Below are 115343 nucleotides of genomic sequence, written 5' to 3'. Positions count from 1 at the left end.
CTATGTTGATTTAATTAAGGACTTAAAAAGCAAAGGCTATTAATTATTATATAGATTCCCGATATAACTCTTGACATGTATAGATTATCGATATAATATTAATATATAGATAGTCGATATAGAAAGGAGGAATAATCGTGATGAATGTAGACAAAAGTTTGATATCTGGAAGTACGACGATGCTGCTGCTTAATCTTTTGCTTGAAAAGGACATGTATGGTTATGAGATGATCGATACACTGTCACAACGTTCCATGAATGTATTTGAGTTGAAGGCGGGAACGCTATACCCGCTTTTGCATCAAATGGAAAAGGAGAATTATTTAGAGAGTTATGAAAAAAAAGTAAGCAATAAAACCAGAAAATATTATCACTTAACAACACCGGGGAAGCAGTATTTAGAGCTTAAGATCAAAGAATGGGAAATTTATGCAAATGCAATTTCTAGCATGCTGAGACAAGGTGGTGAAGTACATGAGTTTTAAACGATATCTTAGATTGTTAGCGAAGCAAATAAGTGTGTCAGATAAACTTGATGAGATTGTAAAGGAGTACAGCGACCATATGGAAGATCATATGGAGGCCTTGATGGAAAAGGGAATGTCTGCCGAAGAAGCAGAGAAAGAAGCGGTATATCAATTAGGGGATCCAGTATATGCAGGGAGAAAGCTTAATAAGGTGTACCGTAAAGGCGTTGAATGGCCATTGCTGACCTACTTTCTAATTGTGAGTGCAGCCTTTGTAATCCTACGATATTTTCTACCTTTTCGTATTTTGCCTCAAGAGTGGGCAGACTATATAGGTTTAGGAACTTTACTGCTTGGCTTATTGATTTCTGCGCTGGAAAAATACGAGGATTTACCACTTTTTTATGCCTGGGCTAGGGATTGGAACGGTGGCGGAATTACAAATAGCGCCTTTATCTTAGCGGTTTCGGTATACTTTTTTGCACGTAATATTAAAAGTGCTCTGATTTGGATTTTATTAATCTTAGTGTTATTGACGTTAGAAAGGTATTCGATAGCTTGTATTAGAGATAAAAAGGTACGGGAACTACTGTGGGAAGTAGGCATTGCTGAGACGGATATAAATAGCTATAAGGGATATGGATTTGTAAACGGCAAACGAGTACGACTAGAAGCGAAAGAAGGCATTATAAAAAGGGGAAATATCTTTATTGTGGTCGAGTTACATGGATTTCGCCCTTTAGTAATGTCTCTTTAGAGATGTAATGACAAGGAGATGAAATGATTACAATTGATGATTTTGTAAAAGTAGATATGCGAGTGGGGACAATTCTAGAGGCAACACTAAATGAAAAAGCGAGAAAGCCAGCGTATAAATTGATTATTGATTTTGGTGAGGAGTTAGGAGTTAAGACTTCCTCAGCTCAGCTTACAGAACTTTATACAGAAGAACAGCTAGAAGGAAGACAGATTATAGCTGTAGTGAATTTTCCGCCTAGACGAGTGGCGGGAGTAAAAAGCGAGGTCTTAGTGTTAGGGACGGAGTCAGAACAAGGAACGGTGCTGCTTGCTGTGTCGGAAATGGTAAAAAATGGAGATCGTATTTACTAGAGAGAAAGTACATGAGGTAAAAAATGGAATTACAAGAACTAAAAAAAGACTTTGCGGTATGCAAAGTATCGTCGGTAGCGACAGTTGATTTGACCAATAAATTCACCTTCTTATCTGTTACGGATGAAGAAATATCGTTGGTCTGTGAGGAATCAAGGATTCCAGATAATACGATTGCCGTAGAGAAAGACTGGAAGGGGTTAAAGATTTGTGGTGCTTTGGACTTTGGTATGATTGGGGTGATTGCTAGGATATCTAAGCTATTGGCGGATGAGAAAATCAGTATTTTCGTAGTGTCAACTTTTAATACGGATTATATTTTCTTAAAGTCGGAGCATTATGTAAAGGCGCTGACAATTTTACAGAGCAATGGTTATGAGATAAATTGACAGGAAGCATAAAAAGTGATATTCTCGTGTTGGGAATGAGGTTCTCCCATGGTATGATAAACCAAAACTGCTACTATAAGCTGATGACTTCTGTGATTCAAAATCGCAGGGTTACCAGCTTTTTTTATGTAACAGGAAAGTTCTTTGAATTTTCCTGTTACATAAAAAGCGCTCCGCCAGGATGCGCACTTCGGCGTAATGTATTTTGTGCGTATGCACACGCCGAAGGCGCCAGAATTTGCCAAGCGCAAATTCTATTTTATGTAAATAGGAGGATTATTTTATGTTAACAAGTCTCGCGTTTATTTTTCTATTGGGAATGCTATTAGGTTCGATTTTTACAAAGTTGAGGCTTCCTAGTCTTTTAGGAATGCTTCTAACAGGAATTATCTTAGGTCCATACGTGCTTAATCTAATTGACGAGAGTATCTTGGGGATCTCGACGGATTTGCGACAGCTTGCACTAGTGATTATCTTGACGAGAGCAGGACTTTCCTTGGATTTAAAAGAGTTAAAGAAAGTGGGACGCTCAGCAATATTGATGTGCTTTGTGCCGGCTAGTTTTGAAATTGTTGCCACAATAATATTGGCACCGATATTATTAAATATATCGGTCCTCTCTGCCGCAATTATGGGTAGTGTTATCGCCGCTGTTTCACCGGCGGTAGTAGTTCCAAGAATGCTTAAGTTGATGGAAAAAGGATACGGGACGGATAAAGGGATCCCTCAGCTTATTATGGCGGGTGCTTCGGTAGACGATGTCTTTGTAATCGTACTTTTTACATCCTTTACCTCTTTAGCAAATGGCGGCAAAATATCTTATCTTCGTTTTGCGGGAATTCCGCTTTCGATTATGTTAGGCATTGTGGTTGGGGGAGTGGTAGGGATTGCTTTTGGTCTCTTTTTCAAAAAAGTTCATATTCGGGACTCGGCGAAAGTAATTCTTCTTTTAAGTGCATCCTTTTTATTAGTAGCGCTTGAGAAAGCGTTGTCGGAAACCATACCTTTTTCCGGCTTGCTAGCAGTTATGGCAGTAGGAGTGGTAACCTTACACTATAATCCAGTTTTGGCGGAGCGACTATCAGCAAAGTATTCAAGATTATGGGTAGCCGCCGAGATTCTCCTGTTTGTTTTAGTAGGAGCGACTGTCGACCTACGCTTTGCGGTAGCAGCCGGTGGGAAGACGGTTTTACTATTATTAGTTGTATTGTGTGTGCGTATGTTGGGGGTATTTTGTTGCCTGTTAGGAACGAAATTGAGTTGGCGGGAACGTGCCTTTTGTATGATTGCTTATATTCCAAAAGCGACGGTACAAGCGGCTATTGGAGGCATTCCTTTGGCGATGGGACTTCCTTGTGGGCAAATTGTTTTGACCGTGGCGGTGCTGTCAATTTTAATAACAGCACCTCTAGGAGCACTAGGCGTAGATGTGACTTATAAAAGTTTCCTAAAGAAATCGAGAAAAGCCGCTAAACCCCTTTAAATTCCCGCAAATTATCGCTATAATGAGAAACAGAACGAATAAATATTGAGGTGTATGTACGTGGGAGATGTAGGGAGTGAAAAAACACAAAAAAATTATATAACTGGTATTGATGGGCTAAGAGCAATTGCTGTCTTAATGGTTCTCGCCTATCATTTGCGCCTCCCTTTTGCCAAGGGAGGTCTTTTAGGGGTAACGATCTTCTTTGTAATCTCTGGTTATTTACTAACCAGGAGCTTACTACCAGAGGTGGAAAACACAGGGAAGATTGACTTTAAAACCTTTGCCGCGAAGAGAGTCAAGCGACTAATACCAGCTATTTTTGTGATGGCAACGATTATTATAATCGTTAGCGCGATTTTTAATCGCGTACTGTTTACCAAGGGAAGCGAAGATTATTTGTCGGCGATACTCGGGTACAACAACTGGTGGCAAATTTTCAATAACGTATCGTATTTTGAAAATGCGGGAACACCGTCGCCGTTTACCCATACCTGGTCTCAGGCGATAGAAGCCCAGTTCTTTATCTTATTTCCGATCTTTTTACTCCTGATGAATAAGTTTTTTGATAAGAAAATTCTGATTAGAGTAACCATCGTCTTAGCCATTATCTCAATGGCTCTTATGTGGCTTTTATTTGACCCAACAAAAGACCCTAGCCGTGTTTACTATGGAACGGATACTCGGTTATTTTCCCTTTTATTTGGGGCATTGTTGGCGATGGTAAATCCGCGATTGTCATCGCAGAAGAAAGATCAGTATCTGCGACAGGGAATCGGCGCAGCGGCTCTTATTGGTTTATTGGTTATGACGGCGACGATTTATGGTTTTAGTGACTTTTGGTATAAAGGCGGGTTAGCAATTGCTTCGATTCTGGGCGTCCTGGTGATATATGGCGTTTTGGACGGTAAGGGCGTGTTGTCAAAGGTCTTAAGCATTTTACCATTTCGTTATATAAGCGAACGCTCCTATGGGATTTACTTGTGGCACTATCCGTTGATTTTACTAATCAGTGGCGGGCGCCCCATGAGTTGGTGGCAGATTGCGATTACTTTAATCTTAACGCTAGTGGCGGTAGAGTTGTCGTATCGCTACGTAGAAACTCCGATTCGCCGAGATGCGATAAAAAAGAATATTGCGATTATTCGGAAAAATCCTAGAAGTAGTAAGGGGCGAGAACGACAAATGAAGGTATTTAAGAAGGTTTTGATAGTCACAGGTAGCTCTCTAGCCGTAGTCTTAGTGATGCTTTTATGCATGCTATTTGTGCCTAGGAAGCAAGCTCTAAATACTGAGAAGGAAATGCAGGCAAAAGCGCAGAAAGCGCAGGAATTGGCGGCTGAGAAGCTAAAAGAAGCGCAGGCGAATAAAGAAGATAAAGTAGCAGAAGAAGAGAAAGTGGCAAAAACCGATGAGGAGATTTTAGCAGAAATCAAGTTGTTACTCATTGGGGACTCGATTGCTCTAGGAGCGACAGACCAGTTTTATGCTACCTTTCCTCAAAGTATTAGTGACGCAGCGGTTAGTCGTTTTGCTACAGAGGTAGGCGGTATTTACAATCACTATGCAGTAGATAGCGGTTGGAATGGTGATGGAGTGATCTTTGCTCTAGGAACGAATGGTACGCTCGGGGATTCGCTTCCTGTACTACGCCAAGAGCTAGGGCCAGACAAACCGCTCTTTGTAATCACTGGCAGAGCTCCTTTTGTAAGCTGGATAGATGATAATAACCAACAAATCAAAGACTTTGTGAAAGCCACGCCGAACACGTACCTAGTGGATTGGTATGCGCTAAGCGAAGGACATCCGGAGTACTTTGAACCAGATGAAACCCATCCAAATGTCACAGGAGCAGATGCTTATATTCAAGGGATTAAGGATGCAGTCTTAGCTGTTTACCGCGAAAAGAAAGAATAACCGGAAGCATTACACTTTGCGAGACTGCCCGGGTAAATTAAGGAGGAGCCTATAATAGGCTCCTCCGTTTACATTCTTGCGGCGGCATCGAGGGCGAGAACGGAACGTTCACATTCCTCGGCTTCCATAGTGACTTGAAAACACAGGTCGCTGCCTTTCATTTTCTCGGCAGCGTAGCTTAAGCCATTGGTCTGGTTATCAAGCATGGGATGATCAATTTGCTGGGGATCACCAAGAAGCACAACCTTTGTGCCTTTTCCGACGCGAGTGATAATCCCTTTGACTTGTCTAGGTGATAAATTCTGGGCTTCATCAATAATCAAATACGTATTCGAAATGGAACGGCCGCGAATGTAGTTCATCGCCTCAGCTTCAATAATTCCCCGGTCAAAAAGCTCGTCGATCTTATCTCGCAATTCGTGTTCGTTTTGATAGCGCTCTTTTTCGTCGCGGTCTACGAGAATTTCGAGATTGTCGATAATAGGGCGCATTAATGGGGCGATCTTTTCGTCTTCTGTACCAGGTAAAAAGCCGATATCCTCATCGAATTGAACATTTGGACGGCAAACGAGAATTTTTCGATACATTTTTTCTTCTCGTCCCAGAATCTGTTCTAGACCACAAGCCAGTCCAAAGAGGGTCTTAGCGGTTCCAGCAGCCCCTTTGACAATCACTAGCGGGGCGATTTCAGGGCCTAGTAGCAGGGCCTCTTGCATAAAGCGCTGGCCGACGTTACGAGGAATAATTCCAAAAGGTTGTATATTAATAGAGTGTAATGGAACGACACGATTTTTTTCCACCCGTCCTAGGACGGTTTTCTTTTCGGATTGATCGGAGTGGAGGATCAGAAATTGATTTGGTTCCGTAGAAAGTGGCGTAGTTTCGCCATCATCACTGGAGGTGTAAAGCTGATCAAGGGGAACCCCTTCTTGGTGAAAGGCGGCAAAAGCGGAATCAGGTACATAAGCATGGCCGCGTCCGGTGTACTGCTTATCTAAGGCGACGACCTGCTCCGTGGTGAAGTCCTCAGCGGGGATACCTAGCATTTGCGCCTTGATTCTCGCAACCACGTCCTTAGTTACAAGGACTACGCCATCGCCGGCGTCGCTTAAGCCTTTGCACACTTTAAGGATGCGGTTATCGGGGCTTTTTTCTTTCCAGCCGTCAGGGAGTTTGACGTCGATGTGATTCACCTCTAGACGGAGAGTACCACCGTTTGGTAAGCTGATGCCATCAGGAAGGTTTCCTAAGAGTCGAAGCTCCTCAAGGAGCCGAATTGCTTGGCGGGCATTTGCCCCGCGCTCGCCTTCGTCGTTCTTAAAGTTATCTAATTCCTCTAGAACAACGACGGGGAGAACGATGTTGTTATCTTCGAAACTATAGAGTGCTTGGGGGGATTGGAGTAAAACGTTGGTGTCCAAAACAAAGGTTTTTTGCATAGCATTCCCTCACTTTCAATTCACAAGATATTGTAGTTCAATACTCGCTCTTTATACTATAATAATATCTGATAATAAAGACGAGTTCAAGTGAATAATGAGACAATTTAGCAAAAACAAACTATTTGTGTCTGTGGAATGCTTGTAAATCAGGGATTTTGCTAAGGATAGGATACAGCACACTACTTAGAATAATTCCCGTTATCCCTTGAATAAGATTGGGTAAAAAGCTAGCTAGAGCGGCAGCAAAACCGTAAAGGAAGCTTTCGCAAAAAAGATAGCCAAGGGCGACAATAAGCGTACAGATAACACCGCCGATGATAACTCTTAGGGGAGCTTTTTTAAAAGCACCTCGGAAAGAGTGAAAGGCATAGCCCACAAGGCCGCCAGCGAGCCCTTTTATGAGAAAGGTAATGGGGATATAGATTACGTAACCACCAACTAGATCGGAAAGTGCGGAACCGATGCCACCGGCGAGAGCGCCCCAAAGGGGGCCAAGCAAAATACCACCGAGAATGACGAAAGCGTCACCAGGGTGCACGTAGCCGCTGGTCCCTGGTGTGGGGATGCGGATAATGGAAGTGGCAACGAAAGTTAGGGCGGCAAAGAGCGCGGCGTAAATCATTTTCTTGTGGGTAGTTTGCATGGGTAAATCCTCCTTATTTTACATATACATATGATTATACGACGGAAAAAAAAGACTGACAACCTACAGTTTGTAAGTAATCAGTCTTAAAGTGCTGGCACAGTGGCAAAAGGTAGCTTGTATTTGGCAGCGATTTCAATGGCTGCACAAGCTTTATCCACGACCGAGACAAGAGCGCTTTCCCGGTAACGATAAGGTATTAAGGTTAGCGGAAACATGTGCTTACGAATAATATCTTGTTCTCGCCTGGTTAGCTGAAATTCTTTCTTAGCATTTTTAAGGGCGGTTAGCGGATGGTGAAAACCATGGAGTCTAGCATGCTCCTTATCGTGCCAATCGTAGAGAAAGAAATCATGTAAGAGGGCACCGCGTACGAGTTCATCTAAGTGTTCGGTAAGGCCAAGCTTTTTGGCTAGACAGAAACTATAATAAGCGACGGCTAAGCTGTGCTCATAAACCGTTGTGGTGCCATGTTGCATGTGCTTGGCACTGTCTTTGAATTTATTGTTTTCGAGTACTGGTCTAGCTAGACTTAGAAACTCTGCCACATCAGTATTGTAGTTTTCCACTGTCTTATCCCCTTTCCTTTGCATTCTAGAAATAATTATATACCTTTTAGCGAGAGAATTCGCTTAACATTTCCTAAAGATTTTCTCAACTTTTAGAAAACCTAGAAATGAGCATTCCCAGATTTTGTTCGAAGTTAACCCCTTCTCTGGTTGGTGTGTTATCGGCTTTTGTATCAATTAAGGACTTACCGATAAACTGCGCCGCGGTTTCGATAATATCCTTAATCTCCTCACCTCTAGCAATCCCACCAGTGAGGCAAGAAGCAAATAAGTCACCGGTACCTGAATAACTGCCGTGAACGCACGGATAGGAAGAGAAATTGCAGCCATCTTGATAGACGTGAAGATTTCCCATGGAGGGAACCTGGTCTATTTCTAAGTGGATGCCAGTAATGATTACATGCTTATTTGGCTTATTTAGAAGCTTTCTACCAAGAGTAGCGATTTGGTCTAGTAAACCATCAGGATTGGTGGTCGCAGTAAACTGCTGATAATCGCTATTAGCAAGAAGACACGCTTCCGTTAGATTAGGGGTGAGGATGTCAGCTTTTTCGCAGAGACGCTTCATTTCCTGTAAAAAGGTGTCCGTAAAGATCGGGTAAGTCTCACCGTTATCACCCATTACAGGGTCAACTAAAAGAAAATTATCCTCATTATAGAAAGCGTCTAAGAAGTGAAAAATCTTATCGACTTGCTCAGTGTTAGCCAGGAAGCCGGTATAGATGCCAGAAAAGGCGACTTCTTGCTTTTTCCATTCCTCGGTAAAAATATCCATTTTATCGGTAAGGTCATCACAGTAGTAACTGGGATAGCCTGTTTGGGCAGTTAAGACTGCTGTTGGAAGAGGGCAAGGAGATACTCCCATGACGGAAAGCACGGGAATAGCCGCAGTCAGGGAACAGCGCCCGAGGCCCGATAGATCATTTATAACAGCAATTTTTTTTGACATATTTCATAATCTCCATTCACAATAACTAAGAATATCTTACACTACCAAAGTCTTTTTTTAAAGTTATTTCACAGAAACTTAATTGTATCTTATGGGTAAAACCGCTAGAATGGATATATAGAAAAGAAAATGTGAGGAGGATGCATATGGAACGAGAAGAACAAGCGTATTTACGAGATATTGGAAACATCCCCCTTCTAACTGCCGAAGAAGAGATTGAGTTGGCAAAGCGGATAGAACAAGGCGATGAAGAGGCGCTAAAGAAATTAGAAGAATCGAACCTGAAATTAGTCGTTTCGATGGCTAAGAAGTATCGAGGACGAGGATTATCCTTTATGGATTTGATTCAAGAAGGTAACCTCGGACTGATGCAGGCAGCGAAGAAATTTGATTACCACAAGGGCTTTCGCTTCTCTACCTATGCAAGTTGGTGGATTAATCAAGCGATGGCAAGAGCGATTCTTGATAAATCACGGACGATTCGGATTCCGGTACATATGGCTGAGAACGTGAATCGCGTGCTTAAAAATCGCAATGAACTGACAGTGGAATTAGGCCGTGAGCCGACGCCGGAGGAGATTTCCGAGCGAATGGGAAGCGTAACTCCAAAAGCCGTATGTGATATGCTCTCTTATGCCCAGGATCCCTTATCTTTAGAGACGCCTTATGGCGGTGCAGAGGATGAAAGTAGTCTTGAGAGTTTTATCGAGGACGTCAATAGTGCCAGCCCAGAAGGGGCGCTGATGAAAGAGGCTTTACACGATGAGATTAGCGAGGTGCTAGCCACAATCCCTGAGCGCGACCAAGAGATTATCCGCATGCGTTTTGGCCTTAACCCAGAAGGGAAAATCTATACCCTGGAAGAAGTAGGGAATAAAATCGGACTTACCAGAGAACGAATTCGTCAGATTGAAGGGCGAGCTCTAAAGCAGCTTAAAATAAATTTAGTTAAAATGGAGAACGAATAATCGTTGACACGTGCCGAAAACTGATATATAATTACTATTGCTGTTGAGAAACAGCATGTGGGTGTAGCTCAGCTGGATAGAGCGTTTGGCTACGGACCAAAAGGCCGGGAGTTCGAATCTTCTCACCCACGTTTTTGTAGACTCAGGATGGTTGTCCTGGGTCTTTTTATGTAAGTAGGAAAGGATTGGAGACAAATGAAAACACTAATCGTATACGCGACAAAATATGGATCGACAAAAGAGGTGGCAAAAAAGCTAGCCGCTAGCTTTGAAGATGTTACCTTAGTGAACAGTGCGACTGAGCAGATACCTGATTTGGCGGCTTATGAATGCGTAATTATGGGCAGCAGGATTACCGCAGGCATGGTGGATAAGAGTATAAAGTCATTTGCGAAGGAAAATGAGGAGGTGCTCGGGCAAAAGCGACTAGGGATATTTCTTTGCGGTCTGCAGGAGAAAGGGGAAAAGGAGTACTTAGAGGCAAATTTTTCTCAGGCACTTGTACAGAAGGCGAAAGCAGTTGCCTTTTTAGGTGGTGTCTTTGATCCGAGTAAGTGTGGTTTCCTTGCCAAAGCAGTGATAAAGAAAGTGGCAGGTTTGAGTGAATATACCAATATGATTAACGAGAAGAAAATAGCGGATTTTGGCGAACAAATGAAGGCTTAATTATTTAGATGAAGGACCCAGATAGTGATTTCCTAGAAACCACTATCTGGGTCCTTTACTAAGCTAATCGCTGCAAGTTAGGTATTTTGCAGTTACTTGTAAAAGTTCGGCGGTATTAATGGGTTTGCCGATATGGGCGTTCATACCACTTTCGAGGCAGCGCATAACATCCTCTCTAAAGACATTAGCAGTCATTGCGATGATAGGGATATTTTGGGCTGCGGGATGAGAGAGACTGCGAATTCTTTGGGTAGCTTCTAGTCCATCCATCTCCGGCATCTGCAAGTCCATAAAGATAAGATCGAATTTATCAGGGTCTTGCTCAAACATCGCCAGAGCTTTAACGCCGTTGTCGGTACTTATAATAGAGGCTAGGGTTGGTGCCAAAAGAGCTTTCACAATTTCTTGATTAATCTTTACGTCTTCAGCGAGTAGTATGGTTTTTCCTTTAAAGGCATTGTGATAATTGTTAGCGTCAACGGGAAGGTTGGTGCCTTGGCGTGCTGCTTCATTTTTGCTGCTTATCCTTAGCGGTATACTAAAGGTGAAGGTAGAACCTTTGTCTGGATGAGAAGCGAGGGCGATTTCCCCGCCCATTATCCCCACTAAGCGCTTGGAAATGGCAAGACCAAGGCCGGTGCCACCAAATTTTCTCGAGGTCCCGCTTTCAGCTTGGGTAAAGGAACGAAATAACTTTTGTTGCTGTTCCTTAGTAATACCGATGCCTGTATCACTAACTGCTATCTCAAGGTCAAAGAGGTTATCGCTAGCGAACTTACCGGCGGCTTGGATGGTGATTTCACCGCAGTTAGGGGTGAATTTAATGGCGTTGCCTAAAAGGTTGGTAACCACTTGGGAAATGCGTTGGTCGTCTCCGTATAAATATGGCGGAATGTCATCGGCGATGGTTAATAAAAAGCGCAGTTCTTTTTCTTTAAGAGGGAGCTGATAAACATTCTGAATTCGATAAAGCATCTCTGTGATTGAAAACTCAGAAAGGGACAGTTCCATTTTACCAGCCTCGATTTTGGACATATCTAAGATATCATTCACAATTCCAAGTAAATGTTCAGATGCTTCTTGAATCCGCGAAAAGGCATAATTCTTGTCTGAATTCTTAGATTTTTCAGAGCCAATATTCGTCATACCGATAATGGCGTTCAGAGGCGTACGAATTTCGTGGCTCATGTTTGAAAGAAAATCTGTTTTCGCCTGGGAAGCTGCTTGTGCTGTTTTCGTGGCTTCGATCAAGTTGTGATTAAGCTCTTGCTCGAGGATGCCCGAGATGAGCAAATGACCGACAGAGTCGATGAGGGCGGCATCTTCATCACTATAAATGCGCTCTTTTATATCGACGGCATCAACAAACCCCCAGAACTTCCCTTGAATGTGAACAGGAACAATATAAAGGGTGGAGACATCCTTGGGAAAGAGCTCAGGTCTCTCGCCTTTTACATTAATTAACAGGTGTTCCCCGCGGCTAAGTCGATTTGTCCATTCATCAGGCCAGTCACCGTTAATGGCAATTCGGGAAGGGCTATTACCGTACCAACCATTAATTCGCTCATAAGTACTTCGCTCATTATCGCGGCCCCAGATGGCTACAGCAGAACAATCGATGGTTTCGCTTAACTGCTTTAAGGAATCGGTAACGAAGCGCTTGTGGGCAAGGCCTTCCGTTTGGAAAAGGTTGTCACCGATGTTGCGAACCATGGAGAGGTAGCGAGCGTTTCTTTCTTTTTCATGCTTTGCTTCATCCCGAGATAGGATAACGCAGTTTAAGGGGATATTAACACCTAAAGCTATTTTGCGAGCCATATCTTCACAAGAGGAGGAACCGCAGGCGCCGCAATTAAAGTGTCGCTGAGCGAAGGTGGTTTTCTTAAGGGAAACAAAAGCCTGCTCTAAAGCTTCGTAGCTTATTTGCGTATCACTTGTGGGGGCGGCTTGATAGCTTCTTAGATAGTCGCTTAGTTTTAAGCTTTTATCGTATTGGCGCATCGTTCTTAGGGCTTCTAGGCGATGGGCGTGAACTTGTTGGCGAGACGCGTGTAGGCGAGCTGTGTAGTTAAATAGATTTTTGTTTGTACCCCCACCAGGACCAAGCAAGCAGCCGCCGGAGCAATTAAGCACGTCAAAGACATCTGGTTTTAATTGATCTGGCGTCTGTAAATAAGTATTTAGTTGTTCGAAGACGTCGGTTCCTTCAGCTTTTTCAATCTGGTATTCATCGCCTATGAAAAAGCGAAGATTCTCACCTAAGCCGCCGGGAAGGGGAAATAATCTTCCGGCATTTGCAGGTGGGTTATCAAAGTCGTATTCACCAGTCGGAAAGGTAATCTGGTGTTGCTCGAGATAATCTAAAAGTCTTCGGAAAGTAATATTATAGTGAATTAGTTTCGTTTCTTGGTGCTCTCGGCTCTTAGCAACACAAGGGGAGAGGGAGGCAATCCGCTCGTTATGCCCTTGCTTTTGCAGATAAAGGGCAGTACAGGCCGTTGGACTTTGAATGGGCGCAAGATATTCGAGAAGCTCAGGGCGATATTGTTGACAGTAAGAAACGATTACTGGGCAAGGCTGGGTTATTAGTGGTCGGGTATGTTTTTTTAAGTATTGTAAGTGAGCCCAGGTGCAAATGTCAGCGCCTAGGGAAACATCGTAAATCAGTTGAACACCTAACTTGTGCAACCAAGAAAAGAGTTCCTTATAGTTTGGCATAAGAGCTCTAATGGAAGGGGCAACAATCAGAGAAATGGAAACGCCGTCTTTAAGATCGTTAAGGAAGCGCTCCAAATCATCGTTAATATAACGGGCTTGATGCTTACAGACCTTCACACAGGTTCCGCATTGAATACATTTCTCGCCGTCTAAGGAGACTTTAGTATTGCCAAACTCGTCCTGATAAGCGGTATTAGCGGTTTCAATTGGGCAGGTGCGAAGGCAAAGATTACAGCCAATACATTTGTCGATATCCATTTGAATGAGTTGTTTGATGTCTACGGCGTTCATAATATAGCCTCTCCTTATCAAGTCTTAACAGTAAATTTATATTATTATAGCATGAAATCGCAATATTTCAGAGATTAGATTTCAGAGATTAGATTGACATAAAAAAAGTGGTATGCTAGAATCTCTTTTACATGCGGAGGGTATGTTATTGGACGTACTGGATAAGGTGTTGAGGCTTTGGCCGATTCCTTATCCTTTTTTATTGGAGGAGAGTGCAATGAAGAAAGAAGCAACCTTTTTATCTGGCAGTATCGGGAAAGCAATGATCGCCTTTTCGGGTCCGTTTATGCTGGGTATTTTGGTACAAAACTTATATGGCGCCGTGGATTTATTCGTGGTGGGACATTACGCGACGACCATCGACGTTTCGGCGGTTACAATCGGTAGTCAGCTTATGACGATTGTGACTCAGCTAGTGATCGGCTTAGCCACAGGAATTACTATGCTGATTGGTCTATACTGTGGTGGTGGCAACAATCGGCGCTTGAGCCGTACGGTGGGCTCTTCCATTATACTATTTGGTGTGATTGCCGCCGTTTTAACGATTATTTACCTAGCCCTTCACGGTGTGCTTGCCACTTTGATGCAAACGCCAGCGGAAGCGCTTCCGGCCACGAAGGGCTATTTGCTTTATTGCAGTCTGGGAATTGTCTTTATCGTTGGTTATAACGTTATTAATAGCATCTTAACGGGGATGGGAGATTCACGGACGCCGTTTATTTTTATTTTGGTGGCTTGCCTCATCAACGTGGTCTTAGATGTGGTGCTTGTGAAATACGTAGGTATGGGCGCCAGTGGTGCGGCTATTGCTACTACGACGGCGCAGGCGGGAAGCTTTTTCTTTGCCCTTATCTTTTTAAAGAAAAAGGGCTTAGGCTTTGCTTTTGAGAAAAAGGATATCCGGTTTGACAAAGATCAAATCCTCCGGATTGTTCGGGTCGGTGGTCCAGTAGCTGTTCAGAACGTCTTAGTCAGCCTGTCGTTTTTGTTCATTACGGCCATTATTAACCAAATGGGGGTAACGGCATCAGCGGCAGTTGGTGTGGTAGAAAAGCTGATTACCTTCCTCTTTGTGCCAGCGACCGCGATGGGCACAGCGGTGGGGACGGCATCGGCTCAGAATATTGGTGCTGGTCAGAAAAAGCGCGCAAAAAAGGCACTGTGGACAGGGATTATGTTGGCCCTTGTGCCAGCGGTAATCATTACCCTCTATTGTCAGTTTTTTGGGGCGACCTTAACGGGAATATTGACTGGTGATGCCCAGGTTATCTCCTTGGCCGCCACGTATCTAAAATCGTATATTATTGATATTTTGATGGTTAGTTTTGTATTTTGCATGAACGGTTACTTTAATAGCTGCGGGAAAGCTTGGTTTAGTCTACTTCACAGCTTGTTAACCACCTTTTTACTGAGAATTCCTTTAGCATTTCTCTTTAGTAGGATACCAGGTGGTAGCTTGTTTGAAATTGGGTTTGCCGCGCCGGCTTCGACGTTGGCTTCGATTATTTTATGCTTTTTGTTTTTATGGAGACTTGGGCAACCTTTTCAAGAAATAGAGGCGTCATAGATTTCCTTAATGGCCTCTGCTAGCGTGTGATCGAATTCGTCATCAGTTTCGCTCACTTTCAAATCGTTTAATAAGGCTCTAGAGAAGCTGGCGATGAGTCCTGTGTTCCGGGCTAATTTTACATCCGCTTCTGTTCGTGAATAGCCACCAGAGAGGGCCACTACCCGGACCACGTGAGGATCGTCCATCAGCACCTGATAGTAATTATCTTGGCTGGGAATGGTAAGCTTAAACATTATTTTCGTTGTGGCATCAAGTCCCTTGAGCTCTTCCCAGCAAGCCGCTAAGAGCAGTTCTTCGCAGCGTTCTTTTTCCGGAGCGTGAATATCTACTTCCGGCTCTAGTATGGGAACGAGACCGGCAGCAGCGATTCTTTTTCCTACCTCAAATTGCTGAGCGATAAGGTTTTTAATCCCTTCAGGGTTCGCTTCTTTAATTACGGAGCGCATTTTCGTGCCAAAGATATGACGCTCGTTAGCGGTCTTAAGTAGGTCGTCTAGCTTAGTTAGCGGTTTCATTAGCTGCACGCCGTTTTCAAGATCAGCCAAACCTTGGTCTACCTTTAAGAACGGAACAATGCCTTTCTTTTCCCAGAGATAGTCCGCTGTATACAGGTCGTCAATCTTCCGGTTCATCGTCATTTCAAAAAGAATGGCACCTAAGATGTGTTCCGAAGTAAAAGCCGGACTTTTAATGATGCGAGTACGCATTTGATGAATGAGGTCAAACATTTCATCTTCCGTTTGGTAGGCTGTGCCATCGATACCATAACCGGCAAGGGCCTTTGGGGTACTGCCGCCGCTTTGGTCAAGAGCGGCAATGAAGCCGGGACCATGTTCCATTCGTTCTAGTTGCTTTTCGTTCATCTTTATTTCTCCTTTCAAAGTATAGCTCGTTATCTGTATAGTATAGCACGAAAAAATTGTGTATAATAACAATATCGGTTTGGAAAGGAGTATGTGATGGGAAAATACATTATGGCTTTAGATGCCGGCACCACCAGTAATAGATGCATTATTTTTGATAAAAAGGGCGAAATCAAGAGCGTTGCCCAAAAGGAATTTACGCAATATTTCCCGCAACCTGGCTGGGTTGAGCACGATCCGGCAGAAATCTGGTCTACTCAGGTAGGGGTGGGGATGGAAGCGTTAGTGCGAATCCAGTTAGACCCCTGCGATATTGAGGCGATCGGGATTACCAACCAGCGAGAAACGGTGGTGATGTGGGATAAGAATACGGGAAAACCGGTCTATAATGCTATCGTTTGGCAGTGCCGCAGGACCTCGAAGTACTGCGACTGGTTGAAGGAAGAGGGGTATACGGAAATGATTCGCCAGAAGACCGGACTTATTATCGACGCTTACTTTTCAGCTACGAAAATCAAGTGGATATTAGATAATGTAGAAGGAGTTCGGGAGAAGGCTGACCGGGGGGAAGTGCTTTTTGGCACCGTGGAAAGTTGGCTAATCTGGAAACTGACGAAAAGGAAGGTTCATGCTACCGATTATTCAAATGCTTCAAGAACTATGCTCTTTAATATTCACACCTTAGAGTGGGATCAGGAAATCCTTGATTTACTGGATATCCCTCGTAGCATTTTGCCAGAAGTGAAACCTAGCAGTGGACATTTTGGTGAAGCCTCTTACTTTGGGGAGCACATTCCCATCACCGGTGCGGCAGGAGACCAGCAGGCGGCTCTTTTTGGGCAAACTTGCTTTTCCCCAGGAGAGGCGAAGAATACCTATGGAACGGGTTGCTTCCTGTTGATGAATACGGGTGAGGTGCCCGTAGAGTCAAAGAACGGCCTTCTAACCACAATCGCTTGGGGACTAGATGGTAAAGTGAACTATGCCTTGGAGGGCTCGATTTTTGTAGCAGGTGCCAGTATTCAGTGGCTACGGGATGAAATGCATCTAGTCAAGGACGCCGCTCAGTCAGAAACGATGGCTAATCAGGTGGAGGATACCAGCGGCTGCTATGTGGTGCCAGCGTTTACCGGGCTGGGAGCACCGTACTGGGACCAGTATGCCAGAGGCACTATCCTGGGAATTACGCGAGGGGTCAATAACAATCATGTAGTCCGGGCAACCCTTGAATCCATCGGTTATCAGGTGTATGATGTCTTAAAAGTAATGGAGCAAGAGTCCAATACGCCACTTAAGTTTTTGAAAGTAGATGGCGGGGCTAGTGCCAATAATTTTATCTTGCAATTCCAAGCGGATATTATTAACGCACCTGTCCATCGTCCGAAGTGTGTAGAAACGACAGCGCTTGGAGCAGCGTATTTAGCGGGTTTGGCGACAGGATTTTGGAAGGATCAGGAAGAAATTAGGAAAAATGTGGCTCTCGATCGTAGCTTTGAGCCAGCCATGACCAGTGAACGCCGGGAAAAAGGAATAAAAGAGTGGCACAAAGCAGTAAAGTACGCTTGTGGATGGGCCGAAGATATTATATAATTAATAAAATGTGCTTGAAAGAGAGGAAACTTTATGAGAAAGAACGTTATCGTTGGCCAATCGGGTGGCCCAACAGCAGCAATTAATTCATCATTAGCCGGTGTTTACCGCACGGCGATTGATCGTGGAGCAAAGAAAGTATTTGGGATGATTTACGGGGTGCAAGGCCTTCTAGAAGAGCGTTACATCGATTTGTCCGATCACATTAAGACGGAGCTTGATATTGAGCTTCTAAAGCGCACACCAGCAGCTTTCTTAGGTTCTTGCCGGTTTAAATTACCAGAGATATTCGAAGATAAGAGCGTGTATGAGAAAATCTTTGAGGTTCTTGATAAGTTAGAAATTGAAGCGTTTATCTACATCGGTGGAAATGACTCCATGGATACGATTAAAAAGTTATCAGACTATGCAATCGTGACCGGACACCCAACTAGATTTATCGGTTGTCCGAAGACGATTGATAATGATTTGGCTTTAACTGACCATACGCCAGGCTTTGGTAGTGCCGCTAAGTATATCGGTACGTCTATGAAAGAGATTATTCGCGATAGTTTTTGCCTTGAATACAGTAAAGGGCTAGTTACCATTGTGGAGATTATGGGACGTAATGCGGGCTGGCTTACCGGTGCAGTTGCCCTTTCAAAGGGCGAGGACTGTGAAGGTCCTGATTTGATCTACTTACCGGAGATTCCCTTCGATATGAAGGCCTTTTGCGCACGCATCAAAGACTTACTAGAAGAGAAGAACTCCGTGGTGGTAGCGGTGTCGGAAGGGATTAAGCTAGATAACGGCGAGTATGTCTGCTCCCTGGGAAGCACCACCGACTTTGTGGATGCCTTTGGTCATAAGCAACTTTCAGGAACAGCAGCTTTCTTAGCCAATTACGTAGCTGGTGAATTCGGTTGCAAAACGCGAGCGATTGAGCTAAGTACGCTCCAGCGTTCCGCTTCTCATGCAGCTTCGCGGGTGGATATTTTGGAAGCTTACCAAGTTGGCGGAGCAGCTGTAAAGGCAGCAGATGAAGGGGATACTGGCAAGATGGTAGTGCTTCAGCGCCTATCGGATGATCCGTATCAATGCGGTACAGAAGTGAAAGACGTGCATAAAATCGCCAATGACGAGAAATTAGTTCCGCGTAAATGGGTAAATAAAGAAGGAACGTACGTAACTAATGATTTCGTTTCTTATGTGAAACCGTTAATCCAAGGAGACGTATCACCGGTAATGGTAGACGGAATTCCTAGACATCTATATCAACCAGAAGAGTTGAGAACGAGAAGAAAGACCAAAAAATAATTGTGTAAGTATAGCGACAGGCCGTAAAAAGGCCTGTCGTTTTTGGTGGTGTGAGGAAAGTTCTGCTTGAATTATTACAAGCTATCCTTTATCATTAAAGAACATCTAAAACAGTTCTGTTTGCATATACGAATCCCCATAGACATTTGAATAATGAAGGTTATGAAGTATTACGCTTAGTTTCCCACGGCGACTCTTGTCACGTTGGTTCCGATCTAGTTACGGGAACCATGCTTTTTTCGTGGGTAAAATTTCATCCACAGATACCGAAGGAACAACTATTTACTTGGATTGCCACCCTCTTTGCCATGGTGGAGGCGTACCACAAAAGTGGAGTCAAGGCCTACAATTTTATTTCCCCCTTAAGTATTGTGGTTACCGAGAAGGAGGAACTGCGCCTTCTTGACTTAGAAGTGCCAAGTAGCCGCCCCCAGCGAACACGCATGGAGCGTCGGTCTTTTAAAGAGCAGTTTTACCCAGGAGAAGAGAAGTTTTATCCCGATCACGACAGTGATTACTACAGCCTGGGGATGACCATCCTCTATCTACTGGCCAGTCTTCAGCCAGAGAAGGCGCTTTCGAAAAAGGAAGAAATTTATCTAAAACATCTCATCAGTCAGTGTCAGAAATTTAAGTTTACTCAGCGAAAATCCCTAAAGGTAGTTTTTAAAGAAAGAAGCCCCAAACCCTCAAAAAGTCGAGCTGTCCTCGTAATCCTCGTCGTTATTGTGGTGTCCGTTTTAGGTGTAAAAACCTTTGCCGGTAGCGGGCAGAAAGAAACGGTAAAAGAACAGGCACCTGCGAAAAAACCGAAAGAAAAGGTTACCGAGAAAGCGGTAACAAACGAAGCTGTAGAGGAAGAGATCCGCCTGCGCTTTCATACAGGGATGCTCTATTTGAGTGAGCTTCAGAATTATCGGAAAGCGGGGGAAGTCTTTGGTGAGCTCTTCAGCTTCTACGAGCCGGCTAAGTACTATGAAGATATTGCTACGTTTTTATCGGGTGAAAAAAGTATTCCCCCGAAGGAAATGGAGGAGATTTTGGAGCTAGCGCTTACCAACTACCCGCTAGAAGAAGAGCTATCTTTTGACGATACCCTCATTCGTACATGGGCGAGGCTTGATACGCCAACTAGTAGAAAACGGTTAATCGAAGTAGCAGAGTCAGCCACAACAAGAAGCGAGGAACTGCTTCTTAATCTGGCAGGAGCCTATGCCAGAGAAGAAGAGAAGGAACGGGCCTTAGAATGCCTAGATGAATTATTTGAAACTAGTCAAGAGGCGCTTCCCCTAGAAGCGTATCGCCACCGAGCGGTGCTCCTTAGGGAGTGTGAGGATGCTAGAGAAGCGATTGATTTGCTTACGAAAGCGTGTGAGTTATTCCCCCAGAATGCGGAGCTACCAAGTCTTTTGGTTAAGTATGTGGGTGAAGATGAGGGCAGAAGTGAACAGGTATTACAGATTGCTAGTGACCAGGTGAGTAATCTGCCGGCTCTTCTAAAGGACAGTGAATTTAAAAAGGTCATGAAAGAAAACGGAATAAAGGAAGAAGGAGGAAAGCTATGTTACGAAGATTAGGAAGAGGGCTTAGCTTGCTACTAGCAGTTGCCTTATTATTTGTCACCTGTGAAAAAGTGACGCTAGCAGAGTCAGGAGAGATGATAGCACCGATAGAAGGAGAGGAACCAGGAGGTATACAGGAGCCAGAAGAACCCGAAGAACCGGAGGAGCCTGAAGAACCAGAGGAGCCAGAAGAGCCGGAAGAACCGGAAGAGCCGGAATTAGTTCCCTATCATTTCCGCATGGATACCGCGAATGGCAATTACGGCTATTTCCTAAGCGTACCAGAAGTATGGCTTAGTCACGAGTGTCCTCATAGTGAAACCAGCTACCGGATAACGGGAAACATGATTACCGAAGGGAGCCTTGGTGAACTTGGCGAGGTATCGCTTTCTGAATATCTAAGGGAAGGCGAGAATGTGATTGAGATCTGGACCTTCTATCAAGGAGAGCCGGTAGCGGATACCTACGGTCGGTGGGAAGTATTTATCGATAGTAAAGCACCTAGCCTAGTATTTTTGAATGAAGAGAAGCTTGGTGGCTGGTACCAAGAGAGTATTCAGGTACAAGTGTCAGCTTACGAGGAGGGCAGTGGCTTTGCAGGCATGGATTATTATCTGGACGGTGAGCTATTCGGAAGTACTCTAGAGCCAAGAGATGAGCTGACGATTCAAAAGGAGTCCCTAGGCGGAGCGGGCGTGCTCTTAACGGTAAAAGGCTACGACCGTGCGGGCAATAGTAGTGTTATTAGTACTTATCTGTATTTAGATAGAAATAAGCCGCAGTTTGTAATTGAAAATATTGCTGACGGTCAGATTACGGCAGGGGAAGTGAACTTTAAGTGTTACGTTACTGAGGAAAATATTTTGGAGGAGGCCACAATCAGTATTGAAAAGGAAAGTCCGACCACTGAGGTGATGAGAGAAGAAGGGTACTTTACGGAAGGCTATAGTAAGCGCTTTAATACAGATGGACATTACCAGATAAAGCTTAGAGGAACGGATCAGGCGGGAAATGTGGCGGAGGAAAGACTTAGATTCACCATCGATAGCGAGAATCCGGTAATTAGCAAAGTAGAGGAAATGGAAGGGAGCTATTTTCAGCAGTTTAGCTTTGCTTACGAAGGCAAGGATTTTATCGAGGACTTCACCTCGTATACTTATGATATGTTTTTTGACGGGCATTTGTACCGACAATCACAGGTGGAACGCGAAGAAGGGCGGCATTACTTTGAAGTGCGGGCGACGGATGCGGGCGGCAATATGGCGTTCGTCTCGGCTCGCTTCGTCATTGATAATACAGCCCCGATGATTGTGATAACTGGGGTGGAAGATGAAGGCGAGTATCAAGAGCAAGGAAGCTTTTCGGTAAGTGTAGGCGCTCCGGATGTGCTTACGGAGATCTATTTAAATGGTAGTTCGTTGCCTTTAGGGAATATGGGAGAAATGGTGGTTGAAGAGGTAGGCGAATATGAACTGCTTGCAAAGGCTATCGATTATGCCGGAAATGAAGCCGAAACAAAGGTGCATTTTGCGATTACCGAGAAACCCTCATTGATTACAAGGATTCTAGGAAAGCCTAGCACGAAACCAAAAGCAGACGTAAAAAAAGCTGCCTCTGAATCGGTATCTACGACAGAGGCAGAACCGGAACAAGAACGCCAGCTAGTGCTATTACTAATCCCCCTTTTAGCAGGTGGACTGTGGTTTCTATTACGAAAAAAAGCTCCCTAAATGGGAGGATGCCGAGTGCAAAGTGCACTCGGCATTATATGAAAAAGTTTCAAGCTAGTAAAACGATAATTTCGTAAATTGAATTTCTTTTTTCTAACTTAAACAAATTCTACCACCCATCTGTTACATAAAAATGTTTTTTAAATGAACGTTTTATGAACTATTTGAAGATAAATATTTATTACTTCCGATAGGCAAACATCGGTAGACCTTCATCTTTAGGAATTACCACGTCGCCTTGAACCAAAGGCTTAGCATAGCTAATGAATTCTTCACTAACATCAGAACCATCATTGATAATCCAATCAGCGGGAACGCCTTTTTCTTCGTTACAAATTAAGTTAACGTCTTCTACGCCGTAAGTAATCACGTAGGGAGTGTCACTTTCTCTGCGGAAGGCGATCATTTTACCGGTTTCTCCCTCGAGAGCGGCATTAACGCCATAGGCACCAGCGCCAGCAGCTTCACGAACGTCGGTTTCAGAAAGGTGAGCACTGGCACATCTTTGAGGAACGTTAAGCTCGATGGAGCGTACTTTAATACCAAGCTTATCCTTTAGTAGGTTTTCTAAGTATTTTCCAGAGCCAGCTAGCATTTTGTGACCGAACGCATCAGTACTAACAGCGCTTCCAAGTTCACAGATAAAGGTGCCTTTGCCATCGTTAATTCCTTCCGAGATACAGATGACTAAGTTAGAGGTGGTTTTTAGTGCTTCTTTCACCTTTTCAACGAAGGCATCTTGATCAAAGGCGGCTTCGGGAAGATAGATAAGCACAGGATTATCACCAAGTTCTCTTCTTGCTAGCGCGCTAGCGGCCGTTAACCAACCAGCGTGACGTCCCATGATTTCGACAATGGTTACAGACGTTTTGTTATCGTAAACAGAAGCATCAATGCTGATTTCACGAACAACAGTAGCTACGTATTTAGCGGCGCTACCAAAGCCAGGAGTGTGGTCGGTGTTTACTAAGTCGTTATCAACGGTCTTAGGAATACCGATAAAGCGAACGTCGCTATTTATTTGCTCGGCATAGCGAGAGAGCTTACTAACGCTATCCATAGAATCATTACCGCCGATATAGAAGAAGTAACCGATATTTAACTCTTCGAAGCGCTTGAACAGTAATGGATAGACTTCATCCTCTAAGCTTTCTGGAAGCTTAAAGCGACAAGAACCGAGATATGCGCCTGGGGTAGTACGAAGAAGTTCTAGTTCCGTTGTATCAGCTAGGGCTGTTAAATCTATATAGTTTCCGTCCTTTAGCCCTTCCACACCATTTACCATTCCATACACTTTGTCAATCTTATCATTCCGCTTAAGGGCTTGCTTAACCGCACCGTATAAGCTGGAATTAATTACCGCGGTAGGACCGCCTGATTGACCAATAATCATATTTTTTGCCATTTCTTTCCTCCTCCTAAATCCTAATAATTACTACATGATACTATATCAGAAAAAGGGTAGTTTGGAAACAAACAATGGCATTTTTACGGGAAATACCTTATAATCGTACTGTGAAAGAGAGCATAATTTGAATAAAGAGGAGTTTTTATGAAATTAATATCATTTGCCGTTCCTTGTTACAATTCAATGGATTACATGGAGAAGGCAATCGAGAGTATTTTACCGGGCGGTAAGGATGTAGAGATTATCATTGTAAATGATGGTTCCGTCGATGAGACCTCGCGTATTGCCCACGAATATGCAGAAAAACACCCTGAGATTATTAAAGTGGTAGATAAGGAAAACGGTGGACATGGCTCTGCAGTTAACACTGGCCTTGAACAGGCTACAGGTCTGTATTATAAAGTGGTAGACAGCGATGACTGGGTCAATGAGGATTCCCTTCTACGCCTACTAAATATGATCAAGGAACTAATTGCCCGCGATGACATTGTGGATATGATTGTCTCTAACTACGTGTACGAAAAGGTGGGAATGGTAAATAAAAAGGTTATGCATTACCGCAATGTCCTGCCAAGAGATGAAGTGTTTACCTGGGATGAAATTGGTCTTTTTCATCTGGATCAGTACATTTTGATGCATTCAGTCATGTATCGGACCCAGTTGCTTAAGGACATTCACTTGGAACTGCCAAAACATACCTTTTATGTAGATAATATCTACGTCTATATGCCATTACCTCACGTTAAGAGTATTTATTACGTGGATACTGACTTTTACCGTTACTTTATTGGTAGGGAAGACCAGAGCGTAAATGAGAAGGTGATGATCGGCCGCATAGATCAGCAATTATACGTTACGAAGACGATGATAAAAATGTATGAATTAAAAGATATTACTCCGCGAAAGCTACGGAAATACATGCTTAATTATTTGGCGATAATGATGACGGTGTCTTCGATTCTATGTATTCGTTCAAAGAAAGAGGAAAATTTAAAGAAAAAGAGAGAATTATGGAAGTACTTGCGCCGTAAGGACCGGAAAACCTACTTTAGGATTCGTCATGGAATCCTTGGGGAAACGATGAATATCCCAGGGAAATCGGGACGGCGTATATCCAGTATGGTGTACAGTGTGGTTCGCCGAATTATCGGGTTTAATTAGGAGTGTGACCTTATCACAGATAGAACACAAAGAAGTGCTATAATTGTATTCATAGTAAGCAGTAATTACATCACCAGAAAGGGGTAAATATTATGGCAGTATTACATTTAACAAAAGATAATTTTGAAGCAGAGGTACTTAAATTCGACAAACCAGTCTTAGTAGACTTTTGGGCAACTTGGTGTGGTCCTTGTCAGATGGTAGGTCCTATTTTAGACGAACTAGGTGAAGAAGTGACGGATGCGAAGATTTGCAAGGTAAACGTAGATGAGCAACCGGAACTAGCAAAAGAGTATCGGGTAATGTCGATTCCGACCATGATTGTATTTAAGGACGGTAAAGCAGCTAAGCGCGAAGTTGGTGCGAAGTCGAAAGATGCTATTTTGGATATGTTAAAATAAAAAACACAAGAGGTTTGCTCCGAAAGCTGGGGCAGACCTCTTTTTTGGTTACAGTTTTATTTATACGCTAATCCATCACCAATTCTTTAAGTGCACCTTTATTTACTAGATGAACCACTCCGCGGCCTAGTTCTACGTAGCCTTCAGAGGCGAAGTAGTTAAGCATGCGCGAGACTACCTCCCTGGCGCTGCCGGTAAGCTTGGCGATTTCTTCTTGCGTCATTTTGATAGTGGTGGTTCCGGTAGCGTTTGCTTCATCAAGAAGGAAGATGGCGAGGCGCTTGTCAAAGCTTAGAAAAAGTACTTGCTGTAAGGTCCACATCGCATCTGCTAGTGACGCGGTGGACATCTTGTAGCTGAAGGCTTCTACATAGATGTTTTCGGCGAGAATTTTAGCGAAAGCGGCGTTATTTACTTGGATAAGTTCGCAGTCGGTAGCAGCTTCGATATAGACGTCATAAGAGATATCGTGAAGTACACAGCCAGCTCCCATTACGGTTGCTTCGCCTTCTTGAATGCGAAAGAGAGTAACCTCTCGGCCGTCTTCGGAGAGAATATATACTCGCAGGGTGCCTTTTTGGACGTAGATAAGTCCGATGCATTCGTAATAGGGACCGTGTATAAGGGTCCCTTTTTCGTGGTTGTATAAAACGGCCGTTTCTAGTATTAAGTCTTTTTCAGCGGCACTTAGATGATTCCAAAAAGGTAAATGGTCTTTCAATTGTTTGGTTTCGTTCTCGGTAATCATGATAGACGTCCTTTCTGTTTGTATATTTTGATTAGCTTGTTCATCGAAGCGATGAGAACAATCTGTACCGGTATCATAATCAAACACTGGATGATTCGCGTCTGTAATAAAGCCAAATACGGCGAGCCATACAAGATAGATATCCAAAAGCTATTCAGAAGGAGACTGAGCAGTAGTTGATTAACCAGTACAGCTCCGATAATGCGTGGTAAGGTTTGGCGCTTGGCGAGCAAGAGGCCAAAGACCCAGCCAGTTAAGAAGGCTGTCAGCGTAAAGCCGGGGAAATAAGCCCCGATAGGAAATAGGAGAGCGCCGATTAAATCGCCGAAGGCACCTACTAAGCCAGCGTAAAGAGGACCGTAAATAACAGCGGCAGCAGTCACAGGAAGAAAACTCAAGCCAATTTTAAGATTCCAAGCGGCAATGGAAAAGAAGCGAGAAAGAATAATCTCCATGCCGCTTAAAATCCCTAAGGTTACAAGTTTTTTGATATTATCACGGCGCTTAGACATCGGTACTTCCCAGTTGTAAGGCATCCGCAATCGTATAGTAGCCAGGATTTTTGCCCTTTAGGAAAAGGGCGCAGTCGCAGGCACCTCTGGCGAAGCATTCGAAACTATAGGCGTGATGAGTGATTTCCAAGCGCTCACCAAGGCAACCGAAGTAGACGCTGTGGCTGCTAGCAACATTGCCCATACGCATACTGTGAAAACGCAGAGAGCCCTCTTCTCTAGGTGAAATTCCTTCCTTTTCGTAACGAGCAATATCGTTTAGCTCCTTTTTAAGAGCGCCGGCAATCACTTCACCTAAATCCTTGGCAGTGCCGCTAGGGGCATCCTTTTTATTACGGTCATGCATCTCGACAATTTCAATATCCGTTTCCTCTTTTAGGGTTTCGGTAACCACTCTCAAAAGCTCTTTCATAATGTTAACTAATTTCGAAGTGTTAGCCGCGTAGAGGAGAGGAATAGTCATTGCCGCTTGGTAGAACTTCTCTTTCTCGCATTCACTAAAGCCAGTCGTGCCACAGACTAAGGGTGTTTTATATTTTACAGCCAGAGCAAGCACTTCAAGAGAGGTTTCCCTAGTTGAAAAGTCAATAATTACATCGGCGTTCTCGATAACGTCTTCAAGATTGTCCACAACAGGCACCCCTATGGTTTCGCCTAGCATAGCCACAGTCCCCAAATCCTTACCGATATAGGCTGCACCTTTTCGGCCTACACCTGCGTAAGGTATAAGGCCATCCGTTTGTTTAACACAAGCGGTAATATATCTCCCCATCTGACCATTTGGTCCAATTATAATAGTTTTCACAAGTACACCCTCCTTTTCTTCACATCTTACACGAAAAGTTGTTGCATTTCCATCTAACTTTCAATATAATAGCTTTTAGCGGGGTATGGCTCAGTTTGGTTAGAGCGCACGGCTGGGGGCCGTGAGGTCGCAGGTTCGAATCCTGTTACCCCGACTTACGCGTAAGCTATAAGACGTGCAGAAAGAGAGAAATGAACCCGTGATGTGCTTGCACAATCACGGGTTCATTTCTCTCTTTCTATAGGGCGCTAGCCCGCGAACGAGGAACACAAAGTGTTTCGAGTGCCGCAGCACGTCGTAGAATGAAGGGCATTAGCCTATGAAAAAACATATTGACAATTACCGATATGAGGCATATAATACAATCATCATTAGCAAAGGAGTTGAAACCAAATGACTGAAAATGAAAAACATGCAAGGATTTTCAAAGCGTTGTGTGACCCTAATCGTTTAAAGGTCCTAGGTTTATTGCAGAACGGTGAAAAATGTGCATGTCACTTGTTGGCGGAACTAGAGATAGGACAACCCACTTTATCGCACCATATGAAGATTTTATGCGACAGCGGGATTGTGCAAGCGCGGAAAGAGGGAAAATGGTCTCATTATTCATTTGATCCGAGGGGAGTGGAGTACGCAAAGGAAGTTCTGGACGCTATAACAACGCTAAATCCGGACGCTTCGGCATCAAAATGCTAGTTATTTTTTAAACATCATATCGACGAATTTAGATGTGTCGATATATAAATAGGGAGGGAAAATTTATGCAAGTAATAAAGGCAGTTTGGGATTTTTTTCAAAGCCAAATATTGGGAATGAGATGGTTGAATGATGCTATTGGAATGGGATTATCTGCACTAGGACTTGATCTATCTGGTTGGCTAGGGGGCGGTATTCAGTTTTTCATTTATGACACTATAAAGATTTTTGTATTACTCTCCGTTTTGATTTTTGGAATATCGTATATTCAAAGCTATTTCCCGCCAGAGCGTAGCAAGCAAATACTTGGGCGATTCCACGGCATTGGCGCGAATACAGTTGCGGCATTACTTGGAACGGTGACGCCTTTTTGCTCTTGTTCGTCAATACCACTATTTATAGGCTTTACGAGTGCAGGGTTGCCGCTTGGTGTAACATTTTCATTTTTGATTTCGTCGCCAATGGTTGATCTTGGCTCTTTGGTTTTGCTTATGAGTATTTTCGGTGCGCCGATCGCTGTTGCCTATGTTGTAGTAGGTTTAATACTAGCAATAATCGGCGGAACCTTTATTGAAAAAATGCATATGGAGAAGTATGTACAGGATTTTGTAAAGACTGCTGGCAACATCGATACTAGTTCACCAGATTTATCACGACAAGATAGGGTGGTTTTTGCTAAAGACCAATTACTTGATACGGTAAAAAAGGTTGCTCCATATATTTTTATCGGTGTTGGGGTTGGTGCATTGATACACAATGTTATCCCTGCTAGTTTTATTCAAGCGGTTCTTGGTGACGGCAATCCATTTTCGGTCGTTATTGCTAGCGTTATTGGTATACCTATGTATGCGGATATATTTGGGACTATTCCGATTGCTGAAGCCCTGTATGCAAAAGGGGTGGGTCTTGGTACTGTTCTATCCTTTATGATGGGTGTCACAACGCTGTCGCTACCATCAATGATTATGCTAAGTAAAGCGGTAAAACCGAAGCTACTAGCGCTATTTATCGGAATTTGCACAGCGGGTATTATCATTATTGGCTATCTGTTTAATGCGCTTCAGTTCCTGTTTTAAGAGGAAGTGACAAAGAGTAGAGATGAAAGTTCTATTAGGTTTCAAACATATGAATGGAGGATATTATTATGACGTTATTGGGAAAGAAAGAACAAGCAACAATCAAAATACTTGGTTCCGGTTGTAAAAAATGCAATGAACTTGAAGCTAACACAAAGAGTGCACTTGAACAGCTCGGAATGGATATACCAATTGACCACGTTACAGATTTTGCGGAAATTGCAGCCTATGGTGTTATGACTACACCGGCCCTTGTATATAACGACAAGGTTCTGTCGTATGGAAAAGTATTAAAAGCGGGCGAAGTCGTAAAGCTATTACAAAGCAACAAATAAGACGTAGTCGCACAATGCTAGTGCCATTGTGCGACTACGCGAATTTATGAAATGGAGGTTAAATTACATGGTAAAGAGTAAGTCTGCCGGGATTGGTTTTTTTGAGAGGTATTTGACGATATGGGTAATACTCTGTATGGCAATAGGGGTGCTGATTGGAAAATTTTTACCGTCTGTTCCAGCATTTTTAGGTAGATTTGAATATGCAAATGTCTCTATCCCACTTGCCGTCTTGATATGGGTAATGATATATCCGATGATGTTAAAAGTAGATTTTCAAAGTGTAAAGAACGTAGGGAAAAATCCAAAAGGCTTATTTGTCACGTGGATTACGAACTGGCTTATTAAGCCGTTTACCATGTTTGGCATTGCCTACTTCTTCTTTTATATCGTTTTTAATGCCCTAATTCCTGCGGATTTGGCAAAAGATTACCTTGCAGGTGCAGTTTTGCTTGGGGCAGCTCCTTGTACGGCAATGGTCTTTGTATGGAGTCACTTAACAAAAGGCGATCCAGCATATACCGTCGTTCAAGTTGCTACAAATGACCTGATAATATTAGTTGCCTTCGTGCCGATTGTGAAGTTCCTACTTGGTATTAGCGGTGTTTCTATTCCGTGGGATACACTGATATTGTCCGTTGTTTTATTCGTGGTTATTCCACTTGCGGCGGGAGTTATCACCCGGATAGTTTTGGTGAAAAAACGCGGCTTAGACTACTTTCAAAATCAGTTTATTCCAAAGTTCAGTAACATAACGGTTGCCGGGCTTTTACTGACACTTATTATAATTTTCTCTTTTCAAGGCAATGTTATTTTGCAAAATCCTTTACACATTATATTGATTGCAATACCGTTAATCATTCAAACATTTCTGATTTTCTTTATCGCTTACATGACGTGTAAAGTATTAAAACTACCGTTTTCTATTGCTGCTCCTGCAGGAATGATTGGGGCATCAAATTTCTTTGAATTATCAGTGGCGGTTGCTATTGCGCTTTTCGGAACACAAAGTCCAGTAGCACTTGCAACAATCGTTGGTGTACTGGTTGAGGTTCCTGTTATGCTAACCCTTGTTAGAATTGCTAATAAAACAAAAGGATGGTTTCCACAAGAACGCATGCAATGATTTTACGACTTGGAGAGGTCCCTTCGGTAAAAATATACGGGCTAGCACATCGCAAAGTATACGTGCGAGTTGCTAGCCCTTTCCTTTTCTGATACACTTTACTTTTGGAGGAGGATTGCAGATGAAACTTGGTTTTTTTGATTCGGGAATCGGTGGCTTATCGGTTCTTTACTGTGCCATGAAGATGATTCCCCAGGCAGAATTTCTTTATTATGCTGATGAAGAGAACGTGCCTTACGGAACAAAGTCAAAAGAAGAGATAATAGAATATACCGACCGCGCCATTCGGTTTCTTGCAGATAAAGGGGCCCAGGCGGTGGTGGTGGCATGTAATACAGCAACTTCCGCAGCGATAAAAATAATGCGAGAGAAGTACGATTTTCCGATTATTGGCATGGAGCCGGCAGTAAAAAAGGCTATTGACCTATACGGAGAACATAAGGTCTTGACGATTGCGACGCCAATTACCGTGGTTGGCCAAAAGATGAAGGGCTTAATTGAACGGGTAGATAAGCAGCATCAAGTCGACTTGATGCCGCTTCCTAAGTTAGTTACTTTTGCTGAGCGGTGTGAGTATGGCGAAGGAGCACGAGAGTATTTGCGGACAGAGTTTGCCAGTCTAGACCTATCGGCGTACGGCTCGTTAGTCCTTGGATGTACTCACTTTAATCTGTTTAAGGATGTTCTGCGAGATATTATGCCGCCGGGGATTCATTTCGTTGACGGCAATGAAGGAACCATTAAACAGCTTATACGGGCGCTAACGATAAAGGAAGGGAAAGAAAGAGAGCAAACCACTACGTATTATTTTTCGGGAAAAGAGGTTACTTCGCCCGCAGAATTGCAACGCTTAGCAGGGTATCTCGAGCGTCTGGCGGAGATGGCGACAATTGAATAATGTAGTAGTAGATAGATAATCTTGATAGGTAGGTGCAATCATAGATTCTTCCGATTTTACTTGTAAAGAAACAGGGTGTTAGTATGAAGGTATCATGTTGGTAAAAGGAGAAGAATAAAATGGAATTAGTGAAAGATTTACCAGAAGTATTTGAGGAGTTTGCCGAACAAAGGAAGAATTCTTTTTTGGCAGTAAAAGAGCTGAAAGATCAAGGGGTTCCGGTAATCGGGGTTTACTGTACGTATTTCCCTCAAGAAATCGTGATGGCAATGGGAGCAGCCACAGTTAGTCTTTGCTCCACTTCCGATGAAACAGTAGCCGCTGCGGAGAAGACATTACCAAAGAATCTCTGTCCTTTGATTAAGTCAAGCTATGGGTTTGGTGAGACGGACAAGTGTCCCTATTTTTATTTTTCTGACCTTGTCGTTGGTGAGACTACTTGCGACGGAAAGAAAAAGATGTATGAATACATGGCAGATTTTAAGCCGGTGTATGTGATGGAGCTTCCGAATCGTCAGTCGGAGATGGGACTTAAGCTCTTTCGCGAGGAAATGATTCGCTTTAAAGAATATTTGGAAAAGATGTTCAATAGAGAGATTACAGAAGATGCCATTAGAGACGCAATTAAGACGAATAATGCGGCGAGAAGAGCCCTTCGCGGTTTATATGAAGTCATGCGGAGTGATCCTACGCCGATTAGTGGCCATGATTTATTTAAAGTTTTATATGGTAGCACCTTCAAATTTGACCGCGCCAAGATACCGGCGGAGATTGATGAAGTGGTCCAGCAGATAAAAGATGATGAAGCAAAAGGGAATGAACGAAAGAGCAAACCACGGATTCTGATTACTGGTTGCCCAATCGGTGGCGCCACGGAAAAGGTCATCAAGATTATTGAAGATAGAGGCGCCGTAGTGGTTACGTATGAGAATTGTACCGGAGCAAAGGCGATTGATAAGTTAGTAGATGAAGAGGAAGAAGATGTATATTTAGCGCTAGCAAAACGCTATCTTGAGATTGGCTGTTCGGTAATGACGCCTAATCCGCATCGTTACGAATTACTTGGTCGTTTGATTGATGAGTATCAGGTCGAGGGAGTGGTTGAGGTGATTCTACAAGCCTGTCATACATATAATGTCGAGAGTGGTAAGGTTAGAGATTTTGTTAAAAACGAAAAAAATATTCCTTATATCAGCGTGGAGACAGATTATTCATCAGCGGATGTGGGGCAATTAGATACCCGTCTTTCAGCCTTTATTGAGATGCTATAGGTAACTGGAGAAAATAAAATGTATTATGTAGGGATTGATATCGGTTCCACGGCCTCAAAAGTAGTGGTCTTAGGAGAGAAGGAGGAAGCGTTTGTCCTTCCCACCGGTTGGAATAGTAAGGAGACAGCTGGCCTTATCAAAAAGCGTCTTCAAGGGGCAGCTATTTCGCTTGCAGAGGGCAAAGCAAAGGTGGTGGCCACCGGATATGGACGCGTGGCGGTAGATTACGCCGATGCCATTATTACCGAAATTACATGTCATGGTCGGGGTGGCTTTGAACTAGCAGGTGCGGATTGTGCGATTATCGATGTGGGCGGACAAGACACGAAGTTTATCGTGATTGAAAATGGCGTGGTGGGAGATTTTGTGATGAATGATAAGTGTTCCGCGGGCACGGGAAAGTTCTTAGAAGTGATGGCGAATCGTTTAGGCATTACTTTCGAAGAGCTGTTTGCCTTAGCTGAAGGAGGAGAGGTCTTGCCAATTAGCTCTCTTTGTACGGTTTTTGCCGAGTCGGAGATCATTAATCATATCGGTAATGGGAAGAAACGAGAAGATATCGCGGCAGGTATTGTGGATTCGGTCGCCGGTAAAGTATCGCAACTAGTCAGAAGTGCCCAATTGCCAGAAAAAGTGATATTAACGGGCGGGTTAAGCGATAACGAATATTTTGTACAGTGCTTAGGCGCTAAGTTAGAACATAAGGTGCAAGCCACCGAAAAAGGTCGCTACGCGGGAGCACTAGGAGCAGCCCTTTTAGCGAAGGAAAAGAAACGGTTAGGTATATAATGACAAAGTTAGAAAGAAACAAATTTGAACAATATGGTTTATCGGAAGAGGTGCTAGAAGCGCTTTCGCTACTAGGGTACGAGCAACCCACCCAGATTCAAGAGGAAGTGTTGCTCCCCCTCTTAAATGGAAAACACATAGTGGCAAAGTCCCAGACGGGCAGCGGTAAGACCGCTGCCTTTGCCATTCCCATCTGTGAGAAAATACGCTGGGAGGAAAATCTACCTCAGGCGCTAATTTTAGAACCGACCAGAGAGTTGACGGTTCAGGTACAGCAAGAGGTGTTTTCTCTTGGGCGAAAAAAACGGATTAAGGTAGCAGATGTCTTTGGTGGCTTTCCCATTGATAAGCAGATCCAGACTTTGCGTCAAAAGACACACGTGGTAGTGGGAACGCCGGGACGAGTGATGGATCACTTAAGAAGAGAATCCTTGAAGCTTAATCAAGTGAGTCATCTGGTGATAGACGAAGCAGATCTAATGCTAGACATGGGATTTCTTGACGAAGTGAAAGAAATAATCGCCAGAATTCCTAAGGGGTGCCAAATCTCTTTGTTTTCGGCGACCTTACAGCCAGAGATTAAGGAACTTATGGAGGACCATATGGATGAGGCCATCCAAGTGGAGGTAACAGAAGATGAGGAAAGGCTGCTAGAAGAAGTTGGCTACTTAGTAAGCGAAGAGGACAAATTTTTCGCACTTCTAGATATTTTAATTACTGAAAAGCCTAAAAACTGTATTATTTTTTGCGGGACTCGAGAAATGGTCAATGTATTATTTCAAAAAATGCGGCGGAAGCGAATCTTCTGCGGCCTAATTCATGGAGAGATGGAACAGAGAGAAAGACTTAAAAATATGGCTGCTTTTAAGCGAGGGGCTTTTCGTTACCTAATTGCTACTGATGTGGCGGCGAGGGGGATTGATCTTGAAGGTATGAGCCATGTAATCAACTATGATTTCCCTACGGGTAGGGAAACCTACGTGCACCGTATTGGCCGCACGGGTAGAAATGGGAAAAGAGGAAAGGCCATTAGCCTTATCGGTCAGGAGGATCGCCAGATGCTGGCGATGGTCGAAGGGTATATGCAGAAAACACTGTTGCTTGAAGAGCGTCCGAAGCCCACTAAAGAACAAGAAAAGGCGTTCTGGCAGGAGCAGCGAAAGCGACCCACCCCGACGACCGGGAAACACGAGGCTCTAAATAGGGGGATCACCCGCTTAAGTATAGGAGGTGGCCGCCGGTCAAAGATGAGAGCAGGTGACTTAGTGGGAGCTATTTGTAGTATTCCCGGAGTGAGTATGGAAGATATTGGAATTATTGATATTCGGGACAGTAAAAGCCAAGTGGAAATCTTAAATGATAAGGGCGGGTTGGTATTTGCCGCACTCCAGAATAAAACGATAAAAGGAAAAGTCAGAAAAATCAGCCGCTAAGGAGGGTGATTTCTCTGGCTTTCTTGACGTATTTTCATTGATTTATTTTGTTGCTAAGTTATCAGGGGTTTGATATAATTGTAAGCGGAACTATAAATAATATAGAAATGGGAGGATTTTTGTTTTATGAAAAAGTTAATTGCGTTATTCTGTGTGCTGACGTTAACTTTAGGTCTGTGGGGGTGTCGTAGTGCTGCACCAGCGGAGACAGAAGATGACGGCGAAGAGCAACAAGTGGAAGTGACTGATGACTACAAGATTGGTATTATTACTGGTACCGTGTCACAGGGAGAAGAAGAATTCCAAGCAGCTCAGCAAATGATCGAAGAATTTGGAAAGGATAGAATTGTTACAGCAACCTATCCAGATAAATTTAACGATGAAGTTGAGACGACGATTGCTCAAGTTGTAAACTTGGCTTCTGACGAGAAGGTAAAGGCTATTGTCTTCGTACAATCTGTACCAGGAGCAATCGCAGCTATCGAGAAGACTAGAGAGACTCGCCCGGACATGCTTTTTGTATGTGGTGTTGCAGCTGAAGCTCCTCGTGAGATTGCTGCCGCTGCTGACGTAGTTATGTTAGTAGATGAGATTGGTATGGGAACTACGGTTATCGAGCAAGCAAAAGAAATGGGTGCAACCACTTTTGTACATTACTCATTCCCACGTCACTTAGGTTACGAGACAATTGCTGCCCGTACCGCTCTTTTCAAAGAAAACTGTGAAAAAGAAGGGATTACTTACGTAGAAGCAACGGCTCCAGACCCGACAGGGGATGCTGGTACGTCAGGTGCTCAGCAGTTTATCCTAGAAGACGTTCCTCGTAAAATCGAAGAATACGGTAAAGATACGGCGTTCTTCTCAACCAACTGTTCTATGCAAGAGCCACTGATTAGAACAATTGCGGAAATGGGAGCTATTTTCCCACAACAATGTTGTCCAAGTCCATATCATGCATATCCAGCAGCGCTTAATATCGAGACCGCTGGTCATGAAGGCGACGTAGAATACATGCTTGATCAAATCACAACGAAGGTTGAAGAAGCTGGAAATACAGGACGCATGAGTACATGGCCATTACCAGTTAACATGCTGATGGTGGAAGCTGGTGTTGACTACGCACAGAAATTCTGTGAAGGTAAGACGGATGGAAGCTTTGATGATGCCGAAATGCGCGCTTCAATTTCTAAGATTGCGAAGAAATACAATGCTCAGGAGACATTATCTCTTTATGCAGACGATGAAGGTGAAATTGATAACTTCTACATGATTCTTTGTGATTTCTATAACTTCTAAATTCAAGTGATAAAAATCAAATAAGGTCTATAGGTTGGAGCGGGCGAGGACGTCCGCTTCAACTTGTAAGTATAGAATAAACATTTGCAACTAACAGTATAAGCAAAGGAAAGGGGGAAAGCAGTGGAAGACAAATATGTACTTCAAATGGAAAACATCTCTAAGAAATATGGAGAAACTGCTGTCCTTAAGAACGTTTCACTGAACGTGAAACCAGGCGAAATTTATGCCCTAATCGGGGAGAATGGCGCTGGAAAATCCACCCTCATGAATATTTTATTCGGGATGTCGGTGATTCATAGCACTGGGGGCTATGATGGGAAGGTCACAATTGATGGCCAAGAGGTTAACTTTACATCGCCAAATGATGCGATGAAGGCGGGAATTGGCATGGTTCACCAGGAATTTATGCTAATCCCAGGATTTACGGTAACAGAGAACATCAAAGTCGGTCGCGAGCTGACGAAGCCTGGGCTAGCCAGCAAGGTTTTTGGGAAAAGCCTAGAGCGCCTAGACTGGGAAAAAATGGAAGGGGAAGCTCAAGAAGCCCTAGATGCCATTGGTATGGATATTGATCGGCATGTTAAAGTGGCAGGCTTACCCGTGGGTTACATGCAATTTGTGGAAATAGCCAGAGAGATTGATAAGAAGAATATCAAGCTTTTGGTGTTTGATGAGCCGACGGCTGTGCTTACAGAAAGCGAAGCCCAGCGACTGTTAAGTGTAATGAAGCTGATTGCGGCAAAAGGGATTGCCATAATTTTTATTACCCATCGTCTGGACGAAATTATGGAAGTTGCGGATACCATGACGATTCTTCGAGATGGAGAATGGGTCGAAACGAAGGCGATTAAGGATACGGATGTAGTAGAGATTGCCCAGTTGATGGTAGGTCGTAAGATCGAAAAATTAGTGGACGATGACGAGAAGCCAGAAGGGCTAGAGAGTGCCCCGGTGGCGGTAGAGATTCGTGATTTTCGCGTGGATATGCCAGGTGAGAAAGTAAAGGGCGTTGACCTAGATATTCGCCAAGGAGAAATTTTTGGTATCGGTGGTCTAGCAGGTCAAGGTAAAATCGGAATACCGAACGGCATTATGGGACTATTTCCAGCGACGGGAACCGTTACTATTTTTGGCAGTCAGATTAATTTTGGAAAACTTGGTGACGCCTTGCATAAAGAAGTGGCCTTCGTTTCAGAAGACCGCCGAGGTGTTGGCCTTTTATTAGATGAATCGATTGAGGACAATATTGTATTCAATACGATGACGGTAAAAAAAGAATTTTTAAAGAATTATGCGTTTATGAAGCTAAAAGATGGCAGGCGGGTACGCAGTCATGCCCAGGAGATGATTAATCTCTTTGATATTCGTTGTACTGGAAGCCTTCAGAAAGTGGGCAGTCTCTCTGGTGGGAATCAGCAGAAAGTGTGCCTAGCAGGGGCTCTCACCTTAAATCCTAAGCTGTTAATCGTTTCGGAGCCGACAAGGGGAATTGACATCGGTGCGAAAAAATTAATTATGGAACATTTGGTGAAGCTTCGTAAGGAGCAAGGACTCACTATTATTATGGTTTCTAGTGAACTTGTAGAGTTACGTAGCATTTGCGATCGCATCGCCATTATTTCGGACGGTAGATTATCAAAAATTCTTAGTCCAGATGCACCAGATGCTGACTTTGGTTTAGCGATGAGTGCTGTTCGGACAGAAGGGGGGGCTTAAGTCATGGCACAAGTAAAAAAAGCAATTGACAAGTTTGGGCTTCCGCGAATCATTATTTTAGTCTTTTTCTTTGTCTTGATTATAACGGCAGGGGTATTGAACATGAACGTCCCCGCTCTTTTAGGTGACGTTATCAGGCGCTGGGGAATGTATGGCATTCTCGTACTCGCCATGGTTCCTGGTATCCAGTGTGGTATTGGTCCAAACTTCGGTGTTACCATCGGTATTTCCGGAGGTCTACTAGGAGCGTTGATTTCCATCGAATTGCGTGACAAAGGATTTTTTGAGAACTTTAGTCACAATGCGACTTTAGATGCTTTTATGGGGATCTTTGTAGCGCTGCTTTTGGCCTTAATTTTTGCCAGTGTGTTCGGCATTCTTTACGGCATGCTTCTTAACAGGGTAAAAGGAAGTGAGATGACGGTTTCTACCTACGTTGGCTTTTCGGTGGTCGCCTTGTTTAATATTCTTTGGCTAGTTCTTCCTTTTAGAAGCAAAACCTCTATTTGGCCCCTAGCAGGTGATGGTCTACGTAATACCATCAGTCTTGAAGCAGATTATAAAGAAGTATTTAATAACTTTCTTGGATTCAAAATCGGTGGTATTTACATCCCTACAGGACTGCTATTAATCTTCTTCTTAGCGTGTTTCTGTGTGTGGCTATTTCTTAGAAGTCGTAATGGAATCATGATGTCAGCAGCAGGCGCAAATCCGGTGTATGCAAAGGCAGCCGGAATCAATGTAGATAAGATGAGAATCTTAGGAACCACACTATCTACTGCTCTTGGTGGTATCGGAATTGTCATGTATGCGCAGAGTTTTGGTTTCTTGCAGCTCTATAACGCCACACAGATGATGGGATTCTCCTGTGTCGCCTCCGTCTTAATCGGTGGCGCTTCCATTAATCGCGCGTCCATCATCAACGTGCTAATTGGTACCTTTTTATTCCAAGGTATCCTAGCAGTAGCTTTGCCGGTAGCGAACATGCTATTGCCGGAAGGACAGTTGTCGGAAATCTTGAGAATCATTATTTCCAACGGAATCATTCTGTATGCACTAAGTAAATCAAAGGGGGGGACACGATGAATACGAAGAAAAAGTTAAATGTGCGAAGTCTCCTTAGAGATAACAATGTTACGATTTTATTTATAGTATTGTGTATCGGGGCCTATTTTGCCTCTGGCACGACGCTTAATTTCTTATTGCCTGAGCTGTTTACGAGAATCGGTCGTAATACCTTTATGGTATTAAGTCTTTTGATTCCTGTGGTAGCGGGTCTAGGGCTTAACTTCGGGATTGTCATCGGAGCGGCTTCCGCGCAGATTGCTATTTTTCTTGTCTTATTAATGGGCGTCAAAGGATTGCCAGGACTGTTGCTATGTGTGGTGATTTGCACCCCTCTAGCGATCTTCTTTGGCTATTTAATCGGTCGTCTCTTTAACAGCATGAAGGGCACCGAGATGATTGGTGGATTAGTAGCAGGCTATTTTTCCGATGGTCTGTATCAGTTGCTTTTCCTATTTGTACTTGGTGGTATTATTCCTATTGCCAATAAGACCTTGATGATTTCTACGGGCGTGGGCGTTAAGAATACCATGAAGCTAGGAGATAAGGCAGGGCTTAAATATGCTCTTGATAATATACCGATGATAAACATCTTGGATGTATTATTCTGGGGTGGGTTAGTCGCTTCGGCACTTATTCTCTTATATCGTTTGCTTAAAAAGCAACCCTTAGGGATTGGCAGAATTTTAAAGTTTTTTGTGCCAGTGGCGGCTGTTTATGCGTTGTCCTTCATCCCTGTGGTAGGGCGTTTTCTAGGAACCAACAGACTATTGCTTCTAAATGCGATTGAGCTAGGAGCTTTAGTGGCAGTAATTGTCAGTGTAATAAAAATCATTAAGATGAAGGCGATTGATAAAAAAGCAGGTTTACCGAAAAAAGAAATTATGGGGATCGTAATTGCAGCTCTCGCTTACGGAGCAACGTATATTCCCCCGCTATTTAGCGCCTTCTCGGTAGTTAAGCTACCGGTAATGACTTATGTGTGTATTGCGGGCTTGGTGATTTTTACCTCTTGGTTCTTAAATACAAAATTGGGTCAGGAAATGCGTACGGTCGGACAGAACCGAGCAGTGGCCAACTCGGCAGGTATTAATGTGGACAGGGTCAGAATTATTGCAATGATTATGTCTACCGTCCTCGCAAGTTATGGCCAATTGATTTCACTACAGAATATCGGGACCGTGGCGACCTACGGTTCGCACCAACAGGTGGGACTGTATGCCATTGCCGCTTTGTTAGTAGGTGGCGCCTCGGTACAGCAGGCGAATGCCAAGCAAGCGGTCTTAGGTGTAGTACTATTCCATACCCTATTCATCCTCTCACCAGTAGCTGGTAAGCAATTACTTGGCAATGCCATGATTGGTGAATACTTCCGAGTCTTTGTCGCTTACGGTGTTATTGCTCTTTCTTTGGCCATGCATGCTTGGTCTAAGTTAATGAAAGGAAAAGAGGCGGCAGCGAAAGCTGAGGCAGCAGAAGCGAAATCGTAAGCATCGCACCTTGTGTAGGATAGAAAAGAGAAAATGAAAAAACCCGCCAGTTTTCTGGCGGGTTTTTTAGTGGATAAGTTCGCGGGGAATCAAATCGTAGTCGTACATTACTTCGGAATGGTTGTCCCAGACCAAATCTTTAGCTAGGATATTTCCAGTTTGTCGATCGAGGGTCTCTTTAAAGATTTTGGAGACCCGGTAGTACTTCGTTCCTTCTTTTGTGAAGTGGTGGTCTTCCTCGACGATGCGGTACGTCCAAGGGAATTCCGTGTCACTTCTTAATTCGGCCAAGAGCATTTCGCCTTCACACCACAGCCGGAGTTGAATGTCCTGGGTGGTATTGTTTTTGAAGCGGTAGTCTTGACTATTGTAGCTGACGGAGGTGCCGGCACTAAAGGGGATGCGTTCCCCTTCGTCAGGAGCAAGAGCGTCTGAATGGTTGTGGAATTCGGTAACATCTAAAGGACTATGAAGGAGCAAAAGGTGAATGGTGTTACCGAGATTGCAGAGACCACCGCCAATGCCTGTAACTAGATTATTACGGTGCATAATTCGGCCCTCTTTATATCCTTTTCGCTTGCTAGCCTTACCAACTGTCTTCCAAAAGGAGAAGACTTCACCTGGGTGAATAACAATGCCATTGATTTTTTCACTGGCCAAATTAATATTAAAAGCTTTATTCGTCTGCGAGAGCAACTCTACACCAGGTGCTCTTTTAATCATATTTGATTGATGGCTAGAGATAAGATTTGGCAAGACTTCGTTTTGTTTTTCTTTGGCAATCTTATCGTGGCTCATTAAGTCTTGGAGGTGCCGCTTACAAATTTCTTTCTGTACAGAAATAGCGTAGCAAGTAGGATTTATATCGCAAAAAAGTAAATCTTTGTTCCAGAACATTAGTTACTTGCCTCCTTTTTACAGATAGACCCCAGTCGATGTTGGTAACGTCTGCTAAAGCCATAAAACCAAAGAATAACCTTTTCAAGCCTTCTTCTAATTCCGATTTTCGTTTCGGAATCATAACGCATATATTTGACAAGAATACTGGGGATTCCGCACTTATTAGCACCGTAGATATCTGTGAAGACTTGGTCGCCGACAAAGACCACCTCATCTTTACTTAGTCCCAGTATATCGAGAGCTTTATAGTAGCTAGCGACATTGGGTTTGTCTGCTTCATCGATGTATAAAGTATCAATATTACGCATAAAGCTTAGGATTCGCTCTTTGCAATTATTGGATAATAGCAAGGTTTTTAAGCCTAGGTTATGAAGCTCGACAAAAAGATTATCCACTTCTTCGGTGGGATCTTCACCGTGGTGTGCGAGGGTGTTGTCAATATCGAAGATGATCCCTTTATAGCCTTTAGACAATAGGGCGTGATAATCAATCGCGAAGACACTATCAGCATATTCGTAAGGATAAAGAACTTTAAACATGAGACACTCCTTCAAGACAATTTATGTATTGACAGACTTTATTGACTTGTTCTTTGAAAGAACCTTCAAATTTGTTTTCAAAGAAGGCACTGCCAATGGTAAAAGCCGCTGCGCCAAAGTCCTTTACCTCATCTATTCTTTGATAGCTATTTACATCGCCAGCCACACAGACAGGGGCATTTACGGTGGTGACGAATTCTTTTATAATGGCAGAAGCGTCACCGGTATGGCGATAGCCTAGAAGATCAATGCCATAGACTCCTTTTTCTAGATAACAGTTGGCCTCGGCAATCATCTCTTTAGCAGAGCCATTTAGAACGGACGGGCGTTCCGTGACAGTGCCGACAAAAGGCATATATTTCAGGTTGTTTTCTTGACAGAATTTATGAATAGAATCGGAGAAAATAGTGCCCATTAGGATGTCAACACCACAATCTAGCGCCATCTGCGCACCTGCTAACCCTTCCGCCTCCGTATATTCAACTACTTCAAGAACGGTAGTTTTACCGCAGGCTTTCATGTAGGCATATAAAGCTTTCATTTCGTCAAGCGGTATTCCTGAATCTTTAAACCCCCAAAATTTTGCTTTAGAATCTTTGCAGTTGTCGAAAATTTCGTAGGCGTTTTTTACGGTCTGATCATGATGTGTTAGCATGACAATCAATTGAGTGTGCTCGTTCATACGGGTAAATCCCTCCAAGGTATGTTATTCCTTTGCTTATAAACAGTTGCAAGATATTTTATCATGAAGGGAATAGAGTGGTCAATTAGTTTGTTTTGTGTGGTTTGTACGCTTTGTGCGCCGATAGTCGATCCCGTAAAGGATGTGGGCGAAGATGAGGATTAATAGGGCGAGGATAGCGATAGAGAGAAAGACGTTCTTACCGTAGCGATCGAAATCGAGAAAAGAGTAAGGATAGCGAACGGGTTGGCCGTCTTTTTTTGACAAGCGGAAGACGAAACCGCTACGGGCCATAATCGCTACTAGGATGATGTAGAAAGTAGGATAGATAAGGGCGCCCCAGATACTTTTGTACTTGAGCTTTCCAGGATTAGAAAAGGCAAAGTAGTCAATAAGACAGAGAAGGGGCACGATTAGGTGAACCGAGAGATTACGGAAAGAAAGAGTGACAGAGCCATATCCCATGGTAAATTTATCGGGAAGCAGGATCATCCAGTAAACACAGAAGGTTAGGAGGAGATTGATGACACAGATAAACTGAAAACCGGTAAAGAAGTCAGTTCGACCAACGCGCTCTTTCTTGCCGAATTCGTAGACGGAGCGAAAAAAGAGCAAAGCAAATAATACGAAAGCGAGAATATTGCTCTGAATCGTATAATACATAAATCTAGAAAGTATGAACTTTAAGTTTGGAACAATCATGTTGCTAATAAGGGCCAAGGTTGCTAAAAGTAGACCCACTCCCCGATAGACTAATGCCAGTCTGATCTTCATGTGTAAAACCCCTTATAAAATTAATCCCGTACCAATCATGCCGAGAAGACAGCAGATCAGATAGGCGAGCATGCCGCCGTTTATAAATATTTCTTTTTTGGTTACGGGAACAGATTCTTCTTGCGGGCGCTGGCGGAGATACTTAATCCCCATAATAAGAAAGAATAGGAGCCCGATTAAAACGAAAACATTTTGAATGATAGTAACGGCGGTCTCATTAAGTGTTGCTGCTTGGGATACGAAAATATTAAATGAATTAAAAACGATATGAATGATAATGGAATACTTGATATCTCCAGTTTTATAATAAATAGCCCCTAAGAGGACGCCGATAAAGGCCGCATAAAAAAATTGCTCAAAATTCATATGAAACGCACCAAATAGGAGTCCGCTTAGAAGAATAGACGTGGTATAGCCAAAGGGTCTAAGTTTGTCAATTAAGGCTTTACGAAAAAGTAATTCTTCGATTACGGGCCCGAGAATGCCTACAGTTAGGATGGTTAGAAAAAGCGGAGTTTTGTCAAGCATGGTACTTACAATCTGAGTTGTCTCGCCTACTGCTTCAGAGCCTTTCAATAGTTTTTGGAGAAATTGGTTTAAGGCGCCGCCGAAGGTAGCTAGAAGAATGGAGGTTCCGTAGCAAGCAACACCTAGCAGATAGAGACTTCTAGTGGACATTTTTTTCTTTGGTGCAGTCACGCCAATGACACCCTTAGTCATTACGCGAAAGATTAAAAGAGCAATACACTCACCTAAAACAGAGAGCAGGGTATTTAGTTTCATGGTTATTTCTAAGGTGGCATTCATCACATCACCACCGCTGCTATTAAGGGTAGTGATAAAGGCGATGATAGCGGTTACCGTTCCCGCAAAACCCTGCAAAGCTAAAGTGGCCACTAAAAGGGCAATGCCGATGGTGCTAAAGGCTCTTTTTTTCATCTGAAAGTCCTCGTTTCGTTTGTTGATATTTCAGGACAGACCACTGTCCTGAATAGTTACTCTTATCATACTGAATTACGTGTCTGTCGTCAAACCGCTATTTCAAAAAAGAGCAAGAGAAGGTATAATGGAACTCATGAAGAAAAATATTAAAAAAATAGCAAAAGGAATAGGAATTGTAGTGGGGGTATTACTTTTAGCAGTGATTGGTCTTTTAGGCTATCTTTCGGTTAAGGAATATCGCCCGGAAGCCCGAGAAGCAGCCTTGGTTTCGGAAGAGGTTTCGCCAACAGCAGTGGAGTTAGAAAGCTCCCTTACCCTTCTTTCCTACAATATTGGTTATGGATGCCTTAGTGCCGAAGAGGATTTCTTTATGGATGGCGGTAGCAAGGTGCGTCCAGACGAAGAAGGGGTGGTTCAAAAAAATATAGAAGGGATTATGAGTGAGTTAAAGGAGAATCCCGCCGACATCTATCTGCTCCAAGAGGTGGATCTTGATTCCAAGCGTTCCTATCATCACGACCAGCGCTTAGAACTTCAAGAAGCGCTAGCGTACAATTCTTATTTTGCGTACAATTTCAATTGTGAATACGTGCCTTTTCCCCTGCCGACTATCGGGAAAGTAAAAAGTGGTCTGGTTACCCTTACGGATAAAAAGGTAACAGAAGCTACGCGGATTGCCCTGCCTGTGCCTTTTAAGTGGCCGGTGCGCATGGCGAATTTAAAGCGCTGTTTATTAGAGACACGCCTGCCGATTGCTGGAAGTGATAAAGAGCTAGTGGTGCTTAACCTTCATCTAGAGGCTTATGATAGCGGGGAAGGGAAAGCGGCCCAAACCGAGATTTTGATGAAGCGTTTAGAAGAAGAACGAGGACTAGGGAATTACGTCATTGCCGGTGGTGATTTCAACCAGACAACACCTGCCTGGCTAGAAAAATACCCGACGATCGATGAAGATAAGTGGACTCCAGGGATGTTTGATGAAGCCAGTATTCCTGAGGGCTTTCGTCTCTTAATGGACGGAGATAAACCGACCAGTAGACTAAACGATACGCCCCTTACTAAGATGACACAAAAAGCGGTTATCGACGGCTTCATCGTTTCCGATGAGGTGGAGGTGTTAGAGCTTGCGACCCTTGACTACGGTTTTATGCATGCCGATCACAGCCCCGTTCGCTTAACTGTAAAACTAATAGAGGATTAAGAACATGAATTACCAAGAAGGAATGGCATTTCTTGAAGGGATTGCCAAATCAGGGAGCGTCCTTGGGCTTTCAAGTATCAAAAGCTTGCTTTTTGAGCTGGAAAACCCAGAGGCGGATACGCCCTGCATTCATATTGCTGGTACCAATGGCAAGGGCTCGACCTTAGCTTTTATCAGCACCATTTTAACAACAACAGGATATCAGGTGGGGCGGTACGTTTCCCCCACCGTTTTTTCGTACCGGGAGCGTTTTCAGATAGACGGCGTTCAGATTAGCCAGGAGCGCTTGCTCCCCTTAATCATTCAGGTTCAAGCAGCTTTTCTAAGACTAGAGCAAAAAGGGTTACCCCTACCGACGATCTTTGAGGTAGAGACGGCGATAGCTTTTCTCTATTTTAAGGAAGAGCACTGTGACTTTGCCGTTATCGAAACGGGTCTCGGCGGCGACTTAGATGCCACCAATGTGATTAGCAGGCCGTTACTTTCGGTGATTACGCCGATTAGTAGGGACCACACGGACTTTCTCGGTCAGACGTTAACGGCCATCAGTGAAAAGAAGGCCGGCATTATTAAAGAGGGCTGCCCTGTTGTCTGCGGGCCTCAGGAACCTGAGGCAAGAAAGGTACTAGAACGTGTGGCCAAAGAAAAAGGAGCGTTTCTTACCTTTGTGGATGAGGAAGAGATGACGGCGATTACCTATGGCCCTAGCGTCCAACGCTTTAGCTACGGGGGCTATCAGGAGCTAGAGATTCAGCTAGGCGGAGCGTACCAAATCACCAATGGCGCCACGGCTCTTAGAAGCATCCTCGTCTTAAGGGAGCAAGGGATTAAGGTGAGTGATGAGGCGCTTAGAGAAGGGTTAGTACGGACAGCTTGGCCAGGCCGCTTTAGCGCAATTGCCCATAATCCCTTAGTGATTATCGACGGCGCCCATAACCAGGCAGCGGCCAAAGAGCTAGCGGCGTCCCTTAAGTTTTATTTTACAAACAAACGGATTATTTATATAATGGGAGTACTAAAGGATAAGGATTACCGAGAGATAATCGCCGCTACCTACTCCCTAGCAGAGAGTATTATTACGGTGACACCCCCAGGTGATCGGGGCTTCCCAGCAGAAGCGCTAGCGCAAACGGTAAGGGAGTATACAGACCAGGTGAAAACTGCACCCAGTGTGGCAGCCGCTTTAGCCAGCGCCCTTAGCGAAGCCAGAGAGAACGACGTGATTGTGGCGTTTGGTTCTCTGTCTTATTTGGGAGAGTTGACGACTTTAGTGGAAGAGCAGAAGAAAGAAGTATAAATTATGATAAATCGAGAGAAGATAGAGGCAGCCACAACCCTGATGTTAGAGGGAATGGGCGAAGATTGTAACCGGGAAGGCTTGGTAGAGACACCAAAGCGTATTGCCAAGATGTACGAGGAGCTTTTTTCGGGGATGGACAAAACCCCGGAGAAGTACTTATCGAAGACCTTTAAAAGTGAAGGTACGGAGATGGTGGTAGAGAAGGATATTGTTTTCTATTCCATGTGTGAACACCATTTTATGCCTTTTTATGGCAAGGTACACATTGCTTATATTCCCGACGGCAAGGTGGTGGGCCTTAGCAAATTGGCGCGAACGGTAGAGGTCTTTGCTAGACGTCCCCAGATTCAAGAACAGATGACCGGCCAGATTGCCGATGCGCTGATGGAGTACTTAGCACCAAAAGGGGCGGTGGTAATGATTACGGCAGAGCATCTCTGTATGACCATGCGTGGGGTCAAGAAACCGGGATCCCAGACGGTAACCATCGCTAGAAGAGGCGAGTTTGTTCAGGATAACCAGCAACTAGAGATGTTTTTCACCATGGTAAAATCATGAAGATAATGAATCAAGTACTAGAGCATCCCCTTTATCAAAGGGCGTATAAAGAGATTCAAGAAGCAGAACAGGACCGGCAATACTGCAAGCATGATTTAGGGCACTTTCTAGATGTGGCCAGACTGGCTTATATTATGAAGTTGGAAGAGGGCTTGACTCTTAATAAGGAGAGCATTTATCTAACCGCCCTTTTGCACGATATCGGTCGGGCTCGTCAGTACCTAGAAGGAATACCTCATGAAGAAGCTTCGGCGCTTATGGCGGCCGAAATCTTAAGGGACTTAGAGGTAGAGGACCGGCAAATAGAAGAGATACTTGGCGCTATTCGTGGCCATAGAGCCAGTAAAGAGGAAAAGGACTGTTCGCTAGGCGGGATTCTTTACCGAGCGGATAAGAAGAGCCGGGCCTGTTACGCTTGTGTGGCAGCAGCGACTTGTAACTGGCCAGAAGACAAGAAGAACAATAAACTGGAGGCCTAAAGGTGGTAATTGGTAAGCGAGAGTTTGATTTAGAAAATAAGCAATACATCATGGGTATCTTGAATGTTACGCCGGATTCTTTTTCGGATGGCGGCCGCTTTCAGGCTCTTGATGAAGCCCTGTTTCACGTAGAGCAGATGACCGAAGAGGGGGCCGATATCATCGATATCGGCGGCGAATCCACCAGGCCGAATTATGAACCCGTGAGCGATGAAGAGGAAATCGGGAGAATTGTACCGGTGATTGAAAAGATTAAAGCCCGTTTTGACGTGCCGCTATCCCTAGATACGTATAAAAGTCAAGTGGCTCAGGCGGGAATTGACGCCGGTGCTGACATGATCAATGATATATGGGGGTTAAAAGCAGACCCTAAGATGGCCCAGGTGGTAGCAAAGGGCCAAGTGGCTGTGTGTCTGATGCACAACCGCCAAGCAGCGCCGTACCAGGATTTCATAAGCCAGGTACAAATTGAGCTTCAGCAGTCCCTTGATCTAGCCAAATCAGCTGGGATTGCCGATGAGCGAATTATCTTAGACCCAGGGGTGGGCTTTGCCAAGTCTTTAGAAGAAAACCTAAAGATTATTAACCACCTAGATGCCCTGAAGACGCTGGGCTATCCCGTGCTTCTTGGAACTTCGAGGAAGTCGGTGATTGGCCAAACGCTGGGGGTAGATATACAGGAGCGGGAGGAAGGAACGCTAGTAACGACGGTAATTGGCATGATGAAAGGGGCTTCGGTCTTTAGAGTACACAATGTAAAAGGTAATAAGAGGGCGCTAGCGATGGCCCGGGCAATCATAGAGGCGTAAACACACACTAAGAATGGAGGACATTACTATGGATGTAATCAGAATTAAGGATCTGGCTATTTTTGCTCATCACGGCGTGTATGAGCGGGAGACGTTAACCGGTCAAAATTTTTTGGTTTCCGCTACCTTATCAGGTGACTTTTTTAAGGCGGCCAAATCGGATAATATTGAGAAGGCGGTAGATTACGGTAAGATTTGCCACTTTATGCATGCCTATCTTACGTCTCGAACCTATAAGCTCTTAGAGACGGCAACAGACAATTTATCAAGAGAGTTACTTCTTAATTTCCAGCAGCTGCAAAAAGTTGAGTTAGAAATAAAGAAGCCAGAAGCGCCCATTGGGCTTCCGTTTAATTATGTGTCGGTGTCTACAGTTAAAGAACGCCATCAAGTGTACGTTTCTATTGGCTCTAACATCGGTGATAAGAATAAGAATCTTGAGAATGGTATTGAAGCCATTAATAAGCTTGAAGGCTGCAAGGTGCTTGAAGTGTCCTCAGTCTTTAAGAGCAAGCCTTACGGCAATGTAGATCAAGAGGATTTCTTAAATGGCGCCTTTTTAATGGAAACGATTTATTCGCCTCAGGAGCTTTTGAAGGTGTTTAAGGAACTGGAATTAAATGCTGGGAAAGGTCACTTGACCCATTGGGGACCAAGAACCCTTGACCTTGACATACTCTTTTTTGACGATCAGATTTATGACAGCAGAGACTTGCAAATCCCTCATGTGGATATGGCAAATCGAGACTTTGTGCTGGTACCGCTGGCAGAGATTGCTGATTTTAAACGGCATCCGGTGACCATGAAGACGGTGCGGCAGATGTTAGAAGAGTTAAAGGCAAGTAGTCCACTTTATATTATCGAATAGGAAATCGAGGTAAACGTAATGAAGAAACGAGCAGTTGTAGCGTTAGGACATAGAGCTTTAGGAACCACCTTGCCAGAACAGATGGCAGCGGTTAAACAGACTTCGAAGATTTTGGCCGATCTAATTAGCGAAGGGTACCAGATTGCGATAACCCATAGCAATGCCCCACAGGTGGGGATGATTCATGCAGCGATGAATGAGTTTGGCAAGAACCACGCTGATTACACAGCCGCCCCGATGTCGGTGTGTTCAGCCATGAGCCAAGGGTATATCGGCTACGATTTACAAAGCGGCATTCGGGAAGAGCTTCTAGACCGGGGAATTGTTAAGACTGTCAGTACGGTGCTTACCCAGGTGATTGTAGACCCTTATGATGAGGCTTTTTATACACCAACGAAGGTAATCGGTCGTTATTTAAGCGGGGAAGAGGCTACTTTCGAAAAGCAAAAGGGTAATTATGTGGTGGAAGAACCAGGGAAAGGCTTTCGCCGAGTGGTGTCTTCGCCTAATCCCGTAAAGATTGTGGAGATTGAGGCAATCAGGACGCTTTTAGATGCTGACCAGGTAGTGATTGCTGGCGGTGGCGGGGGAATTCCCGTTCTCGAGCAAAAGCATCACCTAAAAGGCGCGGGAGCCATTATTGAAAAGGATTTAACCGCGGGGAAAATGGCAGAGGACCTAAATGCTGATTTGCTGATTATCCTAACCGGTGATGAAAAGGTACAGATTAACTTAGGTCAACCAAACGAAGAGTTGTTAGGAGAAATCAGCGCTTCGGAGGCTAAGCAATATATGGAAGACGGTCAGTTTGGAACGTATACCATGCTTCCTAAATTTAAGGCGGCGGTGTCTTTTATTGAAAAAGGCGAAGGACGCAAAGCTATTATCACTTCCTTTGATAAGCTAGGGGAGGCTATTAGCGGCAAAACGGGAACGGTGATTTATTAAGGATAAAGAAGGGAAGGCGAAAGTCCTTCCCTTTTTAGTGCAGTAAAGTATTGACAAATACGGTGAAAATGGTATTATTGTACTAAAGTAATAATACAAAAAACGAGAATGAGGGATGAGTCATGGAATTAGTGCTTGAGCATATCAGAAAGAACTTTGGATCAAAGATGGTTTTAAAGGATATTAGTTTTACTTTTGAGGAGGGGAAAATCTACGGACTATTAGGCCGAAATGGCGCAGGTAAGACCACTCTGTTCAATTGCCTAAGCGAAGAGATTCGTGCAGATGAGGGGAAAGCTTATCTAGTAAGTGAAGGTGCTTCTCCTAAGGAATTAACGGCGGATGATGTGGGCTACGTCTTATCGACTCCAGTTTTACCGGAGTTTCTAACCGGTTATGAGTTTATCAAGTTTTTTATGGAAACCAACGCAGCCTATGCTACTGGTAAGACCGCGGAAGAGTGGTTAGCAGGGATTAATCTTGATCCTGAGGATTGGCATCGCTTAATCAAAGGGTACTCTCACGGGATGAAGAATAAGCTACAGATGTTAGCCTGCTTTATCGCTAGCCCGCCAGTGATGCTTCTCGATGAGCCCCTGACCTCCTTAGATGTGGTGGTGGCTCTTGAGGTGAAGAAGATGCTACAAGCGATTAAAGTGGATAAGATCCTGCTTTTTTCTACCCATATTTTGCAGCTGGCCACCGATATGTGCGATGAGATCGTCGTCCTTCACGACGGGATGCTAGAGCTTTTAGACCATGATTTGATTCACAGTAAGGATTTGGAGGAACGGCTTGTTAATATCCTAAGGGAAGAGCCTCGCGAGGTAAATACCAATGCTTAGCCTTAGTAAAACCATATTCAAAATCAAGTCGGCCTATCTCGTAAACGGTGTCTTCTATTTCTTGAAGCGAGTGCCCCTTCTAAAACAGGCCATCTCCGATAATGTCTATGCCGACAGCACGACGAAGACAGCCCTTTCGGCCATTTTTGTCGCTATCAAAACCTTGCTGTCCTTTGTATTTTCGATTTTCTACGTCCTACTAGTAGCGGTGCTGCCGGTAGAACTTTTTTCAGAAGATATCCGCCAGGGAATGGGAAGCGAAGGGGCTCTAGGGATGGGGGTCTACGTTCTGCTTATTTTATCCGGAGTGATGATGCTCTTTATGGAATCCACAATTCTGAATGCTTCCAAGGAAAAGTACATCGCGATTCGTTTTATGCGGGTGCGCCCAAAGGACTACATGAAAGCCACCTTTCTTTTCGGAAAGCTTAAACTAGCTGTGGGCTTCTATCTAGGTATTTCCGTGATGGTCTTTATCTTTTCAGGGATTTCTCTTAGAAGTTTGGGACGAGCGTTCGTTATTCTCCTGGTCTTAATGAGCTTTCGCTTTTTGGGAGAGGCGTTTCAGTTGATGACTTCTAAGAAATTAAAAAGAAGCCTCTTTAGAAATACGAAACTCGTGATGATCGTAATACTAATCGCTTTAATTGTTGCCTACGGTTTACCACTTTTCTACGTTTATCTAAAAGGGGAATTTTGGCAATTTAGCACCCTGCTTTTGCGAGGAGTCTGCTCTCCAGTGGGGGTGATTCTATCACTGCTAGTTATCGCTTTTAGCCTTTACTATATTTACCGGCGTTTTACTTCTTGGCAGCAGGTCACCATGATGAACTTAAAGCAGGAATACATTCAGGTTGATGGGAAGAAAACCGCCGCGGCCACTTTTAAAGAGGTGGAGATGAAGGAAAGCGACTTGACGGTTAATCAGCGGCGGATGGCTGTAATCAACAAAAAGAAAGGGTATGCTTACTTTCAGGCTCTTTTCTTTGCCCGTCACAATCGCTTGCTTTTTCATCCGGTGCTAATTCGCCTCGCTATCATCTGGGTGTGTGTGGCCCTTAGTGCTATTACGATCCTTTTTGTGCCAGAGTTTAAGAAACCATTTTTAGCTTTACCGAATTATTTACCGGTGCTAGTTTTTATTATGTATGTTATCAATACAGGGCAGAAATCGACGAAGGCCATGTTCTATAACTGCGATAATAGCATGCTGAAGTTTAATTTCTATCGCAAACCGGGAGTGATCTTAAAAAACTTCAACATTAGGTTGCGCTACGTGATGTCATATAACTTTCCGATTTCCGTCTCCATCTGCTTAGGGGTAATGGTATTGACCGCTCTTAGCGGAGGTGATATTTTCACCAGGGATTTGCTGTTGCTATATACGTGTGTGCTGATGCTTTCGGTATTGTTTTGCGTTCATCATTTATTTTTATATTACGTATTGCAACCGTATACGACGGATTTGGCGATTAAGAACCCGCTCTACCGCTTAATTAGCCAAGGAATGTACATTTTATGTTTTGTGAGTTATCAAATTCGCCGTGGCGGTTTTGCCTTTACCCTAATCGTACTAGGCGTTACAGTCGTGTACTCAGCGGTGGCCTTAGTGCTAGTATATAAGTTTTCACCAAAGTATTTTCGCGTAAAATAAACAGAAGAAAGGAAAAGACAATGATCGAAATCAAAGACCTTACAAAGATTTACAAACTCAATAAGCGGCAAATGGCGGAGGCGAAAACAAAGGATCCCTATAAGCGGGCGGTGGACGGCTTAAGCCTAACGGCCAAAGAAGGGGAAATCTACGGCCTTCTTGGACCTAACGGGGCGGGAAAAACCACCACTCTTCGCTGTATCGCCACCCTGATCAAACCCACCCAGGGAGAAATCTACGTGAACGGCCATGAAGTGCAAAAAGAGTCTGAGAAAGTCAGGGACAGCATTGGCTTTCTAACCAGCGATATAAAGTTAGATGAACAGTTTGATGTGAATTACATGTTCGATTTCTTCGGCCGGGTCCACAAGATGTCAAAGAGCGAGATAGAAAACCGCAAAGCCGTGCTCTTTCCTTACTTTGGCATTGACGAATTTGCCAGCAAACGGATCAAAGAGCTATCTACGGGGATGAAGCAAAAAGCAGCGATTGCCGTGAGTCTCGTTCACGACCCGGATATCATTATTTTTGACGAGCCCACCAACGGTCTCGATATTATTACTGCTCGCGGGGTAACGGATTATTTGAGAAAACTGCGGGATGAAGGCAAGCTAATCATTATGTCTACCCATATTATGTCTGAGGCTCAGAAGCTTTGTGATCGTATTGGCATGATTATTAACGGGAAAAAGATTGCTGAAGGCACACTTGCCGAGTTACTAGCAGTTACAGGGGCGAAAGATTTAGAGGATGCTTTTTTTGAATACTATAAACAAGCTGAGGAGGTAGAGGCATAATGGACGGTATCAAACAGATTTTTGGAAAAGAGTTAGCGCGAATCTTTCGTGATAAAAAGATGATTTTCTCTACCTTTATTCTCCCGGTAGTGTTAATGGTGGGGTTGATGACCTTAGTGGGTAACCTAGCCCAAGGAATGATGAAAGATTTAGAGGATCACGAACCAGTGGTCTATATGATGGACGCACCAGCTAGTTTTACGAGCTTTCTAGAAATGTCTGAAATCACCTATAAAGAAAAAGTGATTACCGATGAGGCCCAGCTTAAGAAGGCAAAGGCAGAGATAAAGTCTGGGAAAGCCGATCTAATCGTCGAGTTTCCTGTGGATTTTGAGAAGGCGGTAGCCGATTATCAGGTGGGGGATAACTTACCTCAGGTAAAGACTTACTATAACCCTTCAGAAGAATACTCGGGTGTAGCTTACGACCAGATTTCTAACCAGGCATTGGAAGGGTATCGCCAAGCGTTACTAGCCGATCGGGTGGGAGATGTTTCTACCTTGACGGTCTTTACCGTTAATTCTGATAATGACGAAGCAATTATTCAGGATGAAGAGAAGGCTAGTGGAAAAGCTGCCGGGATGATGTTGCCATACTTTATTACCCTCCTGCTCTTTGCTGGTGCCATGTCAATCGGTACAGATATGGTAGCGGGAGAAAAAGAACGGGGAACCATGGCCTCCTTATTGGTTTCGCCCTTAAAGCGCAGCTCCATCGCCTTGGGTAAAGTGTTTGCCTTAATGGTGATTTCTGGGATTTCTGCCTTGATTTACGTGGTTACCATGGTCTTCTTTATGCCGAATTTTACCGGAGCCGCAGGTGGCGATATGGGCAGTGCCATTAAGCTTTCCCTATCTCCTGGTCAAATTGGGATGTTAGTGGCGCTAATGATTACCCTATCTTTCCTTTATGCCAGCTTAATCGTCTTCGTCTCGGTCTTTGCGAAGTCAGTAAAAGAAGCCAGTTCTTACGTAATGCCAGCTTATATCTTAATCTTAGTGCTAGGGATGATGACCATGTTTACCACAAAAGCACCGGGAATGGAGAGCTTTATGATTCCTGTCTATAACAATACCTTGGCAATTCAGGGGGTCTTAAGTAGTACGATTACCATGCCACAGTTTCTCCTGACCTTAGGGGAAACCATTGTAATCGGCGCTGTCTTCCAGTTCTTAATTGTAAAGGCCTTTAATTCAGAGAAACTAATGTCAGCGTAAAAGGAGCAAACTATGGTAGCTATTGAAGCCAGTAATTTATCAAAGGTATACGATACCGGTAAGGAAGCTTTAAAAAACCTTGATTTTTCGCTACACCAGGGGGAGGTTTTTGGCTTTCTCGGCCCTAATGGGGCGGGAAAGACCACGACCATTAAACTCTTAACCGGTCTGTTGACTCCCAGCACAGGGAAGAGCCAGATTCTCGGCGTGGACCCAAGCGCCGAGCCTGCAAAGCTTCATGGCTTTTGTGGAATCATGACCGAACACGCCCAGATGTATAATCTTTTAAGCGGTTATGAGAATCTTTTGTTTTACGGGGAAGTCTTTGGGCTTGAGAAAGAGATGGCCAAAGCCCGGGCGCTCCAGTTGTTGGAGCGTTTAGAACTAACGGACGCGATGTATCAAAAACTGGGTACCTATTCAACCGGTATGCGCCAGCGCCTGTCTTTAGCCAGAGCCCTTTTGCATAGTCCCCAGATGCTGTTTCTCGATGAGCCGACTTCCGGTCTTGATCCTGAGAGCATTTGGCGAGTGAACGACTTGATTAAGGAAATGGCCAAAGATGAAGGCATCACCGTTTTCCTTTGCACCCATCAGCTCCGTTATGCTCAGGAGGTTTGCAGCACCTACGGATTGATAGCCGAAGGGGAATTGTTAGCCAAAGGGAATTTACGAGAGCTTCGCGCCCTTACAATGGATGCTTTGACCTTAGAGCTAAAGGCCGAAAATATTCCTTTAACAGAAAATAGCCACCTAGAAAAAGTGGCAGAGAATCGCTATGAAATGAAGATAAGTGAGGTGGAAGAGATTCCCGCAATCGTCCAAAGGCTCGCTCGGAATGGGACGTCTATCTACGAGGTAAGGGCATTAGAGCAGTCTTTGGAGGACATCTATTTTGCCCTGATTAAGAGAAAGGGGGAGGGCCATGATCATCTCTAAAATGCAGTTGGCAATTGCCAAAAAAGACATGGGTAATATGTTGAAAAACAAAAACTTATTATTGCCACTGACGATTGTTCCCATTATGTTTTCGGTCTTCATGCCCACAGTATTCGTCCTTATTATGCTTCTTTCACCTCTTGATAGAGTGGATATGGAAGGGATGGAAAAGCTCTTTGCCCAGTTGCCGGGTAATTCTCAGGACTTAAGAGAGTTAGGACTAAATATGTTTCTTAATTATATTCTACCAGTCTTCTTTATTATTATTCCGGTGATGGCAGCTTCGGTGATGGCAGCTGGCTCCTTTGTAGGAGAGAAGGAAAAGAGTACGCTGGAGACTTTATTCTATAGTCCTCTGTCCCTGCGTCAAATATTTGAAGCGAAGATCATGGCCAGTGTTAGTCTCAGTGTTATGGTAACGTATGCGTCCTTTATCCTGATGATTTTGACGGTGGAGCTAGAGGTCTTTCTCATAACGGGAAAGGGGTGGCTACCGGGAGTGAATTGGCCGATTATCCTGATTCTCCTGGCGCCGGCAATCTCGCTTATTGCGGTAGCGCTCATTGTGAAAGGTTCAGCAAAAGCTCAGACTATGGAAGAAGCTCAGCAAAAAAGCGTCTTTCTCGTCTTGCCGCTAGCGCTTTTGATGGTGGGACAATTTACCGGTCTCTTTTTACTTAAGTGGTGGTTACTCTTAATTCTTGGGGTCTTGCTAGCAGTGATAGCGGGGATTGTGACAAAGATGATATATGGAGATTTAGATTACGAGAAGGTGTTAAAATAGTGGAGAGCAGAAAAAGCAGTCGCCGATGACTGCTTTTTCTGAAAATGGAAGATAAGCACCAAATTTGCCTAGGCTTTCCCGTTTATATTCTGTGGTGTGGATGTACGGCAAACCTCTTTGGAAGCTAGAGACAGTATAGCATGTAATAAAAGCTAGGAACTACCCCAAGGGGTAGTAATTCAAAAAAGGAGTTACAAATTTTATGAAACTTAATTCATCACAACTAAAAATAATCGCCATTATCGGTATGTTCTTTAACCACGTTGCCCACGTCTTTGGCGAATCCTTGCCGGACGTACCCTATGTTATCTTTACTGCGGTCGGTGGCGTTACCTTTCCAGTGATGGCGTATCTGCTAAATGAAGGCTATAAATATACTAGGGATATCAAGAAATACGCAAAGCGTCTGCTAGTCTTTGCCCTCATCTCCTTTTTTCCGTTTGTCCTAGCGCTTTACCCAGCACTTAACATCATCTTTTCTTTACTCTTAGGACTTGGAGTTATTCACGCTTATGAGACCTTTTATAAAACCAACCAAGGCTTCTTTTGGCTCATTTTTGCTGTGGCGATTGTGATTTCCTTTTTCTGTGATTGGGGCGGCATGTGCGTACCTATTATTTTCTGTTATCACGTTATTAAAGGGCCAAAGAAGCGGGTAATCGTCCCAGTTGTAATCGTCTGGTTTTTTAGTATTTTAAATGCTACCGGTATCTACGCTACTGGAGCCTCTGATGCCCTGCGGGAAATGCTAGCTAATCTGGGCTTTGGCTTCATCGGCAGCACCGCAAGCATCCCGCTTTTATTGGCATATAACGGTAAAAAGGGCAATGCTCCTAAATACTTATTTTACATCTTTTACCCGGCTCACCTCTTAGTGCTCTATTTCATCCACTTAGTATTCTAGAGCCAGGATTTTAAGCTGTCCCGTAAGAAAGCGGCGCAGCCCTCGACATTTTTATCATAAAAGGCTTGAAAGCGCTCATCAGCTACGTACATTTCTCCGAGACCCTGGTGAGCCTCTTTCGTGTAGGCGGATGCTGGCCAAGTCATCTTAAGCCATTGGGTGTGGAGATGCGCGATTTCTTTACCAACTTCGTCTTCAGGGCTAGCGCCGTCTTGTACGGCTTGTTCTAACGAGGTTAAGATTTTTTCGCCCAGCTCCTGAAACTGCTTATATTCAGCTTCCGTCATTTTTAGCATTTTCTGATTGGCCTTATCGATTTTTTCATCGCCGTATTTTTCCCGGATCTCTTCTCCGTATTTTTCTTCGTTCTCGTCTACTAATTGTTGTTTAAAGACTTCAAAACGTTCTTCGTTTTTCATTTTTAAGTTCCCCTTTCGTTCAGATATGGTTTTTTCTACAGTGTCAATTAGCAAGTCTAGGTGGCTTCGCTCTTCCTTTAGCGTCTTAAGATGACTTGTAAGCGCGGCCCTGGCGTCGTAATCAGGATCATCTAGAATATCCTTAATCGTCCCCAGAGAGAGTCCTCGTTCTTTATAAAAGAGAATTTGCCATAAGCGGTCAATCTCTTGCTGAGAGTACAGGCGATATCCGGCTTCGTTTATCGCCGCTGGCGTAAGCAGCTTCGTCTGGTCGTAATAGCGCAGCGTTCGGGTGCTGACACCGGCCATGGCAGCTAGCTTTTGAATAGTAATCATCATTTATTTGCCCCTCCTTTCTCCTTGCTAAGTTCACTTTAAACTATGACGTAACGTCAAGGTCAAGGGGTTTTTTAAGATGATTTCATTGTACAACAGTTTCATTGTCAAGGTCTAGAATTTATGCTAAAATGAGGTCTAGCATTGTTTGAGTCTAAAAGGAAAGGGAAAGTAGGAGATGAAATGTCCATATTGCGGTCACCCGGATACTCGTGTAATCGATTCACGTCCGGCTGAAGACGGAAGTTCCATCAGAAGACGGCGTTCTTGCGATGAATGTACGAAACGTTTTACAACGTATGAGAAAGTCGAAACGATTCCTCTTATTATCATTAAGAAGGATAATACGAGAGAACAGTATAATCGCGGTAAAATCGAATCAGGAGTGTTAAGCGCTTGTTATAAGCGACCAGTATCAGCAGATGATATTGCCAAAGCGGTTAATAAGATTGAAAATAAAATCTTTAATCTGGAAGAGAAGGAAGTACCTAGTAGTCGAGTCGGCGAAATTGTCATGGAAGAGCTAAAGGACTTAGATGAGGTAGCTTACGTGCGGTTTGCTTCCGTGTACCGGGAGTTTAAGGACGTAAATACGTTTATGAAAGAACTGAAAAAAATCTTAGATAAGTAAGAATATAACTAACAAGTAATGGAGCGAGACGCTTTAGCGTCCCGCTCCATTATTTGCTAGTTGAGGTTTTATTTTTACGCGTTCTCGACCTTATCCTTTTTGATAATTCGTGACAGAATAAATGAGAAAACGATACAGAGTAAAGCGGCAACAACAGCGTATACCCAGGTCATTTTAAAACCAGTTACCCCGTAGCTATCCATCCAAGAACCAACTAAGGTATACATGAATAAATCAGGAGCATAGCCTAAGCAAGAAGCGATTCCCGATACACGTCCACTCATGGCAACAGGGATTCCTGCATCGTCGTGAACAGCGAAGTACTGACTTCTGACGGCATAGATGAATAATAATCCGAACATGAAGTTAGCAATAACAGCACCTAAGAGACTGGCTTTGGCAGGTAGGAAGATGAGCATGGCAAAGCAGATTGCTAAGAAGAAACATCCACCAACGATAACCTTTATTCTAGATTTTAGTTTATCAGCTAAGAAACCACCGATAACTCCGCCCAGTCCTTGAACTAGATAACGTACAGCGCCAAGAGTGGAGCCGAGGGCAGCAGATAAGCCGAAGTATTTAACAGCGTACGTGTTCACATAACCGATTAAGCCGTAGACACTATACGCGGTGAAGATAATAGCTACGAGAATCCATACTCGTGGAATGGTAAGCGCCTTAAACATGCCCTTGGTAACCTCGAGGATACTTTCGCTTTTTTCTTCCTTTTCAGTATCTTCTATAAAGATAAAGTTCAAGATACCGATGATAATTACTACGATAGAGCACAATTTGATTGCAGCGGAGGTGCCGAGAATTTCGCTTTTCACTGCAAAGTGAGAATAGACAGCAGTCATTCCAAAGACGAGTAAAGCGTTTAAAACACCGCGAAGTCCTTCTTGTAAGCCGAAAAGGCGCCCTTGCTCTTCAGAGGTACCAAGCATACGCGTGGCTTTAATACAGGCAGACCAGTAAGTGATAATCGTGGAAATTCCCATTAACACAAAGATTAATCTTGCCACATTATAACTTGGGAAGGTGGAAAACCAAAATCCCAAAAGTCCAGTTATAATGAACGAAAAGGTAAGTAGCTTTCTCGCAGAAAATTTATCGGCGACAATCCCTCCTACGAAATAAGATAGTGTTGCCATTGTTGCGTAACCGGAAGAAAGAAGTCCCATCTGTGCATTGGTAAGACCCATGGCCTCTTGAATTTGTGGATAGAATGTCTCTCTGATATACGGAAGCTGGAAGATAATTCCCGCACCAGCTGCTAAGAGAAGCAGTGTTCCGTATTTTTTGATAAAACCTTTTTTTGAATCATTCATATATGACCCTCCTGTTCCTGATAGGATAACTATTTGTTCTGCAGAAAACGACAAAAAAGGCAGCTTCTACCAATGTAGAAGCTACCTATCTCTCTCATCTCTGCAAGTAACTTGGAATAATCATATAGTGATACTATTTTTTTGTCAATCAGTCAAATGAACCAAAAACGAGTCCGAAGTCCTAGACATAATGCACAATTGACATTTCTACTATTCTTGTTTATATTGGAACTAGTTACAGACAGAGACAGAGAGAAAAGTAACTCGTGGTGTCCTAACGAATAGGATATTAACGGGGAAGTTTTCTCTTTTTTTATTACCTAAAAATGGAACATTCCCCTTTATAGAAGCAATTAATTGTCGAAAGGAGAACAAAAGAAGATGGGATTACAAAGAGAACAAATAGTTGAGGGATTGGTGGAAATCCTAGGGAGTGATCGGGTTATTACCGATGAGAAAGTCTTAAAGGAAAGCAGTCTGGATCGTTATCGGAAATATGAGCAGGTAAATGAGATTTATACACAACCGATACCGGCAGCTGTCGTGTATGTAGAGTCTACACAAGACGTGAAAGAAGTATTGATGTTTGCTAATGAGAATGGTATCAATGTTGTGCCACGGACTGGACAATCAGCGATTGAGGGTGGTCTAGAGACGGCTAAGGAGAATTCAATTGTGGTAGATGGCTCCGGCATGAATAAGGTACTGAAGATTGATAAGTACAACATGCAAGTTACAGTAGAGTGTGGCGTTCCTTTGCAAGGGCTGGACGATATGCTAAGAGAACAAGGATATACGACAGGGCATTCGCCCCAGTCAAAACCTCTTGCACAGTTAGGTGGACTTGTGGCAACGAGAAGTATCGGTCAATTCTCTACTCTTTATGGGGGCATTGAAGATATGGTTGTAGGCCTTGAAGCAGTTTTTCCAAATGGGGAAGTTTGTCGAGTGAAAAATATTCCTAGAAGAGCTGCTGGTCCGGATATTAGACACGTTGTAATTGGAAATGAAGGTGCTCTTTGCTATATCACGGAAGTGACAATTAAAATTTTTAAGTATCAACCAGAAAACAATGTGTTTTTAGGCTATACCATCGACGATATGAAAAACGGCTTTGATGCTCTAAGAGCAGTTATGGTAGAAGGGTTTAAGCCTTCTATTGCTAGACTCTACGATGCCGCTGATGCGAGTCTTCATTTTGACTGGTCTGGTGATAAGAATGTTTTAATCTTTATGGCCGAAGGTCCAAGTGGAATTACGGCGGCGACGGCAGCAGGGATTGATAAGCTTGTAAAGGCCTTCCCAGGTGTTGACAGTGTGGATCCTAAGATTATCGAGAAGTGGTTTGCAGGGCTTAACTGGGGTCCAGAAGAGATTGCGGAAGAAAAGCTGGAGATTCTGGCGACAAAAAATATCGGTATTACGACAGAGGTGTCAGGCTGTTGGGATTGTATCTATGAGATTTATGATAATGCTTGTAAGCGGATTATGGAAGAAGTTCCTGACATGACTTTAATGGGGGGACATTCGTCCCATAGCTACATAAACGGAACCAATATGTACTTCGTTTATTATTACAACATTGTGGATTGCACTCCAGAAGAGGAAATCAATAAATACCACAATCAGATTAATAGAATTATCTGTGAGGAAGTAATTAAATACGGTGGTTCTATCGTTCATCATCATGGACTTGGAAAAGCGAGAGCGCATTACGTATGGGAAGAATACGGCTCATCTTTCTATATACTTGATACGCTTAAGAAAGCCTTCGATCCGAACGGCATTATGAATATGGGGACACTAATCCCAATTAAGCATAATGAAAAGCATCCTTGGGAGTTTTAAGGTTGTACCGGATTTAGATCTTCTTAGCGCAGAAGATTGGGAGCCAGGTGTAGACCACTTGGTAGATACAAGCTTCGTCAAATCCATGTTAAATGTATTTGACGAGAGCGCTTTGGAAATGATGCTTAAGCTCTCCGATTTGGGGGAGAGCTTAGGCACTTCCATAAAGCTTAATGGCGTAACAGTGGGAAATAAGCTCTGTGACAATTATCTTAAGACCTTGTATGCCTTAGGCTTTGCTAGAGCCGATCGGATTGAAAGTGATGATGAAATTCTTTTTAAGCCAGAGCGGACGGTGGCCGCGCTTAAAGAGTATATAGAAAAAACAGAAATGCCGGATTTAATCGTTATGGGAAGTAAGAGTGCGGATAATGCCAGTGGTTGTGTGCCGTTATTTTTAGCAGAAGAGTTGAAAATTCCTTGTATTACGGCGGTAACAGAGATGCAGCTTTTAGAAGATGGCAAGGTACGGGTTACTAATCTATATGATGGCGGCATACAAATTCGCGATGTCCAAGGTACTTTTATGGCCGTAATTGGTGACGTTCCCGGTACGTATCTCCGAGTTCCGACACTAAAAGAGCGTATGCAAAGAGGAAAAAAAGAAATTATCCCTGTTTTGCTTGAGACAGAGAACGAAGAGAAGCAGAAGCTAATAAATTCACACCCAGTGATTGAAAAGCGAGAAGGTAGACTGGTTTCGTCAGAAGATTTATATCCATTCTTAAAAGAAAGGATGATGAAATTATGAAATATCGTATGATACTAAACGCGTTTAAGGGGGATATACAGAAACAGTTAGAAGAAGTGACTTACTTTATTTCAGGATTACAGCAAGATATTCAAATTGATAGTGCCTTTATCATCGGTGGAGACGAAATGGATGGGAATGATAAAGAGATGTTAGCGGAAATGGTCCCCACCTCATCCGTTATTTTTGTCTATATGGAAACATATTGCAGTGAACTCCTATTAGACTATTTGGAAACGGTAATTGATAAGGATGAGATTTGTATCTTTAGCGCTGGATATTTGGGTCTTGAGATTGCTCCTAGATTAGCATATAGACTGAAAGGTAGCGTTTTGATTGATTGTGAAAAGCTATATAAAGAGGACGGCGTATTGATTGGCGAGAAGAAGTTCTATGCCGGCCATATGATGGGTAGTTACCAGTTGACTGAGTTTCCTGTTATGCTCTGTCTTTCAAAAGGGCAGAATACAATGGCAGTCGAGAGTACGATTAAGGCAAAGGTAACCGAGGTGGTTTTAGAAGAAAAGAGTCTCACCTTTTCGAATAGTCAAGCATTTCCGTCGGTGATTGAGGATGATTTTAGCAAGAGTGACTTTGCTCTAGTAGTGGGACGTGGAGTTAAGAGTCAAGGTGCAGTTTCTCGCTTGCAGGAGCTAGGAGAAAAACTAGGGGCGTCTTTTGGTGCTTCTAGACCAGTTGTGATGAATGGCTGGCTTCCCATGGAGAGGTTAGTTGGTGCCTCAGGAGCGATACTAGCGCCGAAGATTACCATTGTTGCTGGCGCCTCAGGGGCACCGGCACTGTATTCTGGTATTGAAAAGAGTGACTTTATTGTTGCTATTAATAAGGATGAAAAGGCACCAATTATGAAAAAGGCTGATGTGGCAGTAGTAGGTGACGCTACCGAAGTAATAACTGAAATGGTGCGAGTAATGGGAGGGGAGGATGCGGTAGATGAGTAAAGAAATATATCCCATGGAAGAGAAGTATCAGGAATATCTTATTGATGAGTCAAAGAACTTAGGAGAAGCAACCAGCATTTCCTTTCCGGAGAACGAAGACGAGGTACAAGAAATTGTGAAGACTCTATTGAGGGAGAGGGTGCCAATAACTGTTCAAGGCTCTATGACCGGAATTGTTGGCGGGAGTATCCCTTGCGGTGGTCACATTATGAACCTGCAGAAAATGAAGAGAATTTTGAGTTTCGCCAATCAGGAACAGCCTCAGGTGACGGTAGAGGCAGGTGTGTCCTTAGAAGAACTGGAACAAGGCATTGATCGCCATTACCGAGGAGAAAGGTATTTCTGGCCACCGACTCCATCAGAAGGAACGGCTAGTATCGGGGGGATATTAGCGACCGCGGCAAGAGGCATGAACGTATCGTATTATGGTGATACGAAGAAATACGTATCAGAAATTCAGATGGTGGATGGAATGGGTAAGCTTCATGTAATTGGGAGAAGTTCAGCAGAAGAAAGCGATTTATTGGATACTATCATTGGAAGTGAGGGGCTATTGGGGATTATTACCAAGGCGACCTTAGTTTTACGAAAGAGACTGGAAGAAAGCTGGGGGATCACCTTCTTTTTTAAAGAACTAGATCAGATTGATGCCTTTGTAAAGGGGCTAGAGGAGATAGAAGAGACTTTATCGAAATGTATTGTGGCAACGGAGTACGCAGACCGTCGGGCGCTTGACTTGGTGGAAAGTAAGAAAGCGTTTATGAATAAAATTAAGGAATTGCCGGATATAGAGAAAGCGTTTAACCATCTGCTTTATCTTGAATTAGGAGGAACAGAAGAGCGAATCACCCAAACGGCGGAGGTGCTGATGAATCTAGCTCTGGAATGCGGAAGTGATCCTGATAAGGCGTGGGCGGTAATGGGGGAAATGGAAATACAAAAGATGCACGCCTTTCATCATTGTGTGGCAGAGTGCATCAATCTTTATACTGAGGAAGTGAGAAGAGGGGATAACCGAATTACCAAGCTAGAAGCGGACATTGCGTTGCCCGAGCTTCCTTTTAAGGAATGTATAGAGTTTTACCGTGAAGAAGCGCAGCGTCAGATTTTGGATATTGCCATCTTTGGCCATGTGAAAGGGCGGTATCTTCATGCCAATATTTTGCCGAAGAATTATACCGAGTATGAATCAGGGGAGAAGTTAATTGACTTTTGGAACCGAGAAGCATATGAGAAATATGGACAGGTTGCCATAGAACATGGGATTGGTAAAGTGAAAAATAGATTAACGAAATACATTTACACGGAGAAGCAGAGGGCGCAGATGGTAACACAGAAGCAAGAATACGATCCTCAGCAGTTGTTAAATCGCGGAAATGTATTCAGTGAGGATACCGATGATAAAGATAGCAGTATGTATGAAGCAGGTGCCAGCTTATAGCGAAGGCGATATGGATGAAAAAACGGGTTTGATAAAGCGAAACGGCTTAGAAACGATTATCAATCCCTATGATTTAGCGGCACTTGAAGCAGCGCTTCAGCTAAAGGAAAGACTAGACGCGAGAATCGATGTCTTTTCGATGGGACCAAAGCGTGCAGAATCGCTGATTAGAGATGTCTACGCCTATGGCGTGGATGCCGGTTATCTGTTAACGAATAGTAAATTCGGAGGTGCGGACGTCTTAGCGACATCTTACACTTTGATGCAAGGAATTCAAGTGATAGATGATTATGATTTGGTTATTTGCGGGAAGCAGACTACAGATGGTGATACATCGCAAGTAGGACCGGCGTTGGCAAAGTGGCTGGCGCTTCCAAGCTATCAAGGAGTAATGCGTATTCTCGAAGTTTCCGATAAACAGATGAAAATATCCCAAGATTTAGGAAAGTTTATTCAGTTTCTTGAAGTTCCCCTTCCGTGTTTGATTTCAGTAAACCGAGAAGAGTTTCTTCCACGAATGCCATCTTTTGCAGGAAGGCTACAGAGTAAAAATAAAGAGATACACTATCTAGCTCTTAGCGATTTGGCTGACAAAGATGAAAACCATTACGGAATGAAAGGTTCGGCAACAAAAGTAAAGAGAATCTTTCCCCCAGCACAAACGCAAGCTGTCAAAGCTCAGTTTTTGGAAGGAAGAGACGGCGCCCAGGCGATTTTGTCTTTCATCAGGAAGGAATAAGGTGGTGGTATGACAAAAGGTAGAGGAATATTTGTTTTTTTGGAATGTACCGGTAATCGGATAGAAGAGGTAAGCTTAGAGCTTCTGGCGAAGGCGTGCGAATTGCAAAAGCTTTCCCAGGAACCACTTTACGGCGTGGCTATAGGAAAGGAAGGGAAGGAGTTAGAAACCCAGCTCTTAAGTCTTCCGGTTGAAAAGCTGTGGTGGTATCGTTATGACGGAGCCTGCCTGCCGGCTCTTTGGGAAGAAGCGGTGCTAGCGTGTATAGAGGAAGTGTTACCTTCCGTTCTCTTACTTGGTGGTACACCGATTGGCAGCGGTTTTGCATCTCGGGTTGCCGTCGCGATGAAGACAGGCGTGACGGCAGATTGTACGATGCTTGAATTGGATGAAGGCGGAAATCTTATTCAGACTAGACCGGCCTTTGGCGGAAATATTATGGCCAGTATTTTGACAGAAAAAACCAGACCGCAGATTGCAACTGTGAGACAGGGGATTTTTCCTGTTCTTACGAAAAAGCACCAGCAAGCAGAAATGGTAAAACGCAGATTGAGCGAACAAGACAGTGGTGTGCGTCTGCTGAAGCGAGAAGAAAAATCATTGGACGGTGGAATTACTAAGCAGGAAATTCTGGTAGTAGCCGGGCGCGGGGTAAAACGGGAGGATGATTTGGAGCAGCTTCGAGAACTCGCACATCTTCTAGGAGGAGAGTTGGCATCTAGTAGAGCTTTGGTCGAAAAGGGCTGGATGCCCCAAAGTACCCAAATCGGCTTGTCGGGTAATGTTGTTAGTCCCCAGGTGATTTTGACCTTGGGTGTATCAGGAACTATTCAATTTATGACGGGCATGAAGAATGCAAAGAAGATTATTGCGGTCAATACGGATAAGGAAGCGCCAATATTTAGTATTGCCCACTTCCCTATTGTAGGAGATTTGTATACAATAGTACCTAATCTATTAACCCTTTTAAAGGAAAGAGAATGAGTGAGGTCGAATATGGAAAATGCATTACAGTTTTTTTTGGATAGTACGGAAGGGGCACCTATAATTGCCGGGATTAAGAATGATGAATGGCTGGAAGCATGTAAACATACATCTTGTGATATCGTCTATATTTTATATGGCGATATCTGCAACATTGCAGAAATCGTTGATGAGGTAAAGGCTGCGGGAAAGATGGCAGTTGTCCATGTGGATTTGATTACAGGGCTATCCACAAGGGATATATCTGTAGACTTTATCAAGAAATATACGCAAGCGGACGGAATTATAAGTACAAAACCATTTCTTATAAAACGGGCAAATGAATTGGGACTTTTTACGGTACAGCGCTTTTTTATGATTGACGCCATTACCTACGCCAATATAAAGAAGCACGTTAAGGAGAACAATCCTGATGTGGTAGAGATTATGCCAGCAGGCTTGACGAAGATGATTCGCTACGTGCTAGAGCAAGTGGATAAGCCGCTTGTGGCCAGTGGTTTGGTGCTTGACCGCGAAGATGTAATGGGAGCTTTGAAGGCAGGGGCGATAGCGGTTTCGACGACGAATATGGAAGTGTGGAAGCTGAATGAGTAGATAGCGGCAAGGAGTGGAGGGACTGGATGATTGAATTTAAAAATGTTTTTAAAGCATACAAAGGAAATGAAGTTATCTCTGATGTCTCTTTTGAAATTAAAACCGGAGAGTTCGTTGTTATTATTGGAGCGAGTGGCTGTGGAAAAACCACGACGTTAAAAATGATTAATCGTCTGATTGATCCTACAGCCGGACAAATCTTAATTGATGGAGAAGATATTAGTAAAAAAGACCTGATAAAGATGAGAAGAAAGATGGGTTATGTTATTCAGCAGACGGGGTTGTTTCCCCATATGTCGATAAAGGATAACATTGAAATTATCCCTAAGGTCGAGAAATACGAGAAGGCGGATATTCGCAAAAAAACCTACGAGTTAATGGAAATGGTAGGGTTAGATTGTGATGAGTTTTTAGATCGTTATCCGGCCGAATTAAGCGGAGGTCAACAGCAGCGTGTCGGTGTAGCAAGAGCCTTTGCAACGGATCCGGATGTAATTCTTATGGATGAGCCTTTATCTGCACTTGACCCAATTACGAGAATTGGATTGCAAAATGAACTGGTCGAACTGCAGCGGAAGTTAAAAAAGACCATTGTTTTCGTTACTCATGATATGGATGAGGCGATAAAAATTGCGGATAGAATCTGCATAATGGATAAGGGGCATATTGTTCAGTACGATACGCCGGAAAACATCCTAAAGCACCCGGCAAACGAGTTTGTCTCGGAGTTTGTAGGCAGAAAAAGAATATGGGCGTCTCCTCAGTTTATTAAAGCGAGAGATATTATGGAAGAGGACATTATTACGGCAAATAGTAGTCTGTCTCTTTTTAAAGGCATGGAAATAATGCGTAGCGTCAAAGATGACGCTTTGATGATTGTCGAGTCAAAAACCGGGAAATTACAGGGAGTTTTGTATGCGCAAAGTATTCCCTTTGATTTGGACCGCGCCTTGCCGATAGCGCAAGCAATGGAAACGGACTACTTTTCGGCACATCCGGATGAAACGATCTTGCAGGTGTTAAAGGCGGTTATGAAAAATGATATCCCTAGTGTTCCGGTAATCGATGAAGAAGATAAACTCTTAGGAGTGATTACAAAAAGTACGTTGATTACGACGTTAAGCCAGCAGTATATGAAAGAGGAGGTGTAGAATGGGTTTTATTGATTATGTAGTAATGAACCGAAACCAGATTTTAGCACTTCTCTTAAATCATATACAGTTAACGGCAATCGCCGTCGGCCTTTCGCTGCTAATCGGTGTCCCTCTTGGGATTTTGATTTGTTATGTGCGAAAATTAAGTAAGCCAATTATTGGTCTGGCCAATGTGATTCAGGCGATACCGAGTATGGCGATGCTAGGATTCGCCATTCCTTTTTTGGGAATTGGGACGTTACCAGCGGTAATAACCGTCGTTCTCTATTCCTTGTTGCCAATTATAAAGAATACCTATACTGGGATTGCCAATATCGATAAGGATATGGTGGAGTCTGCTCGGGGAATTGGACTTACAAAGTTTCAAATTCTGACAAAGGTGCAGATTCCCATCGCTCTTCCGGTTATTATGGCTGGAGTTCGTATTTCCGCAGTTACGGCGGTGGGTATGATGACAATTGCGGCCTTTATCGGTGCCGGCGGTCTCGGTTACTTGGTTTTTTCTGGCATTCGTACCGTAAATAATAACCAGATATTAGCGGGAGCCATTCCTGCCTGCTTACTGGCGCTGTTTGTGGATTATCTAGCTGGATTAGTAGAGAAAATCGTGACGCCAGTAAGTCTCCAAAATTCTGAAAGTACGTCACTTGCAGGGATTAAAAAGCGAAGAAAGCATCAAAAGATAATTCTTGCGACTTTTGTTTGTGTAGTAGCTGCCCTTTTCGTATATACGGGAATTACTTCTAGCCAAAAGAGTGATAAGATGATTACAATTGCGGGTAAAGATTTTACGGAGCAAAGTATTCTAACGCATATGCTTGCCGATATGGTTGAAGATCGTACGGATATTGAGGTGCGTAGAGAAAGTGAGCTGGGGGGAACCCAGGTGTGTATGGGGGCGTTAAAAACAGGCGAGGTTGATCTTTATATAGAGTATACGGGGACGGCCTATGGCGATACCTTAAAGCATCCCATGTCAAGCGATATGGAGAAAGTATACAATACGGTCAAAGAGGAGTTTAAAGAGCAGTTCGATATTGAAGTCTTAGAGCAGATGAAATTTAATAATACGTACACCCTGGCTATTCGACCGGATACAGCAGCCGAGTATAATCTAAAGACGATTAGTGATTTGGCAAAGGCTTCACCGAATTTTACATTTGGTGCAACTTTAGAGTTTTTGAATCGTAGCGATGGTTTCCCTGGTCTTTCTGAAGTGTATAATATTAATTTTAAGGATACAGTGGGGATCGATGGCTCGCCTAGGTATACGGCGCTCGTTAGTAAAGAGACAGATGTTGTAGATGCTTTTGCGACGGATGGTCTTATTAAGAAATTTAATCTTCAGGTGCTAGAAGATGACAAAAATTTCTTCCCGCCATATTATGCAATTCCTGTGGTTCGCAGCGAAATCATAGAAAAATATCCGGAAATACAAGAACCGATAGATGAGCTGCGCCAAGTACTGACCGACGAGGTGATGATGGAACTTAATTACCAGGTGGATGAATTGCAAATGACTCCACGAGAGGTTGCGAGAGAATTTTTAAAAGCGGAGGGTCTTTTATAATTTTTTGTGAAAATGTACCAAATATAAAAAAGATTATTGGATGATTTCCTGATATTGACATTGAAAATCATCGCTCGTATAATGAGGGTAGTTACTTAACAGAGACGAAGAGATGAGTGACTTTTACCAAGGCTTGGTAAAAGTTGCTCTTTTTTTGTTCAAAAAAAGGAAAAGATGGAGGTATTACAAAATGGGATACGACATTAATGAGTTTGGATTGGATTTCTTTGAAATCAAAGGGAAGAATGTAATTATTACTGGTGGAAACAGTGGCTTAGGCCAAACTTTCGCTTTGGCTTTAGCAAAAGCAGGTGCTAACATTTTCTGTGCTAGCTACGTGGATGATGACGGAACCACGAGACAATTGATCGAGGGTGCAGGAGTTCGTTATGAATTTATGCAGGCGGATATCTCTATCAAGGGTGTCCCGAAGACGATCGTTGAAAACTGCGTGGAGAAACTCGGGAGTGTTGATATCTTAATTAACAGTGCGGCTATCTGTAATATTAATGACGTCTTAGATTTTGGCAGAGAGGACTGGGATCCGATGATCGCCATCAATCTTACAGCTTCTTTTGAGCTTAGCCATGAGTGTGCAAAATATATGATTCCGCAAAAGAGTGGGAAAATCATTAATATTTGCTCGCTATTCTCTTTCTTGGGTGGTTTGGGATCACCAGCTTATGCGGCAATGAAACATGGACTGACAGGACTTACCAAGGCTTATGCAGATGAGCTCGGTAAATACAATATTCAAGTAAACGGCATTGCTCCTGGATACTATGCAACAGATATTACGGTGCAGACGAGAAGCAACCCAGAGACGAATAAAAAGGTCTTAGATCATATTCCGGCTGAAAGATGGGGCGAAAGACAAGATTTAATGGGCGCTTGCGTATTCCTTGCCAGTAAAGCATCAAATTATGTAAACGGAACCATGCTAGTTGTTGATGGCGGCTATCTAGTGCGCTAGGAAACGATAAATAGGGAAAGGTACTAAATAAATGAGCGAAAAATATATTATCGGAATTGACGAAGGCTCGCAAAGCGCAAAAATTTTAATCTTTGACACCAAGGGAAGAGTAGTATGCGAAGGAAAAGAGGCTCTACGTCCTTATAATCTTCCAAAGGTGGGTCATGTTGAACATCCGGACGATGACTGGTGGACGGCTATCTGTGTGGCTGGGAAAAAGTGTATGGAGAACTTTAAGGGTGACGTCAAGGATATCATCGGCATCGGCCTTTGTACAATTCGCTATTGTCGAGCTTATCTGAAAGCGGATGGAACACTTGCGCAGCCAGCCCTAAGTTGGATGGATGTAAGGGTTGCCCAGCCTTATGAACACACGAATGAAGACGTGAAATACATTGTTGCTTCTTCAGGATACATTACCCACAGACTGACGGGAGAGCGAAAAGATACAGTCGCAAACTATGAAGGAATGTGGCCAATTGATATTGATAATTGGAAATGGTCAGAGGATAAGACGGTATATGAAGCCACAGGAATGCCAAGGGAAATGCTATTTGATTTGGTAATGCCAGGCGATGTGCTCGGATACGTTACGAAAGAGGCAAGTATGGCTACAGGACTTCCCGAAGGGCTTCCTGTAGTGGCAACCTCTAATGATAAGGCAGTCGAAGGACTGGGTTCAGGATGTGTGGGTGAGACCACGGCATGTGTATCATTAGGTACGTATACGGCAGCGATGATGGAGGGCAAAGAAAACTTAAAGGATACAAAAGCTGTCTGGCCGAAGTTTTCATGTATTCCCAATAAATACCTTTATGATAGCAATGGGATTCGCAGAGGAATGTGGATGATTAGCTGGTTTAAAGATATTTTGGGCGAAGGATATGAGATCGTTGCAAAGAACAAAGGTTTATCCCCAGAAGAGTATCTCAGCGATGAAGCCGAAGCGGTTCCCGTTGGCAGTGATGGACTGATGATGGTGCTAGATTGGCTAGCACCAGTGGATGCTCAGTACAAAAAAGGTATTATGATTGGCTTTGATGGCCGTCATACGAGAGGGCATATGTACCGTTCTTTATTAGAAGCAGTTGCCATGACAATGAAGCGTCACGTTGATGATATGACGGATGAACTGGGTGTGGAATTAGAGCGTATCATTATTACCGGTGGGGGCTCTAACAGTGATTTGTTCATGCAGATATTTGCCGATGTATTTGGTATTAGCGCTGTTCGAAATGAAGTAAACGGCGCAGCTGGGCTTGGCTCAGCAATTTGTGTGGCCGTGGCTTGTAACGTGTATAAAGATTTTGATGAGGCCATTGCAAATATGGTGCGGATTAAGGATAGCTTTACCCCAAATGCAGAAAATGTTGCAATGTATGGACGCATAAGGGAGGTCTATGATGATATCACAGGATATACAGACCCATTACTCAAACGAATGCACGAAATCTTCGAATAGAAAACCGCTTATCCTTATTACCAATGATGATGGAATTCATTCACCGGGAATTCAAGCGGTGGCAGAGGCGGTTGTGGATTTAGGAGAGCTTTTGATTATTGCCCCAGATAGACAGCAGACCGCTATGGGACGTTCCTTTCCTAGGTCAGCAACGCAAGGTGTTATCAAAGAAGTTATGCTGATGGTAAAAGGCAAAGAAACAGTCGCGTATTCAATATCGGGATCACCGGCATATGCTGTAGCTCACGGGGTCTTGGAATTAGCCAAGTGCAAGCCAGACCTATGTATTAGCGGCATAAATTATGGTGAAAACTTGGGGCTTCTCTTAACTTGTAGCGGTACTTTAGGGGCGGCGATGGAAGCGAATTCTCACAAAATTCCCGCCTTGGCGTTTTCTCGTGAAGTAGAGGTGAGCCAACATCTTCTTTCTTCCTATCCAGAATTTTCTTGGGAGAAAGAGAGGGAGGTAGTGCGCTTTTGGACAGAGAAAGTTCTAAAAGAGGGCATGGTAAAGGATGCCAGTATCCTGAACATAAATATACCTCGTACGTTTTCATCAGCTGAGGAGTATTCGCTTACCAGACAGGCGAAAGAGAATTACTTTGAGTTTATCCGTCCTCCAAAGCGTGATTTCGAAAAGCCCTATGAGTTGAAGTCACAGCGACTGATTAGAAAAGAACGGTTAGATAAAAACTCGGATATCTACGTATTTGCAGTAGAAAATAAGATATCAGTAACCCCTTTAACATGGGATTTATCGGTGTGAGGGCGAGGAAGTAGCAAGGCAAGCGCCTTGCTATTTCTGCGTTATTACGCTATAATCCGAGAGTAACATTAGTCATGCATCTCCGGTTGCGGAGAGCAAAAACTTTGGAGGAAAGAAAAATGAATAACGCGAAACAAAAGACACAGATCACGCAGATGACACAGTTGGCACTTCTTATTGCGATTTTGGCAATACTGACAATCACCAATTTGGGATTGATCCCGATAGGTGCCGTATCGATTACGATTTTGCACATTCCCGTGATTATCGGTTCGATAACTATGGGACCTAAAAATGGTGCATTCTTAGGTTTGACTTTCGGTATACTATCTATGCTTAATGCGACCTTTAGAGGGGTTACGCCTGTAGATTTAATGTTTACCCCAGCCGCTAGCGGGATGCCGGTGCAATCGATTGTTATGTGTATTGTTCCCCGGGTGTTGTTGGGAGTGATTCCTTACTTTTTACTTCTCTTTTTTGAGAAGATCATTAAGAAAGACTTTGTTGCGATTGCTCTTAGCGCGGCGATTTCTACGGCACTACACACGATTATGGTACTAGGGTGCCTATACTTTATGTTTTTTGATGAGATGAGTATCATCGATTCGGTTAAAAGCATTTTTATGGCAGTGGTGGCGACCAACGGTTTATTAGAGATAGTGGCAGCCGTCATTATCTGTAGTGCGGTATGCGTACCGCTTCGGAGATTTTTAAATAAGAACAGCTAATAATAGGTGATGATATATGAGAACATACAAATTAACCATTTCTTACGATGGCAGCCGCTATCAGGGATGGCAGCGCCAAGCAAACACCGATAATACGATTCAGTATATCTTAGAGCGCAGTATCGGTAATATGGTGGGATACCGCGTCCGGGTGCAAGGCTCAGGGCGTACGGATGCTGGTGTGCATGCCAGGGGGCAAGTAGCTAGCGTCCAGCTTTCTAAGCTCTACGATGTGGAAGAGCTAAAAAGTACCATCAACGGTTCCTTGCCGGAGGATATTCGGATTGTGGATGTAGAACTAGTCCGTAATGGGTTTCATGCCCGGAAGAATGCCAAGGCCAAGAAATACGAGTATTATATAGATTGCCGGGAAAAACCAGATGTTTTCTCCCGGAGATACTGCTTCCACTACCCGGAAAAGTTGGATATTGAAGCTATGAAGGAAGCCAGCAATTATCTGCTAGGTACGAAAAACTTTGCTAGCTTTACCGATAGCAAAGAAGATAAGGATATGGTACGTAAGATTCTCAAGATCAAAATCATTAGCAACGGCGAAAAGGTGCGAATTACCTACTATGGATCGGGATTTTTGTACCATATGGTGCGGATTATCACCGGTACTCTCTTAGAAGTTGGCGCCGGTAAGCGAAAGGCCAGCGATATGAAACGGATTTTGGCAAGCAAGGACCGTCAGACGGCAGGTTTTTTGACACCGCCGCGGGGGTTGTTTTTACGAAAAGTATATTACTAGAAGGAGGTTGCCGGATGAGATTTATTTCATGGAATGTGAATGGGATTAGAGCTGCAGTTGGCAAAGGTTTTCAGGAGTATTTTGAAGAAATAGATGCCGATATCTTTTGTCTGCAGGAAACGAAGCTACAAGCAGGACAGATTGAATTAGAGCTTCCCGGTTATTTTCAGTACTGGAATTATGCCGAGAAAAAGGGGTATTCGGGAACGGCGATTTTTGCAAAGAAAGAGCCGCTAAGTATTACCAAGGGAATCGGCATACCGGAGCACGATACCGAGGGCCGGGTAATTACCTTAGAATATGAAGAATATTATTTCGTCACCGTGTATACGCCTAACTCGCAAACGGAGCTTAAGCGCCTGGATTACCGGATGCAGTGGGAAGATGATTTCCTAGCCTATCTAAAAGATCTAGAAAAGAAGAAACCGGTGATCTTCTGCGGCGACTTAAATGTGGCGGCTGAAGAAATCGATTTGAAGAACCCTAAGAACAACCGAAAGAACGCTGGTTTTACCGATGAAGAACGGGATAAGTTCAGAATCTTAAAATCATCTGGTTTTATTGATACTTTTCGTTACTTCTATCCGGAGACGGAAGGCGTCTATTCTTGGTGGTCATACCGCTTTAACGCCCGTAAGAATAACGCTGGGTGGAGAATTGACTACTTTATGGTATCGGAAAGCTTAAAGGATAAGCTACTCGATGCGAAGATTCACACGGAAGTACTTGGTTCCGATCACTGTCCAGTGGAACTGGATATCAGTTTATAAAGCAGTTTATAAAGACTAGAAAAGCACTAGAGCCTTTAAGAGGGGTTCTAGTGCTTTTCGCCGTTTTGATAGTCCTCTAGTATTTCCTGATTCACTTTCAAAACGTCTAGTGCCAGTTCTCGCGATGAGAGAAGCTTTGCGTCAGCGCCGCGGATAATCAGCTGCTCCATAGCATCGGAGGTGGCGACGGTGATATCGTATTTCTTTTTATTGGTGTGGGCGAAACGCTCAATATAAGCATCCGCAGTTTCCGCTTCCTTTGTATAGACTACGTGCAGGTTGTGGTAATCCATTTCCCGAACCTGACCACCAGCTACTCGGTAGGCATCGAAAACCACAATTATTTGCCATCCTTTAATCGCCTGATAGTTACAGAGAATATCTAATAGTTTATCTCTGGCTGCCCCAATGTCAGTAGCGGCTAGGGCTTTTAAATCGTCCCAGGAATAGATGACGTTGTAGCCGTCTACCAAAAGATAGGCATCTAGCTTTTTCGGAGCTTTGATTACTCGCTTTACCGTAGGGAGTGGTTCTCGTTTTTTTATCTTTCGCCCAGTGTCGCTTTTCTTGTTAGCGCCAGAGGTGCGGGAAATAATGGCTTCGATTTCCTCAGTACCAATTACCAGTTCGTCAGTAGTTCGGCTTGTGGGAGAGGTTTCTTCTGAGAGGGCGACCGCGGTTTTTTTCTCATATGCCGGTAGGTGCATGTGCTCTTTTACCTGATCCCAGGGAACGGTAAAGCCGGCACCGTGGCTACAGAAAACGGAGCCAGTAGGATTTTCTAAGTCTCGCTCAGGAGAATACGTGCTAGCCTTTAGAACCTCTTCCTGATTGTGGCAAGGCTCGTATCCTTTTAGCGTACAGAAGAATTTGCCCAAGCCCTTGGTAAAGGAGGTGAACTCCTGGGAAAAGTCCGTCATCATCTGGACAGGGGCGCGGCCCCAAAACGCGCCGATATCCTCTGTGATTTCGGGACCGGTAAAGCTGCCGTTTCTTTTTTCGATCTCTGCAATCACCCGGCCAATGGACGCCAGTGGTACTTCGATTTGGAATTCATAATAGGGCTCTAGAAGAAGACTACTGGCCTCCATGAGCCCTTGGCGCAGCGCCCGGTAAGTGGCTTCACGAAAGTCACCACCCTCGGTATGCTTTGGGTGCGCCTTGCCAGCTATGAGCGTGACCTTTAAATCGGTAACCTCGGCCCCCCAGAGGACACCCACAGGGGTCTTTTCTTCAAGATGCTTCATAATCTGTCGCTGGTAGTGAGGGGCTAAGAGGTCTTCGCTACAGGCGTTCTCATATATCATACCGCTACCAGGAGGGCCGGGTTCTAGAAGCAACTGCACCTCGGCGTAGTGGCGTAAGGGTTCAAAATGACCGACGCCGTAGACCGTGTCAGCAATCGTTTCTTTATAAATAATTTGGCTGCTGATAAAGTCCACATCTATACTTAGGCGGTCTTTAATTAGCTGCTTTACAATTTGCAACTGCACCTCACCCATAATCTGGACTTGGATGCTTTGCAATTGTTCGCTAAAGGTAATCTTAAGGGAAGGGTCCTCTTCAGCAAAGGGCTGTAACCTGGGCAGTAACTCGTGGACGGAGAGGCCGTCGGGGATGACCATCTGATACGTTAAGACAGGGGCTAGTAGAGGCTTTTCTAAGCGCTGTTCCCGCCCTAGGCCTTGTCCTGCGAATGTTTTTTCTGGGCCGGTTACGGCACAGATGTCGCCTGCTACGACAACGTCCCGCACCAGATACTTTTCACCGGAGTATTGGCGAATCTGATTGACCTTTTCGGTGGTGGTAGGGAGTACGTCCTTTACGCGCAGGCATCCACCGGTAATCTTGAGATGAGTTAAGCGCCCGCCTTTTTCATCCCGGGTGATTTTAAATACCCTAGCGCCGAATTCTTTAGGATACGCTCTCATGAGTGCGTATGTCTCTAGTCCCTTAAGTAGTTCTGCCACTCCCACAAGTCCCAGGGCAGAGCCAAAATAGCAAGGAAAGATGCGACGAGCGGCAATGGCTTTGCCGATATCTACAGGGCTTATTGCTGCGGTTTCGAGAAACTGATCTAATAAATGTTCGCCGCAGAGGGCGATTTCTTCGTAGAATTCAGGGGAAGTGGTGAGCGTAAAGTCGATAACCTCAGAGCCCCATTGGTTTTTAAGCTCTTCTAGGCGCAGCTGCTTATCCGTTCCCGCTTGGTCCATCTTATTAACGAAGAGAAAGGTGGGGATCCGATACGTTTCTAAGAGCTTATATAGCGTTAAAGTATGTCCCTGTAGACCGTCGGCGCCGCTAATGACGAGGACGGCGTAGTCGAGAACTTGAAGTGTGCGCTCCATCTCAGTAGAAAAGTCAACGTGCCCTGGGGTATCTATAAGAGTTATCTCTATGTGCTCGGTAGTTATTTTGGCCTGTTTAGAAAAGATGGTAATTCCCCGTTCCTTTTCAAGGTGAAAGGTATCGAGGAAGGCATCTTTATTATCCACGCGGCCGATGGCTTTCAGGTTACCACCAAAGTAGAGAAGCGCTTCTGAAAGGGTGGTTTTCCCGGCATCGACGTGGGCTAGAATACCGATACTGATTTTTTTCATAAAAGTCCCCCGTCCATATTGATAACCTGGCCAGTTAGGTAAGTTGGCGAGGTAAGGATATGGTAAGCCATCTGGGCGGCTTCTTTAGAGGTGCCGAAGCGGCCAGAGGGGATCTCGTCCATGAGCACCTGGCGTTCTTCCTCGTTAAAGGTGGCATTCATCTTGGTCTCGATAACTCCTAGACTAAGAGCGTTCACCTGGATGTTACAAGGGGCTAATTCTTTGGCCAAGGCTTTCGTAAGACCATCGACGCCGGCCTTAGAAGCGGAGTAAGCGACCTCACAAGAAGCACCCACTAGTCCCCAGATGGAAGAGATGTTCAATATTCTTCCGGCTTTACTATGTACCATTTGGGGGATCACCTCACGGCAGCAGTAGAAGACCGAAGAAAGGTTGGTGCGAAGAAGCGTATCCCACTCCTCATCTGTCATTTCCGATAAGAGCCCTAAGTGACTAATACCGGCGTTATTGACCAGGAGATCCACTTTCTGGTGACGCGCATTTATTTGGGTGAACATTTCTTTAACGGCGGCAGGGTCGCCGACGTCAGCCAAATAGCTTTCCCAGGTGGCACCGGGAAGGCTTTCTATTTTCGCTGCTACCGCGTTTAGTTCGGCAGCAGAGGTTTTGCAATTTATAATTACGTGATAGTTATTTTCTGCGAGAAGTAGAACGATCTCTTCCCCGATTCCCCTAGAGGAGCCGGTTATTAAGGCGACTTTTTTATTCATAATCCGCATCCTTTCTGTGTCTTTAGGTAAGGGTACTATATATTTTGAAAGCTTGTCAATGTAAGGGGGAAAATACGGTGGACTTATTCCCGTAATTTTGTTACCCTTTTAAGGTAAGGGTTGGCTAGTAGTGGAAGGAGAAGAGCGAGAATGGTCGATAAAGCGATTGAATTTGCGACGAAAGCTCATGCAGGACAGTTGCGGAAGGGTACAAGTAGACCTTATATCGTGCATCCGGTGGAAGTAGGGGACATCGTGGCAACGATGACGGATGACGAGGAGGTGATTGCGGCGGCTATTTTACACGATACGATAGAAGACTGTGAGGCGGTTACCGAGGATATTCTCGAGGAGCAGTTTGGCAGTCGGGTGGCGAGTATCGTCGCGCAAGAAAGCGAGGATAAGTCAAAGTCCTGGCTTGAGCGTAAGACCGCGACGATTGAGCATATGCGACACGCTCCTATTGAAGTGAAGATGATTGGGCTAGCGGATAAGTTATCAAATATGCGGGACATTAACCGAGATTATCCGGTTATCAAAGAAGAGCTATGGACCCGCTTTCGGATGAAGGATAAACAGACCATCGGTTGGTATTATAAAGGGGTACGGGATGCTCTTGCCGATACCTTCGAACACGAAAAGGCTTACCAGGAATACTGTGAATTAGTAGAAAAGAATTTTGGGTAGGGGGATGAGATGGTTATACAAGGATTACAAAAGACCACGCTACTAGATTATCCAGGGAAGGTGGCTTGTACGGTTTTTACCTCGGGCTGTAATTTTCGCTGTCCTTTTTGTCACAACGCTTCTCTAGTGATTGGGACCCATCAGTATAAGAAGATTCCTGAAGAGGAGTTTTTTGCTTTTTTGAAAAAGCGGCAAGGAATTCTGGACGGCGTTTGTGTGACTGGGGGTGAGCCCCTTGTCCATCAAGACATTAAAGAATTCATTCAGAAAATTCGCCAGCTGGGATTTCTGGTAAAATTAGATACCAACGGCAGCTTTCCCAAGATGCTCTCTCAGCTTCTTGAAGAGAAGCTAGTGGACTACGTGGCCATGGATATAAAAAATTCTCCGATTAAATATGCAGAGACGATTGGCGTTCCTGACTATAACACCGCGGCGATTGAAAAAAGCATTCGTATAATTATGAACTCTGAGGTGGATTATGAGTTCCGGACGACGGTGGTTCAGGAGTTTCATACGAAGGCGGATTTTGTGGAAATAGCTCGCTTGATTAAAGGGGCAAAGGCTTATTATTTACAACAATACGTCTCTTCAGAGGACATGATTGTCTCTGGTTACCACAGCTATGATGAGAAGATAATGAAGCAAGCCCTAGATATTGTGGCCAGCGAGGTAGAAGTCGCGAAATTACGCGGTTTGTAAAAATAGAGAGAGAAGAACAACACAACATGTTGTAATGATGCATAATTATGCTTACAACATGTTGTATTTTTTATTGATTTTTACTAAAGGTTATGATACGATAGCCCTACAGCGAATTTTAATATTTGAAAGGGGGATTCATATGTATCAAGTAGTAAAACGTGACGGAAAAGTTACGGAATTTAACATTGCGAAGATTGCCGCGGCGATTGCGAAGGCCTTCGACGCACAAGAGAAGGAGTATAACCAGGACATTATCGATTTGTTAGCCCTAAAAGTAACGGCGGATTTTGCGCCAAAGGTTAACGATTCCTTGGTTGCCGTTGAGGATGTTCAGGACAGCGTGGAGAATGTATTAATTAAGACGGGGTATTCAGACGTCGCCAAAGGATACATTCTGTATCGTAAGCAGCGCGAAAAGATTCGTAATCTGAATACGACCATGCTTGATTATAAAGAGATTGTTAATAGCTACGTTAATGTTATGGATTGGCGGGTGAAGGAGAATTCTACCGTTACCTATTCTGTAGGGGGGCTCGTTCTTAGCAATTCAGGAGCGATTACAGCGAATTACTGGTTGACGGAGATTTATGATGACGAAATTGGCCAAGCGCATCGCGATGCGGATATTCATATCCATGATCTTTCGATGCTGACTGGTTACTGTGCAGGCTGGTCGCTTAAGCAGCTGATTACCGAAGGCTTAGGAGGGATTGTTGGCAAGATTACCTCGGCGCCAGCGAAGCACTTAGGCGTTCTTTGCAATCAGATGGTTAACTTTTTAGGAATTATGCAGAATGAATGGGCAGGGGCCCAGGCGTTCTCTTCCTTTGATACTTATCTGGCACCGTTTGTAAGAGTGGATAACTTAACGTATGAAGAGACGAAGAAAGCTTTAGAGGCTTTTATTTACGGCGTTAACATGCCATCAAGATGGGGCACTCAGGCACCTTTTTCCAATATCACGCTAGACTGGACAGTGCCAGGTGACCTAGCCAATTTACCGGCTATTGTCGGTGGCAAAGAGATGGACTTTACCTACGGCGATTGTAAGCGTGAGATGGATATGGTCAACAAAGCCTTCTTAGAGATTATGATCGAGGGCGATGCCAATGGCCGCGGCTTCCAGTATCCTATCCCGACCTATTCTATCACTTCAGATTTTGACTGGTCGGATACGGAAAACAACCGGATGCTTTTTGAAATGACATCCAAATACGGAACTCCGTATTTTTCTAACTATATCAATAGCGACATGGAGCCTAGCGACGTGCGCAGTATGTGCTGCCGTTTGCGTCTCGATTTACGGGAACTCCGTAAAAAGTCAGGTGGCTTCTTTGGTAGTGGGGAAAGTACCGGATCCGTCGGTGTGGTTACCATTAACCTTCCGCGAATTGCGTACCAGGCTTCGAATAAAGAGGACTTTTACAACCGCTTGGACCGCCTGATGGATATTTCGGCAAGAAGCTTGCATGTAAAGCGCCAGGTTATTACCAAGCTTTTAGAAGAAGGGCTTTATCCATATACGAAACGCTACTTAGGTAGCTTTGATAACCATTTCTCTACCGTGGGCTTAATCGGTATGAACGAAGTGGGCCTTAACGCTAGCTGGCTGAGAAAGGATATCACTCATAAAGAAACCAACGAATTCGGTAAAGAAGTCTTGAATCATATGCGTGAGCGTCTAGCGGATTACCAAGAAGAATACGGCGAGCTCTTTAACTTAGAGGCGACACCGGCAGAATCTACAACGTACCGCTTTGCAAAGCATGACAAGAAACGCTACCCAGAGATTATCACCGCCGCCGAAAAGGATAATACACCGTACTATACCAACAGCTCTCACTTGCCGGTAGGCTATACGGATGATGTCTTTGAAGCCTTGGACTTGCAGGACGAACTGCATACCCTTTATACTTCAGGAACGGTTTTCCACGCCTTCTTAGGGGAGAAGTTACCATCTTGGAAGTCGGCAGCAGCGCTTGTTAGAAAGATTGCCGAGAATTATAAGCTACCTTACTATACGCTGTCACCGACGTATTCTGTGTGTAAGAATCACGGTTACTTAGCCGGTGAAGTGTTTACTTGCCCACATTGTGGGGAGACGGCAGAGGTTTACAGCCGGATTACCGGCTATTACCGTCCGATTAAGAACTGGAACGATGGTAAGAGTCAGGAGTATAAAGATCGTAAGACTTATAAAGTAGATACTGCCAATATGAAGGTTATCTTCGGTGAAAAGCTACTAGAAGCAGGTGCTAATAAAGAGACAGAAGCTTCTACTTTGGCAGAGGGAACGTATCTCTTTACCACTAAGACTTGCCCGAACTGTGCGACGGCGAGAGGAATCCTCGACGGCGCTGGTATCCGTTACCAAACGATAGATGCGGAAGAGGAAAAAGACTTAACGAAGAGTCTCCGGATTATGGCTGCGCCCACTCTTGTAGTGGTAAAAGACGGCCAGATGAACAAATACAGTAACGCTTCACAGATTAAAGAATTTGCTGAGAGTGTGACTGTCTAAAAATGTTGCCAAAAGGTGCCCCGATTTGGGGCGCCTTTTCTACGTCTAGAAAGGCAACTTCTTGTTGGTTCGAATTTCGCTCTGTGATATACTAAAGGGTGAGTAAAGTGTAAGCAGAAAGGGTAAAAATATGCCAAAAAGAACAGATATCCACAAAATAATGATAATCGGCTCGGGTCCGATTATTATCGGACAGGCTTGTGAATTCGACTATTCCGGAACACAGGCGTGTAAGGCACTCAGAAACTTAGGTTACGAAATTGTCCTGGTTAACTCTAATCCGGCTACGATTATGACGGATCCTGAGACCGCGGATGTAACCTACATCGAGCCTCTTAATGTTACCAGATTAGAACAGATTATCGCTAAGGAAAGACCAGACGCCTTATTGCCGAATCTAGGCGGACAGTCAGGTCTTAATCTTTGTTCGGAACTAGCGAAAGCCGGCGTCCTCGATAAATATGAGGTAAAGGTAATCGGTGTTCAGGTAGATGCGATTGAACGCGGCGAAGACCGAGTCGAGTTTAAGAAGGAAATGGATAAGCTAGGTATTGAGATGGCCAAAAGTGAAGTGGCCTATTCCGTGGAAGAAGCTCTCGCCATTGCCGAAGAGTTAAGCTATCCCGTGGTTCTGCGTCCAGCCTATACGATGGGTGGTGCTGGTGGCGGTCTCGTCTACAACAAAGAGGAGCTTAAGACGGTGTGCGAACGCGGCTTAAAAGCCAGTCTCGTGGGCCAGGTGTTGGTAGAAGAATCGATTCTTGGCTGGGAAGAGCTAGAGTTAGAGATCGTTCGGGACAGCGAGAACAATATGATTACCGTTTGCTTTATCGAAAACATCGATCCTCTTGGAGTACATACGGGAGACTCTTTTTGCTCAGCGCCTATGCTGACCATTGATGAAGCAACACAAAAGCGCTTACAAGAACAGGCCTATAAGATTGTCGAATCGGTAGAAGTTATCGGCGGTACCAACGTTCAATTCGCCCACGATCCAAATACAGGTCGAATTGTCGTTATTGAAATCAACCCTCGTACTTCGCGTTCATCAGCTTTGGCTTCAAAAGCAACGGGCTTCCCGATTGCCCTTATTTCGGCCATGCTTGCGAGTGGCTTAACCCTTAAGGATATCCCTTGTGGCAAATACGGGACGCTAGATAAATACGTACCAGATGGCGACTACGTAGTGATCAAATTCGCTCGCTGGGCTTTTGAAAAATTCAAAGGCGTAGAAGATAAGCTGGGCACCCAGATGCGAGCGGTGGGTGAGGTTATGAGTATCGGTAAGACCTATAAAGAAGCCTTTCAAAAGGCGATTCGCTCTCTCGAAAACGGCCGTTATGGCTTGGGAAATGCAAACGATTACCGGGACCGCCAGAAGACAGAACTTTTGCAGATGTTAAATGAGCCAACTAGCGAACGTCACTTCGTGATGTACGAAGCTTTGCGAAAAGGGGCAACGGTTGCCGAGATTCACGAGCTTACCAAGGTCAAGGCTTACTTTATCGAGCAGATGCAAGAACTGGTAAAAGAAGAAGAGGCGCTAGCCGCCCAGAAAGGTCAGCTACCAGCCGATGAAGCTCTCATTAGTGCTAAGAAAAACGGCTTTGCCGATAAATATTTAAGCGAAGTTCTCGAAATTCCTGAGCAGGATATTCGGGAAAAGCGCCTAGCGCTTGGGGTAAATGAGGTATGGGAAGGCGTTCACGTTAGCGGCACAGAAGATAACGCTTATTACTATTCGACTTACAACGGCAGCGACCAGAACCCAGTTAGTAATAGTAAGCCCAAGGTAATGATTTTAGGTGGTGGTCCGAACCGGATTGGCCAAGGTATCGAGTTCGATTACTGCTGTGTTCACGCTTCCCTAGCCTTAAAGAAGTTAGGCTTTGAAACGATTATCGTCAACTGTAATCCAGAGACGGTATCCACGGATTACGATACCTCTGATAAGCTGTACTTTGAACCTTTAACGGTAGAAGACGTTTTAAGTATCTATAATAAAGAGAAGCCGGTCGGAGTTATCGCTCAGTTTGGTGGCCAGACACCTCTTAATATCGCTGGTGAATTAGAGGCTAACGGGGTGAAGATCTTAGGAACCTCGCCAGCAGTTATCGACTTAGCAGAAGACCGTGACCTCTTTAGAGAGATGATGGATAAGCTAGAGATTCCGATGCCGGAATCAGGAATGGCAGTAAATGTGGATGAAGCGTTAGCAATTGCTAAAGAAATTGGTTATCCAGTAATGGTGCGTCCTTCCTACGTCCTCGGTGGTCGCGGCATGGAAGTGGTATATGACGATGAAAGCTTAAAGAGCTACATGGCGGCGGCGGTAGGTGTGACCCCAGATCGTCCGATTCTCATCGACCGTTTCCTAGCTCACGCTCTTGAGTGTGAAGCGGATGCGATTAGCGACGGCGAGCACGCCTTTGTGCCAGCGGTTATGGAGCATATTGAATTAGCAGGGGTGCATTCCGGCGACTCAGCTTGTATTATCCCTTCCCTTCATATATCGGAAGAGAATGTAAAAACCATTAAAGAATATACCCGTAAGATTGCAGAAGAGATGCATGTTAAGGGACTGATGAATATGCAGTACGCCATCGAAAACGGTAAGGTATATGTATTAGAAGCCAATCCCCGAGCATCTCGGACGGTGCCTTTAGTATCTAAGGTTTGTAACATCCAGATGGTGCCGCTAGCAATCGAGATTGTGACGTCAGAGTTTACGAAGAAACCATCACCAGTAGCGGATTTAAAAGAAAAAGACATCCCTTACTACGGCGTAAAAGAAGCGGTCTTTCCGTTTAACATGTTCCAAGAGGTGGATCCTCTTTTAGGACCAGAGATGCGCTCTACCGGTGAGGTCCTAGGTCTTTCACATTCTTACGGCGAAGCATTCTTTAAAGCCCAGGAGGCAACCCAGTCTATGCTACCGCTTTCGGGAACGGTGCTAATCTCTCTTAATAAGAAGGACAAGGAAGATAAGGATGAAGTTCTAAAGATGGCAAGAACCTTAAAGGAATCGGGATTTGCAATCGTAGCCACCGGCTCTACTTGTGAGATGCTTAATGAGGCCGGCTTGGAAGCGAACAAGGTGAAGAAGCTATACGAAGGCCGCCCGAATATCTTAGACTTGCTGACAAATGGTAAAATAGACTTGGTGGTGAATTCGCCATCAGGAAAAGAAAGTATTCACGACGATAGTTATCTGCGTAAGGCAGCAGTTAAGGGAAAAGTCGCTTATGTGACGACGCTCGCAGCCGCTGTAGCAGCCGCAGAAGGTATCGCTTACGTTAAGAAGAATGGTACGGATACGGTGAAATCCCTGCAGGAGTACCATCAAGAAATTAAAAATAAATAATAAAAAGAAAGAAGGTAGTTAATATGACAAATCCAGTAGTAACGATTGAAATGGAAAACGGCGACGTAATGAAAGCAGAGCTTTATCCAGAGATTGCTCCAAACACGGTAAGAAACTTTATTTCCTTAGTACAAAAGGGCTTTTATGATGGTCTGATTTTCCACCGGGTTATCAGTGGCTTTATGATTCAAGGTGGAGACCCAGATGGCGTTGGTACCGGTGGCCCAGGCTACTCCATTAAAGGCGAGTTCTCTCAGAACGGCTTTGCCAATGAGCTAGTACACGAAAAGGGAGTGCTTTCCATGGCACGCTCGATGCATCCAGATTCCGCCGGCTCTCAGTTCTTTATTATGCATGAAAATTCACCACACTTAGACGGAGCTTATGCGGCTTTCGGTAAGGTTATCTCTGGTCTTGAAGTGATTGATAAGATTGCCGCGACGCCAACGGGAATGCAAGATCGCCCAGTAACGGATCAAGTAATTAAGAAAATGACTGTAGATACGGCTGGTGAGACTTACGAGGAACCAGAAAAAGCATAAAGGTATAAACGAGGAGTGCGGTGATGGCAGAGATGATTAGAACCGAAAATCTGATTTTTGATTACGATAAGCGAGACGAAGAAGGTAACAAAATCGGTAGTTTTCGGGCCCTTGACGAAGTGAATATAGAAGTGGAAAAAGGGCAGTTTATCGCTGTTTTAGGCCACAATGGTTCGGGTAAATCAACCTTTGCCAAGCACATCAACGCGCTTCTTTTTCCAACTGGAGGTACTATCTTTGTGGGTGGTTACGACACTAAGGAAGATGCCCACTTTTGGGATGTACGCAAATCCGCCGGTATGGTTTTTCAGAACCCTGACAACCAGATTATCGGGACGGTGGTAGAGGAAGATGTAGGGTTTGGCCCTGAGAACCTTGGTGTTCCCACCGAAGAAATCTGGAAACGGGTGGAAGAGAGCCTAAAAGCGGTGGGGATGCTAGAGTATCGCCAGCAATCCCCGAATAAGCTCTCCGGTGGACAGAAGCAAAGAGTGGCTATCGCTGGCGTGGTGGCAATGGAACCACAGTGTATCGTTTTAGACGAACCGACAGCGATGCTAGACCCAGTTGGCCGAGGGGAAGTCTTAGCGGCAGCGCTAAAGCTTCGTCAGGAAAAAGGTGTTACGGTTATTCTTATCACCCACTATATGGACGAAGTGGTAGATGCAGATAAGCTTTTTGTGATGAGCGAAGGCAAAGTGGTTTTAGAAGGGACGCCAAAGGAAGTGTTTTCACGAGTGGAAGATATGCAGAAATACTGTCTTGACGTACCCCAAGCAACGCTCTTAGCTCACGAACTTAAAGAGGCAGGGCTAAAAGTCCCAGCAGGGATTCTGAAGAAAGAGGAATTGGTGGAGGCGCTATGCAAATTAAAGTAGAAAATCTTCAATATGTATATAGCCAAGGCACCGCTTACGAAAAGCAAGCGCTGCGAGATATCAATTTTGAAATTGGCGGCGGCGAGTTTATCGGGATTATCGGTCATACCGGTTCTGGTAAATCTACGCTGATTCAGCATCTAAATGGCCTGATTAAGGCTACCAGCGGTAAGATTCTCGTCGATGGTGAAGATATATATAAAGACGGTTATAATTTTAAGAACCTCCGGAATAAAGTGGGATTGGTTTTTCAGTATCCGGAGCATCAGCTCTTTGAAGAGACGGTTTTAAAAGATGTGTGCTTTGGTCCGAAGAATCAAGGGCTTACGGAAGAGGAGGCTTTAGAAAGAGCCAAGGCTGCCCTCGCTTTAACCGGCTTAGCCGAAGAGTTCTATGAGGCGTCACCCTTTGAATTATCCGGTGGACAAAAGCGCCGAGCTGCCATTGCTGGTGTGCTAGCGATGGAGCCAGAGGTACTGATATTAGACGAGCCAACAGCCGGTCTTGACCCTGCTGGTCGGGACGATATCTTGGAACAGATTGCCCATTTGCAAAGAGAACGCCAGATTACGGTTATTCTGGTTTCTCACAGCATGGAGGACATTGCTAAGTATGCCCAGCGTCTAATTGTAATGAATAGGGGGAAGTTACTTTTTGACGATACCCCGAAAAAGGTATTTACCCATTACCGTGAATTAGAGGAGATTGGACTTTCGGCGCCTCAGGTTACGTATATTATGCATGATTTACAGGAACGAGGCTTCGGTGTATCCGCCGAGGCGACCACCGTTTCGGAAGCGGCAGCAGAGATTATAAAGGCATTGGAGAAAACCCATGATTCGTGATATCACTATTGGTCAATATTATCCAGCAAGGAGTATCTTGCACCGCCTTGACCCCCGGGTTAAGCTGGTGTGTACTTTTTTGTACCTAATTTCTCTGTTTTTATTTAAAAGCATCCCTGGCTACGTAGTCGCCACGATTTTCTTGGTATCGATTATCAAACTATCAAAAGTTCCCTTCTCTTACATTATGAAGGGACTGCGACCAATTCTGATGTTGCTGATGATTACGGTTATCTTTAACCTTTTCCTAACAAGGGAAGGGGATGTTTTGTTTAGCAAGTGGATCTTTACCGTTACGGCCGGCGGCCTGAGAAATGCTGTCTATATGGCGGTGCGCCTTATCTATCTGATTTTAGGGTCTTCGCTAATGACGTTTACCACCACTCCCAACGAACTGACAGATGGGATTGAAAAGCTGTTTAAACCGTTACAGAAAATCAAACTACCGGTTCATGAAATGGCCATGATTATGTCCATTGCTCTTCGTTTTATTCCGATTCTCCTAGAGGAGACGGATAAGATTATGAAGGCGCAAATCGCCCGGGGTGCAGACCTTGAGAGCGGCAATATCATTCAGAAGGCAAAGGCCATGGTACCGGTCTTAGTCCCTCTCTTCATTTCCGCTTTTCGCCGGGCCTCAGATCTGGCGATGGCAATGGAAGCCCGGTGTTATCACGGCGGCGAAGGGCGGACGAAGATGAAACCGCTACGTTATAAAAAAAGAGATTATCTTGCCTATGGCGTGATGATCTTTTACGTGACTGCCGTCTTCTTTATCGGTCGTTACGTGCCCTTTAAGATATGGATTTTTTAGGAGAAGTAAGGTGAGAATAAAGCTGACGATTGCCTACGATGGGACGAATTACGCAGGGTGGCAGATTCAAAAAAACGCTCTGACAATTGAAGAGGTTTTGAACAAGGCGCTTACTAAATTAACGGGAGAGCAGGTTGCAGTAATCGGCGCTAGCCGAACGGATTCAGGAGTTCATGCGGCGGGACAAATTGCTGTTTTTGACACGAACTCCAGCATTCCGGCGGAGCGCTTTTCTTATGCGATTAATCAGAAGCTACCAGCGGATATCGTGGTGTTGCATTCAGAAGCGGTTCCAGATGACTGGCATCCTCGTTATCAGGATAAGATTTTGAAAACGTATCGCTACCGGATTCTTAATACTAAGGAAAAGGATCCCTTGCGGCGGCTTTATACCGCTCACGTCTCTTTTCCTCTGGCGATCGATAATATGCAAGAAGCTAGTAGTTATCTTCTGGGAACCCATGATTTTACCGGCTTTTCGAATATTAAAAGCGAGGTGTTAAGCGGGGTACGCACCATAACTGCCTTAGAGCTAGAAAAGGTAGGAGAGGAAATTGTGCTGACGATCACCGGCGACGGCTTTTTGTACAATATGGTGAGAATGATTGCTGGCGTATTAATCCGGGTTGGCAGAGGGTTCTATGGACCGGAAAAGGTAAAGGAGATTCTCGAGAACCGAGAGCGTACAAAAGACCGGCTAACGGCGCCGGCCTGTGGTTTGACATTATTAGAGATTCGTTATGATGAAGAATAGTTACTGAAAGATTAATCAAGCTTCTTTTTTAGCGCGGCCTTGCGATTGGCGGCGCTATTTTTCATGGGATAAGCGTTTATCATACAGTAGGAGATAGTAGGAATTTCTTCCAAAAGCTTATATTTTACACATTCTTTGATTTCCGTGGCTTCGGCGACGGTCATTTCGCTATTAATATAGAAGCCGGCATCGACCCGGATGGAATCGGCTGTATATTTGCCACGCACCGAGTGAACGGCTAAGACGCCTTCAACGGAGATTATTATCTGCTTAATCTGGCCCTTTAACTCATCATCGATGGCTCGGTCGATAATCTTATTTACCGCCTCGGCGAAGATAGAAAGAGCGGTTTTAAGGATAAAGACGGCGATAATGATGGCCGCTAGGGGGTCAAGAAGAGGAAAGCCCAGTCTGGCTCCTAAGATACCGACCACACTGCCGATAGAGGCTAAAGCATCGGTACGCTGATGCCAAGCTTCTGCTAGCATGGCCTGGGAGTTAACACTTTTCCCGAAGCGATAGATATACCAAAACATTCCTTCTTTTATGGCCACCGAAAGGAGGGCAACAATTAGGGCAAAGACTCCCGGTGTTGTCAAATTGTCACTATTACCGGCCATAATCTTCTGAATGCCACTTATGCCAATCCCGGCACCGGCACTAAAGAGAATCATGGACATGATAATGGCGGTTACACTCTCGAGCTTACCGTATCCGTAGGGGTATTTTTTGTTAGGCTCTTTGGTAGAGACTTTTACCCCTACATACATAACTAAGGTGCTAAAAACATCGGAAGCAGAGTGGACGGCATCGGAGAGTAAAGCCGCTGAATTAGCTAGGGTTCCGGCCGCAAATTTAATAATGGTAAGAAAGACATTACCAGCAAGATCCACAAGAGAAACCTTTTTTAGACACGTCTCGGTACTCAGTTCGGTACGCATATTTACACCTCGTTTCTTATAGTAAAATAGTAAAAGAACAGTCATTATTATCTTAAGAATACGGTATTAGATAGAGATAAGCAATTAACAGAATATAATTTTTTTGTTAAATTTAAAACAAAAATTTCTGACAAATTGCACAAAAAGATAGAATATTTCAGAAAATAAATTACAAAGTCGAAAATATATGATAGTATAAATTTAACATCATATTTAAAGACTTTGGGAGGTTTGAAAAATGAATGTATTATGGACAATGGTTCCAGTGATTGGGATTCTTGCCCTTATTTTTGCTGCTTATTTGGCGGCAAAGGTAATGAGGGAAGATGCCGGGCTGGAACAAATGAGAGTGATCGCGCGAGCGATACGAGAAGGTGCAAGTGCTTTTTTGCGAGCAGAGTACAAAATTCTGGTGGTGTTTGTGATTGTGCTTTTCTTCGCCATTTGGCTAGGTATCGGTAGTATCGTGACGGCGATCTGTTTTGTTTGCGGTGCTCTATTTTCTACTGTTGCCGGTTATGTTGGGATGCAGATTGCGGTGCGCGCCAATGTGAGAACGGCCAATGCCGCTCGTCTTAGCGGAATGAATAGAGCGCTTTCGGTAGCCTTTAACGGCGGAGCGGTTATGGGCATGTGTGTAGCCGGTTTAGGCGTTATCGGTGTTAGCGTAATCTATTATATTACGGGTAATCCGGAGGTATTATCAGGCTTTAGCCTAGGGGCCTCGTCGATTGCCCTGTTTGCCAGAGTCGGTGGCGGTATTTATACGAAAGCGGCCGATGTGGGTGCAGATCTCGTGGGTAAGGTGGAAGCGGGAATTCCGGAAGACGACCCGAGAAACCCTGCCGTTATCGCGGATAACGTGGGCGATAACGTGGGTGACGTAGCGGGAATGGGTGCCGATTTATTCGAGTCCTATGTAGGGTCCATCGTCTCTGCAGTGACCCTTGGTTTGCTATTTTATAAAGAAGAAGGCGTGCTATTTCCGTTAATCATTGCGAGTCTTGGTTTATTAGCTTCGATTATCGCTACCTTTTTTGTAAAAGGAAAAGAAGGCAGTGATCCTCATAAAGCCCTTAAAATCGGGACTTATGTGTCCAGTGGTCTAGTAGTGGTGGTAGCGCTTATCTTTAGCAATTACTTATTTGGTGATTTTGGTGCAGCGATTGCTGTTATTGCTGGTTTGGCGGCCGGTCTTCTAATCGGTGTAGTAACAGAAGTCTACACTTCTTCTGAGTATCGCTATGTGAAGAAGATTTCTGAGCAGTCCCAAACGGGAGCCGCTACCACGATTATTAGCGGTCTTGCTGTGGGTATGCGCTCTACGGCCCTTCCGATTGTGCTTATCTGCGGCGGTATCTTCGTCGCCAACTTAGCGACGGGCCTTTATGGTATTGCTCTAGCAGCCGTTGGTATGCTCTCCACAGCAGCGATTACCATCGCCGTTGATACATACGGTCCGATTGCCGATAATGCCGGTGGGATTGCGGAGATGGCTGGTCTTGATAAAAGCGTACGGGAGATAACGGATAAATTGGATGCCGTTGGTAATACGACAGCTGCTATTGGTAAAGGATTTGCCATTGGCTCGGCTGCGTTAACGGCCTTAGCTCTTTTTGTTTCTTACTCAGAAGCAGTAGGACTTACCAAGATCGATATCCTAGATGTAAAAGTAGTAATTGGCCTACTAATCGGCGGTATGCTGCCATTCCTTTTCTCCGCCTATACGATGGATTCGGTATCAAAAGCGGCTAACCAGATGATTGGCGAGGTTCGCCGCCAGTTCCGAGAGATGCCTGGTATTATGAAAGGAACCGAGAAACCGGACTACGCTTCTTGCGTAACGATCTCTACCAATGCCGCCTTAAAGGAAATGATAGTACCTGGTGTGATCGCCGTGGTAGCCCCGCTTTTAGTCGGTATCGTCTTAGGTACGGAAGCCCTTGGTGGTCTGCTAGCAGGCACCCTAGTAACGGGTGTATTAATGGCCATCTTTATGTCCAATTCAGGTGGTGCCTGGGATAACGCTAAAAAGTATATCGAAGAGGATAATTATGGTGGCAAGGGAAGCGAAACCCATAAAGCCGCCGTGGTGGGCGACACAGTTGGTGATCCCTTTAAAGATACTTCAGGGCCTTCTATCAATATCCTCATTAAGCTGATGACGATTGTATCATTAGTCTTTGCGCCACTCTTTGTAGCTATTGGTGGCCTATTATAACAACTGAATAGGGAAAAAAGAGCCACGTCCTTAGGAGAAAATCCCAAGAACGCGGCTCTTTTTTGGTGCTTGTTTGAAGTGACATTGAAGTGATATTGAAGTTTGTTTGAAGTGATATTGAAGTTGACATTGAAGTGACATTGAAGTAACATTGAAGTAGTTCATATTAGGGGGTGATTCTATGTATTTGGAAGAGATTATTGACGATATACAATTAGAAAACGACAAATTAGAATGTAAGAGTAGATTAAATCGTGAAGATGTTGTTGGGTGGCTTAAGACTATTGCCGGCTTTGCAAATGCTTCAGGAGGAGATTTTTATATTGGGGTGGAAGATAAAACCAATAAATTGATAGGGTTTGGTAGAAGAGAGGCAGATAATGAACGAAACTATTTTAATAATCAGGTGAATGAGCACTTGACTCCGCGACCACAAATGAAAGTTTCGTTTGTCAGGTATGAAATCAAAAATAGTGAGCGTTTTATTATTCGGGTTCAAGTTTTTGAGTCGCTTGTTAAGCCAATTATCTTAAAGTACAAACAGATTCCTTCCATTTTTATGAGACGAGACGGATATACGAATGGTGCAACCTATGAAGAAATTATAGAGATGAGTGTGAAAAGCAAGAATTCACAGTATGATATTCTGGTTTCAGATATCAAATATAATCCAGATAAAATATCTATGTTACGAGCCTTTTATGCAGCTCATAATGATGGGCAAGAACTTAAAGAGAAAGCGCTTAGGTCTATGGATTTTTACAATGAAGAGGGATATTTGTTGAATGGAGCCACTTTGTTTTTAGATGACTATAAAGGGAAAAAGACAGGGGTTCAGTGTTCGGTATTTTCTGGCTTTAATAAAGGAACAGAAAGAATCGTAACTATCAATAGATTTAATGGGAATATTATATCTACAATTACTGATACAATGGAGTTTGTGAATCAAAGAATGAATCATTCGCTGGTTAAATTAGCCGATTCGAGAAGAAACATTGATGCGTATCCTCAGCGTGCTCTATTTGAGGGCGTAATAAACGCTGTTGCTCATCGAGACTATTATTTGGATGGGACAAGAATTCAGGTGGATATGTTTAAGGATAGATTAGAAATTTCATCACCAGGCGGATTTTATAGGGGAGAGAAGCTCGGGAAAACATATGATTTATCGGGCATTATATCCAAAAGAAGAAATGAACTAATTACAGATGTTTTAGTGGCATGTAATGTTATGGAAGCGGCGGGGACGGGGTTTGATAAAATTGTAGAAGAATATAAAGACGCAAATGAGTCACATAGGCCATATATTTATTCTTCATCAGATCATTTTACGTTGGTGCTTCCTGATTTGACATATGAAGAAGGTGTGGAAAATAGTAGTGTACCAACGCTCACATTTGTTCCCGTTCCAAATGGAACAAATCTTGACGAAAAGGTATTATCATTTTGCTATTATCAAGCTCGTAAAGTGACGGAAATTGCTGAATATCTAGGTGTTAGCGATTCCACTTATCTAAGAAAGAAAGTAATAGGCAATCTTGAGAAAAATGGATATTTGGAAAAGAGTAAGCTGTCTCGCGCCATGTTTTATAAAACTGTTCCAGAAGCGGTGACGTTAAGGTGAACATTTGAATCAAGGTAGAGAATGTGCTATCCTATATAACATAATGAAAATGGTTCTTAATTAAGAAAGAAGGTTTTAAGTAATGACAAAAGTAGATATAATTTCCGGATTTTTAGGAGCAGGAAAAACCACGTACATCAAACAGTTAATTGAAAAAGTATACCAAGGAGAGAAGCTGGTTTTAATCGAGAATGAGTTTGGCGAAATCGGGATCGATGGTGGCTTTTTAAAAGACTCAGGGATTGAAGTGACAGAAATGAATTCCGGATGTATTTGCTGTACTTTAGTAGGTGACTTTAGCAAATCACTACTAGAAGTGCTGGATAAATACCACCCTGACCGAGTAATTATCGAACCTTCAGGCGTAGGTAAGCTTTCAGATGTAGTTGGTGCCGTAAAGGATGTCCAGAAGGAAGCGGATATTGTTATCGAGAATAAGATTGCCGTAGTAGATGGCAAGAAGGCGAAATTATATCTTAAAAATTTCGGCGAATTCTTCGTAAATCAAGTGGAGAATGCAGATGTTATTGTGGTTAGCAGAACCCAGGATCTAAACGATGAGAAATTAGAAGCTTGTATCAACCTTTTGCGCGAACATAATAAAGAGGCGGCGATAATTACTACACCTTGGGATGAGCTTACAAAAGAAGCGATTCTTAACACCGCTAAAAAGCCAGAGGATTTGCTCACTGAGCAGGAGCATCACCATCACGAACACCACCATCATGAGCACGAGGAAGGGTGTAGTTGCGGTCATCATCATGAACACGAGCACCATCATGAACACGAGCACCATCATGAACATGGGGAAGGCTGTAGTTGTGGCTGTGGTCACGATCACCATGAGCATGATCATCACCATCATGACGCGGATGAAGTGTTTACGAGCTGGGGTCAAGAAACGCCTCACAAATACGACTTAGATGAGTTAGAGGCAGTGCTTAAGACTTTGGCAAATACCCAAACTTACGGCCAGGTGTTGAGAGCAAAAGGAATTGTCGCTGGTGCTGATGGCGTTTGGAAAGAATTTGACTTGGTTCCTGAAGAGTATGAAATAAGAGATGGTAAAGCCGATTATACCGGAAGAATATGCGTAATCGGTACAGATTTAAAAGAGGATGAGTTGAAGAAAATATTTCATGTTTAGGAGAGAATAAATGGTACCAGTATATGTTGTGACAGGATTGCTAGAAAGCGGGAAGACCACCTTTATCAAGGAAACGTTAATGACTCAGGAGTGGATTGAAGAAGGATTGACGGTTCTGATTACCTGCGAAGAAGGGGAAGGAGAGTACCCAGAGTCCTTTCTTAAGGTCAATGATATTGAAAAGCTAGAGCTTGAAGAGCAGGAAGATTATAACGCGGTGTTCTTACAGGGGATTGAAAAGAGTTATCAGCCGATGCAGGTGATTATTGAGTATAACGGGATGTGGGACTTTGAAAAATTCTTGCAAGTATCCATGCCTAAGGATTGGGAAATCGGGGGCGTCTATTCGACGGTAAACGGTGAGACCCTTGACGCCTATCTTAAAAACATGCGCAAACTAGTGATGGAGCAGATGACAGAGTCGGAGCTAATCGTGGTAAATCGCTGCGGCGAGGATGTGGATAGAGGGGCCTTTAGAAGAGCGATAACGGTGCAAAATCCTATGGCGCAAGTACTCTTTGAGAAGCCTGACGGGACGATTATTCCACCAGGAGAAGAGGATCTGCCATTTGATATTACCGGCGATAAAATTCAATTAGACGATACCGATTTTGGTACTTGGTACGTAGATACTTTTGATCATCCAGAACGCTACATGGGAAAAGAAATCACCTATTTGGCTCAGGCTTTTCGGCCAAAAGGGATGGAAGAGTCGATGTTTGTCCCAGGACGAATGATTATGACGTGTTGTGCCGATGATGTACGGTTTTATGGATATCCTTGTGTTTCCAAAGACAAGCTTGCCTTTAACTCAGGGGACTGGGTTAAGGTAACGGTGAGATTTGGTGAAGGCTTTAAGACGCCTTCCGGTGAAGAACGACCATTGCTTGAGCTCCTTAAGATAAAGACGGCCAAACCAGCGAAGGAGAAAGTGGTTTATCTGTAAGGAAAAGGTATTGACATTCCGCTAAAGATACGTTAGGATTGCTGTTATATAAAAGAAAAGCGATGACAAGAACAAGTAGTAAGTCTAGGTTTACCAACAGACAGTTGCCGGTTGATGAGAGGCGCAGGTAAGAGGATTTATGAATACATCTTAGAGCTGCACACCGAAAAAAAGTAGTAGGCTGTGACGGAAGATGCCCGTTATGCATCAGAGCAATGATGGTTGCTTATGGAGGCTGATTAGCGCAAGCTATCGGTGAATAAAGGTGGTACCACGGGATTAGATCTCGTCCTTATCGAAAGATAAGGGCGAGTTTTTTATGTAATAGAAAGTTCTTTGAACTTTCCTATTACATAAAAAGCGCTCCGCTAAGGATGCGCACTTCGGCGATAGGAATTTTGTGCAACAGCACACGCCGAAGGCGCAAGAATTTGCCAAGAGCAAATTCTATTTCATACATAAAAAGCGCTCAGCAAAGGAGGTGAGGCGATGACCGAAGAAGACTATTTAAGCGCCGGTTATGAGAAAGAAGAACAGATAATTTCAATTGTACAAGCGAATAAGATGGCATTTGTAACAGCAGGTCCCTTTGTGGTCTTAGAATTTATTATTTGGCTCGGCGTCTTCCGCCTGCCTCTAGGCCTAAAGTTGTCTCACGCTTTCGGTCTACTGCTTCTGTATATGCTTACCATTCCCATCCATGAAGGACTTCACGGACTAGGGTTCTTGCCATTTGTTAAGAACGGCGCACAGAGCATAAAGTTTGGCTTTATGAAAGAGTATTTAACCCCGTATTGCCATTGCCGTGAAGGTTTAAAGCCGAGAGCCTATCTGTTTGCCTTGCTTTTACCCTTTGCGGTGCTAGGGATTGGTACTTTTATCATTGGCCTGTTGACGCAAGAGCCTCTGTTTTTATGGCTAAGTGCTCTTAGTCTGCTTTCAGCAGGTGGAGATACGACGATTGCCGTACTGCTAAGAAAGTATTTATCATTACCGGATTGTTTTATCAAAGACCACGTTAGTGAGTGTGGGTTTGTAGCGTATGTAAAATAAAAAGAATGAAATCAGAAATGAGGTATGAATTAGAATGAAAATTTATGAAGAATTACAAGCGAGAGGGCTGATTGCTCAAGTAACGGATGAACCAGAAATCAGAGAGTTAGTAAATAACGGAAAGGCAACCTTTTACATTGGCTTTGACCCTACAGCCGATAGCCTTCACGTCGGTCACTTTATGGCGTTATGTCTGATGAAGCGCTTGCAGGAAGCCGGTAATAAGCCGATTGCTCTTGTAGGCGGCGGTACGGGTATGATTGGGGATCCATCAGGCCGTAGCGATATGCGTAATATGATGACCCCGGAAATTATTCAGCACAACTGTGATTGTTTCAAAAAGCAGATGAGCAAGTTTATCGATTTTGGTGAAGGCAAGGCGAGGATGGTAAATAATGCCGATTGGCTAATGAACCTAAACTACATCGAATTTTTAAGAGATGTAGGTCCTCACTTTAGCGTTAACCGGATGCTGAGTGCTGAGTGCTACAAACAGCGGATGGAGCAAGGTCTTAGCTTCTTTGAGTTTAACTACATGATTATGCAAGCTTACGACTTTTTCAGATTATACAATGATTACGGCTGTAATATGCAGTTTGGTGGTGACGACCAGTGGAGCAACATGCTAGCGGGAACAGAACTTATCCGCCGTAAGCAAGGGGATGACGCTTATGCGATGACGATTACGCTTCTACTAAATTCTGAAGGCAAAAAGATGGGAAAAACCCAGAGCGGTGCTGTATGGCTTGATCCAGAGAAAACTAGTCCATACGATTTTTACCAATACTGGCGGAATGTAGCGGATGACGATGTCTTAAAATGCTTGCGGATGCTGACCTTTTTGCCAATTGAGCAGATCAATGAGATGGATAGCTGGGAAGGAGCCCAGCTTAACCGAGCAAAGGAAATCTTGGCTTATGAGCTTACGGCTCTGGTTCACGACGAAGAGGAAGCTAAGAAAGCAGAAGCTAGTGCCAAAGCCATCTTTACTAGCGGCGTTGCGGCAGAGATGCCAACTACGACTTTAACCGATGAGGATTTTACCGATGGTGAGATTGATATCTTAACGATGTTAGTTAAGAGTAAAATGGTACCTTCAAAAGGCGAAGCGAGAAGAAATGTCCAACAAGGCGGCGTATCTGTAGACGGTGAGAAGGTAGAAGATATCGCCAAAAGCTTTACCAAAGAAGAGCTAAGTGGCGACGGCGTGGTAATTAAGAAGGGTAAAAAGAACTTCCACAAAATGCAGTATTAGTGTGTGAAGTTGTCGCCTGGGTAATTAAGGGTTATAATAGGGATAGGTAAATAAAACAGACAGTTGGGGATAAGGAGAAAAGTAGTAATGAAACTAGAACTGTATCTTGACTATGGGTGTCCGTTTTGTCTAAAAGGATACCACGAAGTGATTGCTCTTATCGTTGAGGAATTTTGCGATTTAGAACTAAAGATTGTTCCTTGCGAAGCTCATCCGCGTCCAGAAACACACGGACTACACACGGATATTTGTGCTCGTGGTTTTTACGTGGCTGGGGATTATGGCTGTAATCCCATTGAGTATAGCGACATCATCTTTAAAGCTTCTTTAAAAGATAAGGTAGATATTGAAAATGTAGATGTGGTAGCAGATGCCTTGGCAAATATTATCGAACCAGATGATTTTATCGAGGGTATTGAAAAGGGTGATTACGTAGACCGGTTGAAGGAGAATAACGAAAAGGCTTGGGAGACGTTAGGATTTCCCGCTGTCCCTTCTCTTAAGATGGGAGACAGTACTTTGCCAGCCGTACCGGGTGTAGGCCTAACCAGAGGGCAGATTAAGAAGTTTATAAAAGCGAATAAAGCATAAGAGTGAAAAAGCGCTACAACCAAATGACTTGGTTATAGCGTTTTTTTTAAAGCTATTTATTTAAGAGGCGCCAAAGAGTATTGCGAGCGATACCCAAACGTTTGGCGGCTCTTGATTTATTTCCGCCCTCTTCTGCTACGACAATACGAATAATATCAGTAGTGATATCCTCTAGTGATTGGCTTAGGTCAAAAGAACTAGCAAGTGAGACACTAGGAATTTGTTCTTCGTTTAACGCTCTTTGTAGCTCTTCTTTCGTAATGTAAGAGGATTGAGAAAGGATGACCAATTCCTTGATTATTTGCTTGAATTGCCGAAGGTTACCAGGCCATGGAAAAGAACAGAGAAAATCCTTGGCAGTGGCATCAAAGTTGATGACAGATTTACCGAATTCTCGATTCATGTTATTGATATAGATGGTGGCTAAGTTAGAAATATCATCTTTTCGCTCCCGTAGGGGTGGGAGTTTTAGCACGAGGCAAGTAAGTGCATCCGTAAGCGCCGTTTTGTGGGAGGTAGAGGAAATACTTTTAGAGTTTTCCTCTAAGGAGAAGAGGAGACGGTTGCGGTAGTCGGTTTTGGCAAAAAGTATATATTTCCCTAACATTTGTATCTGTTCAAGACTTAGTGATTCTATATGTTTTATGTAAATAGTCGCATTTTGTCCTAGAAGAATAGAATTTGTGCTTGTCATTAGCTGATTCCAGCTCTTTGCGCTCATCATTTCGCAATCAACTTCATAAAAAGGTGTGTTTGTATAGGTACTATTGTGATAAATGTAGGCGGCGGTGTCTTCTTTGCCAGTGCCCTTTTCGCCGATGATTAAAATAGGTTGTCTTGTGCGAGCGTATGCCACGATTTTATCTTTAAGTTGTCCGAGAAAGCTTGTTGCTGCAAATTCATCAACAGGTGGATTTTTTTCTCTATATGGCTCGACTACACGAATGGAAGGGTCGCCTAAAATAGTGGGAACATAGGTATTCATTACGTATACGAATAAGAGCTCCTGACCATTGGGTTTACGAATATGGGCAGTGATACGACAAAGTTTTTGATCAATAATTTGTTCAAAAGAAGAGGTACTACAATCCCAGAAAGCAGGAAGCGATTTACTGATAAAGCGAAAGACCTTCTTGTTGTATTCGGACTCTTCCATTGTGTTATGGAGGATTTTGTTATTTCCATCCAGAACGAGAGTATCCCAAGGAGCATATTGGATTACATCGTTAAAGAGGTCTTTTTCCTTTTTTAAATAAATATAATTTCGACAAATCATAACAGCCTGATCAAAGGCAGTTTCTACGCTTTCGGGACCAGAGGTAATTAATAAGGCATTCATACCGCGTTGCTTAGCGGTGGAGGTAGATAACATATCGCCGATAATTAGTTGACATCCTTCCGTCTCCAAACGATCTATTTGTTCTTGAGCCTCCACTTGTCCAGTGGCGGAAACAATTTCCAAATCATATTGTAATAATTCGCATAAAAGTTTGGCGGTATTGGTTATGCTAGCCGCTCCAACAATAGCGAAACGCTCGCCAAAACCCTCAGTGGTTTTGATTACTCGCAGAACATCATACATAGAAATCTGAATTTCAACAACAGGAATATCGGTATTTTGTTCAATCATTCGCGCGGTTCCCCCGCGAGAAATAATTATATCGTAGTTATCGTTGTCTATTTCCTTTTTTATTCGATCGAATTCCACGACATTTGCGACACACGTATGTAGGTGAACATTTGGTTTTTTCATTGCAATTTTACGAGCAGTTTCCTGTAAGCCCAAATACGGGGCGATTAGTAATACATTAATGTCTTTCATTCATAGTTCTCCTTTCCCTAGGTGTTCCATAAATGAGCATAACATAACGAAAAGAAGAGGTAAAGATATAAAAAAGGAAGAAATGCGCAAATATGGAACGAAATGTGCGTGTGCCTTTATTGTTTAAAGGCGAAAGAGTCTTTATATTATCTAAATAAGCGTGCACAGCTTAATGACTAATGAGGAAGGAACAAAAGAATATGGAAAGGCCTATTATAGGAATCACAATGGGAGATCCGGCTGGTAATGGTCCGGAGTTATCCATAAAGTCGTTGAATTCAGAAACCCTGTATCAGAAGTGTCGTCCGCTGATTATTGGTGATGCGGGTTGCCTTAGAGTGGCAATAGACACTTTGAAATTGTCAAATCAAATTAAGGTAAATGGGGTTAGTGACCCGTCAGAAGCGAAATTTGAATATGGGACTATAGACGTTATCGATATGAAGAATGTAGACCTTGCGACTCGAGAGTTCGGCAAGGTTCAGAAGATGTGTGGCGAGGCAGCGTTCCAGTATGTAACGAAAGTTATTGAACTAGCAAAGACCGGAGAAATAGATGCGACGGTTACGAATGCTCTTAACAAGGAGTCCATAAATCTTGCTGGACATAACTATTCAGGACACACAGAGATTTATGCCGATTATACGGATACGGCTGACTATGCAATGATGTTAGCCCACGATGAATTGAGAGTCGTGCATGTATCAACACATGTGTCTTTATTACAGGCATGCCAGGCAGTGAAGAAAGAACGCGTGCTAGAGGCTATCCGTCTAGCAGCAAGTGGTTGCCAGGCACTTGGAATTGAAGAACCTAAAATTGCTGTGGCAGGACTCAATCCTCATGCAGGTGAAAACGGGATGTTTGGCCGTGAGGAGATTGAAGAAATATTACCAGCAATTGAAATTGCTACCAAAGAAGGAATTTGCATACCGGATGGAAAAGCAGTTCCACCGGATACAGTTTTCTCCAAAATGGAAGGTGGATGGTATGACGTCGCCGTCGTGATGTACCACGATCAGGGACATATTCCTCTTAAAGTAAAAGGCTTTGTATATAACAAAGAGTTAAGTAAATGGGATTCTGTAGCAGGTGTAAATATTACGTTAGGTTTGCCGATTATTCGCGTTTCGGTAGATCACGGTACAGGTTTTGGACATGCTGGTGATGGCAGCGCAAGTCCAGCTAGTCTAAATAATGCAATTGACTATGCAATCCGTTTTGCAATTCATAAACGCTAGAAAATATCGGAGGAACAGAGATGATAAAATTACTGATTCTTGCCGATGACTTTACCGGTACCCTTGATACAGCGGTTCAGTTTGCTGAAAAAGGAATTTCAGTAAGAATATCGGTGGATCCTGAAGAAGCACAATTTGATAGTGACTATGAAGTGTTGGCAGTTGATCTTGAGACGAGACACCTTGATAAAAGAGAGGCGTATACCCGAGTATACAAGATTGCTAAAAGAGGGCTGGCAGCTGGTGTTGAATATATTTATAAAAAGACCGACTCTACCCTACGGGGAAATATTGGAAGTGAACTTGAGGCCTTAACGGTCGCTTGCAATCAAGAGAGTGTTTGTTTTCTACCAGCATACCCTCAAGCTGGCAGGACCACCAAGAAAGGCGTTCAGTATCTGGATGGTGTGCCGATTCACAAGAGTATCTTTGGGGCAGATCCCTATGAACCAGTTCGCTATTCGCTCGTAAGTGAGATTATCGGCGAAACTAGCGACATTCAGACTCGTAATGTAGGAACGGATGAGCTAGAAAGCTTATACAAAGGGAAGAAAGACTGCGGAGAAGTGATGATTGTGGATGCGGAGACGGTGGAAGATATTGGCCTAGTGGCAGAGTTTTTAAGCAGGAAAAGAAAACTGAAGCTATTTGCAGGCTGTGCTGGTTTTGCAACGTATCTTGATCGCATAATTTCCTTTAAACATACGAAACTTATCAACTTTCCCGGTGCGAATAAATTAGTAATGGTTAGCGGGAGTTTGAACGAAGTGACCGCTCAACAAATAAGAATCTATGAAGAGAACGGTAGCGAAACACTTGGAAGATTTACATTGAAGGTTTTACAGAAGTTGCAGGAGCATTATTTTCAAAGTGGAGAATGTAAGGAAACGTTACGTATTATCAAAGAAAAGATACAGAATAACGAAGTTTGCATAATTGACACTTTTGATACCGAACCAGGAGAAACAAAACGTATTGCAATAGAGCAGGGGCTTGAAGGGATGGCGCTTGGTGAACGGATAGCAGACAATATCGGCGAGCTGATTGAAATTATGACGAAAAGCTTTCCGGAAGCACTCTACCTGCTTACTGGTGGAGATACTCTATACGGTTACATTAAGAGGCACAAGAAAGCACAAATCATTCCTATTAGAGAAGTGGAAAAGGGAGCGGTTTTGACGGCTGTCAAAGAGGAAGGAAGCCTACTTTTTATGATTACAAAAGCAGGTGGATTGGGGACTGAACGAGTAGTTGAAAATGTGAAAAGTTATATGAAAGCGAGGACGAATTAAAATGGAAAACGTAACAGAAAAACAAATGAGAGCAATCGTAGCATATCCAGATGGAAGAATGGTATTAGAGCAATTTAAAGTGCCACAGTTAGGAGACAACCCTTATGCGCCTCACGATGTGCTTTGTGAAGTAGAGTATTGCGGAATTTGTGGGAGTGATATTCATCGTTGGAAAGAAGATAAGACAGGGGTAAAGACCTCGCCTAGAAGGATGGTGGCTGGTCATGAAATCGTTAGTAAGGTAATTGCCGTTGGTGAAGACGTGACAACAGTTAAGCCTGGCGACCGAGTAGTACATGAGATTGTAACAAATTTCTGCGGTCATTGCCCAGCTTGTAGAGAGGGACGCTATAACATTTGCAATGTCTTGCCACCGATGGAAGGTAGAGCACACTATACAACGGGAGGCGGTTTTGCAAAATATACCGTCTGGCCAGAGTATCAACTGCACGTCTTGCCGGATCATCTGGATCCGATGAAATGTGTATTGATTGAGCCTACGGCTGGCTCTATTCATAGCGTGATTACCAGAATGGGCGTTAAAGCTGGTGAATCCGTGGCGATTCTTGGACCTGGGGCTAGAGGGATCCTAATGATGCAGATATGCAAGGCGATTGGAGCAGGGCCGATAATTATGACGGGAGTAACTAGAGATGAACCCTTCCGTTTAAAAATGGCGAAGGAATTAGGAGCTGATTATATTGTAAATGTTGAGAAAGAGGATATCAGAGACGTAGTAAACAAAGTGACGGGTGGTATCGGTGTAGATGTAGTTTTAGAGAATACCGGTGTAGTAGATCCGATTGATGAATCCTTAGATATTGTTCGTAAAGGTGGCCGTGTTCTCTGGGCTGGTGGTGGAATTCGTGGCGGTATCCATGCGCCGGTAGATACTCACAAAATTATTGTTAAGGAAATTGATATTAAAGGTGAAATTTCTCAGATTCCTTATGACTGGGAAACCGCTATTAAATTAGTTGCGAACGGTAGCGTAAAGCTTGATCCGCTAGTTACTCATTCTTTCGATTTGGATCACTGGGAAGATGGTTTTGATTTGGCACACGACAGTCATGACTGTCTGCGAGTGGCGATTGACCTTACGGATGAAAAAGATCTGTAAAGTTAGCGCTTGCAGATAGAGGAGGTATACTTATGGTAATGAAAGCATTCAAAAAAGTGCCGGGAGGCACAATGATTATCCCCTTGATGCTTGGTGTTTTAACAAATACATTTCTCCCACGATTTTTAGAGATGGGTTCGTTTACGACAGCACTGTTTTCAAGTTCAGGGCAGAATACCATGTTAGGAATGATGTTTTTTATTATGGGAACATCTCTCCAGTTGAAAGAAATACCAGCTGTTTTTAAACGAGGCGGCGTGTTACTAATTTCCAAGTTTATTATTGGGGCGGGGATCGGTATTGCTGTAGGGAAAATATTTGGCATGGAAGGATTATTGGGAATTTCTACCTTAGCGATTATTAGCTCGATTACAAATAGCAATGGTAGCGTATATTTGTCATTGATGAAAGTGTATGGAGATCCGGTTGACTGTGCTTCGATGGCGGTATTAGGAATCAATAACGGTCCGTTTTTGACTATGCTGGCCCTAGGTGCAGGGGGACTTGCGAATATTCCGGTACAGTCCTTAATGGCTTCAATCGTTCCGTTGATTATCGGCATGATTTTGGGAAATCTAGATGAAAGTTTTGCGAAATTTATGGAACCTGGTAGCAATATCTTAATTCCTTTTATCGGCTTTTCCGTAGGAGCGGGAATCAATTTACGAGCGGTTGCAATGGGAGGTATACAGGGCGTTGTCTTAGGACTGGTGTGTTTCTTTGTTGGTGGTTTGTTTATTATGATGTGCGATCGTCTGATTGGAAAGCGTCCAGGCTATGCTTCCTGGGCGGTTGCGACTGCGGCAGGTAATGCCGTAGCCGTACCGGCAACAATAGCAGCTATTGATCCAGCGTGGTTACCTTATGTAGATGGAGCGACTGCTCAGGTTGCAGCTGCCGTAGTTATCACAGCAGTACTTGCTCCAATCGGAACGAGCTACTGGGTGAAGCGTTATGGAAGTCCTCAGTTTCCTAAATATCCAGGACAATTTGACGCAGCGAAAGTGGAGATAAATCATGGAAACAGTGCGAAAGAGCTTGCATAAGCAAATCCGCTTTATAGAATATAGCTTAGCGGTTATGTTAGCAATGACGTTGTTAGTAATCGGGTGGTACATGGCCAAAGATATTTACCGCTTTTCGCTAGGAAATCCAATAGCAGAGACTTTTCATCAGTTGCTTGCCCATGCCTTTCTGTTGTTCATTGGGATTGAATTTATTAAAGTGGTTGTTAGCCCTAATCCTGAGAATATAATGGAAGTAGTGATGGTTACAATTACGAGGGCGATTATTATGGATCACTCATCGATGCTTACAACTTTGTGCGGTGTTGCGGCTTTGGCTGTTGTCTTCGGGATTCGCAGATATTTGCTTCATATAAAAGAGTCTTAATATATATGTATCTTATACTATTGCCTAAAGTGTGTTAAAGTAGAAGAAGAACATTACTTAAAGATGCAATAGTAGAAAATGATAAAGGGGTACATAATATGGAAGCAAAATATGCATTACTAATTGATGCAGAGAATGTCTCACCTAAATACATCGAACCGATTATGAATGAGCTGTCCAAATACGGTAGAATTACGTATAAGCGGATTTATGGGGATTGGCGAGATGATGCCAGAGGCGGCTGGATGAACGGAATCTTGGAAAACGCCATTACACCAGTACAGCAACTGCGTTATGTGGCCGGCAAGAACGCTTCGGATTCGGCGATGATTATCGATGCCATGGATATTCTGTATACGGGGAACGTAGATGGTTTTTGCTTGATTTCTAGCGACAGCGATTTCACTAGATTAACCGATCGCCTACGAGAGGGCGGCATGCAGGTTATCGTTATGGGTGAAGAAAAGACACCGAAGGCGCTTCGTAAGGCCTGTGATATCTTTACGGTGTTAGAGAACTTAATAGAAGAAGACGACACTGAGAAAACTTCGGATGATGAACGGGATACCATTCTTAGTAAGAGCTTAATGGAGCGAGCGATTCGGGATATTATTACGGAGAATCAGAACAAAGGTAAGCGTACGAATTTAGGAGAAGTGGGCAGTCGTTTATTAAAGCTTTATCCCGATTTTGACGTCCGTCTATACGGATATAGCCTGCTGTCGAAATTCTTGGAAAGCCTGCCAAAATTTGAGCTGGAAACCGAGAATGGCCATCACGTCTTCGTAAAGCTTAAGTCAGAAGTAGCAGAAAACGAAGATGTCCAGACCTTTATTAAGAAAAGGGTTAAAGCGAGTGGTAAAAAAGGCATTAGCCTAGGAGATCTTGGTAGAATTGTCCATGAGAAGTTTTCTGACTTTAAGACTTCGGATTACGGCTATAGCCGTTTCTACAAATTTGTGGAAAGCATTGAAAGCATCAGTCTAAAAAAGGGCGAAAATGATTTTATCGCCATCTGCAAAGAATAGGTGTCAATATAGAGGGAAGCGAGATGATTAGTCTCGCTTCCTTTTTAGAATCTTAAATTGATATCCGGGTAATTCACAAGCGCCGCTTAACGGCTCGGAGGAATCGTCTAATAAGTCGACAAAGTCACCGTAGAGACTATCGTGATAAAAGGTAAAAGCTTCGCTATCGGCATTGATAAAAACATAGACTTCACTCTCTTTTGCCAAACGGCGAAAAAGGAGCTGAGGGTTCGTGACGACGAGATTTTCGTAGCTACCATCCCATAGGGCTAGTTCGCTTCTATGAACCTCAATTAGTTTTTTAATTAATTCGGTAAGTTCATTTGGGTGCGGTTTGTCAAAGTGAGGTCGCAAATCGTAATCAGCCTTACCTTCTTCTTTGACACCGGTTGCACCCCATTCACTTCCATAATAAAGGCAGGGGATACCGGGCATGGTAAATAGGAGAGCGTAGGCTAAGGGGAGGTGCTCCTTCGTCTTAAGTAGACTAGCAATCCGGCTTACATCGTGATTATCCACAAAGTTCATAAGATGCTTGCCCCGGTATAGGCACCAATCCTCTTTGCCAAATTGCCGATTTAGGGAATAGGAAATCTCAAACATATTTAGAGAGTTAAAGCTTGAGTGAATTCCTTTATAGCATTCGTAGTTCGTACAGCTTTGGAGCATGCCTTCGTTAACGATAAGGTTGTAATCACCAAAAAGCACTTCACCGATTAAGACAAAATCAGGATTCAAACTACTGCTGTAGCTCCGCAGTTCTTTCATAAAATCATGGTCAAGGCTGTAAGCTACATCTAGGCGCAAACCGTCAATGTGAAATTCGGTAATCCAGAGTTTGACGCAGTCTAGAAGATAAGCCCTTACTTCTGGGTTCTTAAGATTAAGCTTAACCAGTTCAAAATGGCCTTCCCAGCCCTCGTACCAAAAGCCGTCATCGTAGTTACTGTTGCCGTCAAAGTTGATAAGGAACCAGTCTTTATAAGGGGAGTCCCATTTCTTTTCTTTCACATCTAAAAAAGCAAAGAATTCACGTCCCACGTGATTGAAGACGCCGTCTAGGATAACTTTAATATCCTCTTGGTGTAGTCTGTTAACAAGCTGAATAAAATCCTCATTGGTACCTAAGCGGTTATCGATAGCCCGGTAGTCTCTCGTATCATATCCGTGTGTCTGGGAAGAGAAGATAGGGTTAAAAAGCAGATAGTCGACGCCGAGTTCTTTATAATAGGGGATCCAACTATCTAGTTCGTTGATTCTCGAAGCTAAGACGCCGTCGTTTTCTTTCGGGGCATCGAAGAAACCTAAAGGGTATATTTGATAAATTGTACTGCTGTCGAAATTCATAGCCTTACCTCATTTCTTTTATTTCTTACATTTTAACAAAAAAAGAAGAAGGAGAGAAGAGGCGAAAACGTAGAAAACTAGTGCAAAAAGTGGTTGACACAGACCCGCTGCTATAATATAATATCCAAGTATGACGAAAGACGAAACAGTGGTAGCCAATGCCCCGGAAACTACTGATTTCAAAAGGAATTAAGAAGTTTTTATGAATGCCTAAATAGGAGGAAAACCAATGAAGACTTATATGGCTAATCCAGATAAGATTGAAAGAAAATGGTACGTAGTTGACGCTACAGGACATACATTAGGACGCTTAGCATCAGAGATTGCGAAAGTGTTAAGAGGAAAGAACAAACCAGAATTTACTCCTCACGTAGATACAGGTGATTACGTAATCGTAGTAAACGCTGACAAAATCACTGTAAGTGGTAAGAAGATGGAACAAAAGATCTATTACAATCACTCTGACTATGTTGGTGGGATGAAAGAAACGACTTTAGCAGAAATGATGAACAAAAAACCTGAAAAGGTTATGGAACTCGCTGTTAAAGGAATGCTTCCCAAAGGACCTTTAGGAAGATCAATGATGAAGAAACTGTTTGTGTACGCAGGCGCTGAGCACGGTCATCAAGCTCAAAAACCTGAAGAATTGACATTCTAGAGAGGTTTTGAAAGGAGGAAATTATCGTGGCTAATACAAAATATTACGGAACCGGAAGAAGAAAGAAATCAATCGCAAGAGTTTATCTTGTACCAGGAACCGGTAAAATCACTATTAATAAAAGAGACATTGATGAATATCTAGGACTTGAAGTGTTAAAGGTAGTTGTACGTCAACCACTTGTAGCAACTGAGACAGAAGGTAAATTCGATGTTTTAGTAAATGTAAAGGGTGGCGGTTACACAGGTCAAGCTGGTGCAATCCGTCATGGTATCGCAAGAGCACTTCTGCAAGCAGATGTTGAATTCAGACCAGTCCTTAAGAAAGCTGGATTCTTAACTCGTGATCCAAGAATGAAAGAACGTAAGAAATACGGTCTTAAAGCAGCTCGTAGAGCACCCCAATTTTCAAAGAGATAGGGATTGCTGCGAAGAGCAATATATGGAAAAGCTTTTGGAATGCTTGCATTTCAGAAGCTTTTTTATATATTGGGCTTCATTGGAAGACAAGAGATGACCGAGATGGAGCGAAGCGTAGTCGAGGTTGTATCTTGTCTTCGCAGTAATCGAGGTTGCTTCTTGCGTTCGCAGATAACTTTTCGTGATATTACTTCTTATGCTATACTATAATCAACATAACCAAGCGAGGAGGGGATGTCATGCAAAAAGGAAATGTTTTGGTTATCGGCAATTCGGGAGCGGGGAAATCCACGCTCATTAACGCTGTTTTTGGTGAAGAAAGGGCTCAGGCGAACTGGGGGATTACAGGAACAACTGGCGCACTTAATCTTTATGAAGGGGAGAAAATTCCTTTTCGCTTAATTGATACCATCGGCTTTGAACCGTCTTTTTTTAAAAGACAAAAAGCGATTCAGGCAGTAAAGAAATGGTCAAAGGATAGCACCAAAGAAGGGGGAGGAGACGGACAAATCAACGCCATCTGGTTTTGCGTAGAGGGAACGTCGAGAAAACTGTTTCCCGAGGCGATTAAACATTTAGTGAGTGCCACCTCCATGTGGAAATCTGTGCCGATTATTGTCGTCATTACTAAGTCCTATTCGGTGCCAGAGCGGACTCAGAATATCCAGATGGTAAAGGAGGCTTTTGCTAAACAGAAGCGACGAGGGAACTTACGCTATATAATTCCGGTAGTAGCAGCGACGTATTCGCTAAATGAAACTGCTTATGCGCCACCGGAAGGGATTACAGAGCTGATTGAAGCGACGAATGCGGTGCTTCCTGAGGGGCTTCAGGCAGCCGAGAGCGATATGTATTCCTTTGTGCTAGCCCGTAAGCGTAGTCTGGCTCACGGGGTGGTGGCAGCGGCTACGGCTAGCGGAACGGCAGTTGGAGCCATTCCTATTCCCATTGCTGACGGCCTTATTTTGGCCCCGTTAGAAGTGGGTGTGATTAACGCCATTGCCAAGATATACGGCATCGGCCAGGATGATAAGTCTAAGATATTCTTCGATGCCATTAAAGAAGTGGGAACGGTTAGTGTTGCAGCTAAAACGGCGATTAGTGCCTTAAAAGCAATTCCAGGGATTAATTTGGGGGCTAGTGTACTCAATGCTATTATTGCTGGTAGCTTTGTAGCGGCTATCGGCGAAGGAGCGATTTACGCCTTTGAACAAGTATACTTAGGAAAGAAGACCTTAGATGATGTAGATTGGGTGAAAAAGTTGATTGAATCCAAGTTATCGACAGGTTTTGTCAATAAAGTCACAACGGTCATTGACAGTGTCAGCAAGGGCGGTGGTGGAAAAGATATGGCCAAATTAATCTTTGGCTTATTTAAAGGGACGAATTAAAAGTCCGCAATATGGGACAGTAAAAAAGTTATCCTCTTTACAGAAGCAAATGAACGGTTTTTGTAAGGAGGAAATTTTTATGAAAGGATACAATGTAGAAAGCGGTTATATGGGATTTGTAGAAGGGGTTTATATCCTTTTTGCCAGCGAAAGCGATTATTTAGATTATTTGGCAGCGTAAGGCGGATGTATGATATACTAGGGGCTAGTAAGTCAGACTTGAAGGGAGATTTTTAACATGTATAAAGCAAACGAACAGCGTTATGAGAAGATGGTTTACAAGCACTCAGGCGAGAGTGGCTTGAAGTTACCACTAGTATCTCTTGGATTATGGCATAATTTTGGCGACACTTCCCCTTATGACAATATGAAGGATTTGTGCTTTACCGCCTTTGATCACGGCATTACCCACTTTGACCTTGCAAATAATTACGGACCGGAGTACGGAAGTGCTGAGAAGAACTTCGGTAAGATTATGAAAGAGGAGCTAGGTGCTTATCGGGATGAACTGTTAATTAGCACGAAGGCTGGTTATGATATGTGGCCAGGGCCTTACGGCGATTTTGGAAGTCGCAAATATCTGCTGGCAAGCCTTGATCAGAGCTTGCAGCGCCTAGGACTTGACTATGTAGATATTTTTTACCATCACCGGATGGATCCAGATACCCCGCTAGAAGAAACGATGGGGGCTCTTGATCAAGCGGTAAAGAGTGGCAAGGCCCTTTATGCTGGGCTATCGAATTACGATGGCGAGACCATGGAGAAGGCCACGCAGATATTAAGAGAACTTCGTTGCCCGTTTATTATCAATCAGAACTCTTATAATATCTTTAACCGGACGATTGAGGAAAATGGCTTAAAGAGAGCGGCAGCGGCTGAGAAGAAGGGGATTATCGTCTTTAGCCCACTGGCTCAAGGACTTTTGACGGATCGCTATTTAGACGGAATTCCAGCGGATAGTCGAATTTCGAAAGATGGGCGCTATCTGAAGAAGGATAGCTTAGATAGCAAGCGCTTAGCGTGTATTAAGGAACTTAATGAACTGGCGAAGGCGCGAGGTGAAAGTTTGTCTCAGATGGCCCTTAAGTGGGTGCTTCGGGACGGCGTTGTCACCAGTGTGTTAATAGGTGCCTCTAAGAGTAGTCAAATCCTCGATAACCTAAAGGTAATCGATAGTCCAGACTTTACGGAAGAAGAACTGAAAAGAATCGATGAACTTTCGCTCTAAGTTGTTGACCACTTAGTTCGGGATTTTTACCACTTGCCGTTTTCGTATTTACGGCAAGTGGTTTTTATGATTAGATAGATGCAGGAGATAACAGCATGAAAATACGTATTGAAATCGATGAAAATTTAAATCCTGAGGAAGAAGTGGTGGTCATAAAAGCAAGCAGTATTAGTGAAGAAGTCCTAGCGTTGCAAAAAGCCCTAAAAGAGACCATCGGAACCGAGCAAAAGCTAGCTCTTTATAAGCAGGAGCGCGTCTTTTACCTATCTCTGAATGAACTGCTTTTCTTTGAGACAGAAGGTGGGCGGGTGTTTGCTCATACACCCGAGGAAATGTATGAAGCTCAGTACCGGTTATACGAGTTAGAGGAATTATTACCGGGACATTTTATGCGTATTTCCAAATCTACTATTCTTAATACCCGGAAAGTGTACTCTGTCTCCTCGTCCCTTCCCGGGGCCCGGACAGCAGAGTTTAAAGGCTCTTACAAACAGGTGTATATTTCCAGACACTATTACAAAGCATTGCAAAACAAATTAGAAGAAACGAGGTAATATTTTATGAGAAAACAATCAGACAGAATCTTTTGGGGAGGAATCTTTATCATTGCGGCGATTGTGGTGGTTCTCGGTCGGATGGAAATCTTTGACTTTTTTAATTTTTCCCTATTTCGCAACGGTTTTTTGAGCATCCTTTTGCTAGCAGTTCTAATTAAGTGCATCATTTCCCGTTCGATTACCGGAGCCGTCTTTAGTGGAGCCTTCTTAGTGATTATCAACCGCAATTTACTGTGGTTTATCGGCCTTGAAAATCTTTCTATGTGGACCATCCTTTTTGCGGCTACCTTAGTATGCATCGGTCTTAATATTATTTTCCCTGAGAAGTTCAATAAGCAAATCCACGATCAAGTACACAATGAGATGCCCTACGGCCACGCAAGCAATGTAAATGTGGGTGGAGAGACTTCGGGGAGCGCCGGTATGGGTGCGGATATGGACGAGACGAACTTTAGCACCGTCTTTGGCAGCTCGGTAAAATACATCACCGCCAATGATTTTCGCGGCTCGAATTTGGAGGCGGTCTTTGGTACCTTAAAGGTATATTTTGACCAAGCGGTTATCCAAACCGGCGAGCCGATCATTAAGGTAAGTGCGATTTTTGGTACGATTACAGTCTTCGTTCCTAAGGAGTGGCATGTGATTAGCGAAACGTCGGCGGTATTTGCCAGTGTTACGGAACGAGGAATGCGAAGCCCTGATAGTAGCAAAGTAGTTCGCTTGCGCGGGGAGACAGTCTTTGGTAAAGTAGAGATTGTATATGTCTAGAAAAAGGAAGTTGTGGTAATGAGAGAGCGTTTAACAGAAAAAGACGTTGAAAAGATTAAAGAAGAAATTGAGTATCGGAAAGTGGTAGTGAGAAAACGAGAGCTCGAGGCGGTAAAAGAAGCTAGGGCTCACGGAGATCTCAGTGAAAATTTTGAATATAAAGCAGCTAAGCAGGATAAGAATAAAAATGAAAGCCGTATCCGTTACCTAGAAAAAATGCTAAAACAAGCGATTATTGTAGGTGCAGATTCGGCGGCTGACGAAGTCGGCGTTAATGACTATGTGGAAGTCTATTATCCAGAGGATAAGGAGACAGAGAACTATCACCTAGTAACCAGCATTCGCGGAAATTCCCTAAAGGGTAAGATTAGTATTGAGTCTCCTTTAGGAAAAGCGATTATAGGGAAAAAGGTTGGTGATACGGTGAAGATCAGCGTAGGACAAGGCGCGTATCCCGTGGTTATTAAAAAGATAAAGAAAAATTACTCCGAAGAAGAGGACGAAATTCGCGGCTTCTAGTCACCAAAATTTACTTGAGAATGAGGACAGAAGTCAATAACCCACGCCCATAGTTCTATGGACGGAGCTTGTTAAGAGATCTTGTTGACTAGCCTAAGTCTTAACTGACTACGTTATGTAAGAATATATAGACACCCGTGGATGCCTGTTCTAGTCTGCGGCTCTGTGGCATATGGTTAAACAGTTTTGATGGGTAGGAACCGTGCTGTATGCGTAAAACCTTATATAACATTGGCGAAGAACAACTAACCGTCTAATGGCGGAGTTATGCATTAAGTTGCAGAAAGGAGTGTCTTATGGTTTATGTCATAAGCAGAGAAGGACAGCCACTTATGCCGACCACTAGGCACGGTAAAGTGAAACACCTTCTTAGAGAAGGGAAAGCAAAAGTAGTTAAACGCTGTCCGTTTACTATACAACTTACGTATGAGAGCACGACTCATACACAGCCAATCACTCTTGGAGTGGATGCCGGTAGCAAGACTGTTGGTCTTTCTGCCACAACTGAAACCGAAGAGCTGTATGCTTCGGAGACAGAGC

The 115343-nt window shown here is 43.7% G+C and carries 110 protein-coding genes, 2 tRNA genes, 1 riboswitch and 1 other annotated feature (1 of these 114 running past the window's edge); of the genes, 90 read left to right on the top strand and 22 right to left on the bottom strand.

Annotation, left to right across the window (positions count from 1 at the left end; translation table 11 throughout):
* From NHH16_RS06260 to NHH16_RS06230, 7 genes are all read left to right on the top strand, one after another.
* Positions 1-43: the end of an esterase/lipase family protein gene (locus NHH16_RS06260; RefSeq protein WP_262068735.1), read on the top strand. The gene continues 1301 nt to the left of window position 1, outside the view; the window shows 43 of its 1344 coding nt (coding positions 1302-1344); the start codon falls outside the window, past its left edge; it ends in the stop codon at positions 41-43.
* A gap of 97 nt (positions 44-140) precedes the next feature.
* Positions 141-485, top strand: coding sequence for a PadR family transcriptional regulator (locus NHH16_RS06255; protein ID WP_262068734.1), 345 nt, complete (start codon positions 141-143; stop codon positions 483-485).
* On the top strand, positions 475-1224 hold the full coding sequence (locus NHH16_RS06250; RefSeq protein WP_262068733.1) for a permease prefix domain 1-containing protein: 750 nt from the start codon (positions 475-477) through the stop codon (positions 1222-1224). The genes NHH16_RS06255 and NHH16_RS06250 overlap by 11 nt, the downstream gene beginning before the upstream one ends.
* Before the next feature lie 23 nt (positions 1225-1247).
* The gene (locus NHH16_RS06245; RefSeq protein ID WP_262068732.1) at positions 1248-1577 is read left to right on the top strand and encodes a tRNA-binding protein; all 330 of its coding nucleotides are present in this window, start codon (positions 1248-1250) and stop codon (positions 1575-1577) included.
* Between the two features lie 23 nt (positions 1578-1600).
* On the top strand, positions 1601-1966 hold the full coding sequence (locus NHH16_RS06240; protein ID WP_262068731.1) for an ACT domain-containing protein: 366 nt from the start codon (positions 1601-1603) through the stop codon (positions 1964-1966).
* Between the two features lie 22 nt (positions 1967-1988).
* Positions 1989-2066, top strand: a riboswitch (Fluoride riboswitch).
* Positions 2067-2249: 183 nt separating this feature from the next.
* Positions 2250-3449, top strand: coding sequence for a cation:proton antiporter (locus tag NHH16_RS06235; RefSeq protein ID WP_262068730.1), 1200 nt, complete (start codon positions 2250-2252; stop codon positions 3447-3449).
* A gap of 60 nt (positions 3450-3509) precedes the next feature.
* Entirely contained in the window at positions 3510-5366 is a 1857-nt protein-coding gene (locus NHH16_RS06230; protein ID WP_262068729.1) for an acyltransferase family protein, read from the top strand.
* Between the two features lie 68 nt (positions 5367-5434).
* Here NHH16_RS06230 and NHH16_RS06225 read toward each other — a convergent pair whose 3' ends face one another.
* From NHH16_RS06225 to NHH16_RS06210, 4 genes are all read right to left on the bottom strand, one after another.
* On the bottom strand, positions 5435-6805 hold the full coding sequence (locus NHH16_RS06225) for a PhoH family protein (protein ID WP_262068728.1): 1371 nt from the start codon (positions 6803-6805) through the stop codon (positions 5435-5437).
* Between the two features lie 121 nt (positions 6806-6926).
* Entirely contained in the window at positions 6927-7451 is a 525-nt protein-coding gene (locus NHH16_RS06220; RefSeq protein WP_262068727.1) for an ECF transporter S component, read from the bottom strand.
* Positions 7452-7537: 86 nt separating this feature from the next.
* On the bottom strand, positions 7538-8020 hold the full coding sequence (locus tag NHH16_RS06215) for an HD domain-containing protein (RefSeq protein WP_262068726.1): 483 nt from the start codon (positions 8018-8020) through the stop codon (positions 7538-7540).
* Between the two features lie 85 nt (positions 8021-8105).
* On the bottom strand, positions 8106-8969 hold the full coding sequence (locus NHH16_RS06210; RefSeq protein WP_262068725.1) for a pyridoxamine kinase: 864 nt from the start codon (positions 8967-8969) through the stop codon (positions 8106-8108).
* 146 nt (positions 8970-9115) lie between these two features.
* On the opposite strand from NHH16_RS06210, the gene NHH16_RS06205 reads away from it, so the two are divergent.
* From NHH16_RS06205 to NHH16_RS06195, 3 genes are all read left to right on the top strand, one after another.
* The gene (locus NHH16_RS06205) at positions 9116-9937 is read left to right on the top strand and encodes a sigma-70 family RNA polymerase sigma factor (protein WP_262068724.1); all 822 of its coding nucleotides are present in this window, start codon (positions 9116-9118) and stop codon (positions 9935-9937) included.
* 57 nt (positions 9938-9994) lie between these two features.
* A tRNA-Arg gene (locus NHH16_RS06200) sits at positions 9995-10068 on the top strand.
* A 64-nt stretch (positions 10069-10132) separates the two neighbouring features.
* A complete protein-coding gene (locus NHH16_RS06195) occupies positions 10133-10603 on the top strand; it encodes a flavodoxin domain-containing protein (RefSeq protein ID WP_262068723.1) in 471 nt (156 codons plus the stop codon).
* A gap of 63 nt (positions 10604-10666) precedes the next feature.
* On the opposite strand, the gene NHH16_RS06190 is transcribed toward NHH16_RS06195, so the two are convergent.
* Complete coding sequence (locus NHH16_RS06190; protein ID WP_262068722.1) at positions 10667-13612, bottom strand: ATP-binding protein; 2946 nt, start codon at positions 13610-13612, stop codon at positions 10667-10669.
* Positions 13613-13829: 217 nt separating this feature from the next.
* Between NHH16_RS06190 and NHH16_RS06185 the strand changes: the two genes are divergently transcribed.
* A complete protein-coding gene (locus tag NHH16_RS06185) occupies positions 13830-15179 on the top strand; it encodes an MATE family efflux transporter (protein ID WP_262068721.1) in 1350 nt (449 codons plus the stop codon).
* Here the strand turns inward: NHH16_RS06185 and NHH16_RS06180 are convergent.
* Entirely contained in the window at positions 15158-16045 is an 888-nt protein-coding gene (locus NHH16_RS06180) for a fructose bisphosphate aldolase (RefSeq protein WP_262068720.1), read from the bottom strand. The two genes, NHH16_RS06185 and NHH16_RS06180, sit on opposite strands and share 22 nt — an antisense overlap.
* 96 nt (positions 16046-16141) lie before the next feature.
* Here NHH16_RS06180 and glpK point away from each other — a divergent pair, with 96 nt between their 5' ends.
* The 4 genes from glpK (at position 16142) to NHH16_RS06160 (ending at position 22223) form a co-directional block, all read left to right on the top strand.
* Entirely contained in the window at positions 16142-17635 is a 1494-nt protein-coding gene (gene glpK / locus NHH16_RS06175) for a glycerol kinase GlpK (RefSeq protein WP_262068719.1), read from the top strand.
* A gap of 33 nt (positions 17636-17668) precedes the next feature.
* Positions 17669-18931 carry a 6-phosphofructokinase gene (locus NHH16_RS06170; RefSeq protein WP_262068718.1) on the top strand — a complete coding sequence of 421 codons (1263 nt, stop codon included), beginning with the start codon at positions 17669-17671 and terminating at the stop codon, positions 18929-18931.
* 146 nt (positions 18932-19077) lie between these two features.
* Positions 19078-20508 carry a tetratricopeptide repeat protein gene (locus tag NHH16_RS06165; RefSeq protein WP_262068717.1) on the top strand — a complete coding sequence of 477 codons (1431 nt, stop codon included), beginning with the start codon at positions 19078-19080 and terminating at the stop codon, positions 20506-20508.
* On the top strand, positions 20493-22223 hold the full coding sequence (locus tag NHH16_RS06160; protein WP_262068716.1) for an Ig-like domain-containing protein: 1731 nt from the start codon (positions 20493-20495) through the stop codon (positions 22221-22223). The genes NHH16_RS06165 and NHH16_RS06160 overlap by 16 nt, the downstream gene beginning before the upstream one ends.
* A 181-nt stretch (positions 22224-22404) precedes the next feature.
* Here NHH16_RS06160 and NHH16_RS06155 read toward each other — a convergent pair whose 3' ends face one another.
* Entirely contained in the window at positions 22405-23628 is a 1224-nt protein-coding gene (locus NHH16_RS06155) for a 6-phosphofructokinase (protein WP_262068715.1), read from the bottom strand.
* A gap of 147 nt (positions 23629-23775) precedes the next feature.
* Between NHH16_RS06155 and NHH16_RS06150 the strand changes: the two genes are divergently transcribed.
* On the top strand, positions 23776-24792 hold the full coding sequence (locus tag NHH16_RS06150; protein WP_262068714.1) for a glycosyltransferase family 2 protein: 1017 nt from the start codon (positions 23776-23778) through the stop codon (positions 24790-24792).
* A gap of 92 nt (positions 24793-24884) precedes the next feature.
* On the top strand, positions 24885-25193 hold the full coding sequence (gene trxA / locus NHH16_RS06145) for a thioredoxin (protein ID WP_262068713.1): 309 nt from the start codon (positions 24885-24887) through the stop codon (positions 25191-25193).
* A 67-nt stretch (positions 25194-25260) separates the two neighbouring features.
* Here trxA and NHH16_RS06140 read toward each other — a convergent pair whose 3' ends face one another.
* The 3 genes from NHH16_RS06140 to dapB are packed head-to-tail and all read right to left on the bottom strand — an operon-like array spanning position 25261 to position 27258.
* The gene (locus NHH16_RS06140; RefSeq protein ID WP_262068712.1) at positions 25261-25941 is read right to left on the bottom strand and encodes a Crp/Fnr family transcriptional regulator; all 681 of its coding nucleotides are present in this window, start codon (positions 25939-25941) and stop codon (positions 25261-25263) included.
* The gene (locus NHH16_RS06135) at positions 25938-26453 is read right to left on the bottom strand and encodes a folate family ECF transporter S component (protein WP_262068711.1); all 516 of its coding nucleotides are present in this window, start codon (positions 26451-26453) and stop codon (positions 25938-25940) included. The genes NHH16_RS06140 and NHH16_RS06135 overlap by 4 nt, the downstream gene beginning before the upstream one ends.
* Positions 26446-27258, bottom strand: a complete 813-nt coding sequence (gene dapB / locus NHH16_RS06130) for a 4-hydroxy-tetrahydrodipicolinate reductase (protein ID WP_262068710.1) — start codon at positions 27256-27258, stop codon at positions 26446-26448. Before dapB ends, NHH16_RS06135 begins: the two co-directional genes overlap by 8 nt.
* Positions 27259-27337: 79 nt before the next feature.
* Here dapB and NHH16_RS06125 point away from each other — a divergent pair.
* From NHH16_RS06125 to NHH16_RS06065, 13 genes are all read left to right on the top strand, one after another.
* A tRNA-Pro gene (locus tag NHH16_RS06125) sits at positions 27338-27412 on the top strand.
* 239 nt (positions 27413-27651) lie between these two features.
* On the top strand, positions 27652-27954 hold the full coding sequence (locus tag NHH16_RS06120) for an ArsR/SmtB family transcription factor (protein ID WP_262068709.1): 303 nt from the start codon (positions 27652-27654) through the stop codon (positions 27952-27954).
* A gap of 65 nt (positions 27955-28019) precedes the next feature.
* Complete coding sequence (locus NHH16_RS06115) at positions 28020-29030, top strand: permease (protein WP_262068708.1); 1011 nt, start codon at positions 28020-28022, stop codon at positions 29028-29030.
* Positions 29031-29083: 53 nt separating this feature from the next.
* Complete coding sequence (locus NHH16_RS06110) at positions 29084-29365, top strand: thioredoxin family protein (protein ID WP_465223422.1); 282 nt, start codon at positions 29084-29086, stop codon at positions 29363-29365.
* A 67-nt stretch (positions 29366-29432) separates the two neighbouring features.
* Positions 29433-30491, top strand: a complete 1059-nt coding sequence (gene arsB, locus NHH16_RS06105; RefSeq protein ID WP_262068706.1) for an ACR3 family arsenite efflux transporter — start codon at positions 29433-29435, stop codon at positions 30489-30491.
* A gap of 121 nt (positions 30492-30612) precedes the next feature.
* Positions 30613-31389, top strand: a complete 777-nt coding sequence (gene murI, locus NHH16_RS06100; protein ID WP_262068705.1) for a glutamate racemase — start codon at positions 30613-30615, stop codon at positions 31387-31389.
* A gap of 119 nt (positions 31390-31508) precedes the next feature.
* Positions 31509-32660: a double-cubane-cluster-containing anaerobic reductase gene (locus tag NHH16_RS06095; RefSeq protein WP_262068704.1), complete on the top strand. Its 1152-nt coding sequence runs from the start codon at positions 31509-31511 to the stop codon at positions 32658-32660.
* A gap of 18 nt (positions 32661-32678) precedes the next feature.
* On the top strand, positions 32679-33449 hold the full coding sequence (locus NHH16_RS06090) for an acyl-CoA dehydratase activase (protein ID WP_262068703.1): 771 nt from the start codon (positions 32679-32681) through the stop codon (positions 33447-33449).
* Positions 33449-34882, top strand: coding sequence for a DEAD/DEAH box helicase (locus tag NHH16_RS06085; RefSeq protein WP_262068702.1), 1434 nt, complete (start codon positions 33449-33451; stop codon positions 34880-34882). The genes NHH16_RS06090 and NHH16_RS06085 overlap by 1 nt, the downstream gene beginning before the upstream one ends.
* A gap of 126 nt (positions 34883-35008) precedes the next feature.
* Positions 35009-36178 carry a DUF3798 domain-containing protein gene (locus NHH16_RS06080; protein ID WP_262068701.1) on the top strand — a complete coding sequence of 390 codons (1170 nt, stop codon included), beginning with the start codon at positions 35009-35011 and terminating at the stop codon, positions 36176-36178.
* Between the two features lie 147 nt (positions 36179-36325).
* Positions 36326-37897: a sugar ABC transporter ATP-binding protein gene (locus NHH16_RS06075; RefSeq protein ID WP_275982115.1), complete on the top strand. Its 1572-nt coding sequence runs from the start codon at positions 36326-36328 to the stop codon at positions 37895-37897.
* A 3-nt stretch (positions 37898-37900) separates the two neighbouring features.
* Positions 37901-38983 (top strand): ABC transporter permease subunit, encoded by a 1083-nt coding sequence (locus NHH16_RS06070; protein ID WP_262068699.1) that lies wholly within the window; start codon positions 37901-37903, stop codon positions 38981-38983.
* On the top strand, positions 38980-40452 hold the full coding sequence (locus NHH16_RS06065; protein ID WP_262068698.1) for an ABC transporter permease subunit: 1473 nt from the start codon (positions 38980-38982) through the stop codon (positions 40450-40452). The genes NHH16_RS06070 and NHH16_RS06065 overlap by 4 nt, the downstream gene beginning before the upstream one ends.
* 66 nt (positions 40453-40518) lie before the next feature.
* On the opposite strand, the gene NHH16_RS06060 is transcribed toward NHH16_RS06065, so the two are convergent.
* The 5 genes from NHH16_RS06060 to NHH16_RS06040 form a co-directional block, all read right to left on the bottom strand.
* Positions 40519-41349 (bottom strand): VanW family protein, encoded by an 831-nt coding sequence (locus NHH16_RS06060; protein ID WP_262068697.1) that lies wholly within the window; start codon positions 41347-41349, stop codon positions 40519-40521.
* Positions 41349-41891, bottom strand: coding sequence for a YqeG family HAD IIIA-type phosphatase (locus NHH16_RS06055; RefSeq protein ID WP_262068696.1), 543 nt, complete (start codon positions 41889-41891; stop codon positions 41349-41351). The genes NHH16_RS06060 and NHH16_RS06055 overlap by 1 nt, the downstream gene beginning before the upstream one ends.
* Complete coding sequence (locus NHH16_RS06050; protein WP_262068695.1) at positions 41884-42573, bottom strand: hypothetical protein; 690 nt, start codon at positions 42571-42573, stop codon at positions 41884-41886. Before NHH16_RS06050 ends, NHH16_RS06055 begins: the two co-directional genes overlap by 8 nt.
* A gap of 81 nt (positions 42574-42654) precedes the next feature.
* Entirely contained in the window at positions 42655-43347 is a 693-nt protein-coding gene (locus NHH16_RS06045; protein WP_262068694.1) for a Pr6Pr family membrane protein, read from the bottom strand.
* Between the two features lie 12 nt (positions 43348-43359).
* The gene (locus NHH16_RS06040) at positions 43360-44286 is read right to left on the bottom strand and encodes a CPBP family intramembrane glutamic endopeptidase (RefSeq protein ID WP_262068693.1); all 927 of its coding nucleotides are present in this window, start codon (positions 44284-44286) and stop codon (positions 43360-43362) included.
* Between the two features lie 127 nt (positions 44287-44413).
* On the opposite strand from NHH16_RS06040, the gene NHH16_RS06035 reads away from it, so the two are divergent.
* The 14 genes from NHH16_RS06035 to NHH16_RS05970 all read left to right on the top strand — a co-directional run bounded on the left by NHH16_RS06035 (position 44414) and on the right by NHH16_RS05970 (position 57592).
* The gene (locus NHH16_RS06035) at positions 44414-45490 is read left to right on the top strand and encodes an endonuclease/exonuclease/phosphatase family protein (RefSeq protein ID WP_262068692.1); all 1077 of its coding nucleotides are present in this window, start codon (positions 44414-44416) and stop codon (positions 45488-45490) included.
* Between the two features lie 4 nt (positions 45491-45494).
* Entirely contained in the window at positions 45495-46787 is a 1293-nt protein-coding gene (locus tag NHH16_RS06030; RefSeq protein ID WP_262068691.1) for a bifunctional folylpolyglutamate synthase/dihydrofolate synthase, read from the top strand.
* A gap of 3 nt (positions 46788-46790) precedes the next feature.
* Complete coding sequence (gene folE, locus NHH16_RS06025; protein ID WP_262068690.1) at positions 46791-47348, top strand: GTP cyclohydrolase I FolE; 558 nt, start codon at positions 46791-46793, stop codon at positions 47346-47348.
* A 5-nt stretch (positions 47349-47353) separates the two neighbouring features.
* The gene (locus NHH16_RS06020; RefSeq protein ID WP_262068689.1) at positions 47354-47827 is read left to right on the top strand and encodes an HD domain-containing protein; all 474 of its coding nucleotides are present in this window, start codon (positions 47354-47356) and stop codon (positions 47825-47827) included.
* Between the two features lie 2 nt (positions 47828-47829).
* A complete protein-coding gene (gene folP, locus NHH16_RS06015; RefSeq protein WP_262068688.1) occupies positions 47830-48636 on the top strand; it encodes a dihydropteroate synthase in 807 nt (268 codons plus the stop codon).
* A gap of 28 nt (positions 48637-48664) precedes the next feature.
* Positions 48665-49504 (top strand): 2-amino-4-hydroxy-6-hydroxymethyldihydropteridine diphosphokinase, encoded by an 840-nt coding sequence (gene folK, locus NHH16_RS06010; protein ID WP_262068687.1) that lies wholly within the window; start codon positions 48665-48667, stop codon positions 49502-49504.
* Between the two features lie 18 nt (positions 49505-49522).
* The gene (gene arcC, locus NHH16_RS06005) at positions 49523-50452 is read left to right on the top strand and encodes a carbamate kinase (RefSeq protein ID WP_262068686.1); all 930 of its coding nucleotides are present in this window, start codon (positions 49523-49525) and stop codon (positions 50450-50452) included.
* 122 nt (positions 50453-50574) lie between these two features.
* A complete protein-coding gene (locus NHH16_RS06000; protein WP_262068685.1) occupies positions 50575-51297 on the top strand; it encodes an ABC transporter ATP-binding protein in 723 nt (240 codons plus the stop codon).
* Positions 51290-52951, top strand: a complete 1662-nt coding sequence (locus NHH16_RS05995) for a hypothetical protein (protein ID WP_262068684.1) — start codon at positions 51290-51292, stop codon at positions 52949-52951. The genes NHH16_RS06000 and NHH16_RS05995 overlap by 8 nt, the downstream gene beginning before the upstream one ends.
* 20 nt (positions 52952-52971) lie before the next feature.
* Entirely contained in the window at positions 52972-53748 is a 777-nt protein-coding gene (locus tag NHH16_RS05990) for an ABC transporter ATP-binding protein (RefSeq protein ID WP_262068683.1), read from the top strand.
* The gene (locus tag NHH16_RS05985; protein ID WP_262068682.1) at positions 53748-54965 is read left to right on the top strand and encodes an ABC transporter permease; all 1218 of its coding nucleotides are present in this window, start codon (positions 53748-53750) and stop codon (positions 54963-54965) included. Before NHH16_RS05990 ends, NHH16_RS05985 begins: the two co-directional genes overlap by 1 nt.
* Before the next feature lie 12 nt (positions 54966-54977).
* On the top strand, positions 54978-55904 hold the full coding sequence (locus NHH16_RS05980) for an ABC transporter ATP-binding protein (RefSeq protein WP_262068681.1): 927 nt from the start codon (positions 54978-54980) through the stop codon (positions 55902-55904).
* Positions 55891-56688: an ABC transporter permease subunit gene (locus NHH16_RS05975; RefSeq protein WP_262068680.1), complete on the top strand. Its 798-nt coding sequence runs from the start codon at positions 55891-55893 to the stop codon at positions 56686-56688. Before NHH16_RS05980 ends, NHH16_RS05975 begins: the two co-directional genes overlap by 14 nt.
* A gap of 202 nt (positions 56689-56890) precedes the next feature.
* Positions 56891-57592, top strand: coding sequence for a conjugal transfer protein TraX (locus NHH16_RS05970; protein ID WP_262068679.1), 702 nt, complete (start codon positions 56891-56893; stop codon positions 57590-57592).
* Here the strand turns inward: NHH16_RS05970 and NHH16_RS05965 are convergent.
* Positions 57589-58350 carry a MerR family transcriptional regulator gene (locus tag NHH16_RS05965; protein ID WP_262068678.1) on the bottom strand — a complete coding sequence of 254 codons (762 nt, stop codon included), beginning with the start codon at positions 58348-58350 and terminating at the stop codon, positions 57589-57591. The two genes, NHH16_RS05970 and NHH16_RS05965, sit on opposite strands and share 4 nt — an antisense overlap.
* 175 nt (positions 58351-58525) lie before the next feature.
* Here NHH16_RS05965 and nrdR point away from each other — a divergent pair, with 175 nt between their 5' ends.
* Positions 58526-58978 carry a transcriptional regulator NrdR gene (gene nrdR, locus NHH16_RS05960; protein WP_262068677.1) on the top strand — a complete coding sequence of 151 codons (453 nt, stop codon included), beginning with the start codon at positions 58526-58528 and terminating at the stop codon, positions 58976-58978.
* A gap of 74 nt (positions 58979-59052) precedes the next feature.
* Here the strand turns inward: nrdR and NHH16_RS05955 are convergent, their stop codons facing one another.
* Positions 59053-60306, bottom strand: a complete 1254-nt coding sequence (locus tag NHH16_RS05955) for an MFS transporter (RefSeq protein WP_262068676.1) — start codon at positions 60304-60306, stop codon at positions 59053-59055.
* 381 nt (positions 60307-60687) lie between these two features.
* Here NHH16_RS05955 and NHH16_RS05950 point away from each other — a divergent pair, with 381 nt between their 5' ends.
* From NHH16_RS05950 to NHH16_RS05880, 15 genes are all read left to right on the top strand, one after another.
* Positions 60688-62154: an FAD-binding oxidoreductase gene (locus NHH16_RS05950; protein WP_262068675.1), complete on the top strand. Its 1467-nt coding sequence runs from the start codon at positions 60688-60690 to the stop codon at positions 62152-62154.
* Between the two features lie 58 nt (positions 62155-62212).
* On the top strand, positions 62213-62905 hold the full coding sequence (locus NHH16_RS05945; protein WP_262068674.1) for an electron transfer flavoprotein subunit beta/FixA family protein: 693 nt from the start codon (positions 62213-62215) through the stop codon (positions 62903-62905).
* Positions 62902-63867, top strand: coding sequence for an electron transfer flavoprotein subunit alpha/FixB family protein (locus NHH16_RS05940; RefSeq protein ID WP_262068673.1), 966 nt, complete (start codon positions 62902-62904; stop codon positions 63865-63867). The genes NHH16_RS05945 and NHH16_RS05940 overlap by 4 nt, the downstream gene beginning before the upstream one ends.
* On the top strand, positions 63860-65308 hold the full coding sequence (locus tag NHH16_RS05935) for an FAD-binding oxidoreductase (protein ID WP_262068672.1): 1449 nt from the start codon (positions 63860-63862) through the stop codon (positions 65306-65308). Before NHH16_RS05940 ends, NHH16_RS05935 begins: the two co-directional genes overlap by 8 nt.
* Positions 65265-66047 (top strand): electron transfer flavoprotein subunit beta/FixA family protein, encoded by a 783-nt coding sequence (locus NHH16_RS05930; RefSeq protein ID WP_262068671.1) that lies wholly within the window; start codon positions 65265-65267, stop codon positions 66045-66047. The genes NHH16_RS05935 and NHH16_RS05930 overlap by 44 nt, the downstream gene beginning before the upstream one ends.
* Before the next feature lie 9 nt (positions 66048-66056).
* Positions 66057-67031: an electron transfer flavoprotein subunit alpha/FixB family protein gene (locus NHH16_RS05925; protein WP_262068670.1), complete on the top strand. Its 975-nt coding sequence runs from the start codon at positions 66057-66059 to the stop codon at positions 67029-67031.
* Between the two features lie 12 nt (positions 67032-67043).
* The gene (locus NHH16_RS05920; RefSeq protein ID WP_262068669.1) at positions 67044-67625 is read left to right on the top strand and encodes a glycerol-3-phosphate responsive antiterminator; all 582 of its coding nucleotides are present in this window, start codon (positions 67044-67046) and stop codon (positions 67623-67625) included.
* Positions 67626-67651: 26 nt separating this feature from the next.
* A complete protein-coding gene (locus NHH16_RS05915; RefSeq protein WP_262068668.1) occupies positions 67652-68776 on the top strand; it encodes a betaine/proline/choline family ABC transporter ATP-binding protein in 1125 nt (374 codons plus the stop codon).
* Between the two features lies 1 nt (position 68777).
* The gene (locus NHH16_RS05910; RefSeq protein WP_262068667.1) at positions 68778-70349 is read left to right on the top strand and encodes an ABC transporter permease/substrate-binding protein; all 1572 of its coding nucleotides are present in this window, start codon (positions 68778-68780) and stop codon (positions 70347-70349) included.
* A 190-nt stretch (positions 70350-70539) separates the two neighbouring features.
* Positions 70540-71322 (top strand): SDR family oxidoreductase, encoded by a 783-nt coding sequence (locus NHH16_RS05905; protein WP_262068666.1) that lies wholly within the window; start codon positions 70540-70542, stop codon positions 71320-71322.
* A 31-nt stretch (positions 71323-71353) separates the two neighbouring features.
* Entirely contained in the window at positions 71354-72784 is a 1431-nt protein-coding gene (locus NHH16_RS05900) for an FGGY-family carbohydrate kinase (protein WP_262068665.1), read from the top strand.
* Complete coding sequence (gene surE / locus NHH16_RS05895) at positions 72723-73550, top strand: 5'/3'-nucleotidase SurE (RefSeq protein WP_262068664.1); 828 nt, start codon at positions 72723-72725, stop codon at positions 73548-73550. The genes NHH16_RS05900 and surE overlap by 62 nt, the downstream gene beginning before the upstream one ends.
* 119 nt (positions 73551-73669) lie before the next feature.
* Positions 73670-74278 carry an ECF transporter S component gene (locus tag NHH16_RS05890; RefSeq protein ID WP_262068663.1) on the top strand — a complete coding sequence of 203 codons (609 nt, stop codon included), beginning with the start codon at positions 73670-73672 and terminating at the stop codon, positions 74276-74278.
* 16 nt (positions 74279-74294) lie between these two features.
* Positions 74295-75029, top strand: coding sequence for a tRNA pseudouridine(38-40) synthase TruA (truA, locus tag NHH16_RS05885; protein ID WP_262068662.1), 735 nt, complete (start codon positions 74295-74297; stop codon positions 75027-75029).
* A 14-nt stretch (positions 75030-75043) separates the two neighbouring features.
* On the top strand, positions 75044-75799 hold the full coding sequence (locus tag NHH16_RS05880) for an exodeoxyribonuclease III (RefSeq protein ID WP_262068661.1): 756 nt from the start codon (positions 75044-75046) through the stop codon (positions 75797-75799).
* 47 nt (positions 75800-75846) lie between these two features.
* On the opposite strand, the gene NHH16_RS05875 is transcribed toward NHH16_RS05880, so the two are convergent.
* Both NHH16_RS05875 and NHH16_RS05870 read right to left on the bottom strand, forming a co-directional pair.
* Positions 75847-78402, bottom strand: a complete 2556-nt coding sequence (locus tag NHH16_RS05875; RefSeq protein ID WP_262068660.1) for a translation factor GTPase family protein — start codon at positions 78400-78402, stop codon at positions 75847-75849.
* The gene (locus NHH16_RS05870) at positions 78399-79133 is read right to left on the bottom strand and encodes an SDR family NAD(P)-dependent oxidoreductase (protein ID WP_262068659.1); all 735 of its coding nucleotides are present in this window, start codon (positions 79131-79133) and stop codon (positions 78399-78401) included. Before NHH16_RS05870 ends, NHH16_RS05875 begins: the two co-directional genes overlap by 4 nt.
* Before the next feature lie 150 nt (positions 79134-79283).
* Here NHH16_RS05870 and NHH16_RS05865 point away from each other — a divergent pair, with 150 nt between their 5' ends.
* The 9 genes from NHH16_RS05865 to truA (NHH16_RS05825) all read left to right on the top strand — a co-directional run bounded on the left by NHH16_RS05865 (position 79284) and on the right by truA (NHH16_RS05825) (position 90243).
* On the top strand, positions 79284-79820 hold the full coding sequence (locus NHH16_RS05865; protein WP_262068658.1) for an HD domain-containing protein: 537 nt from the start codon (positions 79284-79286) through the stop codon (positions 79818-79820).
* A 9-nt stretch (positions 79821-79829) separates the two neighbouring features.
* Positions 79830-80522, top strand: a complete 693-nt coding sequence (locus NHH16_RS05860) for an anaerobic ribonucleoside-triphosphate reductase activating protein (RefSeq protein ID WP_262068657.1) — start codon at positions 79830-79832, stop codon at positions 80520-80522.
* Between the two features lie 142 nt (positions 80523-80664).
* The gene (locus NHH16_RS05855) at positions 80665-83046 is read left to right on the top strand and encodes a ribonucleoside triphosphate reductase (RefSeq protein WP_262068656.1); all 2382 of its coding nucleotides are present in this window, start codon (positions 80665-80667) and stop codon (positions 83044-83046) included.
* A gap of 130 nt (positions 83047-83176) precedes the next feature.
* Entirely contained in the window at positions 83177-86410 is a 3234-nt protein-coding gene (gene carB, locus NHH16_RS05850) for a carbamoyl-phosphate synthase large subunit (RefSeq protein ID WP_262068655.1), read from the top strand.
* A gap of 23 nt (positions 86411-86433) precedes the next feature.
* Positions 86434-86952: a peptidylprolyl isomerase gene (locus NHH16_RS05845; protein ID WP_262068654.1), complete on the top strand. Its 519-nt coding sequence runs from the start codon at positions 86434-86436 to the stop codon at positions 86950-86952.
* A 23-nt stretch (positions 86953-86975) separates the two neighbouring features.
* Positions 86976-87830 carry an energy-coupling factor transporter ATPase gene (locus tag NHH16_RS05840; RefSeq protein ID WP_262068653.1) on the top strand — a complete coding sequence of 285 codons (855 nt, stop codon included), beginning with the start codon at positions 86976-86978 and terminating at the stop codon, positions 87828-87830.
* On the top strand, positions 87815-88675 hold the full coding sequence (locus NHH16_RS05835) for an energy-coupling factor transporter ATPase (RefSeq protein WP_262068652.1): 861 nt from the start codon (positions 87815-87817) through the stop codon (positions 88673-88675). Before NHH16_RS05840 ends, NHH16_RS05835 begins: the two co-directional genes overlap by 16 nt.
* On the top strand, positions 88665-89489 hold the full coding sequence (locus tag NHH16_RS05830; protein WP_262068651.1) for an energy-coupling factor transporter transmembrane component T family protein: 825 nt from the start codon (positions 88665-88667) through the stop codon (positions 89487-89489). Before NHH16_RS05835 ends, NHH16_RS05830 begins: the two co-directional genes overlap by 11 nt.
* Before the next feature lie 10 nt (positions 89490-89499).
* Positions 89500-90243, top strand: coding sequence for a tRNA pseudouridine(38-40) synthase TruA (gene truA / locus NHH16_RS05825; RefSeq protein WP_262068650.1), 744 nt, complete (start codon positions 89500-89502; stop codon positions 90241-90243).
* 11 nt (positions 90244-90254) lie between these two features.
* On the opposite strand, the gene NHH16_RS05820 is transcribed toward truA (NHH16_RS05825), so the two are convergent.
* Positions 90255-91184 carry a cation diffusion facilitator family transporter gene (locus tag NHH16_RS05820; RefSeq protein WP_262068649.1) on the bottom strand — a complete coding sequence of 310 codons (930 nt, stop codon included), beginning with the start codon at positions 91182-91184 and terminating at the stop codon, positions 90255-90257.
* A 238-nt stretch (positions 91185-91422) separates the two neighbouring features.
* Between NHH16_RS05820 and NHH16_RS05815 the strand changes: the two genes are divergently transcribed.
* The 7 genes from NHH16_RS05815 to NHH16_RS05785 all read left to right on the top strand — a co-directional run bounded on the left by NHH16_RS05815 (position 91423) and on the right by NHH16_RS05785 (position 100021).
* The gene (locus NHH16_RS05815; RefSeq protein ID WP_262068648.1) at positions 91423-93405 is read left to right on the top strand and encodes a sodium-translocating pyrophosphatase; all 1983 of its coding nucleotides are present in this window, start codon (positions 91423-91425) and stop codon (positions 93403-93405) included.
* Positions 93406-93586: 181 nt separating this feature from the next.
* Entirely contained in the window at positions 93587-95029 is a 1443-nt protein-coding gene (locus tag NHH16_RS05810) for an ATP-binding protein (RefSeq protein WP_262068647.1), read from the top strand.
* Between the two features lie 82 nt (positions 95030-95111).
* Positions 95112-96176, top strand: coding sequence for a CobW family GTP-binding protein (locus tag NHH16_RS05805; protein ID WP_262068646.1), 1065 nt, complete (start codon positions 95112-95114; stop codon positions 96174-96176).
* A gap of 10 nt (positions 96177-96186) precedes the next feature.
* Positions 96187-97122 (top strand): TIGR03943 family putative permease subunit, encoded by a 936-nt coding sequence (locus tag NHH16_RS05800; RefSeq protein WP_262068645.1) that lies wholly within the window; start codon positions 96187-96189, stop codon positions 97120-97122.
* Positions 97123-97175: 53 nt separating this feature from the next.
* Positions 97176-97419, top strand: a binding site (T-box leader).
* A 192-nt stretch (positions 97420-97611) separates the two neighbouring features.
* Positions 97612-98175, top strand: coding sequence for a DUF3267 domain-containing protein (locus tag NHH16_RS05795; protein WP_262068644.1), 564 nt, complete (start codon positions 97612-97614; stop codon positions 98173-98175).
* Between the two features lie 34 nt (positions 98176-98209).
* Entirely contained in the window at positions 98210-99430 is a 1221-nt protein-coding gene (tyrS, locus tag NHH16_RS05790; protein ID WP_262068643.1) for a tyrosine--tRNA ligase, read from the top strand.
* Between the two features lie 87 nt (positions 99431-99517).
* Positions 99518-100021 (top strand): DsbA family protein, encoded by a 504-nt coding sequence (locus tag NHH16_RS05785; protein ID WP_262068642.1) that lies wholly within the window; start codon positions 99518-99520, stop codon positions 100019-100021.
* A 52-nt stretch (positions 100022-100073) separates the two neighbouring features.
* Here the strand turns inward: NHH16_RS05785 and NHH16_RS05780 are convergent, their stop codons facing one another.
* On the bottom strand, positions 100074-101843 hold the full coding sequence (locus NHH16_RS05780) for a sigma-54-dependent Fis family transcriptional regulator (RefSeq protein WP_262068641.1): 1770 nt from the start codon (positions 101841-101843) through the stop codon (positions 100074-100076).
* 200 nt (positions 101844-102043) lie between these two features.
* Between NHH16_RS05780 and pdxA the strand changes: the two genes are divergently transcribed.
* The 6 genes from pdxA to NHH16_RS05750 all read left to right on the top strand — a co-directional run bounded on the left by pdxA (position 102044) and on the right by NHH16_RS05750 (position 107916).
* A complete protein-coding gene (pdxA, locus tag NHH16_RS05775) occupies positions 102044-103084 on the top strand; it encodes a 4-hydroxythreonine-4-phosphate dehydrogenase PdxA (protein ID WP_262068640.1) in 1041 nt (346 codons plus the stop codon).
* 20 nt (positions 103085-103104) lie between these two features.
* Positions 103105-104376, top strand: coding sequence for a four-carbon acid sugar kinase family protein (locus NHH16_RS05770; protein WP_262068639.1), 1272 nt, complete (start codon positions 103105-103107; stop codon positions 104374-104376).
* Between the two features lies 1 nt (position 104377).
* The gene (locus NHH16_RS05765) at positions 104378-105496 is read left to right on the top strand and encodes a zinc-dependent alcohol dehydrogenase (RefSeq protein ID WP_262068638.1); all 1119 of its coding nucleotides are present in this window, start codon (positions 104378-104380) and stop codon (positions 105494-105496) included.
* 32 nt (positions 105497-105528) lie between these two features.
* Complete coding sequence (locus NHH16_RS05760; RefSeq protein WP_262068637.1) at positions 105529-106542, top strand: 2-keto-3-deoxygluconate permease; 1014 nt, start codon at positions 105529-105531, stop codon at positions 106540-106542.
* Positions 106514-106888 carry a hypothetical protein gene (locus NHH16_RS05755; protein ID WP_262068636.1) on the top strand — a complete coding sequence of 125 codons (375 nt, stop codon included), beginning with the start codon at positions 106514-106516 and terminating at the stop codon, positions 106886-106888. The genes NHH16_RS05760 and NHH16_RS05755 overlap by 29 nt, the downstream gene beginning before the upstream one ends.
* A gap of 98 nt (positions 106889-106986) precedes the next feature.
* The gene (locus NHH16_RS05750; RefSeq protein WP_262068635.1) at positions 106987-107916 is read left to right on the top strand and encodes an NYN domain-containing protein; all 930 of its coding nucleotides are present in this window, start codon (positions 106987-106989) and stop codon (positions 107914-107916) included.
* Between the two features lie 27 nt (positions 107917-107943).
* On the opposite strand, the gene NHH16_RS05745 is transcribed toward NHH16_RS05750, so the two are convergent.
* The gene (locus tag NHH16_RS05745) at positions 107944-109263 is read right to left on the bottom strand and encodes an alpha-amylase family glycosyl hydrolase (RefSeq protein WP_262068634.1); all 1320 of its coding nucleotides are present in this window, start codon (positions 109261-109263) and stop codon (positions 107944-107946) included.
* A gap of 229 nt (positions 109264-109492) precedes the next feature.
* Between NHH16_RS05745 and rplM the strand changes: the two genes are divergently transcribed.
* The 8 genes from rplM to NHH16_RS05705 form a co-directional block, all read left to right on the top strand.
* Complete coding sequence (gene rplM, locus NHH16_RS05740; RefSeq protein ID WP_262068633.1) at positions 109493-109921, top strand: 50S ribosomal protein L13; 429 nt, start codon at positions 109493-109495, stop codon at positions 109919-109921.
* Between the two features lie 26 nt (positions 109922-109947).
* Positions 109948-110340 carry a 30S ribosomal protein S9 gene (rpsI, locus tag NHH16_RS05735; RefSeq protein WP_262068632.1) on the top strand — a complete coding sequence of 131 codons (393 nt, stop codon included), beginning with the start codon at positions 109948-109950 and terminating at the stop codon, positions 110338-110340.
* Between the two features lie 239 nt (positions 110341-110579).
* Positions 110580-111731, top strand: a complete 1152-nt coding sequence (locus tag NHH16_RS05730; RefSeq protein WP_262068631.1) for a GTP-binding DUF697 domain-containing protein — start codon at positions 110580-110582, stop codon at positions 111729-111731.
* 238 nt (positions 111732-111969) lie between these two features.
* A complete protein-coding gene (locus NHH16_RS05725; RefSeq protein WP_262068630.1) occupies positions 111970-112959 on the top strand; it encodes an aldo/keto reductase in 990 nt (329 codons plus the stop codon).
* Between the two features lie 95 nt (positions 112960-113054).
* On the top strand, positions 113055-113513 hold the full coding sequence (locus NHH16_RS05720) for a LytTR family DNA-binding domain-containing protein (protein WP_262068629.1): 459 nt from the start codon (positions 113055-113057) through the stop codon (positions 113511-113513).
* A gap of 6 nt (positions 113514-113519) precedes the next feature.
* Entirely contained in the window at positions 113520-114284 is a 765-nt protein-coding gene (locus NHH16_RS05715; RefSeq protein ID WP_262068628.1) for a cell wall-active antibiotics response protein, read from the top strand.
* An 18-nt stretch (positions 114285-114302) separates the two neighbouring features.
* On the top strand, positions 114303-114803 hold the full coding sequence (gene greA / locus NHH16_RS05710) for a transcription elongation factor GreA (RefSeq protein ID WP_262068627.1): 501 nt from the start codon (positions 114303-114305) through the stop codon (positions 114801-114803).
* 296 nt (positions 114804-115099) lie between these two features.
* A partial coding sequence (locus tag NHH16_RS05705; RefSeq protein WP_262068626.1) for an RRXRR domain-containing protein occupies positions 115100-115343 on the top strand: 244 nt, incomplete at its 3' end.

Origin of the sequence: Ohessyouella blattaphilus, from assembly GCF_024721265.1 — a bacterium.
In the GTDB taxonomy this organism is placed as follows: domain Bacteria; phylum Bacillota; class Clostridia; order Lachnospirales; family Lachnospiraceae; genus Aequitasia; species Aequitasia blattaphilus_A.
This window is presented reverse-complemented; position numbering and strand designations above follow the sequence as displayed.

Bases quoted from the DNA above. Each gene is read 5' to 3' on its own strand.
- NHH16_RS06045 (WP_262068694.1), bottom strand. From the start codon at position 43,347: ATGAAGATCAGACTGGCATTAGTCTATCGGGGAGTGGGTCTACTTTTA.
- NHH16_RS06040 (WP_262068693.1), bottom strand. From the start codon at position 44,286: ATGAAAAAAAGAGCCTTTAGCACCATCGGCATTGCCCTTTTAGTGGCC.
- NHH16_RS05785 (WP_262068642.1), top strand. From the start codon at position 99,518: ATGAAACTAGAACTGTATCTTGACTATGGGTGTCCGTTTTGTCTAAAA.
- NHH16_RS05985 (WP_262068682.1), top strand. From the start codon at position 53,748: ATGGACGGTATCAAACAGATTTTTGGAAAAGAGTTAGCGCGAATCTTT.
- NHH16_RS05780 (WP_262068641.1), bottom strand. From the start codon at position 101,843: ATGAAAGACATTAATGTATTACTAATCGCCCCGTATTTGGGCTTACAG.
- NHH16_RS06080 (WP_262068701.1), top strand. From the start codon at position 35,009: ATGAAAAAGTTAATTGCGTTATTCTGTGTGCTGACGTTAACTTTAGGT.
- NHH16_RS06115 (WP_262068708.1), top strand. From the start codon at position 28,020: ATGCAAGTAATAAAGGCAGTTTGGGATTTTTTTCAAAGCCAAATATTG.
- NHH16_RS06150 (WP_262068714.1), top strand. From the start codon at position 23,776: ATGAAATTAATATCATTTGCCGTTCCTTGTTACAATTCAATGGATTAC.
- NHH16_RS06235 (WP_262068730.1), top strand. From the start codon at position 2,250: ATGTTAACAAGTCTCGCGTTTATTTTTCTATTGGGAATGCTATTAGGT.
- NHH16_RS05845 (WP_262068654.1), top strand. From the start codon at position 86,434: ATGACAAATCCAGTAGTAACGATTGAAATGGAAAACGGCGACGTAATG.
- NHH16_RS05900 (WP_262068665.1), top strand. From the start codon at position 71,354: ATGAGCGAAAAATATATTATCGGAATTGACGAAGGCTCGCAAAGCGCA.
- folE (WP_262068690.1), top strand. From the start codon at position 46,791: ATGATAAATCGAGAGAAGATAGAGGCAGCCACAACCCTGATGTTAGAG.
- NHH16_RS06135 (WP_262068711.1), bottom strand. From the start codon at position 26,453: ATGTCTAAGCGCCGTGATAATATCAAAAAACTTGTAACCTTAGGGATT.
- NHH16_RS05910 (WP_262068667.1), top strand. From the start codon at position 68,778: ATGGGTTTTATTGATTATGTAGTAATGAACCGAAACCAGATTTTAGCA.
- NHH16_RS06065 (WP_262068698.1), top strand. From the start codon at position 38,980: ATGAATACGAAGAAAAAGTTAAATGTGCGAAGTCTCCTTAGAGATAAC.
- NHH16_RS06055 (WP_262068696.1), bottom strand. From the start codon at position 41,891: ATGTTTAAAGTTCTTTATCCTTACGAATATGCTGATAGTGTCTTCGCG.
- NHH16_RS05795 (WP_262068644.1), top strand. From the start codon at position 97,612: ATGACCGAAGAAGACTATTTAAGCGCCGGTTATGAGAAAGAAGAACAG.
- NHH16_RS05770 (WP_262068639.1), top strand. From the start codon at position 103,105: ATGATAAAATTACTGATTCTTGCCGATGACTTTACCGGTACCCTTGAT.
- NHH16_RS05925 (WP_262068670.1), top strand. From the start codon at position 66,057: ATGACAAAAGGTAGAGGAATATTTGTTTTTTTGGAATGTACCGGTAAT.
- NHH16_RS06075 (WP_275982115.1), top strand. From the start codon at position 36,326: ATGGAAAACATCTCTAAGAAATATGGAGAAACTGCTGTCCTTAAGAAC.
- NHH16_RS06120 (WP_262068709.1), top strand. From the start codon at position 27,652: ATGACTGAAAATGAAAAACATGCAAGGATTTTCAAAGCGTTGTGTGAC.
- NHH16_RS06160 (WP_262068716.1), top strand. From the start codon at position 20,493: ATGTTACGAAGATTAGGAAGAGGGCTTAGCTTGCTACTAGCAGTTGCC.
- greA (WP_262068627.1), top strand. From the start codon at position 114,303: ATGAGAGAGCGTTTAACAGAAAAAGACGTTGAAAAGATTAAAGAAGAA.
- NHH16_RS05905 (WP_262068666.1), top strand. From the start codon at position 70,540: ATGGGATACGACATTAATGAGTTTGGATTGGATTTCTTTGAAATCAAA.
- NHH16_RS05965 (WP_262068678.1), bottom strand. From the start codon at position 58,350: ATGATGATTACTATTCAAAAGCTAGCTGCCATGGCCGGTGTCAGCACC.
- NHH16_RS05935 (WP_262068672.1), top strand. From the start codon at position 63,860: ATGAGTAAAGAAATATATCCCATGGAAGAGAAGTATCAGGAATATCTT.
- nrdR (WP_262068677.1), top strand. From the start codon at position 58,526: ATGAAATGTCCATATTGCGGTCACCCGGATACTCGTGTAATCGATTCA.
- NHH16_RS05970 (WP_262068679.1), top strand. From the start codon at position 56,891: ATGAAACTTAATTCATCACAACTAAAAATAATCGCCATTATCGGTATG.
- NHH16_RS05995 (WP_262068684.1), top strand. From the start codon at position 51,290: ATGCTTAGCCTTAGTAAAACCATATTCAAAATCAAGTCGGCCTATCTC.
- NHH16_RS06195 (WP_262068723.1), top strand. From the start codon at position 10,133: ATGAAAACACTAATCGTATACGCGACAAAATATGGATCGACAAAAGAG.
- NHH16_RS06030 (WP_262068691.1), top strand. From the start codon at position 45,495: ATGAATTACCAAGAAGGAATGGCATTTCTTGAAGGGATTGCCAAATCA.
- NHH16_RS05745 (WP_262068634.1), bottom strand. From the start codon at position 109,263: ATGAATTTCGACAGCAGTACAATTTATCAAATATACCCTTTAGGTTTC.
- NHH16_RS05950 (WP_262068675.1), top strand. From the start codon at position 60,688: ATGGGATTACAAAGAGAACAAATAGTTGAGGGATTGGTGGAAATCCTA.
- NHH16_RS05810 (WP_262068647.1), top strand. From the start codon at position 93,587: ATGTATTTGGAAGAGATTATTGACGATATACAATTAGAAAACGACAAA.
- truA (WP_262068662.1), top strand. From the start codon at position 74,295: ATGAGAACATACAAATTAACCATTTCTTACGATGGCAGCCGCTATCAG.
- NHH16_RS06035 (WP_262068692.1), top strand. From the start codon at position 44,414: ATGGAACTCATGAAGAAAAATATTAAAAAAATAGCAAAAGGAATAGGA.
- NHH16_RS06220 (WP_262068727.1), bottom strand. From the start codon at position 7,451: ATGCAAACTACCCACAAGAAAATGATTTACGCCGCGCTCTTTGCCGCC.
- NHH16_RS05880 (WP_262068661.1), top strand. From the start codon at position 75,044: ATGAGATTTATTTCATGGAATGTGAATGGGATTAGAGCTGCAGTTGGC.
- NHH16_RS05835 (WP_262068652.1), top strand. From the start codon at position 87,815: ATGCAAATTAAAGTAGAAAATCTTCAATATGTATATAGCCAAGGCACC.
- NHH16_RS05765 (WP_262068638.1), top strand. From the start codon at position 104,378: ATGGAAAACGTAACAGAAAAACAAATGAGAGCAATCGTAGCATATCCA.
- NHH16_RS06090 (WP_262068703.1), top strand. From the start codon at position 32,679: ATGTATTATGTAGGGATTGATATCGGTTCCACGGCCTCAAAAGTAGTG.
- NHH16_RS06050 (WP_262068695.1), bottom strand. From the start codon at position 42,573: ATGAACGAGCACACTCAATTGATTGTCATGCTAACACATCATGATCAG.
- NHH16_RS05980 (WP_262068681.1), top strand. From the start codon at position 54,978: ATGGTAGCTATTGAAGCCAGTAATTTATCAAAGGTATACGATACCGGT.
- rplM (WP_262068633.1), top strand. From the start codon at position 109,493: ATGAAGACTTATATGGCTAATCCAGATAAGATTGAAAGAAAATGGTAC.
- tyrS (WP_262068643.1), top strand. From the start codon at position 98,210: ATGAAAATTTATGAAGAATTACAAGCGAGAGGGCTGATTGCTCAAGTA.
- pdxA (WP_262068640.1), top strand. From the start codon at position 102,044: ATGGAAAGGCCTATTATAGGAATCACAATGGGAGATCCGGCTGGTAAT.
- NHH16_RS05860 (WP_262068657.1), top strand. From the start codon at position 79,830: ATGGTTATACAAGGATTACAAAAGACCACGCTACTAGATTATCCAGGG.
- NHH16_RS05865 (WP_262068658.1), top strand. From the start codon at position 79,284: ATGGTCGATAAAGCGATTGAATTTGCGACGAAAGCTCATGCAGGACAG.
- NHH16_RS05855 (WP_262068656.1), top strand. From the start codon at position 80,665: ATGTATCAAGTAGTAAAACGTGACGGAAAAGTTACGGAATTTAACATT.
- NHH16_RS05725 (WP_262068630.1), top strand. From the start codon at position 111,970: ATGTATAAAGCAAACGAACAGCGTTATGAGAAGATGGTTTACAAGCAC.
- NHH16_RS05870 (WP_262068659.1), bottom strand. From the start codon at position 79,133: ATGAATAAAAAAGTCGCCTTAATAACCGGCTCCTCTAGGGGAATCGGG.
- murI (WP_262068705.1), top strand. From the start codon at position 30,613: ATGAAACTTGGTTTTTTTGATTCGGGAATCGGTGGCTTATCGGTTCTT.
- NHH16_RS06070 (WP_262068699.1), top strand. From the start codon at position 37,901: ATGGCACAAGTAAAAAAAGCAATTGACAAGTTTGGGCTTCCGCGAATC.
- NHH16_RS06210 (WP_262068725.1), bottom strand. From the start codon at position 8,969: ATGTCAAAAAAAATTGCTGTTATAAATGATCTATCGGGCCTCGGGCGC.
- trxA (WP_262068713.1), top strand. From the start codon at position 24,885: ATGGCAGTATTACATTTAACAAAAGATAATTTTGAAGCAGAGGTACTT.
- NHH16_RS06170 (WP_262068718.1), top strand. From the start codon at position 17,669: ATGAGAAAGAACGTTATCGTTGGCCAATCGGGTGGCCCAACAGCAGCA.
- NHH16_RS05760 (WP_262068637.1), top strand. From the start codon at position 105,529: ATGGTAATGAAAGCATTCAAAAAAGTGCCGGGAGGCACAATGATTATC.
- NHH16_RS06000 (WP_262068685.1), top strand. From the start codon at position 50,575: ATGGAATTAGTGCTTGAGCATATCAGAAAGAACTTTGGATCAAAGATG.
- NHH16_RS05715 (WP_262068628.1), top strand. From the start codon at position 113,520: ATGAGAAAACAATCAGACAGAATCTTTTGGGGAGGAATCTTTATCATT.
- NHH16_RS06095 (WP_262068704.1), top strand. From the start codon at position 31,509: ATGGAATTAGTGAAAGATTTACCAGAAGTATTTGAGGAGTTTGCCGAA.
- NHH16_RS05815 (WP_262068648.1), top strand. From the start codon at position 91,423: ATGAATGTATTATGGACAATGGTTCCAGTGATTGGGATTCTTGCCCTT.
- NHH16_RS06060 (WP_262068697.1), bottom strand. From the start codon at position 41,349: ATGTTCTGGAACAAAGATTTACTTTTTTGCGATATAAATCCTACTTGC.
- NHH16_RS05720 (WP_262068629.1), top strand. From the start codon at position 113,055: ATGAAAATACGTATTGAAATCGATGAAAATTTAAATCCTGAGGAAGAA.
- NHH16_RS06245 (WP_262068732.1), top strand. From the start codon at position 1,248: ATGATTACAATTGATGATTTTGTAAAAGTAGATATGCGAGTGGGGACA.
- NHH16_RS05800 (WP_262068645.1), top strand. From the start codon at position 96,187: ATGGTACCAGTATATGTTGTGACAGGATTGCTAGAAAGCGGGAAGACC.
- NHH16_RS06205 (WP_262068724.1), top strand. From the start codon at position 9,116: ATGGAACGAGAAGAACAAGCGTATTTACGAGATATTGGAAACATCCCC.
- carB (WP_262068655.1), top strand. From the start codon at position 83,177: ATGCCAAAAAGAACAGATATCCACAAAATAATGATAATCGGCTCGGGT.
- NHH16_RS05875 (WP_262068660.1), bottom strand. From the start codon at position 78,402: ATGAAAAAAATCAGTATCGGTATTCTAGCCCACGTCGATGCCGGGAAA.
- NHH16_RS06140 (WP_262068712.1), bottom strand. From the start codon at position 25,941: ATGATTACCGAGAACGAAACCAAACAATTGAAAGACCATTTACCTTTT.
- glpK (WP_262068719.1), top strand. From the start codon at position 16,142: ATGGGAAAATACATTATGGCTTTAGATGCCGGCACCACCAGTAATAGA.
- NHH16_RS05730 (WP_262068631.1), top strand. From the start codon at position 110,580: ATGCAAAAAGGAAATGTTTTGGTTATCGGCAATTCGGGAGCGGGGAAA.
- NHH16_RS06190 (WP_262068722.1), bottom strand. From the start codon at position 13,612: ATGAACGCCGTAGACATCAAACAACTCATTCAAATGGATATCGACAAA.
- arcC (WP_262068686.1), top strand. From the start codon at position 49,523: ATGAAGAAACGAGCAGTTGTAGCGTTAGGACATAGAGCTTTAGGAACC.
- NHH16_RS05955 (WP_262068676.1), bottom strand. From the start codon at position 60,306: ATGAATGATTCAAAAAAAGGTTTTATCAAAAAATACGGAACACTGCTT.
- NHH16_RS05990 (WP_262068683.1), top strand. From the start codon at position 52,972: ATGATCGAAATCAAAGACCTTACAAAGATTTACAAACTCAATAAGCGG.
- NHH16_RS06225 (WP_262068728.1), bottom strand. From the start codon at position 6,805: ATGCAAAAAACCTTTGTTTTGGACACCAACGTTTTACTCCAATCCCCC.
- NHH16_RS06255 (WP_262068734.1), top strand. From the start codon at position 141: ATGAATGTAGACAAAAGTTTGATATCTGGAAGTACGACGATGCTGCTG.
- NHH16_RS06110 (WP_465223422.1), top strand. From the start codon at position 29,084: ATGGAGGATATTATTATGACGTTATTGGGAAAGAAAGAACAAGCAACA.
- NHH16_RS05820 (WP_262068649.1), bottom strand. From the start codon at position 91,184: ATGCGTACCGAACTGAGTACCGAGACGTGTCTAAAAAAGGTTTCTCTT.
- NHH16_RS06180 (WP_262068720.1), bottom strand. From the start codon at position 16,045: ATGAACGAAAAGCAACTAGAACGAATGGAACATGGTCCCGGCTTCATT.
- NHH16_RS05750 (WP_262068635.1), top strand. From the start codon at position 106,987: ATGGAAGCAAAATATGCATTACTAATTGATGCAGAGAATGTCTCACCT.
- surE (WP_262068664.1), top strand. From the start codon at position 72,723: ATGATGATATCACAGGATATACAGACCCATTACTCAAACGAATGCACG.
- NHH16_RS05890 (WP_262068663.1), top strand. From the start codon at position 73,670: ATGAATAACGCGAAACAAAAGACACAGATCACGCAGATGACACAGTTG.
- NHH16_RS05915 (WP_262068668.1), top strand. From the start codon at position 67,652: ATGATTGAATTTAAAAATGTTTTTAAAGCATACAAAGGAAATGAAGTT.
- NHH16_RS05805 (WP_262068646.1), top strand. From the start codon at position 95,112: ATGACAAAAGTAGATATAATTTCCGGATTTTTAGGAGCAGGAAAAACC.
- folK (WP_262068687.1), top strand. From the start codon at position 48,665: ATGGATGTAATCAGAATTAAGGATCTGGCTATTTTTGCTCATCACGGC.
- NHH16_RS05755 (WP_262068636.1), top strand. From the start codon at position 106,514: ATGGAAACAGTGCGAAAGAGCTTGCATAAGCAAATCCGCTTTATAGAA.
- NHH16_RS05830 (WP_262068651.1), top strand. From the start codon at position 88,665: ATGATTCGTGATATCACTATTGGTCAATATTATCCAGCAAGGAGTATC.
- NHH16_RS05975 (WP_262068680.1), top strand. From the start codon at position 55,891: ATGATCATCTCTAAAATGCAGTTGGCAATTGCCAAAAAAGACATGGGT.
- NHH16_RS06085 (WP_262068702.1), top strand. From the start codon at position 33,449: ATGACAAAGTTAGAAAGAAACAAATTTGAACAATATGGTTTATCGGAA.
- NHH16_RS06155 (WP_262068715.1), bottom strand. From the start codon at position 23,628: ATGGCAAAAAATATGATTATTGGTCAATCAGGCGGTCCTACCGCGGTA.
- NHH16_RS05930 (WP_262068671.1), top strand. From the start codon at position 65,265: ATGATAAAGATAGCAGTATGTATGAAGCAGGTGCCAGCTTATAGCGAA.
- NHH16_RS05940 (WP_262068673.1), top strand. From the start codon at position 62,902: ATGAAATATCGTATGATACTAAACGCGTTTAAGGGGGATATACAGAAA.
- NHH16_RS05840 (WP_262068653.1), top strand. From the start codon at position 86,976: ATGGCAGAGATGATTAGAACCGAAAATCTGATTTTTGATTACGATAAG.
- NHH16_RS06240 (WP_262068731.1), top strand. From the start codon at position 1,601: ATGGAATTACAAGAACTAAAAAAAGACTTTGCGGTATGCAAAGTATCG.
- arsB (WP_262068706.1), top strand. From the start codon at position 29,433: ATGGTAAAGAGTAAGTCTGCCGGGATTGGTTTTTTTGAGAGGTATTTG.
- NHH16_RS06250 (WP_262068733.1), top strand. From the start codon at position 475: ATGAGTTTTAAACGATATCTTAGATTGTTAGCGAAGCAAATAAGTGTG.
- NHH16_RS05920 (WP_262068669.1), top strand. From the start codon at position 67,044: ATGGAAAATGCATTACAGTTTTTTTTGGATAGTACGGAAGGGGCACCT.
- NHH16_RS06020 (WP_262068689.1), top strand. From the start codon at position 47,354: ATGAATCAAGTACTAGAGCATCCCCTTTATCAAAGGGCGTATAAAGAG.
- NHH16_RS06185 (WP_262068721.1), top strand. From the start codon at position 13,830: ATGAAGAAAGAAGCAACCTTTTTATCTGGCAGTATCGGGAAAGCAATG.